113 protein-coding genes, 3 tRNA genes and 1 other RNA gene (1 of these 117 running past the window's edge) are annotated in these 108,944 nt (G+C 67.7%); 52 read left to right on the top strand and 65 right to left on the bottom strand.

All coding sequences use genetic code 11. The features are described from left to right. Positions 1-2,455 carry the 3' portion of a helicase-related protein gene (locus ACP7CK_RS14655; protein ID WP_426026495.1) on the top strand. It extends 50 nt beyond the left edge of the window, so the window shows 2,455 of its 2,505 coding nt (coding positions 51-2,505); its start codon lies beyond the left edge, outside the window; the stop codon is at positions 2,453-2,455. Further along, positions 2,452-2,733 (top strand): RNA-binding S4 domain-containing protein, encoded by a 282-nt coding sequence (locus tag ACP7CK_RS14650; RefSeq protein WP_426026494.1) that lies wholly within the window; start codon positions 2,452-2,454, stop codon positions 2,731-2,733. Before ACP7CK_RS14655 ends, ACP7CK_RS14650 begins: the two co-directional genes overlap by 4 nt. Positions 2,734-2,760: 27 nt before the next feature. Here the strand turns inward: ACP7CK_RS14650 and ACP7CK_RS14645 are convergent, their stop codons facing one another. Continuing rightward, positions 2,761-3,387: a YceI family protein gene (locus ACP7CK_RS14645; protein WP_155988087.1), complete on the bottom strand. Its 627-nt coding sequence runs from the start codon at positions 3,385-3,387 to the stop codon at positions 2,761-2,763. Between the two features lie 188 nt (positions 3,388-3,575). Here ACP7CK_RS14645 and fdxA point away from each other — a divergent pair, with 188 nt between their 5' ends. The 3 genes from fdxA (at position 3,576) to ACP7CK_RS14630 (ending at position 5,293) form a co-directional block, all read left to right on the top strand. Next, complete coding sequence (gene fdxA / locus ACP7CK_RS14640; protein WP_017505910.1) at positions 3,576-3,917, top strand: ferredoxin FdxA; 342 nt, start codon at positions 3,576-3,578, stop codon at positions 3,915-3,917. A 325-nt stretch (positions 3,918-4,242) separates the two neighbouring features. Then, positions 4,243-4,773 (top strand): CarD family transcriptional regulator, encoded by a 531-nt coding sequence (locus ACP7CK_RS14635; protein ID WP_008260268.1) that lies wholly within the window; start codon positions 4,243-4,245, stop codon positions 4,771-4,773. A gap of 130 nt (positions 4,774-4,903) precedes the next feature. Beyond that, the gene (locus ACP7CK_RS14630; RefSeq protein ID WP_040350188.1) at positions 4,904-5,293 is read left to right on the top strand and encodes a hypothetical protein; all 390 of its coding nucleotides are present in this window, start codon (positions 4,904-4,906) and stop codon (positions 5,291-5,293) included. Between the two features lie 3 nt (positions 5,294-5,296). Here the strand turns inward: ACP7CK_RS14630 and ACP7CK_RS14625 are convergent, their stop codons facing one another. After that, on the bottom strand, positions 5,297-5,821 hold the full coding sequence (locus ACP7CK_RS14625) for a DUF3617 domain-containing protein (protein ID WP_230307586.1): 525 nt from the start codon (positions 5,819-5,821) through the stop codon (positions 5,297-5,299). A 216-nt stretch (positions 5,822-6,037) separates the two neighbouring features. On the opposite strand from ACP7CK_RS14625, the gene rpmB reads away from it, so the two are divergent. Together rpmB and ACP7CK_RS14615 are read left to right on the top strand one after the other, a co-directional pair. Further along, a complete protein-coding gene (gene rpmB / locus ACP7CK_RS14620; protein WP_035306987.1) occupies positions 6,038-6,337 on the top strand; it encodes a 50S ribosomal protein L28 in 300 nt (99 codons plus the stop codon). A 110-nt stretch (positions 6,338-6,447) separates the two neighbouring features. Further along, the gene (locus ACP7CK_RS14615; protein WP_426026493.1) at positions 6,448-8,169 is read left to right on the top strand and encodes a M1 family metallopeptidase; all 1,722 of its coding nucleotides are present in this window, start codon (positions 6,448-6,450) and stop codon (positions 8,167-8,169) included. A 30-nt stretch (positions 8,170-8,199) separates the two neighbouring features. Here ACP7CK_RS14615 and ACP7CK_RS14610 read toward each other — a convergent pair whose 3' ends face one another. Then, positions 8,200-8,976 carry a transglutaminase-like domain-containing protein gene (locus ACP7CK_RS14610; RefSeq protein ID WP_154725809.1) on the bottom strand — a complete coding sequence of 259 codons (777 nt, stop codon included), beginning with the start codon at positions 8,974-8,976 and terminating at the stop codon, positions 8,200-8,202. A gap of 147 nt (positions 8,977-9,123) precedes the next feature. Here ACP7CK_RS14610 and ACP7CK_RS14605 point away from each other — a divergent pair, with 147 nt between their 5' ends. Continuing rightward, on the top strand, positions 9,124-10,035 hold the full coding sequence (locus tag ACP7CK_RS14605; protein ID WP_372705190.1) for a DMT family transporter: 912 nt from the start codon (positions 9,124-9,126) through the stop codon (positions 10,033-10,035). A 144-nt stretch (positions 10,036-10,179) separates the two neighbouring features. Here the strand turns inward: ACP7CK_RS14605 and ACP7CK_RS14600 are convergent, their stop codons facing one another. The 4 genes from ACP7CK_RS14600 to ACP7CK_RS14585 form a co-directional block, all read right to left on the bottom strand. Then, the gene (locus ACP7CK_RS14600; RefSeq protein WP_008264090.1) at positions 10,180-10,383 is read right to left on the bottom strand and encodes a cold-shock protein; all 204 of its coding nucleotides are present in this window, start codon (positions 10,381-10,383) and stop codon (positions 10,180-10,182) included. Between the two features lie 197 nt (positions 10,384-10,580). Continuing rightward, complete coding sequence (locus ACP7CK_RS14595; protein WP_008264227.1) at positions 10,581-11,342, bottom strand: extensin family protein; 762 nt, start codon at positions 11,340-11,342, stop codon at positions 10,581-10,583. 82 nt (positions 11,343-11,424) lie between these two features. After that, positions 11,425-11,994 (bottom strand): chemotaxis protein CheD, encoded by a 570-nt coding sequence (locus ACP7CK_RS14590; protein ID WP_008258746.1) that lies wholly within the window; start codon positions 11,992-11,994, stop codon positions 11,425-11,427. An 80-nt stretch (positions 11,995-12,074) separates the two neighbouring features. After that, entirely contained in the window at positions 12,075-13,205 is a 1,131-nt protein-coding gene (locus tag ACP7CK_RS14585; protein WP_426026492.1) for a serine hydrolase domain-containing protein, read from the bottom strand. 125 nt (positions 13,206-13,330) lie between these two features. Between ACP7CK_RS14585 and ppk2 the strand changes: the two genes are divergently transcribed. The 4 genes from ppk2 (at position 13,331) to ACP7CK_RS14565 (ending at position 18,491) form a co-directional block, all read left to right on the top strand. Then, a complete protein-coding gene (ppk2, locus tag ACP7CK_RS14580) occupies positions 13,331-14,080 on the top strand; it encodes a polyphosphate kinase 2 (RefSeq protein WP_426026491.1) in 750 nt (249 codons plus the stop codon). 349 nt (positions 14,081-14,429) lie between these two features. After that, on the top strand, positions 14,430-15,860 hold the full coding sequence (tldD, locus tag ACP7CK_RS14575; protein WP_426026490.1) for a metalloprotease TldD: 1,431 nt from the start codon (positions 14,430-14,432) through the stop codon (positions 15,858-15,860). A 60-nt stretch (positions 15,861-15,920) separates the two neighbouring features. Next, complete coding sequence (locus ACP7CK_RS14570) at positions 15,921-16,226, top strand: hypothetical protein (protein WP_426026489.1); 306 nt, start codon at positions 15,921-15,923, stop codon at positions 16,224-16,226. A gap of 192 nt (positions 16,227-16,418) precedes the next feature. Beyond that, positions 16,419-18,491, top strand: coding sequence for a TonB-dependent receptor plug domain-containing protein (locus ACP7CK_RS14565; protein ID WP_426026488.1), 2,073 nt, complete (start codon positions 16,419-16,421; stop codon positions 18,489-18,491). A gap of 73 nt (positions 18,492-18,564) precedes the next feature. Here the strand turns inward: ACP7CK_RS14565 and ACP7CK_RS14560 are convergent, their stop codons facing one another. Beyond that, positions 18,565-20,496 (bottom strand): peptide MFS transporter, encoded by a 1,932-nt coding sequence (locus ACP7CK_RS14560; protein ID WP_008263862.1) that lies wholly within the window; start codon positions 20,494-20,496, stop codon positions 18,565-18,567. A 261-nt stretch (positions 20,497-20,757) separates the two neighbouring features. Here ACP7CK_RS14560 and ACP7CK_RS14555 point away from each other — a divergent pair, with 261 nt between their 5' ends. Then, complete coding sequence (locus ACP7CK_RS14555) at positions 20,758-21,906, top strand: N-acetyltransferase (RefSeq protein ID WP_426026487.1); 1,149 nt, start codon at positions 20,758-20,760, stop codon at positions 21,904-21,906. 31 nt (positions 21,907-21,937) lie between these two features. Here the strand turns inward: ACP7CK_RS14555 and mscL are convergent, their stop codons facing one another. From mscL to aroA, 7 genes are all read right to left on the bottom strand, one after another. Then, positions 21,938-22,354, bottom strand: a complete 417-nt coding sequence (gene mscL / locus ACP7CK_RS14550) for a large-conductance mechanosensitive channel protein MscL (protein WP_008263083.1) — start codon at positions 22,352-22,354, stop codon at positions 21,938-21,940. Positions 22,355-22,388: 34 nt separating this feature from the next. Beyond that, positions 22,389-22,679, bottom strand: coding sequence for an integration host factor subunit beta (locus ACP7CK_RS14545; protein WP_035307045.1), 291 nt, complete (start codon positions 22,677-22,679; stop codon positions 22,389-22,391). 244 nt (positions 22,680-22,923) lie between these two features. Further along, the gene (rpsA, locus tag ACP7CK_RS14540; protein ID WP_426026486.1) at positions 22,924-24,627 is read right to left on the bottom strand and encodes a 30S ribosomal protein S1; all 1,704 of its coding nucleotides are present in this window, start codon (positions 24,625-24,627) and stop codon (positions 22,924-22,926) included. Positions 24,628-24,821: 194 nt separating this feature from the next. Then, entirely contained in the window at positions 24,822-25,466 is a 645-nt protein-coding gene (gene cmk, locus ACP7CK_RS14535) for a (d)CMP kinase (RefSeq protein WP_008262509.1), read from the bottom strand. Further along, on the bottom strand, positions 25,466-25,774 hold the full coding sequence (locus tag ACP7CK_RS14530; RefSeq protein WP_008262856.1) for an addiction module antidote protein: 309 nt from the start codon (positions 25,772-25,774) through the stop codon (positions 25,466-25,468). The genes cmk and ACP7CK_RS14530 overlap by 1 nt, the downstream gene beginning before the upstream one ends. Further along, on the bottom strand, positions 25,767-26,090 hold the full coding sequence (locus ACP7CK_RS14525) for a type II toxin-antitoxin system RelE/ParE family toxin (protein ID WP_426026485.1): 324 nt from the start codon (positions 26,088-26,090) through the stop codon (positions 25,767-25,769). The genes ACP7CK_RS14530 and ACP7CK_RS14525 overlap by 8 nt, the downstream gene beginning before the upstream one ends. Before the next feature lie 4 nt (positions 26,091-26,094). Then, positions 26,095-27,402, bottom strand: a complete 1,308-nt coding sequence (aroA, locus tag ACP7CK_RS14520; RefSeq protein WP_426026484.1) for a 3-phosphoshikimate 1-carboxyvinyltransferase — start codon at positions 27,400-27,402, stop codon at positions 26,095-26,097. A gap of 124 nt (positions 27,403-27,526) precedes the next feature. Between aroA and ACP7CK_RS14515 the strand changes: the two genes are divergently transcribed. The 3 genes from ACP7CK_RS14515 to ACP7CK_RS14505 all read left to right on the top strand — a co-directional run bounded on the left by ACP7CK_RS14515 (position 27,527) and on the right by ACP7CK_RS14505 (position 29,439). Continuing rightward, positions 27,527-27,985: a TIGR02300 family protein gene (locus ACP7CK_RS14515; RefSeq protein ID WP_008261678.1), complete on the top strand. Its 459-nt coding sequence runs from the start codon at positions 27,527-27,529 to the stop codon at positions 27,983-27,985. A gap of 219 nt (positions 27,986-28,204) precedes the next feature. Further along, positions 28,205-28,280: transfer RNA gene (locus ACP7CK_RS14510), tRNA-Ala, on the top strand. Between the two features lie 82 nt (positions 28,281-28,362). Beyond that, positions 28,363-29,439 (top strand): mechanosensitive ion channel family protein, encoded by a 1,077-nt coding sequence (locus ACP7CK_RS14505; RefSeq protein ID WP_426026483.1) that lies wholly within the window; start codon positions 28,363-28,365, stop codon positions 29,437-29,439. A gap of 41 nt (positions 29,440-29,480) precedes the next feature. On the opposite strand, the gene ACP7CK_RS14500 is transcribed toward ACP7CK_RS14505, so the two are convergent. Next, positions 29,481-31,619, bottom strand: a complete 2,139-nt coding sequence (locus ACP7CK_RS14500) for a malate synthase G (protein WP_426026482.1) — start codon at positions 31,617-31,619, stop codon at positions 29,481-29,483. A 151-nt stretch (positions 31,620-31,770) separates the two neighbouring features. Between ACP7CK_RS14500 and ACP7CK_RS14495 the strand changes: the two genes are divergently transcribed. Both ACP7CK_RS14495 and ACP7CK_RS14490 read left to right on the top strand, forming a co-directional pair. Next, positions 31,771-32,421 (top strand): DUF1345 domain-containing protein, encoded by a 651-nt coding sequence (locus tag ACP7CK_RS14495; RefSeq protein ID WP_426026481.1) that lies wholly within the window; start codon positions 31,771-31,773, stop codon positions 32,419-32,421. A 122-nt stretch (positions 32,422-32,543) separates the two neighbouring features. Then, entirely contained in the window at positions 32,544-32,918 is a 375-nt protein-coding gene (locus ACP7CK_RS14490; protein ID WP_008262635.1) for a hypothetical protein, read from the top strand. 93 nt (positions 32,919-33,011) lie between these two features. Here ACP7CK_RS14490 and ACP7CK_RS14485 read toward each other — a convergent pair whose 3' ends face one another. Next, the gene (locus ACP7CK_RS14485) at positions 33,012-33,167 is read right to left on the bottom strand and encodes a hypothetical protein (protein ID WP_426026480.1); all 156 of its coding nucleotides are present in this window, start codon (positions 33,165-33,167) and stop codon (positions 33,012-33,014) included. A 269-nt stretch (positions 33,168-33,436) separates the two neighbouring features. Between ACP7CK_RS14485 and ACP7CK_RS14480 the strand changes: the two genes are divergently transcribed. Further along, a complete protein-coding gene (locus ACP7CK_RS14480) occupies positions 33,437-35,011 on the top strand; it encodes a tetratricopeptide repeat protein (RefSeq protein WP_426026479.1) in 1,575 nt (524 codons plus the stop codon). Between the two features lie 31 nt (positions 35,012-35,042). After that, positions 35,043-36,716 (top strand): peptide chain release factor 3, encoded by a 1,674-nt coding sequence (locus ACP7CK_RS14475; protein ID WP_008263012.1) that lies wholly within the window; start codon positions 35,043-35,045, stop codon positions 36,714-36,716. Here ACP7CK_RS14475 and ACP7CK_RS14470 read toward each other — a convergent pair. Then, on the bottom strand, positions 36,713-37,330 hold the full coding sequence (locus ACP7CK_RS14470) for an SCO family protein (protein ID WP_292149723.1): 618 nt from the start codon (positions 37,328-37,330) through the stop codon (positions 36,713-36,715). The genes ACP7CK_RS14475 and ACP7CK_RS14470 overlap by 4 nt on opposite strands. Before the next feature lie 119 nt (positions 37,331-37,449). Between ACP7CK_RS14470 and ACP7CK_RS14465 the strand changes: the two genes are divergently transcribed. From ACP7CK_RS14465 to ACP7CK_RS14455, 3 genes are all read left to right on the top strand, one after another. After that, a complete protein-coding gene (locus ACP7CK_RS14465) occupies positions 37,450-38,880 on the top strand; it encodes an ActS/PrrB/RegB family redox-sensitive histidine kinase (protein WP_426026478.1) in 1,431 nt (476 codons plus the stop codon). Between the two features lie 109 nt (positions 38,881-38,989). Beyond that, complete coding sequence (locus ACP7CK_RS14460) at positions 38,990-39,547, top strand: ActR/PrrA/RegA family redox response regulator transcription factor (protein ID WP_035307519.1); 558 nt, start codon at positions 38,990-38,992, stop codon at positions 39,545-39,547. A gap of 97 nt (positions 39,548-39,644) precedes the next feature. After that, positions 39,645-39,875 carry a hypothetical protein gene (locus ACP7CK_RS14455; protein WP_008259985.1) on the top strand — a complete coding sequence of 77 codons (231 nt, stop codon included), beginning with the start codon at positions 39,645-39,647 and terminating at the stop codon, positions 39,873-39,875. 88 nt (positions 39,876-39,963) lie between these two features. On the opposite strand, the gene ACP7CK_RS14450 is transcribed toward ACP7CK_RS14455, so the two are convergent. The 7 genes from ACP7CK_RS14450 to ACP7CK_RS14420 form a co-directional block, all read right to left on the bottom strand. After that, positions 39,964-42,087: a TonB-dependent receptor gene (locus tag ACP7CK_RS14450; protein WP_426026477.1), complete on the bottom strand. Its 2,124-nt coding sequence runs from the start codon at positions 42,085-42,087 to the stop codon at positions 39,964-39,966. Between the two features lie 142 nt (positions 42,088-42,229). Beyond that, positions 42,230-42,751, bottom strand: a complete 522-nt coding sequence (locus tag ACP7CK_RS14445) for a hypothetical protein (RefSeq protein ID WP_426026476.1) — start codon at positions 42,749-42,751, stop codon at positions 42,230-42,232. Between the two features lie 149 nt (positions 42,752-42,900). Then, the gene (locus tag ACP7CK_RS14440; protein WP_426026475.1) at positions 42,901-43,425 is read right to left on the bottom strand and encodes a hypothetical protein; all 525 of its coding nucleotides are present in this window, start codon (positions 43,423-43,425) and stop codon (positions 42,901-42,903) included. Between the two features lie 218 nt (positions 43,426-43,643). Beyond that, entirely contained in the window at positions 43,644-47,285 is a 3,642-nt protein-coding gene (locus tag ACP7CK_RS14435; protein ID WP_426026474.1) for a TonB-dependent receptor domain-containing protein, read from the bottom strand. Positions 47,286-47,416: 131 nt separating this feature from the next. Next, on the bottom strand, positions 47,417-48,445 hold the full coding sequence (locus tag ACP7CK_RS14430) for a FecR family protein (RefSeq protein WP_426026473.1): 1,029 nt from the start codon (positions 48,443-48,445) through the stop codon (positions 47,417-47,419). Next, entirely contained in the window at positions 48,442-48,954 is a 513-nt protein-coding gene (locus ACP7CK_RS14425; RefSeq protein WP_052004898.1) for an RNA polymerase sigma factor, read from the bottom strand. The genes ACP7CK_RS14430 and ACP7CK_RS14425 overlap by 4 nt, the downstream gene beginning before the upstream one ends. A gap of 280 nt (positions 48,955-49,234) precedes the next feature. Then, positions 49,235-49,309 (bottom strand) — tRNA-Gly (locus ACP7CK_RS14420). Between the two features lie 74 nt (positions 49,310-49,383). Between ACP7CK_RS14420 and ACP7CK_RS14415 the strand changes: the two genes are divergently transcribed. Further along, positions 49,384-49,512, top strand: coding sequence for a hypothetical protein (locus tag ACP7CK_RS14415; protein ID WP_008259175.1), 129 nt, complete (start codon positions 49,384-49,386; stop codon positions 49,510-49,512). A gap of 19 nt (positions 49,513-49,531) precedes the next feature. Here the strand turns inward: ACP7CK_RS14415 and ACP7CK_RS14410 are convergent, their stop codons facing one another. The 7 genes from ACP7CK_RS14410 to ACP7CK_RS14380 all read right to left on the bottom strand — a co-directional run bounded on the left by ACP7CK_RS14410 (position 49,532) and on the right by ACP7CK_RS14380 (position 54,083). Then, a complete protein-coding gene (locus ACP7CK_RS14410; protein WP_426026472.1) occupies positions 49,532-50,509 on the bottom strand; it encodes a TraB/GumN family protein in 978 nt (325 codons plus the stop codon). A gap of 26 nt (positions 50,510-50,535) precedes the next feature. After that, the gene (locus ACP7CK_RS14405; RefSeq protein ID WP_426026471.1) at positions 50,536-51,120 is read right to left on the bottom strand and encodes a hypothetical protein; all 585 of its coding nucleotides are present in this window, start codon (positions 51,118-51,120) and stop codon (positions 50,536-50,538) included. 2 nt (positions 51,121-51,122) lie between these two features. Beyond that, a complete protein-coding gene (locus tag ACP7CK_RS14400) occupies positions 51,123-51,314 on the bottom strand; it encodes a helix-turn-helix transcriptional regulator (protein ID WP_292149687.1) in 192 nt (63 codons plus the stop codon). A gap of 10 nt (positions 51,315-51,324) precedes the next feature. Next, the gene (locus tag ACP7CK_RS14395) at positions 51,325-51,789 is read right to left on the bottom strand and encodes a hypothetical protein (protein WP_426026470.1); all 465 of its coding nucleotides are present in this window, start codon (positions 51,787-51,789) and stop codon (positions 51,325-51,327) included. Positions 51,790-51,870: 81 nt separating this feature from the next. Beyond that, complete coding sequence (locus tag ACP7CK_RS14390; RefSeq protein WP_426026469.1) at positions 51,871-53,085, bottom strand: DNA recombination protein RmuC; 1,215 nt, start codon at positions 53,083-53,085, stop codon at positions 51,871-51,873. A 51-nt stretch (positions 53,086-53,136) separates the two neighbouring features. Next, positions 53,137-53,754, bottom strand: a complete 618-nt coding sequence (gene recR, locus ACP7CK_RS14385) for a recombination mediator RecR (RefSeq protein WP_008259401.1) — start codon at positions 53,752-53,754, stop codon at positions 53,137-53,139. Further along, positions 53,754-54,083 (bottom strand): YbaB/EbfC family nucleoid-associated protein, encoded by a 330-nt coding sequence (locus tag ACP7CK_RS14380; protein ID WP_372706053.1) that lies wholly within the window; start codon positions 54,081-54,083, stop codon positions 53,754-53,756. Before ACP7CK_RS14380 ends, recR begins: the two co-directional genes overlap by 1 nt. 165 nt (positions 54,084-54,248) lie before the next feature. Between ACP7CK_RS14380 and ACP7CK_RS14375 the strand changes: the two genes are divergently transcribed. Beyond that, the gene (locus ACP7CK_RS14375) at positions 54,249-54,863 is read left to right on the top strand and encodes a malonic semialdehyde reductase (RefSeq protein ID WP_426026468.1); all 615 of its coding nucleotides are present in this window, start codon (positions 54,249-54,251) and stop codon (positions 54,861-54,863) included. An 83-nt stretch (positions 54,864-54,946) separates the two neighbouring features. Here ACP7CK_RS14375 and ACP7CK_RS14370 read toward each other — a convergent pair whose 3' ends face one another. Beyond that, complete coding sequence (locus tag ACP7CK_RS14370) at positions 54,947-55,666, bottom strand: c-type cytochrome (RefSeq protein ID WP_008260941.1); 720 nt, start codon at positions 55,664-55,666, stop codon at positions 54,947-54,949. Positions 55,667-55,825: 159 nt separating this feature from the next. On the opposite strand from ACP7CK_RS14370, the gene ACP7CK_RS14365 reads away from it, so the two are divergent. Next, positions 55,826-56,548 (top strand): 3-deoxy-manno-octulosonate cytidylyltransferase, encoded by a 723-nt coding sequence (locus ACP7CK_RS14365; RefSeq protein ID WP_426026467.1) that lies wholly within the window; start codon positions 55,826-55,828, stop codon positions 56,546-56,548. 183 nt (positions 56,549-56,731) lie between these two features. On the opposite strand, the gene nudC is transcribed toward ACP7CK_RS14365, so the two are convergent. Next, positions 56,732-57,652, bottom strand: coding sequence for an NAD(+) diphosphatase (gene nudC / locus ACP7CK_RS14360; protein WP_426026466.1), 921 nt, complete (start codon positions 57,650-57,652; stop codon positions 56,732-56,734). A gap of 49 nt (positions 57,653-57,701) precedes the next feature. Between nudC and ffs the strand changes: the two genes are divergently transcribed. Next, positions 57,702-57,797, top strand: an RNA gene (ffs, locus tag ACP7CK_RS14355) — signal recognition particle sRNA small type. A gap of 246 nt (positions 57,798-58,043) precedes the next feature. Next, positions 58,044-59,903, top strand: a complete 1,860-nt coding sequence (locus ACP7CK_RS14350) for a DNA polymerase III subunit gamma/tau (RefSeq protein WP_426026465.1) — start codon at positions 58,044-58,046, stop codon at positions 59,901-59,903. A 4-nt stretch (positions 59,904-59,907) separates the two neighbouring features. On the opposite strand, the gene ACP7CK_RS14345 is transcribed toward ACP7CK_RS14350, so the two are convergent. From ACP7CK_RS14345 to ACP7CK_RS14325, 5 genes are all read right to left on the bottom strand, one after another. Then, on the bottom strand, positions 59,908-61,065 hold the full coding sequence (locus ACP7CK_RS14345; RefSeq protein WP_426026464.1) for an acyltransferase family protein: 1,158 nt from the start codon (positions 61,063-61,065) through the stop codon (positions 59,908-59,910). 54 nt (positions 61,066-61,119) lie between these two features. Next, entirely contained in the window at positions 61,120-61,710 is a 591-nt protein-coding gene (gene folE, locus ACP7CK_RS14340; protein WP_008264053.1) for a GTP cyclohydrolase I FolE, read from the bottom strand. Positions 61,711-61,847: 137 nt separating this feature from the next. Then, the gene (locus ACP7CK_RS14335; RefSeq protein ID WP_426026463.1) at positions 61,848-62,357 is read right to left on the bottom strand and encodes a chemotaxis protein CheW; all 510 of its coding nucleotides are present in this window, start codon (positions 62,355-62,357) and stop codon (positions 61,848-61,850) included. Next, complete coding sequence (locus tag ACP7CK_RS14330) at positions 62,357-64,063, bottom strand: methyl-accepting chemotaxis protein (RefSeq protein WP_426026462.1); 1,707 nt, start codon at positions 64,061-64,063, stop codon at positions 62,357-62,359. The genes ACP7CK_RS14335 and ACP7CK_RS14330 overlap by 1 nt, the downstream gene beginning before the upstream one ends. A 23-nt stretch (positions 64,064-64,086) precedes the next feature. After that, on the bottom strand, positions 64,087-64,329 hold the full coding sequence (locus ACP7CK_RS14325; protein WP_426026461.1) for a hypothetical protein: 243 nt from the start codon (positions 64,327-64,329) through the stop codon (positions 64,087-64,089). Positions 64,330-64,747: 418 nt separating this feature from the next. Between ACP7CK_RS14325 and fliQ the strand changes: the two genes are divergently transcribed. The 4 genes from fliQ (at position 64,748) to cckA (ending at position 68,977) form a co-directional block, all read left to right on the top strand. Then, on the top strand, positions 64,748-65,011 hold the full coding sequence (fliQ, locus tag ACP7CK_RS14320) for a flagellar biosynthesis protein FliQ (RefSeq protein ID WP_008258892.1): 264 nt from the start codon (positions 64,748-64,750) through the stop codon (positions 65,009-65,011). Beyond that, the gene (fliR, locus tag ACP7CK_RS14315) at positions 65,011-65,796 is read left to right on the top strand and encodes a flagellar biosynthetic protein FliR (RefSeq protein ID WP_035308077.1); all 786 of its coding nucleotides are present in this window, start codon (positions 65,011-65,013) and stop codon (positions 65,794-65,796) included. The genes fliQ and fliR overlap by 1 nt, the downstream gene beginning before the upstream one ends. Next, positions 65,789-66,865 carry a flagellar biosynthesis protein FlhB gene (flhB, locus tag ACP7CK_RS14310; protein WP_426026460.1) on the top strand — a complete coding sequence of 359 codons (1,077 nt, stop codon included), beginning with the start codon at positions 65,789-65,791 and terminating at the stop codon, positions 66,863-66,865. Before fliR ends, flhB begins: the two co-directional genes overlap by 8 nt. Positions 66,866-66,928: 63 nt before the next feature. Then, positions 66,929-68,977: a cell cycle histidine kinase CckA gene (cckA, locus tag ACP7CK_RS14305; RefSeq protein ID WP_008264323.1), complete on the top strand. Its 2,049-nt coding sequence runs from the start codon at positions 66,929-66,931 to the stop codon at positions 68,975-68,977. 27 nt (positions 68,978-69,004) lie between these two features. Here cckA and ACP7CK_RS14300 read toward each other — a convergent pair whose 3' ends face one another. The 3 genes from ACP7CK_RS14300 to chpT form a co-directional block, all read right to left on the bottom strand. Then, positions 69,005-69,820, bottom strand: a complete 816-nt coding sequence (locus ACP7CK_RS14300; protein ID WP_008259147.1) for a CheR family methyltransferase — start codon at positions 69,818-69,820, stop codon at positions 69,005-69,007. Then, on the bottom strand, positions 69,817-70,194 hold the full coding sequence (locus ACP7CK_RS14295; RefSeq protein ID WP_183198778.1) for a response regulator: 378 nt from the start codon (positions 70,192-70,194) through the stop codon (positions 69,817-69,819). The genes ACP7CK_RS14300 and ACP7CK_RS14295 overlap by 4 nt, the downstream gene beginning before the upstream one ends. An 88-nt stretch (positions 70,195-70,282) precedes the next feature. After that, positions 70,283-70,993: a histidine phosphotransferase ChpT gene (gene chpT / locus ACP7CK_RS14290; protein ID WP_426026459.1), complete on the bottom strand. Its 711-nt coding sequence runs from the start codon at positions 70,991-70,993 to the stop codon at positions 70,283-70,285. A 66-nt stretch (positions 70,994-71,059) separates the two neighbouring features. Here chpT and cysQ point away from each other — a divergent pair, with 66 nt between their 5' ends. Continuing rightward, on the top strand, positions 71,060-71,887 hold the full coding sequence (gene cysQ, locus ACP7CK_RS14285) for a 3'(2'),5'-bisphosphate nucleotidase CysQ (RefSeq protein ID WP_154726677.1): 828 nt from the start codon (positions 71,060-71,062) through the stop codon (positions 71,885-71,887). Positions 71,888-71,896: 9 nt separating this feature from the next. Here the strand turns inward: cysQ and ACP7CK_RS14280 are convergent, their stop codons facing one another. Then, the gene (locus ACP7CK_RS14280; RefSeq protein ID WP_426026458.1) at positions 71,897-73,120 is read right to left on the bottom strand and encodes a hypothetical protein; all 1,224 of its coding nucleotides are present in this window, start codon (positions 73,118-73,120) and stop codon (positions 71,897-71,899) included. Between the two features lie 111 nt (positions 73,121-73,231). Next, positions 73,232-73,570: a hypothetical protein gene (locus tag ACP7CK_RS14275; RefSeq protein ID WP_154726679.1), complete on the bottom strand. Its 339-nt coding sequence runs from the start codon at positions 73,568-73,570 to the stop codon at positions 73,232-73,234. 197 nt (positions 73,571-73,767) lie between these two features. Here ACP7CK_RS14275 and ACP7CK_RS14270 point away from each other — a divergent pair, with 197 nt between their 5' ends. After that, positions 73,768-75,048, top strand: coding sequence for a polyhydroxyalkanoate depolymerase (locus ACP7CK_RS14270; protein WP_426026457.1), 1,281 nt, complete (start codon positions 73,768-73,770; stop codon positions 75,046-75,048). Beyond that, positions 75,014-75,742 (top strand): M48 family metallopeptidase, encoded by a 729-nt coding sequence (locus tag ACP7CK_RS14265; protein WP_426026456.1) that lies wholly within the window; start codon positions 75,014-75,016, stop codon positions 75,740-75,742. Before ACP7CK_RS14270 ends, ACP7CK_RS14265 begins: the two co-directional genes overlap by 35 nt. A 166-nt stretch (positions 75,743-75,908) precedes the next feature. Here the strand turns inward: ACP7CK_RS14265 and ACP7CK_RS14260 are convergent, their stop codons facing one another. After that, positions 75,909-78,020: a PBP1A family penicillin-binding protein gene (locus tag ACP7CK_RS14260; RefSeq protein WP_426026455.1), complete on the bottom strand. Its 2,112-nt coding sequence runs from the start codon at positions 78,018-78,020 to the stop codon at positions 75,909-75,911. Between the two features lie 106 nt (positions 78,021-78,126). Further along, positions 78,127-79,077: an alpha/beta fold hydrolase gene (locus ACP7CK_RS14255; RefSeq protein WP_426026454.1), complete on the bottom strand. Its 951-nt coding sequence runs from the start codon at positions 79,075-79,077 to the stop codon at positions 78,127-78,129. 109 nt (positions 79,078-79,186) lie between these two features. On the opposite strand from ACP7CK_RS14255, the gene ACP7CK_RS14250 reads away from it, so the two are divergent. Further along, the gene (locus tag ACP7CK_RS14250) at positions 79,187-80,317 is read left to right on the top strand and encodes an aromatic ring-hydroxylating oxygenase subunit alpha (RefSeq protein ID WP_372705887.1); all 1,131 of its coding nucleotides are present in this window, start codon (positions 79,187-79,189) and stop codon (positions 80,315-80,317) included. A gap of 160 nt (positions 80,318-80,477) precedes the next feature. Here the strand turns inward: ACP7CK_RS14250 and ACP7CK_RS14245 are convergent, their stop codons facing one another. Then, positions 80,478-81,494, bottom strand: a complete 1,017-nt coding sequence (locus ACP7CK_RS14245) for an adenosine kinase (protein ID WP_426026453.1) — start codon at positions 81,492-81,494, stop codon at positions 80,478-80,480. A 92-nt stretch (positions 81,495-81,586) separates the two neighbouring features. Here ACP7CK_RS14245 and ACP7CK_RS14240 point away from each other — a divergent pair, with 92 nt between their 5' ends. Beyond that, on the top strand, positions 81,587-82,459 hold the full coding sequence (locus ACP7CK_RS14240) for an ATP-grasp domain-containing protein (protein ID WP_426026452.1): 873 nt from the start codon (positions 81,587-81,589) through the stop codon (positions 82,457-82,459). Here ACP7CK_RS14240 and ACP7CK_RS14235 read toward each other — a convergent pair. Then, a complete protein-coding gene (locus ACP7CK_RS14235) occupies positions 82,456-83,919 on the bottom strand; it encodes a methyl-accepting chemotaxis protein (RefSeq protein ID WP_426026451.1) in 1,464 nt (487 codons plus the stop codon). The two genes, ACP7CK_RS14240 and ACP7CK_RS14235, sit on opposite strands and share 4 nt — an antisense overlap. A 225-nt stretch (positions 83,920-84,144) precedes the next feature. Here ACP7CK_RS14235 and ACP7CK_RS14230 point away from each other — a divergent pair, with 225 nt between their 5' ends. Next, complete coding sequence (locus ACP7CK_RS14230) at positions 84,145-84,591, top strand: MarR family winged helix-turn-helix transcriptional regulator (RefSeq protein WP_426026450.1); 447 nt, start codon at positions 84,145-84,147, stop codon at positions 84,589-84,591. Here the strand turns inward: ACP7CK_RS14230 and nth are convergent. Together nth and ACP7CK_RS14220 are read right to left on the bottom strand one after the other, a co-directional pair. Beyond that, complete coding sequence (nth, locus tag ACP7CK_RS14225) at positions 84,588-85,343, bottom strand: endonuclease III (RefSeq protein WP_035307271.1); 756 nt, start codon at positions 85,341-85,343, stop codon at positions 84,588-84,590. The two genes, ACP7CK_RS14230 and nth, sit on opposite strands and share 4 nt — an antisense overlap. Further along, entirely contained in the window at positions 85,340-86,641 is a 1,302-nt protein-coding gene (locus tag ACP7CK_RS14220) for a flavin monoamine oxidase family protein (protein WP_426026449.1), read from the bottom strand. The genes nth and ACP7CK_RS14220 overlap by 4 nt, the downstream gene beginning before the upstream one ends. A 123-nt stretch (positions 86,642-86,764) precedes the next feature. Here ACP7CK_RS14220 and ACP7CK_RS14215 point away from each other — a divergent pair, with 123 nt between their 5' ends. Genes ACP7CK_RS14215 through ACP7CK_RS14195 form a run of 5 tightly spaced genes read left to right on the top strand, consistent with a single transcriptional unit; the run spans position 86,765 to position 91,347 of the window. Next, entirely contained in the window at positions 86,765-87,844 is a 1,080-nt protein-coding gene (locus ACP7CK_RS14215; protein ID WP_154726137.1) for an HlyD family secretion protein, read from the top strand. Then, positions 87,841-89,448 carry a DHA2 family efflux MFS transporter permease subunit gene (locus ACP7CK_RS14210; protein WP_426026448.1) on the top strand — a complete coding sequence of 536 codons (1,608 nt, stop codon included), beginning with the start codon at positions 87,841-87,843 and terminating at the stop codon, positions 89,446-89,448. The genes ACP7CK_RS14215 and ACP7CK_RS14210 overlap by 4 nt, the downstream gene beginning before the upstream one ends. Continuing rightward, positions 89,448-90,077 (top strand): TetR/AcrR family transcriptional regulator, encoded by a 630-nt coding sequence (locus ACP7CK_RS14205; RefSeq protein WP_426026447.1) that lies wholly within the window; start codon positions 89,448-89,450, stop codon positions 90,075-90,077. Before ACP7CK_RS14210 ends, ACP7CK_RS14205 begins: the two co-directional genes overlap by 1 nt. 26 nt (positions 90,078-90,103) lie before the next feature. After that, entirely contained in the window at positions 90,104-90,877 is a 774-nt protein-coding gene (locus ACP7CK_RS14200; protein WP_292148889.1) for a creatininase family protein, read from the top strand. 53 nt (positions 90,878-90,930) lie between these two features. Next, positions 90,931-91,347: a hypothetical protein gene (locus ACP7CK_RS14195; RefSeq protein WP_008261317.1), complete on the top strand. Its 417-nt coding sequence runs from the start codon at positions 90,931-90,933 to the stop codon at positions 91,345-91,347. 126 nt (positions 91,348-91,473) lie between these two features. Here ACP7CK_RS14195 and ACP7CK_RS14190 read toward each other — a convergent pair whose 3' ends face one another. Both ACP7CK_RS14190 and ACP7CK_RS14185 read right to left on the bottom strand, forming a co-directional pair. After that, entirely contained in the window at positions 91,474-92,112 is a 639-nt protein-coding gene (locus ACP7CK_RS14190) for a ChrR family anti-sigma-E factor (protein ID WP_008262026.1), read from the bottom strand. Then, on the bottom strand, positions 92,109-92,660 hold the full coding sequence (locus ACP7CK_RS14185) for a sigma-70 family RNA polymerase sigma factor (protein ID WP_008261895.1): 552 nt from the start codon (positions 92,658-92,660) through the stop codon (positions 92,109-92,111). The genes ACP7CK_RS14190 and ACP7CK_RS14185 overlap by 4 nt, the downstream gene beginning before the upstream one ends. Before the next feature lie 151 nt (positions 92,661-92,811). Here ACP7CK_RS14185 and ACP7CK_RS14180 point away from each other — a divergent pair, with 151 nt between their 5' ends. Then, entirely contained in the window at positions 92,812-94,167 is a 1,356-nt protein-coding gene (locus ACP7CK_RS14180; RefSeq protein WP_426026446.1) for an NAD(P)/FAD-dependent oxidoreductase, read from the top strand. Then, positions 94,164-94,943 (top strand): DUF1365 domain-containing protein, encoded by a 780-nt coding sequence (locus ACP7CK_RS14175; RefSeq protein WP_426026445.1) that lies wholly within the window; start codon positions 94,164-94,166, stop codon positions 94,941-94,943. The genes ACP7CK_RS14180 and ACP7CK_RS14175 overlap by 4 nt, the downstream gene beginning before the upstream one ends. Positions 94,944-94,948: 5 nt before the next feature. Here ACP7CK_RS14175 and ACP7CK_RS14170 read toward each other — a convergent pair whose 3' ends face one another. Both ACP7CK_RS14170 and ACP7CK_RS14165 read right to left on the bottom strand, forming a co-directional pair. Then, positions 94,949-95,395 carry an EF-hand domain-containing protein gene (locus ACP7CK_RS14170; RefSeq protein WP_008260600.1) on the bottom strand — a complete coding sequence of 149 codons (447 nt, stop codon included), beginning with the start codon at positions 95,393-95,395 and terminating at the stop codon, positions 94,949-94,951. A 107-nt stretch (positions 95,396-95,502) separates the two neighbouring features. Further along, positions 95,503-96,000 (bottom strand): hypothetical protein, encoded by a 498-nt coding sequence (locus ACP7CK_RS14165; protein WP_426026444.1) that lies wholly within the window; start codon positions 95,998-96,000, stop codon positions 95,503-95,505. A gap of 149 nt (positions 96,001-96,149) precedes the next feature. On the opposite strand from ACP7CK_RS14165, the gene ACP7CK_RS14160 reads away from it, so the two are divergent. Both ACP7CK_RS14160 and ACP7CK_RS14155 read left to right on the top strand, forming a co-directional pair. Further along, the gene (locus ACP7CK_RS14160; RefSeq protein WP_426026443.1) at positions 96,150-96,854 is read left to right on the top strand and encodes a response regulator; all 705 of its coding nucleotides are present in this window, start codon (positions 96,150-96,152) and stop codon (positions 96,852-96,854) included. Then, positions 96,851-98,173: a sensor histidine kinase gene (locus ACP7CK_RS14155; RefSeq protein WP_426026442.1), complete on the top strand. Its 1,323-nt coding sequence runs from the start codon at positions 96,851-96,853 to the stop codon at positions 98,171-98,173. Before ACP7CK_RS14160 ends, ACP7CK_RS14155 begins: the two co-directional genes overlap by 4 nt. 10 nt (positions 98,174-98,183) lie before the next feature. Here the strand turns inward: ACP7CK_RS14155 and ACP7CK_RS14150 are convergent, their stop codons facing one another. Then, positions 98,184-99,089 carry a LysR family transcriptional regulator gene (locus tag ACP7CK_RS14150; RefSeq protein WP_426026441.1) on the bottom strand — a complete coding sequence of 302 codons (906 nt, stop codon included), beginning with the start codon at positions 99,087-99,089 and terminating at the stop codon, positions 98,184-98,186. A 91-nt stretch (positions 99,090-99,180) separates the two neighbouring features. Here ACP7CK_RS14150 and ACP7CK_RS14145 point away from each other — a divergent pair, with 91 nt between their 5' ends. Beyond that, entirely contained in the window at positions 99,181-100,158 is a 978-nt protein-coding gene (locus ACP7CK_RS14145; protein WP_426026440.1) for an NAD-dependent epimerase/dehydratase family protein, read from the top strand. A 184-nt stretch (positions 100,159-100,342) separates the two neighbouring features. Here the strand turns inward: ACP7CK_RS14145 and ACP7CK_RS14140 are convergent, their stop codons facing one another. From ACP7CK_RS14140 to cpdR, 7 genes are all read right to left on the bottom strand, one after another. Beyond that, the gene (locus tag ACP7CK_RS14140) at positions 100,343-100,699 is read right to left on the bottom strand and encodes a hypothetical protein (RefSeq protein WP_426026439.1); all 357 of its coding nucleotides are present in this window, start codon (positions 100,697-100,699) and stop codon (positions 100,343-100,345) included. Further along, entirely contained in the window at positions 100,692-100,946 is a 255-nt protein-coding gene (locus tag ACP7CK_RS14135) for a hypothetical protein (protein ID WP_426026438.1), read from the bottom strand. Before ACP7CK_RS14135 ends, ACP7CK_RS14140 begins: the two co-directional genes overlap by 8 nt. Next, a complete protein-coding gene (locus ACP7CK_RS14130; protein WP_426026437.1) occupies positions 100,946-101,260 on the bottom strand; it encodes a hypothetical protein in 315 nt (104 codons plus the stop codon). The genes ACP7CK_RS14135 and ACP7CK_RS14130 overlap by 1 nt, the downstream gene beginning before the upstream one ends. Further along, positions 101,260-101,592, bottom strand: a complete 333-nt coding sequence (locus ACP7CK_RS14125) for a hypothetical protein (protein WP_426026436.1) — start codon at positions 101,590-101,592, stop codon at positions 101,260-101,262. Before ACP7CK_RS14125 ends, ACP7CK_RS14130 begins: the two co-directional genes overlap by 1 nt. Before the next feature lie 222 nt (positions 101,593-101,814). After that, on the bottom strand, positions 101,815-102,012 hold the full coding sequence (locus ACP7CK_RS14120) for a hypothetical protein (protein ID WP_426026435.1): 198 nt from the start codon (positions 102,010-102,012) through the stop codon (positions 101,815-101,817). Positions 102,013-102,237: 225 nt separating this feature from the next. After that, positions 102,238-102,312, bottom strand: a tRNA-Val gene (locus ACP7CK_RS14115). A 138-nt stretch (positions 102,313-102,450) separates the two neighbouring features. Beyond that, the gene (gene cpdR / locus ACP7CK_RS14110) at positions 102,451-102,807 is read right to left on the bottom strand and encodes a cell cycle two-component system response regulator CpdR (protein ID WP_035310150.1); all 357 of its coding nucleotides are present in this window, start codon (positions 102,805-102,807) and stop codon (positions 102,451-102,453) included. 114 nt (positions 102,808-102,921) lie between these two features. Here cpdR and ACP7CK_RS14105 point away from each other — a divergent pair, with 114 nt between their 5' ends. Beyond that, positions 102,922-103,746: an N-formylglutamate amidohydrolase gene (locus ACP7CK_RS14105; protein WP_426026434.1), complete on the top strand. Its 825-nt coding sequence runs from the start codon at positions 102,922-102,924 to the stop codon at positions 103,744-103,746. A 271-nt stretch (positions 103,747-104,017) separates the two neighbouring features. Here ACP7CK_RS14105 and ACP7CK_RS14100 read toward each other — a convergent pair whose 3' ends face one another. Next, the gene (locus tag ACP7CK_RS14100; RefSeq protein WP_008259721.1) at positions 104,018-104,701 is read right to left on the bottom strand and encodes a DUF599 domain-containing protein; all 684 of its coding nucleotides are present in this window, start codon (positions 104,699-104,701) and stop codon (positions 104,018-104,020) included. A gap of 127 nt (positions 104,702-104,828) precedes the next feature. Here ACP7CK_RS14100 and ppa point away from each other — a divergent pair, with 127 nt between their 5' ends. Further along, positions 104,829-105,389, top strand: coding sequence for an inorganic diphosphatase (gene ppa / locus ACP7CK_RS14095; protein WP_154726613.1), 561 nt, complete (start codon positions 104,829-104,831; stop codon positions 105,387-105,389). Positions 105,390-105,624: 235 nt separating this feature from the next. Here the strand turns inward: ppa and ACP7CK_RS14090 are convergent, their stop codons facing one another. Further along, on the bottom strand, positions 105,625-106,044 hold the full coding sequence (locus ACP7CK_RS14090; RefSeq protein ID WP_426026433.1) for a hypothetical protein: 420 nt from the start codon (positions 106,042-106,044) through the stop codon (positions 105,625-105,627). Positions 106,045-106,269: 225 nt separating this feature from the next. Here ACP7CK_RS14090 and ACP7CK_RS14085 point away from each other — a divergent pair, with 225 nt between their 5' ends. Both ACP7CK_RS14085 and ACP7CK_RS14080 read left to right on the top strand, forming a co-directional pair. Continuing rightward, positions 106,270-106,800: a hypothetical protein gene (locus ACP7CK_RS14085; protein WP_426026432.1), complete on the top strand. Its 531-nt coding sequence runs from the start codon at positions 106,270-106,272 to the stop codon at positions 106,798-106,800. 245 nt (positions 106,801-107,045) lie between these two features. Then, positions 107,046-107,594 (top strand): hypothetical protein, encoded by a 549-nt coding sequence (locus tag ACP7CK_RS14080; RefSeq protein WP_426026431.1) that lies wholly within the window; start codon positions 107,046-107,048, stop codon positions 107,592-107,594. Between the two features lie 195 nt (positions 107,595-107,789). On the opposite strand, the gene ACP7CK_RS14075 is transcribed toward ACP7CK_RS14080, so the two are convergent. Continuing rightward, the gene (locus ACP7CK_RS14075) at positions 107,790-108,914 is read right to left on the bottom strand and encodes an FAD-dependent oxidoreductase (RefSeq protein WP_426026430.1); all 1,125 of its coding nucleotides are present in this window, start codon (positions 108,912-108,914) and stop codon (positions 107,790-107,792) included. Positions 108,915-108,944 lie beyond the last annotated feature (30 nt).

Raw genomic sequence — 108,944 nt, 5'->3', positions numbered from 1 at the left:
GGGGCCCACCAACACCGGCAAGACCCATCTGGCGGTCGAGCGGATGCTGGGTCACGCCTCGGGCATGATCGGCCTGCCGCTGCGGCTGCTGGCGCGCGAAATCTATGAGCGTATCGTCAGGCAGCGCGGCGCCGCCGCCGTCGCCCTGATCACGGGCGAGGAAAAGATCGTCCCGCCGCGCCCGCACTATTTCGTCTGCACCGTCGAGGCCATGCCGCTGGAGCGGTCGGTGGAATTCCTGGCCATCGACGAGATCCAGCTGGTCGCCGACCCCGAGCGCGGCCACGTCTTCACCCAGCGGCTACTGCACGCGCGCGGCCGGTTCGAGACCATGTTCCTGGGCGCCGGGACCATGGAGCCCCTGATCCGCCGTCTGGTCCCGGACGTCGAGATCGTGACCCGCGACCGGCTGTCCACCCTGTCCTACGCCGGGTCCAAGAAGCTGACCCGCCTGCCCCGCCGCAGCGCCATCGTCGCCTTCTCGACCGAGCGGGTCTACGCCATCGCCGAACTGATCCGCCGCCAGCGTGGCGGCGCCGCCGTGGTCATGGGCAGCCTCTCGCCCCGCACCCGCAACGCCCAGGTCGCCCTTTACCAGTCGGGCGAGGTGGACTTCCTGGTCGCCACCGACGCCATCGGCATGGGGCTGAACATGGACGTGGACCATGTCGCCTTCGCTGGCTTGCGCAAGTTCGACGGACGGCGGACCCGCTGGCTGCACGCCCACGAGATCGGCCAGATCGCCGGCCGCGCCGGCCGCCATCTGCGCGACGGGACGTTCGGCGTCACGGCCGAGGCCGAGGATCTGGACGCCGATCTGGTGGAACAGGTGGTCGAGCACCGGTTCGATCCGGTCGAGGCGGCGGAATGGCGTAACGCCAGACTGGACTTCGACACCCTGCCCGACCTGTTGCGCTCCCTGACGGTCACGCCCCAGCGCAGCGGCCTCAGCCTGACCGCCGAAGCCCTGGACGAGACCCTGCTGCGCCGCCTGATCAAGGACGAGGAAGTGGCCCGCATCGGCCGTTCGCGCGGCGCCGTCATGCGGCTGTGGGAAGCCTGCCAGCTGCCCGACTTCCAGAAGACGACGCTGGACGAGCACGCCCGCCTGGCCAGGGACGTCTTCCACGCCCTGACCGGCAAGCGGGGCCGGCTGACCGACGACTGGATGGCGCCGCGCTTCGCCTTCGTGGATCGCGACGACGGCCAGATCGACCAGCTGTCGGCCCGGCTTTCGGCCGTCCGCACCCTGTCCTACATCGCCAACCGCCCCGACTGGGTTCACGACGCGCAAGGCTGGCGCGACAAGACGCGGGCGCTGGAGGACCGGCTGTCCGACGTCCTGCACGAGCGGCTAACCGCCCGGTTCGTCGATCGCCGCACAACCGCCCTGATGCGGGCCCTGAACGTCCGCGAGGATACGTTCGCGGGCGTCGCCGACGACGGCGAGGTGACGGTCGAGGGCCAGGTGGTGGGCCAGTTGGACGGCGTCCGTTTTCAGATGGAGAAGGGCGCCTCCGCCCTGGAGGACCGCACCCTGCGCCAGGCCGCGGTCCGCGCCGTCACGCCCGAGATCAACCGCCGCCTGGGCCGTCTGGCCGCCGAGACCGACGAGGCCTTCGCCGTCACGCCGGACGGGGCCGTCCTGTGGCGCGGCGTCCTGACCGCCCAGATCCAGTCCACGCCGACCGGCGCCGATCCCTTCTCGCCCTCCGTCCGGCTGCTGGGCGAACTGGGTCCGACGCCCGCCCGCGAGCGCGCCAAGCGTCGGATCGAGGCCTGGCTGGCGTTCGAGGCCGGCCGCGCCCTGCGCGACCTGCGCCGCCTGCGTCAGGCGGTCGAGTCCGGCGCGCTCAAGGGTCTGCCCCGCGGCATCGCCTTCCGCCTGATCGAGGCCGGGGGCCTGATCGACCGCCGCGACGTCGAACGCGACCTGGCCGCCCTCAGCCAGGTCGAGCGCCGCACGCTGAAAAGCTTCGCCATCCGCGTCGGGGTTCATTCCGTCTGGCTGCCCGGCCTGCAGAAGCCCCGCGCCCGCCATTTCGCCCAGGCCTTCCTGGACGCCCCCCTGATTCCCGCGACGCCCGATCTGATTCCCGCGCCGCCCGAACCACCCTCGCCCCGCCTGCTCTCGGCCCACGGCCTGCGCGCGGCCGGCCGCTGGCTGGCGCCCGTCGAGACCCTGGAGAAGATGGCCGATCTGCGCGCCGCCAATACCGCGGACCGCGGCCGCCTGTCCGACGCCGCCCTGATCGACCTGGGCTGGACCGCCGATCAGGCCAAACAGGTCATCGCCGCCCTGAAGACCGAACGCGCCCGACAGCCCGACAAGCCCGGCGTCGCGCCGAAGCCGCCCAAGGATTCGCCCTTCGCCGCCCTGGCCGTCCTGACAGCGCCCCCGACGCCGCCGGCGCGCGCCAAACGCCGTCGCCCTCGCCGAAAGGCCCAGGCTTGAGCGACGACGCCTGCCGCATCGACATCTGGCTGTGGCGGGCGCGTTTCTTGAAGACGCGAAGCCTGGCCGCCGCCCTCGTCGAACGCGGCGCGGTGCGTTTGACGCATCAGGGGCGGGAGATCCGGCTGGACAAGCCCAGTCGCTGCGTCCGCCCCGGCGATCTGCTGACCTTCGCCAAGAACGGCCGGGTCACGACCCTGCGCGTGGAGGCGATGGGCGAAAGGCGCGGGCCGCCTGAAGAAGCCCGCGCCCTCTATTCCCTGATTATCGCGCCCTGAGGGCCAGGGGCCCGGCGCGAAAATCGCTTACTGCTTCAGGACGAACTCGCCCTCGATGTGCAGCTTCACCTCGTCGGACACGGCCGGCAGGGCGTAGTTGATGCCGAAGTCCGAGCGCTTGATGACAGCTTCCCCGTCGAAGCCGGCCTTGTAGGCGCCCATGGCGGTTCCGGCCTGGTTGAACTCGACCTCGATGGTCACAGGCTTGGTCACGCCGCGCAGGGTCAGGTCGCCGACCACGGTCGCCTCGTTGGCGTCATCGGCGTCGACCGTCACGGAACGCGAGACGAAGGTCGCGGTCGGATGATTGGCGGTGTCGAAGAAGTCGGCGGTCTGCAGGTGGGCCTTCAGCTTGTCGTCGTTCGGGGCGACGTCGGTCAGCGGGATGGTGGCGGTCAGGGTGGAGGCCGAGGGATTGGCGACGTCCAGCTTCAGCTCGGCCTTCACGTTCACGAACTGGCCCGTGTAGGTCGAGAAGCCGAGGTGGTTCACCGACCAGGTGATCTTGCCGTGGCCGGAGTCGAGATCATAGGCGCCGGCGGTCACTTCCGACGGGGTCTTGGTCAGGGCGGCCTGGGCCACCACCGCGCCGCCGGCGGCGAGGCTGACGGCCAGGGCGCCGGCGAGGGCGTATTTCATGAAGGGGGTGCGCATGGGGAATGTTCCGGTTGAAGAGGATCGTTATATGCAATCAACACAGTTGCGATTAAGCCTGACTGTTGTCAAGTCGTGTCAGACCGCCTGCGAACGTCTCCCACCTTAAGCCGCGCTGTTGACAGTTGGTTGCGTGGCCGCCATGTCGCAGGCCTCCCACCCACAGTTTCGCCCCCGTTCGCCGCCCCATGACCTACATCGTCACCGACGCCTGCGTGAAATGTAAGTTCATGGACTGCGTCGAGGTCTGTCCGGTGGACTGCTTCTACGAGGGCGAAAACTTCCTGGTCATCGCCCCGGACGAGTGCATCGACTGCGGCGTGTGCGAGCCCGAATGCCCCGTCGACGCCATCGTGCCCGACACCGAGGACGAGCCGGACGGCAAGTGGCTGCAGGTCAACGCCGAATACGCCAAGGTCTGGCCCAATATCACCGTCAAGGGGACGCCCCCCGCCGACCGCGAACAATATGAGCGCGAGACGGGCAAGTACGAGAAATACTTCAGCCCCAAGCCCGGCAAGGGCTCCTGATTTCTCGACGACTTTCGGCGCCTCGCCCCGCCGAACGGCCAAGGTTGAACTGTCGCAAATCCACGTCCGCCCTGTGGACGTTTTGAAATTCCGCAAATTTGTGATAGGTTCTGTTTCATTGGATCGGGCGGTCCGCGAAATCTTCGCGCCGCCCGTGTTTGCGACAGAATCCCGCCCACAGACGGGATCGGCCAGAGGTTTGGTGATCCGTTTCCGCATTTGACGCCCAGCATCATCCCGACCGACGGAGAGATCCGGCGGCCGAGATCCTGTTTGCGTTTCCTGCGCCTTCGCGTCGCCCGGCCCTGACCGGGAAAGGACGAATATGACGAGCAAGACTGGTCTGGAGTTCAAGGTTGGCGACGCGGTCGTCTATCCGGCGCACGGCGTCGGCAAAGTCGCGGCGGTCGAGACTCAGGAAGTCGCGGGCATGTCGCTGGAAGTCTATGTCGTGACCTTCGACCACGAGAAGATGACCCTGCGCGTCCCGACCAAGAAGGCTGCGACGGCAGGCCTGCGTTCGCTGGCCGCCGACGACGTCGTGACCAAGGCCCTGACCACCCTGAAGGGGCGCGCCCGCATCAAGCGCACCATGTGGTCGCGTCGCGCCCAGGAATACGAGGCCAAGATCAACTCGGGCGACCTGATCTCCATCGCCGAAGTGGTCCGCGACCTGCACCGCGCCGACACCCAGCCGGAACAGTCCTATTCGGAGCGCCAGCTCTATGAATCGGCCCTGGACCGGATGGCGCGCGAAGTCGCCGCCGCCAACAAGATCGACAAGGACGCCGCCGTCGAACTGCTGGCCAAGTCGCTCAGCGCCAAGAAGCCGATCCCGACCGCCGAAGCCGCCTGAATACAGGTTGGGGCTTCCGCCTCGAACCAACGGAAAGGCCCCGGAACGATCCGGGGCCTTTTTGGTTTGACCGACATCAAGGCGCGCCTGCGGCTTCGACGTCCACATGGCCCTTGATCAGGAGCCGACCATGACCGACGCCGACCCCGCCGCCCCGCTGGGCTTTCATCACATCCGTCTGGAACTGGCGCGCGAGCCGCAGGCCCCGGCGGGCGATCCCGAGGCGGGCTATGATATTCTCGCGCCGCTGACGGCCGAGCGCCGCCTGGACGCCGCCGTCTGGCGAGAAGCGCCGGAAAAATGCCGGGTCCGCCGCTTTTCGCACGGCGCCACCCTGGCCTTCGGTCGGCTGCGTCACGCCGCCCCCGACCGCTGGTTCCTGGATTTCGAACCCGGCGACGCGGACGACGTCCACGGTTTCCGTCTGGCCGACGAACGCCTGGAGACCGGCGAATACGTCAGTCTCTCGACGGACGACCAGATGCACACCTATGTGGTCGCCCGCTCCGAACCCGTCTGAGGCTCAGAAATACTCCGCATCGGCCGGGCACTGGGCGCTGATGCGGCGCGCCGTGATGGTGGCGGGAATATAGGGGGTGCCGCGCAGCAGCTGGGCCCCGCCGCGGAAGCTGAAGCTGGTGTCCTCATAGGCGCCGGTCAGCCGCACATTGACCCGGCGGCCCTTCTTGTCCTGACACGTCCCCTCGAACCGCGCCCGGCCGTCCCCGACCACGCGGGTCGGATAGGTGCAGCGCCAGCGGTTGGTCGACAGACCGCCGAAGAAGCGGTTGATCTCGCTGGGCCGCACGCATTTCTGTTCGGTGTCGCGTTGGCCGAGCGCGCTAGTCGTATATTCCCAGTAGCCGGGCAGGACTTCGCTCTGGGCGGCCGTCTGGGCCGGGGCCAGGGCGGGGGCGGCCAGCAGGACGCCGCCGGCCATGACCGGAGCCAGCACGGCCCAGACCTTCAGGGACAGGGCGCGTTTGGACAGGCGATCAATCAGGGACGGGCGAGACATGGCGGCCTTCTGTTCAGCGTGGATCTTCATGATATGACCCATAGCGCGCGTCATTTGAATGACGCCTGAACGAAGTCGAGTCCCGGCCAACGCGCGACGGGCCTCGAAAGCCCAAGACTCGGCTTGACGCCGAACCTCCTCTTCCCTTATACGGCCCCCTCTCGCGCGGGCTGCTTCCCGCGCGTACTTGTTTCATGCGTCTTCTCCCTTGTTTCGGGCTGGACGCCGCACCTTAAGGATCTGACGATGTCGCGTCGTTGCGAACTCACCGGTATCGGCCCGATGGTCGGCCATAGCGTGAGCCACTCGAACATCAAGACCAAGCGCCGCTTCCTGCCGTCGCTGAAGACGGTCAAGGTCACCTCGGATTCCCTGGGTCAGACCTTCTCGCTGCGCATCTCGAACGCCGCGCTGCGCACCCTCGACTACAAGGGCGGCCTGGACGCCTTCATCGTCAAGGCCCGCGACGAGCAGCTGTCGATCGCCGCCCAGCGCATCAAGCGTCAGGTCCGCGCCAAGCTGGCCGAGCAAGCCGCCGCCGCCTGATCGGCGACCGCTGCATCTGTTTCTGGAAAAGGCCGGCGGCGACGCCGGCCTTTTTCTTTGCCCCCACCCCGACCTAAGGCTAGGCTTCGGCCGTACTCGGAGGGGATTCCATGACAATTGCGCGCACCCTGGCCTTCACGGCGGCCGCCCTGACTTTGGCCGCCTGCGCCACGACCTCCCCGCCGCCCGCGACGCCGCGCGAGTCGACCGCCTTCACCCTCGCCACCGACCAGCCCCTGACGCCTGAACAGCAGGCGATGCGGTTCGACAAGGCCGACCTGTCGATCCGGGTCCTGCCCGAGGACCGGGCCATCGACGCCGTCGCGGTTCTGGACTTCACCGCCACGGCCCCGCTGCACCGGCTGGAGGTCGAACTGGACACCCTGCTGGCCATCTCCTCCGTCCAGATCAACGGGGTCGAGGTCGCCGCCGACCGCTGGTCCAATCCCGAAGGCCGTCTGACGGTCCTACTGCCCCGCCCCCTGGCCTCCGGCGAGCGCGTCGCCCTGCGCGTCGCCTACGCCGGCCGGCCCCGCGTCGCGCCTCGCGCCCCCTGGGACGGCGGCTTCGTCTGGTCCACGGCCCCGTCGGGCGAGCCCTGGATCGCCACCGCCGTCCAGGGCGAGGGCTGCGACATCTTCTGGCCCTGTATCGACAGCCCGCACGGCGAACCCGCCCGGGTCGACCTGCACATCACCATCCCCTCGACCCTGTCGGCGCCGTCCAACGGCCGGTTCCTGGGCACGGTCGACCACGGCGACGGCTGGACCACCTGGAACTGGTCGGCGAAGAGCCCCAACACCTACGCCATCGCCCTGAATGTCGGCCCCTACGAGGAGGTCAGCGGCCAGTACGAAAGCCGGTTCGGCAATACGATCCCGATGAACTACTGGCATCTGAAGTCGGACGCGCCCGACAAGGTCCAGGCCCTGTTCGCCCAGTTTCCAAAGATGCTGGACTTCTTCGAGGCCAATGTCGGCCCCTTCCCCTTCGGCGACGAGAAGATGGGCGTGGTCGAGACCCCGCACCTGGGCATGGAGCACCAGACCATCAACGCCTATGGCAACGGCTACAAGATCGACGGGCGCGGCTATGACTGGCTGCTTCAGCACGAGTTCGCCCATGAATGGTTCGGCAACCAACTGACCAATCAGAACGCCGACGACATGTGGCTGCACGAAGGTCTGGGCAGCTATATGCAGCCCCTCTACGCCCGCTGGCTGCTGGGCGACCGCTATATGCAGCGCGAACTGGCGAACCAGCGCGAGGGATTGATCAACAAGTTCCCCGTCGTCTCGGGCACGCCCAAGACCGAGGACGAGGTCTACAAGGGCGACGTCGGCCCGGGGAACGACATCTATTCCAAGGGCTCGCTGATCAGCCATTCGCTGCGGATGCTGATCGGGGACGCCGCCTTCCACCAGGCCCTGACCCGTCTGGTCTATGGAACCGATGATCCCCAGCCCGGCGCCTTCAGGCCCCTGTACCGCTCGACGCTGGATTTCCTCCAGATCGTCAACCAGGTGACGGGCCAGGATTACGGCTGGTTCTTCCGCGGCTATCTCTACAACGCCGCCCTGCCGGTGTTGACCCAGACACGAGAGGGCGGCGTGCTGCGGCTGGAATGGGCGACGGGCAACGGCGAGACCTTCCCCATGCCGCTGGACGTCGAGATCGACGGTCGCGTCCAGACCGTCGCCATGACCGGCGGCCGGGGTGAGATCGCCGTTCCCGCCGGGGCGCACGTCCTGATCGATCCTCAGAACAAGGTGCTACGCCAGATGGACGTGATCGACGCGCTGCAGGCCTATAAGGCGGAGCAAAAACGCTGATCCTTCTCCCAATGGGAGAGGGTGAAACACTCAGGCCGGCGCCACCGTCACCGACTGCCGCACCATCTGGCACCGCTCCTGGGTCGTCAGGAAGGCGATGTCCGCCGCGTCGCGTCCGCAGGCGATCCGCACCAGACCCTCGACCGGCGCCAGCCGCGTCGCATCGACCAGCCACCAGCCGTTATCCAGCCAGACCTCGAAGATGGCGTGGAAGTCGGGCGGATTCAGCTGGTGTGCAAAGGCGCTGACCGCCCGCGCCGGAATGCCCGACGCCCGGCACAGGGTCATGCCCAGGTGGGTGAAGTCGCGGCACACCCCGGCCCGGTCGATAAAGGTGCGCGCCGCCGTGGTCTCGGTGTCCGAAACGCCGTGCTCATAGTCCAGGTTCTCGGTGATCCAGTTCAGGATCGCCAGCACCCGCGCCCCGCCCGAGGTGTCGCCGAACTCCCGCGTGACGAACCGGCCGAACTGGTCCGACGGGCAGTACCGGCTGGGCTGCAGATAGGGCAGGACCTCGGCCGGCAGTTCGCCCCAGTCATGCTGGGACACGCTGGGCGGCAGGCCCTTCAGCACCCCGTTCTCGACCACCGCCTCATAGGTCAGGGTCACTTCGCCCTCGACGTGGCAGCGCAGGGTCCGGGCCCCGAAATCGACGTCCTCGTCCTCGTGGAACTCCACCGGCGGATCGAAGGTCAGGGTTTCCTGCAGGATGTCCTGGCCGGGCCAGTGGGCGACCTGGATCTTGTAGATGGCGTCCGTCGGCGGATCGAAACGATAGACGAGCTCGGCGCGGACGCGCAGTTTCATGAAGGGCTGCCAACTGGAAAGGGGAACCGTATCCCAACGCCATGGGACTGCGGCCGTTCCGTGTCCTGACCGTCCAGCGCGCGCATCGGCCTGCTCCTCCTACGGGACCTGTGGCGGAAGGTCGCGGGGCGGCGTAAGAGGCCCGCCATGTCCGCTCTCGCCGCCCGCGTCTCCCCCCGCGCCTTCGCCCTGATCGTCCTGCTGATCGCCGCCTGCGTCCTGGGCCTGGCGCCGATCCTGGTGCGGCTGACCGAGACCGGTCCGGCGGCGGCGGGCTTCTGGCGGTTCGTCTTCGCCCTGCCCCTGCTGACCCTGCTGGCGTCGCGCGAGCCGGGCGGGATCGCGGCCCCGTCGAAATGGGCGCTGCTGGCCGGCCTGTTCTTCGCCCTGGACCTCAGCTTCTGGCACTACGGCATCGTCATGACCTCGGTCGCCAACGCCACGGTCCTGTGCAACCTGACGCCGGTCGTCGTCACCCTGTTCGGCTGGATCGTGCTGAAGGAGACGCCGCACCGGCTGTTCCTGCTGGCCCTGGCCCTGGCCATGGGCGGGGCCTTCGCCATGGCGGCGGGCGCCGACGGCGGACAGGGGACCAACCCGCCGCTGGGCGACATCTTCTCGCTGTCGGTGGCGGTCTGGTACTCGGGCTATTTCCTGGCGGTGAAGGCGGCCCGCGCCACGGCTGGCGCCATGCGCGTCACCTTCTGGGCCACCCTGCTGGGCGCGCCCCTGCTGCTGATCGTGGCCCTGGTCCTGGGCGAGGACATCATCCCCGCCAGCCTGTCCGGCTGGGCCGCCTGTCTGACCATGGGCGTCATGCACGTCTTCGGCCAGGGCGGCGTCGCCTGGGCCCTGGGCAAGCTGCCGGCCTCAATCACCGCCGTCACCATACTGATCCAGCCGGTCGTCGCCGGCCTGCTGGGTTGGTGGATCTTCGGCGAGACCCTGACCCCGATCCAGGCCCTGGGCGGCGCCCTGGTCCTGGGCGCCATCGTGATGGCGCAGAGATCCCAGCGAACGAAACCGACCGAAGGGCTCAAGCCGCGCGAAGCCGCGTAGGCCAACCTTGGGCTCAAGTAGCGCGAAGCGCGGTAGCCCCACATCATGCGGCTCAAGCCGCGCGAAGCGCGGTAGCCCAAACAAAAACAGGCGCGGAAGCCTTGGCCCCCGCGCCTGTTCTCATGCCTTAATCGGCCGCTCGACTCAGAGGAGCTTGAGGTCGATCGCCGAAGTCTTGCCGCGCTGGTTTTCCAGCTCGTATTCGACCTTGGCGTTCTCATCGAGGCCCTGAAGGCCGGCCTTCTGAACGGCGGTGACGTGAACGAACACGTCAGAGCCGCCGCTGTCGGGCTGGATGAATCCATAGCCCTTGGTGGGGTTGAACCACTTGACCGTACCGGTCGCCATGTCTGCGTCTCCGTAAACGCGCTTTTCCAGGCGGATCCCCCTCAGGGTGACCCGACAGTCCATCTGGACAGCTCGTTCAGGCGAAGGAGCGAGACGCGGGTGTGGACCCCACGCAAAATCCGGACTGTGCTGTTGTTGTCACCCGGCTTTTCCGGTCGGTCAACAGCAAAGCGATTCGCGTCAGGGGCGATTCAACCTTAACGGCACAGGCCCCGCTCAGCCCCGTCGACATGCAGATGGTTCTCGTGGGCGGCGTTGTAGTCGGGCGTCAGCACGGTCGAGAACAGTCGGCACGCCCCGTCGCGCACCGCGTGCAGGAACCGCCCGCCCGGCTCGCCCGCCGGACCCTGGCCGCGCCAGTCGTTCAGCACGCTGACGGTCCGCCCGTCCTCCAGCCGCACCGCCGCCACGTCCAGGGCGTTGGCCCGCGCATGTTCGCTGGGCCGCTCCTGTTCGTCCTGCGAGCCATAGATGCGCCGGCACGAATAGGTCCCGTAGTTCTCGACCCGCGCCGGGGCCGAGCCCAGGATGCTGCGCGCCGCCGGCTGCAACACCTGGCGATCCCAGATGACATAGCGGACGGCCAGCGGGCACTGCATCACCACATCGGCCGGGGCCAGGGGCGTCACCGCCCCGCCGGTGATCCGCACCGCCCCGCGCACGACGCAGAAGCCGCCGTCGTCGCGATCCGCCGCCCGCTCGACCTCGATCCCCGCCTCGCGCAGCACCTGCATACAGGCCTCGGTCGCCCCCTGGACCTCTTCCGGGGCCGCCGTCGGGGCGATGTCGAAGTCGGCCACCTTGGCCGCCGTCGCCCGGCCCAGCGGCTGGCTCAGATCCAGCGGCTTCCACGGCAGGTCCTGCGGCGGCGCATAGGCGTTCAGCAGCGCGAAAGCCGCGCAGGCCAGCAGCCCGACCTCCCACAGCAGATTCCAGAAATCGGCGAAGTCGCGCTTCATGCAGCCCCAGCATGGACCGCCCACGGCCCCGCTGGCAAACGCCGCGAGGGGGCGAAGCGTTCAAATACAGCCGCCCGCGCCCCTAGGCGGCGGACGACAGCACCAGAGGTTTGACCGGGCGCAGCATGATCCTGGCGCCGGCGACCTTCTTCACCCCGGTCAGCGGCGTGTGGATCAGCCGGCCTGATTCCGGCCAGAACTCGAGCCTGCAGCCCGCCGCCCCGCTGCGAACGGGAGCGGCGGTCGCTATGCCGCGCTCGGCCAGATAGGCCATGGCGAAATCGACGTTGTTCTGGCCGATGGGATTCTGGAACGGGCCGGGACTTGCGCCGCCGAACACCTGGGCCTCCAGGCGCTTCAGGCTGGCGCCCCGTTCAAGCAGGCGGTCGATCAGCAGCGGCATCAGCCGGGAGCCGTAGCGGGAGGGGTCGCTCCGCGAGCCGGAGGGAAGCCGAGGCAGGACGAAGTGATTCATCCCGCCGATTCCGGCCTTGGGATCGCGCACACAGGCCGCAACGCAGGATCCCAGGACCGTGGTGATCACGGTGTCGGGATCGTCGCTGACGCAGAATTCGCCCTGGCCGAGCGAGACGTGGTCGACCTGACGCCCGTCGCGCTCCCAGCCGCCTCGTAAGACATTGTAACTCAGCACTGTGTACGCCTTCACTCACTCACCGCTCTGGAATAACCGCAAGTGGTGTACAGAGCATTTAGAACGGGTCTGGCATCTGCTCAGGCGTTCAGCCGTCCAACCAGTTTTCGCATCAGGGCGGTCGTCGCCGCCTGACCCGCGCCCTGATTGCTCAGGGCGATGAAGGCCACGCCCCGCGCCGGGGCGACCACGGCCGTCGCGTACCACAGGGTGTTCGACCCGTCGTGCGTCAGCACCGGCCCGCCCGCCCAGGGAACCTGCGGCGGCGCGATCCACCCCAGGGCGTAGGGCATGCCCTCGCCCGCGCCCGGCGTGGCCAGTTGCGCAGCCGTCTCCGGCTTCAGCCAGCCGCCGCCGTCCGTCAGGAACAGCCTCAGCCATTTCGCATAGTCGTCCAGGCTCATGTGCGCCGTCCCCGCCGGCCCCAGGGCCGGGGGATTGTCCGCGCCCGGATCGGCGGGATCCACGGCGACCCGCGCCGCCCCTTCGCCGCGATGCCCCCAGACGTTGGAGCCGCCCGCCGTATCGGTCTTCGGCGCGCCAAAACCGCCCGACGTCAGGCCCAGGGGCGCAAACAATTCGGCCTGAACGACCTGTTCCCACGACTGGCCCGTGATCCGTTCGATGGCCGCCCCGACCAGCATATAGTTGGCGTTGGCGTATTCGAACGCCCCCTTCGTCCCGGTCGGCGCGGCGCCCAACATCCGTTCGACCACGGCCAGCCGCTGTTGCGGCAAGGACCGCGGGTCGCCCCTCGCGGTCAGGAAGAAGACCATGCCCAGGGCGTCGGCGTCCTTCACCCCCGCCCGGTGATGCATGAAGTCGCGGATCGTCGTCCCGTCCCAGGCCGGGTCGATCCGGACGCCGGGGAACAGATTCCCCAGCGGCGCGTCCCAGTCCGCCCGTCCCTGGTCGACCAGCCGCCCGTAAAGGGCCGCCGTCATCGCCTTGGTGTTCGACCCCAGGTGCCAGCGGTCGTCCAGGGTCGCGGGATCGGTCCCGCCGATCCTTCGCACGCCCCGCACCCCGGACCAGACCAGGCCTTCGCGCGTGACCACGCCCCCGGCCAGGGCGACCGGCCCGGTCTCCGCAAAGGCGGCGTCCAGCCCCGCCTCATAGTCTGCGGCGTCGCCCGCCGAAGCGGACGACACGCCTCCGGTCGCCGCAGCGACCAGTCCGGCGGCCAAAAGCCCGCGGCGATTCAGCGTCATCGAAGCCTCCACTTTGGAATATCCTAGCCCCGGTCGTCGCTGGCGGCACGTGAGAAGCGCGTCATCTTGCATCGCCCGTCAACACCCCGCTTGCCCTCGCCCCCGTCCCGTCCCACTCTGATCGAATGGGAAAGAAAACAGACGCCTACGACGCCGAACTCGAACAGTTGCAGCTCGCTGTCGTGAAGACCCAGGCCTGGACCATTGAGCATGGGCTGCGGGTGGTCGTCGTGCTGGAGGGACGCGACACCGCCGGCAAGGACGGGGCCATCAAGCGGCTGACGGAATACATGTCCCCGCGCCAGACCCGCGTCGTCGCCCTGCCCAAGCCCAGCGACCGGGAAACCAGCCAGTGGTATTTCCAGCGTTACGTCCCCCACCTGCCCGCAGCGGGCGAGACGGTCATCTTCAACCGCTCCTGGTACAACCGCGCCGGGGTCGAGCCGGTGATGGGCTATTGCACGCCCGAGCAGTACGCCCAGTTCCTGACCGATGCGCCGCGCTTCGAGCGGATGCTGACCGACGACGGAATTATCCTGATCAAGCTCTGGCTGGACATCTCGCGCAAGGAACAGGCGAAACGGCTGAAGGAACGCCGCGTCGATCCGCTGAAACGGTTCAAGCTGTCGTCGCTGGACGCCGAGGCCGAGGCGCGGTTCGACGCCTATTCCGACGCCCGCGACCGGATGCTGGACGAGACCGACCGCGCCTTCGCCCCCTGGACCATCATCGCCACCGACGACAAGAAGACCGCCCGGCTGAACCTGATCCGTCACATCCTGAAGGTGCTCGACCACTGCGGCGAGGAGATCGCGGCCCCGGACCCCGACATCGTCCTCGACGCCGACAAGGCCAAGGGCAGGCTGGCGCGCTGAGCCGCTCCCCCTTCTCTTTCGTCATTCCGGGCGCAGCGCAGCGGAGACCCGGAATGACGAAAGGGTCTTTGCCCTCATAATGACGCTGGTCCCTCCGTATGGATTTCAACGCCCTGCTGCACGGCTGGGCCTTTCGACCGGGCGCCCCTCCCGCGCGTGCTAGTCTGTCGCCCTTGCCGCCGTCGCCGGAGATTTCAGACGATTCAGACAAATTAGACTGTGTTTTTTCCCGAACGCCGCCGTCGCCGATTTCAGACGACTCAGACGATTCAGACTCTGTTTTTTCGTCCCGGCGTCTGAATCCGCCCCGGCAGGTGACGAACCGCCCTCCAGCCCCTACCTACAGCCCATGACCGTTCACGCCGCCCCGCCCCCCATCCTCGACGCCGCCGGCGTCGAGACCGACGAAGCCCTGTCGATCCTGAAGACGGCCCTGGCCGGCGCCGACGACGGCGAGCTGTTCCTGGAACGGTCCGAGAGCGAGAGCCTGGTGTTCGACGACGGCCGGCTGAAGTCCGCCGCCTATGACGCCACCGAGGGCTTCGGCCTGCGGGTCGTGGCGGGCGAGACCGCCGGCTACGCCCACGCCAACGAGATTTCGGCCGCCGCCCTGCGCCGCGCCGCCGACAGCGCCGCCCTGGCCAAGCAAGGCCACGCCGCCCGGGTCGCCGAAGGGCCGCGCGCCACCAATCAGCAGCTCTATGACGCGGTCGATCCACTGGCCTCGCCGGCCTTCTCGGACAAGATCGCCCTGCTGGCCGAGATCGACGCCTGGGCCCGCGCCCGCGATCCCCGCGTGGTCCAGGTCTCGGCCTCCCTGGTCGGCGAGCGCCGCGCCATCGAGATCCTGCGCGCCGACGAACGGGTGGTGCGCGACGTCCGTCCCCTGGTCCGGCTGAACGTCTCCGTCACCGTCGAACAGAACGGCAAGCGCGAGAGCGCCTCATCCGGCGCCGGCGGCCGTGCGGGCTTCGAGGCCTGGGTCGCGCCCGAACGCTGGCAGGCCCAGGTGGACGAGGCCCTGCGCCAGGCCCTGGTCAACCTCGACGCCATCGACTGCCCGGCGGGCGAGATGGACGTGGTCCTGGGGGCCGGCTGGCCCGGCGTCCTGCTGCACGAGGCCATCGGCCACGGCTTCGAGGGCGACTTCCACAGGAAGGGCTCGTCGGTCTTCAACGGCATGATGGGCCAACGCGTGGCCGCCCCCGGCGTCACCGTGGTGGACGACGGCTCCATCGCCGGCCGCCGCGGCTCCCTGTCGGTCGATGACGAGGGCACCCCGACCTCGCGCACCGTCCTGATCGAGGACGGGATCATGGTCGGCCTGATGCACGACCGGCTGTCGGCGCGTCAGCTGGGCGTCGCCGCCACCGGCAACGGCCGGCGCCAGTCCTTCGCCCACATGCCCATGCCGCGCATGACCAACACCTTCATGGAGGGCGGCAAGGACTCCAAGGCCGACATGATCGCCAATACCAGGCGCGGCCTCTACGCCGCCAACTTCTCGGGCGGCCAGGTGGACATCACCAACGGCAAGTTCGTCTTCCAGTGCAACGAGGCCTATCTGATCGAGGACGGGGTCATCACCGCACCCGTCCGCGGCGCCACCCTGATCGGCGACGGCGCCACGGCCCTGACCAGGATCCAGATGATCGGCGACGATTTCGCCTTCGACCCCGGCGTCGGCGTCTGCGGCAAGGCCGGCCAGGGCGTGCCCGTCGGCATCGGCCAGCCTTCGCTGAAGATGGGCGGCCTGACCGTCGGCGGCACGGCGGTCTGAGGAGGGCGGAACCCTAATCGCCGAGCGCGTGTTTCCTCGCCACACTGGAGAGGACACACCATGCCCACCGAACGCACTGTCGAACACCCTGACGGCCGGGTCGAACGGATCACCGAGAACGATCCCGCCGCAGCCCCCGTCGTCGTCGAGAGCCGTCGCGGCGGCGGCCTGGGCGGCGTCGTCGCCCTGATCATCGGCCTGGCCCTGGTCGGGCTGATCGGCTGGTTCCTGATCAACATGAACCGCAACGACGCCGTCGAGTCGAACGCCATCGCCGGCGCCGCAGACAGCGTCGGCGGCGCGGCCGAGAACATCGGCGACGCGGCCCGCGACGCCGTCCCGGACCGCCAGGCCCCGGCCAGCTGAAGACCACAGGCTCTCCGCCCCGTATGGTGGAGAGCCTGTAACTATTACAGGCCTGTATACTTTCTAAGCCAAGTACAGTTTAATGAACGCTCTGTAATGATGTCGCCGATTTAATCCACCTTTCCGCCTTGTAACTGGAGAATAATGCGGCGGATCGGCACACCTCTCGCCAACAAACCGAGGGGAAGATCGATGACGAAGGCCTTACTTCTGGGCGGTACAGCCCTGCTCTTTACGGCGGGCGCCGCCTTCGCCGGCGACGAACCGCAGGTGGCCCAGGCGCCCGTGCCGACCGGACCGGTCAGCCAGGCGCCCTTGGCCGACGCCGCCCAGCGCGGGGTGCTGGTCTTCACCCCCGCCTTCTTTCTCGCTCAACAGCCCAACACCGCGCTCGACATGGTCAACCGGCTGCCCGGCTTCGACCTGGACGACGGCACCGGCGCGCGCGGCTTTGAAGGGGCGGTGGGCAATGTCCTGATCGGCAACGCCCGGCCGGCCTCCAAGAACGACACCGGCTCCAACGTGCTCAGCCGCACCCCGGCCCGTCAGGTCGAGCGGATCGAGCTGATCCGGGGCGGCGCGCCCGGCATCGACATGCAGGGGTTCTCGGTGGTGGTGAACGTCATCCTGAAGAAGGAGACCAGCCGCCAGTCGATCCTGACCTGGAACACCACCCAGTTCGAAGGATCGGGCCAGGACCTGTACGGCGGCAGCTACCAGTTCACGGCCCGCAGCGGCGACCGCAGCTGGGGCGTCACCCTGTCTGACGGCGTCAGCATGAGCGATTCCAACGGCCCCGGCCGCCTGATCCGCCGCGACGCCTCGGGCAATATGCTGCGCGACGAGCTCACCGACACCGACGGCTATGGCGGCGGGAACTCGATCCGCGGGACCTACGCCGGCCCGCTCGCGGGCGGCAAGGTCGATCTGACCGCCCGCTACGGGATCAACGACTGGCAGGGCTACAACACCAGCCGATCCGCCACCGCCTTCCGCGAAAGCCTGGACAGCGAGGACAGCGACAGCGGCGAGTTCGGCGTGACCTGGGAGCGTCCCCTGAACGACCGTTTCAAGCTGGAAACCCGGCTGATGCACGAGTTCGGCAGCTGGGACGGGGTCTCGACCTACAACGTGCTGAACAACGGCGTGGACGCCCCCGAACAGGTCTTCGCCTATTCCGGCGAAAGGTCAGAGACCATCCTGCGCGCCCTGGTCCGCCACGAGCGCTCGCCGAAGCTGACGATCGAGACCGGCGGCGAGATCGCCTACAACATGCGCCAGGCCGACCAGGCCTATACCGAGGGCGGCGCGCCCATTCCCCTGCCCAGCGCTTCGGTCAAGGTCGAGGAGACGCGCGGCGAGGCCTTCTCCAAGGGCACATGGCGGCTGCACCCCGACCTGACGCTGGAGGCCGGCCTGCGCCTGGAAGCCTCGACCATCAGCCAGTCCGGCGACGCCGACCAGGAGAAGAGCTTCTTCTTCGCCAAGCCCCGCTTCATGGCCACCTGGACGCCGATGCCGAACAACCAGCTGCGCCTCCGCTTCGAACGCGAGCTGGGCCAGCTGGACTTCTCCGACTTCGCGGCCTCGGCCGACCTGGAAGAGGAGAACGTCTATGGCGGCAACGTCGATCTGGAGCCGGAGCAGCGCTGGATCTCGGAACTGACCTACGAACGCCGCTTCTGGGGCGAGGGCGTCGTCTCCATCGGCTATCGCCACGACGAGATCATCGACGCCATCGACCGGATCCCCCTGGCCGGCGGTCTGTCGGCGGTGGGCAATATCGGCGAAGGCACGCTGGACCGGCTGTCGCTGAATGTGACCCTGCCGCTGGACAAGCTGGGCGCGCCGGGCGCCCGCTTCACCTTCAAGAACGACTGGAACAAGACCGCCGTCACCGACCCGACGACGGGCGAAGAACGGCCCATCTCGGGTGTTCGAGCCACCCAGGCCAATATCGGCATCGAGCAGGACATCACGCGCTGGAAGCTGCAGTGGGGCGTGAACTGGCTGCCCTATCTGGGCCAGCCCAACTATTCGCCCGACCAGGTCTCCAAATGGCGCGGCACGGACTATTTCGAGATGTTCGCCGAGTACAAGCCGAGCCCGACCCTGGCGATCCGCGCCCAGCTGAACCTGTGGGACGACTTCACGAACAGCCGGACGGTTTTCGCCGACCGCGAGACCCGCGCCGTGGCCTTCATCGAGGACAGCACGGTCGATCCCCGCACCTTCGTCTCGATCCGGGTCCGCAAGACCTTCTGAGGCGAAGGCCATTTCCAAACAAAAAAGGCGGCGTCCGTGAGGACGCCGCCTTTCTCATGTCGGGCCTTGAGGATCAGCCGGTGGTGGAGGTTCGCGGCGCAGCGATATTGCCGTCTTCCTGGCCTCTATCGCTCAACGTGGGGCCGGGATGACCGTCGCCGTCGTTAGCTCCATGCGACCAGCCCTTGATGAAGAAGCTGACAACGATGAAGGCGACGCCGATGCCCATGCCCCACAGCCCCAGCATGCTGAACACCTCCAGCGAGGTGCGCAGGGCCAGACCGGGGTCCAGCACCTGTCCGCCGACGGTCTCCGTACCCGCCAGGCCAGCGATCCAACCGCCGACATACTGAGCGATTGAACTGGCCAGGAACCAGACCGCCATCATGAAGCTGACCACCTTGGCCATCGACAGTTTGGTGATCTCCGACAGGCCGACCGGCGACAGGAAAAGTTCGCCCGTCGTGTGGAACAGATAGAGCAGGCCCAGCAGCAGCAGAGGCATCTGGAAGGCCGAGTCGGCCATGCCAGCGCCCCACACCACGATCATGAAGCCCAGACCGACCTGAAGCAGGCCCAGGCCGAACTTCATCGTCGGATTGGGGTCCAGCTTGCGCTTGGCCAGGAAGGCCCACAGCGCGGCCATGATGGGGGCGAAGATCAGGATGAAGCCCGCATTGAAAGACTGAGTCTGGGCGGCGGTGATCGTCGCGTCGATCCAGAAACCGCTCGGCGTGATGCCGGCGGCGGCCAATTGGGCTGGCGTTCCGACTGTGACCCCGAGGAACTGGAAGGCCTGCGGCGTGATGCTCAGGTCCACGTTACGATCAGCGAACAGATTCAGCGACGTGCCGGCCTGTTCGAACAGGGTGAAGAACACCACCGATCCGAAGATCAGCACCATCGCCAGCATCATCCGCTCGCGCTGAGCCTTGCTTTCGCAGACCTTGACGATGACGTAGAGGATGAACAGCAGCGAGGCGACCGTCGCAGCGCCCAGGACCCAGCCGACCAGAGCGTTTCGCTGGACCATGAACCAGACGACGCCGACACTCAGGGTGCTGAGCAGATAGATCGACCATTCGCGGTTGATCGGTCCCAGCAACGGCTTTTTCAGATCAGCGTCGGCCGGCGGCTCGCCCTTGCCTTGCAGCAGCGGCTTGCCGAGCATGAAGACGACCCAACCCAGCGCCATGCCGATGCCGGCCAAGCCGAAGCCCGCCCACCAGCCGACAGTCTGCCCGAGAAGCCCGCAGAGCACGGCGGCCCAGAAGGCCCCCAGGTTGATGCCGTAATAGTAGAGGGTAAAGCCGGAATCCCGGCGTGGGTCGCCCTGCGGATAAAGCTGTCCCACGATCGTCGAAATGTTCGGCTTCAGGAAACCGACGCCCATGATGATCAGGGAAATCGCCAGGTAGAAGACGTTTACGCCCGCCATGTCGCGGGTAGCCTCGATCTTGTACTCGGCGGTCGGAATGACGGCCGGCAGAGTCGAGGTCGCGGGCAGGTTCTGAATGGCGATGCCGTTTTCGGCAGGTTCGAACTTGTACTTCTGGCCGTCGATGACGATCGCGACGTCACGGGCCGCACCACGGCCTTCGGCGTCGATCTGGTAGGTCTGACCGGCGTAGGTCAGGGTTTCTGTCGCCGGGCGTCCCTCGAAGGCCATCATGCCGTGACCAGCGACAAGCAGCAGAGCGCCGAAGGCGACAGCCTTGCGCGTGCCAATGAAGCGGTCGGCCATGATGCCGCCCAGCAGGGGCAGCAGATACACCAGAGACGTGTAGGAGCCGTAGGTCGAGCCCGCCATCGAGTCGTCGAACAGGAAGTGCTGCGTCAGGAAGAAGATCAGGATGCCGCGCATGCCGTAGTAGGAGAACCGCTCCCACATCTCGGCGAAGAAGAGGATGATCAGGCCCCGCGGATGGTGTTTGAGGATCTGCATCAGCACCGGCACGCCGGTGGCGAAGGTGATGATCAGTCCAAGGGCGACGACGATGTTCATACCGACCTCCCCCAATGTGCATGCAGGCGTCGCGTAAGTCGCGCTGTCCCCAAGTCCGTCGCTGTCAACGGCTCACTCCCAACTGCCGCGCCGCAACTGGGCGCGCGAAAGGCGCATACCCAGCACAGCAGGCAAATGCGAACAAGTGTTAAGGCTGTCGCGCCCCCTCCCTTCACTGTCGGAAAAAGGCCACTTTGGCCCGGCCTCTGCACTGTGCGCCCTCGAGCAGCAGTCCCGGTTTCATTATGGGAAGGAGCGCCAATGTCCGTGCGACCCATCCGCAGATCCGACTACGAGGCCCTGAACAGGCTGCATCGTCAGGTCGGGTGGCCGGAGCGATCGCAGGCGGGGTGGCGCTGGCTGGAGGACAATCCGGCGCGCCGCGACATCGACGCGCCCTTCGGCTGGGTCGTCGCCGATCGGCAGGACGAACCGGTCGCCATGCTGGGCAATCTGATCCAGAGATTCTGCAAGGACGATGAAAGCCTGTACGCGGCGACGGGTTTTTCCATCATCGTGCCGCCGGAACGCACCGGCGCCAGCCGCTGTCTGATCAAGGCGATCCTGGCTCAGCCCGACCTGTTCGCCTGCTATACGCTGAACGCCAATCCCCGCGCGGCGCCGCTTTATCGGCTGTTCGGCCTCAAGCCAGGGCCGACGGAGACCCACGCCCTGAAACTGTCCTGGATGGTGGATCCGCTGACCTGTCTGAAGGGTCGACTGCTGCGGCGTCTGCTGGGCGGGATTTCGGCGGAGCAGGCCCGACGTCTGGGCGAGCCCCTGATGAACGCACGTCTGTTCCAGCGTCCACGCCTGCGATTGCCGGACGACGTCGTCGTGCTGCGCGATGTCAGGGAAAACTCGCCCTATGCCGACTTCTGGCGTGCGCTGACGGCCGAGGGGCGGCTGCTGGCGGACCGGGGGCCCGAGATCATGGCGTGGCGCCTGGCCGACCCGGACCAGACCTTGCCCCCCATCCTGCTGGGGCGGATGCGCGACGGACGACTGGTGGGGACGGCGACGGCGATGATGACCAAGACCAGCCCGATCGAACCGCCGTGCCTCGACATCATCGACCTGACGGCGCTGCAGACGGACCCGGAAGCGATCGAAGTCCTGGCGGGCGTCCTGATCGACAATGGGCGGGCGCTGGGCGCGGCCAAGGTGCGGTTGCCGGTGACCAATCCGGACATCCTGGACCATCTGGGCGCCCTGACGCCCAAGGCGCGGCGCGAAGGCGGCTGGGGGCATTGTCACGCGCGCGTCGATGACCCGGTCCTGGCTGAAACCTGGGCGCCGACGCCGTTCGACGGCGACTACGCCGTCTGCGCCCGCCCCGTGCCTCAACCCCGCGCCCGGCGCGCGCCGGTCCGCGCCTCAGCGGTCCAGGGTCGGTTCTGGAAGGCCTGACCCCGACCGGCCGGCGGGAAAAATTCCGGCTTCAGGGACGCGCCTTCAGCGCGTCGCGAATCTCGACCAGCAGGGATTCGATCGGCGTGGGGGCCGAGGGCGCCGGATCGGGCTTGGCCGCCTCCTGGCGCCGCATGCTGTTGACGCCCTTGACCACCAGGAAGACCACGAAGGCGACAATCAGGAATTGGATCACGGTGTTGGCGAAGGCGCCGTACTGAATCGCCACCTTCTCGACCGCCTCGGTCGCCGGGTTCTCGCGCCGCAGCACCCATTCCAGTTCGGAAAAGTCGATGCCGCCGGTCAACAGGCCGATGGGGGGCATGACGACCTGATCGACCAGGCTCTTGACGATGCCGTTGAAGGCCGCGCCGATGATCACCCCGACCGCCAGATCGACGACGTTCCCCTTGACCGCGAACTCGCGGAACTCGGACAGCAGGCTCATTCGAAAATTCTCTTGGCAGTCAGGACGTGGAGATTCAGGCGTCGCCGGACGCGTTCAGACGCTCGCGCAGTTCCTTGCCGCTCTTGAAGAAGGGCACGGCCTTGGCCGGCACCTCGACCGTCTCGCCGGTGCGCGGATTGCGACCCAGGCGCGCCGGACGGGACCGCACCGAAAAGGCGCCGAAGCCGCGCAACTCGACCCGGCCGCCCTCGGACAAGGCCCCGGTCATCTTGCCGAGGATGACATTCACCAGCCGCTCCACCTCCGCATGGGTCAGGTGGGTGTTCTCGGCCGCCAGCTTTTCGATCAGTTCAGACTTGATCATCAGGGCCCCTGCCAGCTCGCGATCGACAGGCCAGCGCTCGCCGACGATCCAGAAGCCGCACACTAACCCTCGCTCGCCGCGTGAAAAAGCCCTTATCCGCCAAGGAGGGGCGGCATTCGCATGATTTATGTCCGGTTCCGCTCATGCGGGTGCGCCAAAAAGAGAAAAGGGCGGCGGGATCGCTCCCGCCGCCCTCATCATTTTACGCTACCGCGGAGCGCGCGGCGCTCCGCGGCTTGAGCGCCTACTCCTTGGTGCCGGCGTTCTTCAGCGCGGCGCCCAGGATGTCGCCCAGAGAAGCGCCCGAGTCGGACGAGCCGAACTGTTCGATGGCTTCCTGTTCGTCCTTCATTTCCAGCGCCTTGATCGACACCGAGACGCGGCGCGAGGCCTTGTCCACGGCGGTGATCATGGCGTCGACGCGGTCGCCGACGGCGAAGCGTTCCGGACGTTGCTCGTTGCGGTCGCGCGACAGGTCCGACTTGCGCACGAAGGCCGTGACCGGCGCGTCGTCTTCACCGAACTTGACCTCGATGCCGCCGGTCTCGATCGACGAGACGGTGACGGTGATCTGCTGGCCGCGACGATAGGTGTCGCCCTCGCCGATCGGATCGCCGCCGAGCTGCTTGATGCCCAGCGAGACGCGTTCCTTCTCGACGTCGACGTCCAGAACCTTGGCCTTGACCATCTCGCCCTTGCGGTAGCGCTGGATGGCTTCTTCACCCGAGACCGACCAGTCGAGGTCGGACAGGTGCACCATGCCGTCGATGTCGTTGTCCAGGCCGATGAACAGGCCGAACTCGGTGGCGTTCTTGACTTCGCCCTCGACGGTCGAACCGATCGGGTTGTTGGCGACGAAGGCGTCCCACGGATTGTCCTGAGCCTGCTTCAGGCCCAGCGAGATGCGGCGCTTGGAAGCGTCGACGTCCAGGACGACCACGTCCACTTCCTGAGAGGTGGAGACGATCTTGCCCGGATGGACGTTCTTCTTGGTCCAGGACATTTCCGAGACGTGCACCAGACCCTCGACCCCGGCTTCCAGCTCCACGAAGGCGCCGTAGTCGGTGATGTTGGTGATGCGGCCCGTGTACTTGGCGCCGACCGGATACTTGGCTTCCACGCCGTCCCAGGGGTCCGACTGCAGTTGCTTCATGCCCAGCGAGATACGTTGGGTGTCCGGGTTGATCTTGACGATCTGGACCTTGACGGTGTCGCCGACGGCGAGAACCTGCGACGGGTGCGAGACGCGCTTCCACGACATGTCGGTGACGTGCAGCAGGCCGTCGATGCCGCCCAGGTCCACGAACGCGCCGTAGTCGGTGATGTTCTTGACCACGCCTTCGCGGACTTCGCCCTCTTGCAGCTGGCCGACCAGCTCGGTGCGCTGTTCGGCGCGGGCTTCTTCCAGGATGGCGCGACGCGAGACGACGATGTTGCCGCGCGGACGGTCCATCTTCAGGATCTGGAACGGTTGTTCCTTGCCCATCAGCGGGCCGACGTCGCGCACCGGACGGATGTCCACCTGCGAGCCGGGCAGGAAGGCCGAGGCGCCGCCCAGGTCGACGGTGAAGCCGCCCTTGACGCGACCGACGATGGCGCCGTTGACCGGCTGGCCTTCGGCGAACACGACTTCCAGACGGGTCCAGGCTTCCTCGCGGCGGGCCTTGTCACGGCTGATGACGGCTTCGCCCAGGGCGTTCTCGACGCGCTCCAGGTAAACCTCGACGTTGTCGCCGACCTTCGGCAGCTTGGCGTCTTCGCCCTGGCCGAATTCGCGCATCGAGATGCGGCCTTCGGTCTTCAGGCCGACGTCGATGATGACGATGTCTTTTTCGATGCCGACGACGCGGCCGTGAACGACCTGGCCTTCGCCGAAGTCGCGACCCTGAAGCTGTTCGTCGAGCAGCGCCGAGAAGTCGTCGCGCGTGGGATTGAGAGTATCAGACATGAAGCTCTGGTGTTTCCGGTAGGGCTGTGGCGCGCGACCGAACGGCCCCGCGCGAGGTGGACGCCCCTCACACAGCAAAGCGCTGCGCCGAGGCGAGAGGAAAAGATAGGCAGGTCGTCAGGATGCGAGGCCGTTCAGAACGATCAAAACGCCCGCGGAAGCCGAGGATGGACGCGTTGGATTTGTGAAACCGGTCAGAGACCGTGTTTCACGCGCGCCGCCTCGACGATACGGCGGGCCGCATCGAAGGCCGCCTCTATACCCATGTCGGTGGTATCCAGCAAGACCGCGTCTTCGGCCTGGACCATCGGCGCCGCGCCGCGACCGGCGTCGCGCTCGTCCCGGCGCTGAATGTCGGCCAGCATGTCGTCGAAGCCGATGTCGAAGCCGCGCGCCGTCAACTGTTTCCAGCGGCGGTCGGCCCGGGTCTCAGGCGCGGCGGTGACGAACAGTTTGGCGGGTGCGTCAGGCGCGATCACCGTGCCGATGTCGCGGCCGTCCAGCACGGCGCCCCCCGCCTGGGCCGCAAAGGCCTGCTGCAGGTCCAGCAGGGCGGCGCGCACGCCGGGATGGCCGGCGACGCGGCTGGCCGCCTCGCCCGCCTCGCCGGTGGTCAGGCGGGGATCGTCGGACACCTGAGCCGCGTCCAGGCCACGCGCCGCCTCGGTCGCCGCCGCCTCGTCGTCCAGTGAACCGCCGGCCTCAAGCAGTTTGACGCCCACGGCGCGGTACAGCAGGCCGGTGTCCAGGTGCGGCAGGCCATAGGTCCGCGCCAGCCGCGCGGCGATGGTGCCCTTGCCCGATGCGGCGGGGCCGTCGACGGCGATGATCAGCGACATCAAGCGGCGGAGTCCACGCGAACGGGGGCGAGGCGAAGGCCCAGGGCCTGCATCACCTTGAAAATGGTCGAAAGCTCGGGCCGCCCCTCCTCGCTGAGCGCCCGATAGAGGGCCGTGCGCGACAGGTCCGCGTCACGCGCCATCTGGGTCATGCCCTTGGCCCGGGCGACGACGCCCAGGGCGTTGGTGATGATGCGCGGATCGCCGAGTTCGGCGGCGTCTTCGAACGAGGAGACCAGATACTCTTCCACCGCCTCGGGCGTGTTCAGGTAACGGGCGGGATCGAATTCGATCAGGGGCTCAGTCATTTCGATACTCCTCAGCCAGCCGTTTCGCCTCGACAATGTCGCGGTCCTGGCTCGACTTGTCGCCTCCAGCCAGCAGAATGACCCAGGCGTCGTTCTTCTTCGTCGCATACAGACGATAACCGGGTCCGTAGGCGATCCTCAGTTCGCTGACGCCCTCGCCCACCGGCTTCACATCGCCCCAGTGACCGCCGGACAGTCGTTCGAGCCGGGTCGTGATCCGAGCCACCGCCCTCTGGTCGCGAAGCCTGAGAAGCCAGCGATCAAAAACCGGCGTGAACGTCAGCCTGATAGCCGCATTGTCGTCTATGGGCGACATTTCGTCAAGCGATCCGCCCGCCCAGGCCGTTCATCATCTCGACGAAGCCAGGGAAGCTGGTGGCGATCATACCGGGCTCGTCGACCGAGACGGGTTGTTCGGCGGCCAGGCCCAGGACCAGATGGCTCATGGCGATGCGGTGATCGTGGGCGGTGTGGACAACAGCGCCGCCCGGGACGGGACCGCCAGTGACGATGAAACCTTCCGGCTCCTCCTCGACCTGGACGCCGCAGGCGCGCAGGCCCTCGACCATCAGCGATATCCGGTCGCTTTCCTTGACCCGCATTTCGCCCACGCCGCGCATGACGGTGACGCCGTCGGCGAAGGCCGCCGTCGCGGCCAAAATCGGATACTCGTCGATCATCGAGGCGGCGCGGGCTTCCGGCACGACCACGCCCTTCAGGGCCGAATGGCGGGCGGTGATGTCGCCGACGTCCTCGCCGCCGGCCTGACGCCGGTTCGATATGGTCAGATCCGCGCCCATTTCGAGCCAGGTGTCGAACAGGCCGGTGCGCAGGGGGTTCAGCATCACCCCCTCGACCGTCACCACCGAGCCCGGCACGATCAGACCCGCCGCCAGGGGGAAGGCGGCCGAGGACGGATCGCCCGGCACGGCGACGAAGGTTCCGGTCAGCGGCTGACCGCCCTTCAGCGTGACCGTCCAGCCCTCGCCCGTTTCTTCCACGCCGACTTCGGCGCCGAAGGCGCGCAGCATCCGTTCGGTGTGATCGCGACTCTTCTCCGGCTCCGTCACCGAGGTGACGCCCTGGGCGTTCAGGCCAGCCAGAAGTATGGCCGACTTCACCTGGGCCGAGGCCACCGTCTGCACATAGTCGATCGCCGTCAGCGTCCCGCCGGTCAGGGCGACCGGGAGCCGGTCCTCGGCCGCCTGCCAGTCGAACCGGGCGCCCATGTCGGCCAGCGGGCCGGTGACGCGCTTCATCGGCCGCTTCCGCAGCGAGGCGTCGCCGTCGAAGGTGGCCGTCAGCGGATAGCCGGCGGCCGCCCCCATCAGCAGCCGCACGCCGGTGCCGGCGTTGCCGCAATCGATCACCGTCAAAGGCGTTTTGAAGCCGCCCGCCCCCTCGATACGCCATTTGCCGTCACCGGTCCGCTGGACCTTGGCGCCGAAGGCTTCGACCGCGCGGGCGGTGGCCAGGACGTCGTCGCCCTCCAGCAGGCCCTCGACCTCGGTGACGCCGGCGGCCATGCCGCCCAGAATCATCGAGCGGTGTGACATCGACTTGTCGCCGGGCGCGCGAACCGTTCCGGCAAGGGCGTCAGAGCGTCTGGAAGTCAGTTGGGACGGCATAATCACCCGCTTCAGGCTGCGTTCGCGAAAGGGCCGCGCGGGCGGCGCGAAAGATGGCTTTTGACAGCGGCTCCTAGGGGTGGCAAGGGACCGCCCCGAATTCAACCCGTTGAAGGTTCCAAACGTGGCCAATCCCGAACTGGGCGCCAAACAGGTTTGCCCGAACTGCCAGGCTAAGTTCTACGACCTGAACCGCCGCCCCGCACACTGCCCCAAATGCGCGACCGACTTCGATCCCGAAGAGGCGCTGAAGCTGCGCAGCCGTCGCGTTCGTCCCGGCTATCCCGCCGACGACGAAGAGACCGAAGATCAGGTCAAGGACAAGAAGGCCGAGTCCGACGAGGACGAGGAAGAAGAGATCCGGGCTCCGGAGATCGACGAGGAAGGCCATGAGCCGATCCTGACGCCCGACGACGATGACGACGACGCCCCCGCTGACGCTTCCGAAGAAGCCGGCATGGGCGCCACCGACGGCGACGACGACCTGGCCGACGACGATGACGACTCCGTGCCGTTCATCGAAGACGACGACGATGACTCCATTGAGGACGAGATCGCCAAGCCGTCGCGCGACGACGACTGATCTTTCTTGTTGCGTCCGCCGCATTTCCCGCTAGGAACTGCGGCGGACGGTCGATTTCAGCCCTCTTTTGGTTTGAAATCGCTGTGTTTTTTCGCCTCCGGAACCGATGCGAAAATAAATGTCGAAACGGGCTTGATCGCAAAAAAGCTCTGACATAGGTTCCGCCGCCTCGCCGGGGGCCATCGCAAGATGAACCCGGCGGACCAGACCGCAAGGTCCGGGGCTTTAGCTCAGTTGGTAGAGCGCTTGCATGGCATGCAAGAGGTCAGCGGTTCGACTCCGCTAAGCTCCACCAGTTTCCAGAAGCCCGGCTGTGAAAACAGCCGGGCTTCGTTGCTTTCTGGAACCTGAGCCGTTGGCCGCGCGCTTGCGCCCTTATGACATCCCCTATCCAGACCGGCCTCGAAACCCTCGACGACACCCAGATCGTTCGGGTGGCGGGCGCCAGCATCACTGTCGGCGGCCTGGTCAGCGCCCTGGTCATCCTGCTGGTCGCCCTGATCGTCGCGCGGCTGGTGACGCGCGCCCTGCGGCGGGTGCGCGAGCGTTCGGAACGCAGCCGCCAGGCCCTGTACCTGCTGGAGCGGCTGTCGGGTTACGCCGTCATCATCGTCGGGGTCATGTCGGCCCTGTCGGCGGCGGGCCTGAACCTGTCGTCGCTGGCGGTCTTCGCCGGCGCGGTGGGCATCGGCGTCGGCCTGGGCCTGCAGGGGGTGGTCAAGGAGTTCGTGTCCGGCCTGTTCCTGATCTTCGACCGGATGGTGTCGGTCGGGGACTATATCGAGATCGAGGACATCGGCATACGCGGCGCCATCATGGAGATCGGGCCGCGCGCGACGCGGGTGCGGACCAATGACAACGTCAATGTCCTGGTGCCGAACTCGCGCTTCATCGAACAGCCGGTGACCAACTGGACGCTGAAGGGCGACACCCGGCGCATCCACATCCCCTTCGCCGTCGCCTATGGATCGGACCGGGGCAGGGTGCGCGAGGCGGTTCTGGCCTGCGCGCGCGCCAGCCCCTTCACCCTGCCCGAGACCGAGGCGCGCAAGAGCCAGGTCTGGCTGGTGGGGTTCGGCGACAAGGGGCTGGATTTCGAACTGCTGGTCTGGCCGACACGCGAGGCGGTGAAGCGGCCGGCGGCCATGCACGCCGCCTACACCTGGCTGATCGCCGACGCCCTGGACGGCGCCGGGATCGAGGTGCCCTTCCCCCAGACCGACCTTCGGATCCGCAGCGCCTTCGGCCTGGAGGGCGACGACGCCCTGGGCCGGCTCGGCTATGGCCGGGGCGCGCGCCCGGCCCCGGCGGCGACCGACACGCGTCCTGCCCAGCCCTCTGTCTCCGCTTCGGGCGCCAGCAACGACGCCGCCGAGGACCTGATGATGGCCGAAGACGAGGACGGTCCCCTGGAACCCGCACCCGGCCTGCCGCCGGGACGGACGGGGGGTTAACGCTCCACCGCCCTCCGCCCTCCGCCCTCCGCCCTCCGCCCTCAGTGTGCGGCCTTGGCCCTCAGCCGGTAGGCATGAAGCAACGGCTCGGTATAGCCGTTCGGCTGGGCCGCGCCCTCGAACACCAGGGCGCGGGCGGCCTGGTAGGCCAGGCTGGCGGCGGGATCGGGGGCCATGGGGCGATAGAGCGGGTCGCCGGCGTTCTGGGCGTCGACCTTGGCCGCCATGCGCAGGAAGGCCGCATCCACCTGATCGGGGGTGCAGACGCCGTGCAGCAGCCAGTTGGCGATATGCTGCGAACTGATCCGCAGGGTGGCGCGATCCTCCATCAGACCGATGTCGTGGATGTCGGGCACCTTGGAACAGCCGACGCCCTGATCGATCCAGCGGACGACATAGCCGAGAATGCCCTGGGCGTTGTTGTCCAGCTCGGCTGCCACCTCGTCCTCGGACCAGTTGATCCCGTTGGCCAGAGGCGGGGTCAGCAAGGCGTCCAGACCCGGCGTCGGTCGGCTCGCCACCTCGGCCTGGACGGCGAAGACATCCACCGCATGATAATGCAGGGCGTGCAGGGTGGCGGCAGTCGGCGACGGGGTCCAGGCGGTGTTGGCGCCGGTCCGGGGGTGGGCGATCTTCTGCTCCAGCATGTCGGCCATCCGGTCGGGCGCGGCCCACATGCCCTTGCCGATCTGGGCCTTGCCGGACAGGCCGCATTTCAGGCCGATGGCGACGTTGCGCGCCTCATAGGCCGTGATCCAGGCGCTGGACTTGATGTCGGCCTTTCGCACCACCGGCCCAGCCTGCATGGCGGTGTGGATCTCGTCGCCGGTGCGGTCCAGGAAGCCGGTGTTGATGAAGACGATCCGGTCCTTCACCGCATGAATACAGGCCGCCAGATTGGCCGAGGTGCGGCGCTCCTCGTCCATCACCCCGACCTTGATCGTGTGGCGCGGCAGGGCCAGCAGGTCCTCGACCGCGTCGAACAGACGGTCGGTGAAGGCGGCCTCGTCCGGCCCGTGCATCTTCGGCTTGACGATATAGACCGATCCTGTCGCGCTGTTGCCGAAGGCCCCGCGCCCCTTGATGTCATACAGCGCGATCAGGCTGGTGACGACGGCGTCCATGATGCCCTCGGGCGCGTCCGACCCGTCGGCTAAACGGACGGCGGGCGTGGTCATCAGGTGGCCGACATTGCGCACGAACAGCAGGCTGCGGCCCTTCAGGGTCACGTCGCCGCCGTGGGGCGCGGTCCAGCGCCGGTCGGGCTCCAGCGCGCGGGTCAGTGTCTCGCCGCCCTTCCTGAAGGTGGCGGCCAAGTCGCCGCGCATCAGGCCCAGCCAGTTGCGATAGGCCTCGGCCTTGTCGGCGGCGTCCACGGCGGCGACTGAATCCTCCAGATCGACGATGGTGGTCAGGGCCGATTCCAGCACGACATCGGCCAGCCCCGCCGGATCACCGCGGCCCACGGGATGGGACGGGTCGATCACCAGTTCGATATGCAGGCCGTTGTGCGCCAGCAGGATGGAGGCCGGCGAGGCCGGGTCTCCGGTGAAACCGACGAACTGGGCCGGATCCTGCAGGGCGGGAACCAGGGCGCCGTCGACCACCGACCAGCCGGCGACATCGGCGTGCGTCCCCTCGCCCAGGGGCGCCGCCTCATCCAGAAACGCCTTGGCGCGGGCCACGACCCGGGCGCCGCGCGCCGCGTCATAGCCGCCGCCGGTCGGCAGGTCGCCCAGAGCATCCGTGCCGTAGAGGGCGTCGTACAGGCTGCCCCACCGGGCATTGGCGGCGTTCAGCAGAAAGCGGGCGTTCAGCACCGGCACGACCAGCTGCGGCCCGGCCATGCGGGCGATCTCGGCGTCTACGCCGCTCGTGCCGATGGAAAAGGGCGCCGGCTCCTCGACCAGATAGCCGATCTCGCGCAGGAAGGTCTGGGACGCGGCCACGTCATAGGGCTGGCCCCTGCGGGCGGCGTGCCAGGCGTCGATCCGGGCCTGAAGATCGTCGCGCCGGGCCAGCAGGGCGCGGTTCTCCGGTGCGAACCGGGCGAAGACCTCCGCCGCGCCGGACCAGAAGTCCGCCGGGTCCAGTCCCAGACCCGGCAATACGTCCTGTTCGATCAGGGCCGCGAGCTCGGCCGCGACCTTCAATCCGGCGCGATCTTCATAGGACGTCATGGCGGCCTTTCTCCGGCGCGGCGCCGGACCTGTAACAATGCGTGATCACGCTAAGCCGAGCGTGCAGGGCTTCGCAAGGGTCACGTTGCGTCAGGCGCTTCGCTTTTCGTCTAGCGCTTGCGGCGCGCGCATGGGGCGTCATGATCCGACCATGAGTCTGTTTCGCACCCTGCGCCTGTACGGCGTCCTGTTTTCCAGCCTGGGTGTGGTGATCCTGGTCGCCCTGCTGATCCCGGCCGGCGAAAGCGCTTTGACCCGGATGGCCTATGGCTGGATCGCGGGGGTCGCGGTCTTTATCGCCGCCACCCTGACCCGCATGGCCCTGGTCCAGGACGCCAACGCCATTCGCAGGCGCGCGGCGGCCCTGGACCAGACCGGCGCCGCCGTGCTGCCTCTCAGCCTGCTGGCGGCGGTGGCCAGTATCGTGGTGGTCGTCGGCGAGGCGGTGCAGGCCGGCGGCTCGCCGATTCTTGGTCTGCTGGCCCTGGGGACCGTGACCCTGTCCTGGACCTTCATCCACCTGATCTTCACCCTGCACTACGCCCACGCCTTCTATCAGCACGGCGACCACGGCAAGGACCGGGGCGGCCTGATCTTCCCCGGCGAAACCGAGCCCGACTATTGGGACTTTCTGCATTTCGCCCTGATCATCGGGGTGGCGTCCCAGACGGCCGACGTCCAGATCGCCGATCGGGGCATCCGTCGGCTGTCGACCGTGCACAGCCTGACCGCCTTTGTTTTCAACACGGTGATCCTGGCCCTGGCGGTGAATCTGGCGGTCGGATTGGTGGGCGTTTCGTAGAATTCCCGGATCGCCCGGTCAGAAAGGCTTAACCGCGTCCGTGAACGGGACCGCAAGCGACTGGGGCGTAAGACTGTGTGTACGGACGACCTCCCGTCCGGATCGCAAGAAGCGTCTCGCCCATGCTGTTTCTTCTGAACGACGTCGTGTTCGACCTGGACGAGGCCTGTCCGGTCACGCCCGCCGACGCGCGCCGGTTCGAGAAGCTGGGCTTCGACTATGTGCTGGAACTGGGCTGCGAACTGTTCGCCGAGGATCCGCTGCTGCACCGCAACGATCCGGGCCGCGCGCGCCGTCTGGCCTGGCTGATCGCCGAGCGCAGCCCCGAGGTCAACGCCGCCCTGTTCGCCGCGCCGACAGCCGCCTGCAATCCCGACCTGGTCGAGCCGCGCTTCTGCACCCTGCCCGACGTGGTGATGAGGCAGTTGCAGGAGAAGGGCCGCCGACTGGACGCAATCGCGGCGGATCGCGCCGTGTGGAACCGTCTGGCCGCCTGACCGTCTCTACTCATCGTCTGAGGCGGATCCCCAGACGCCTGTTTATTCCGTTAAGCGACCGATCAAACGGCCGCGCCAAATGTCGTCGCGCCTTCAGAACGCCGTGAACAAGGCGTGGACGACGGCCGCCGCGGCGAAGATGAGGCCGAAGCCGATCACCAGTCCGAAAGCGGGGTGCAGCTTGTGCGGGCGCTCGAATTTCGAACGGTCGAGACCGACGGCGCGGTCCTCAGGATGGATAACAGCCATCGTCATTTCCTTTCCCTATGGTCCCGGATCGATCCGGGAGAGAAGCGCCGGGCTCTGACGGCCTGATCGTCTCCTCAGACCCGACAATGACTCCAATAGCCCCTTATGGCGAGGGGTTATTTGATGTGGCGCAAATCGCGCGCAGAGAGCAGGATTCTTCGCGCGACATGCACACGGCTCTTTACGATTCCGCACAACCTTTGCGACAAATCGAAGGTCGGGGGAGACGGGACTAATCAGTCCCGTTCGGCGGGGACGAGGAGCAGGCCATGAGGATATCCGGACTGGGCGCCGTACTGGCGGTCGCCTTAGCGGCGCTCACTCTGACGGCGACAACGGCGCGTGCGGATTGGCTGAAGGCGGAAAGCGAACGCTTCATCGTCTATAGCGAGGGCAGCGAGCGTTCGCTCAGGGAGTACGTCCAGAAGCTGGAAACCTTCGACCGGGTCATGCGCTATCGGTCAGGCTTTCCGATGAACGAGGCGCCGGCCCGCAAACTGCCCATCTATCTGGTGAACTCCAGGTCCGGTCTGCTGCGAGTGCACCCCTCCACCCCACAGAATGTGGTCGGCACCTATTTCCCGACATCCGAAGACATATTCGCGGTGGCCATCCGCGGCGAGAACGACGAAATCCTGCTCCATGAATACGTCCACCATTTCATGTTGGGCAGCATGCCGGCCGCCTATCCCGGCTGGTTCGTCGAAGGTTTCGCCGAATACTACATGACCGCCGACATCGACGGCGGCAAGATTCAGGTGGGCGGCTATAGCGAAAACCGGGCCTATTGGCTGTTCAACGGCAGTTGGATCCCACTGGAGATGCTGCTGCGGTCGCGGCCGGCGGAGATTACGCGCAGCAGCTATCGCGAAACCTATTATCCGGTCGCCTGGTTGCTGACCCATTGGTTCTTCAGCGATCCCGCGCGTCTTCAGCAGTTGAGCGCCTATCTGACCTCAGTCGGCAACGGCGGCGATCCTGTGGAGGCCATGGAGACCGCAACCGGCATGACCATGGGCGAGTTGCGCACCGCCCTGCGTCGATATCTGAACCAAAGATCGCTGGTCGTGCGGGTCATCACGGGCGACTTCCCGCCTGCGGACATAACCGTAACCCGCCTGCCCCGTTCGGCGAACGACCTGCTGCTGATCAACCAGAGACTGAAAATCGGCGTGGAGGACGAGGATCGGGCCGCCCTGGGGCAGGAGGTGGCGAGCATCGCCGCCCGCCACGGCGACGACCCGCTCGCCTTGCTGGCCGCCGGTCACGCCGGCATGCATTTCGGCGACCGCCCGGCTGGAGAACGCGCTCTGCAACGGCTGATCGAGCTAGAGCCCGACAACGTCGAGGCCTTGCAGTTCCTGGCCCAGGAACGCCTGCGTCGCGCGCGCGACGTCGAGGACGCCGCCGAGAGCATGGCGCTGAAGCGCGAGGCGAGAACCTATCTGGGCCGCGCCTATGCCGCCGCCAACAACGACTATCGGACGCTGATGCTGATCGGCGAGATGCGTAGTGGCGAGCCCGGCTATCCCAATGAGAACGACATGCTGACGCTGGGCCTCGCCTTTGACCGGGCGCCGCAACTGGCCGAGGTCCGCCTGAGCTACGCCGCCGCCTTGATCGAAACCGACGAAAAGGAAGACGCGGTCAGGCTGCTTAAACCCCTGGCGAATAATCCGCACGGCGGCGGTGCGTCGGACATGGCGGCGCGGATGATCGCCGCGCTCGAGGGCGGGGAGCCATCGCCCACTCTGGAGGAGCCGCTTGACGGCGCGACAGCCTCCCAGCCCGAGTCTCCATCGGAAGACAGCCCTGAATCGCCCCCGGCGCCCGCCAGCGAGTGACTTTCACGCCCGGGCGCGCTAGTCGCGCGCCATGACACTGACACTGCCCGAGGAAGCGGCCAAGTCTTCAAGGACTCTCGCCGCCGAAGCGGCGAGGCGCCGGACCTTCGCCATCATCGCCCACCCGGATGCGGGCAAGACGACCCTGACCGAGCACATCCTGCTGGCCGGCGGCGCCATTCGCGCGGCCGGGGCCGTGCGGGCGCGGGGCGAGAACCGGCGGACCCGGTCCGACTGGATGAAGATCGAGAAGGAGCGGGGCATCTCCGTCAGCGCCTCGGTCATGACGTTCGAGCACGACGGCAAGATGTTCAACCTGCTCGACACGCCGGGCCACGAGGACTTCTCCGAGGACACCTATCGCACCCTGACCGCCGCCGACTGCGCCATCATGGTGCTGGACGCCGCCAAGGGGATCGAGCCGCAGACGCTGAAACTGTTCGAGGTCTGCCGCCTGCGCGACATCCCGATCATCACCTTCATCAACAAGCTGGACCGCGAGGCCCAGGACCCGATGACGCTGCTGGACGACATCGCATCGCGGCTGCAACTCGACCCGGCCCCCATCTGGTGGCCGGCCGAGAGCGGCAATCGTCTGCGCGGCATGGTCGAGGTCGGCACCGGCCGGTTCCAGCCCTATACTCGCAAGATCGCCGGTTCAGCCGAGGATCCCGAACACCCCGCCGCCCTGCCGCTGGACCAGGCGGCCCAGTATTTCGAGGCGGGCGAGCAGGACGCCCTGGCCGAGGCCGTCGAACTGGTCGAGGGCGGCTATCCGGCCTTTGACCGTCAGGCCTTCCTGGAGGGCCATATGACGCCGGTGCTGTGGGGGTCGGCCCTGCGCCATTTCGGCATCGACGAACTGCTGAAGGCCATCGGCGACTGGGCCCCGGCGCCCAAGGTGATGAAGGCCAGGAAGGAATCTCCGCCCGAGACCCGCAACGCCCCCGCCCCCGTCGATACCGTCGTCGAGCCCGGCGCCGACGAGGTCACCGGCTTCGTCTTCAAGGTCCAGGCCAATATGGACCCCAACCACCGCGACCGGATCGCCATGTTCCGCATGGCCTCGGGCGCCTTCAAGCGCGGCATGAAGCTGAAGGTGCAGAACACCGGCAAGTCCCTGTCGGTCAATGCGCCGATCATGTTCTTCGCCAGCGACCGCGAACTGGCCGACGACGCCTTCGCCGGCGACGTGATCGGCATTCCGAACCATGGCGTGCTGCGCGTCGGCGACAGCCTGTCGGAAAGCGGGGTGGTGCGGTTCGCCGGCCTGCCGAACTTCGCCCCGGAAATCCTGCAACGGGTCCGGGTCAAGGATCCGCTGAAGGCCAAACACCTGAAGAAGGCGCTGGAAGGCCTGGCCGAGGAAGGCGTGACCCAGTTGTTCCGGCCCGAGATCGGGTCCGACTTCATCGTCGGCGCCGTGGGCCAGCTGCAGTTCGAGGTCATGGCCGACCGACTGGGCGAGGAATACGGCCTGGACGTCATCTTCGAGCCGTCCCCCTATGCCGAGGCGCGCTGGGTCACTCCAGCCTCGGGGGGAACCGACGCGGACATCGAGGACTTCAGCGGCAAATACCGCCCCCAGATGGCCCGCGACATCGACCAGGCCCCGGTCTTCCTGGCCAAGTCCAGCTGGGAGACCGGCTATGTCGGCGAACGCTTCCCCAAGGTGGCCTTCACCAAGACCAAGGAGCGGGGTTAGCCCCGCGCCATCGCGTCTTCGATGATCTTGGTCGCCTTGTCCGGACCCAGGCCATAGGCGACGGCGGTGCGGAACTTGCCGTCAGGGCCCATCAGATAGACGGTCAGCGAGTGGTTCATCGTGTAACCCTCGCCCTCGCCGACTTTTTCGTAGTAGGCGCGGTAGGCCTTGGCCGCCTGGGCGACCTGTTCCGGCGTGCCTGTCAGGCCGATGGTCCCCCTGGGGAAGCCGTCGGAGGACAGATAGTCCTTCAGCTGCCGGGGCGTGTCGCGTTCGGGGTCGATGCTGACGAAGACGATCTGGAGGTCGTCGGCCTTGTCGCCCAGCCGCTGCTGCACCGCGCCCAGCTCGGCCAGGGTGGTGGGGCAGAATTCGGGGCAGTAGGTGAAGCCGAAGAAGACCAGGCTCCATTTGCCGTTCAGCATCGTCTGATCGACGGGCGCCCCGTCCTGGTTCACCAGTTGGAAGTCGCCGCCGACCAGCGGCTGGCCGGTTGAGGAGACCTCGCCAGCCGCCGGGCCACGGCCTGACACCACCACCACGGTGACGATGGCCAGGGCGGCGGCGATGGCGATACAGGCGCCCGCGAACAGCAGGATGGAACGACGCGGCATGACGACCTCTGACGAAAACCTCAGACCCGGTCTATAGAAGGCCCGTGACCTCGACAGAAGACCGCATCGCGCCGCATGCGCCCCCGCCTCCATCGGAGGGGAGTCTGTCCGGCGCTTCCTTGGCCGACGCCGGCCTGTCCGAAGCGGGTTGGCGCGAGGCGCCGCGGCGGGGACGCGGCTTTTCGCTGCGGACCCTGATCGTCCTGCGCTGGCTGACGATCCTGGGCCAGAGCGTGGCCATATTGACGGCGTCGCAGGGCCTGCACTTCCCCCTGCCCTTGTGGCCCTGCCTGATCGTCATCGCCGTCAGCGCGGCGGTCAATGTCGGGGCCATGGCGCGGGTGAGACGGCTGGAGGCCAGCCTGCCGGACGGGCGAACCACGGCCGTCCATCTGGGGTTCGACATCTTCCAGCTGGGCCTGCTGCTGGGCCTGACCGGCGGGCTGGAGAACCCCTTCTGCCTGCTGCTGGTGGCGCCGGTGACGATCGCCGCGGCGGCCCTGCCCGCCCGCCAGGCCCTGTTGCTGGGCCTGCTGGCCCTGATCGCGGTGGGGGTGCTGTTCTTCTGGTCCGAGCCCCTGCCCTGGCGCGCCCACGAGAATTTCCACCTGCCCCTGCTCTATCGGCTCGGCATGGCCATGGCCCTGGTGACCGGGGTGGTGTTCACCGCCGGCTACGCCTGGCGGGTGGCGGCCGACGCCGAGAAGCTGGAACTGGCCCTGGCCACGACCCAGGACGTGCTGCAGCGTGAGCAGAGGCTGGCGGCCCTGGGCGGGCTGGCGGCGGCGGCGGCGCACGAGCTGGGCACGCCGCTGGCGACCATCCAGGTGGTGGCCAAGGAGCTTCAGCGAGCCTCGGCCCCTGACAGCGACGCGGCCGAGGACGCCGCCCTGATCCTGCAACAGGCCGAGCGGTGCCGGGGCATACTGACCCAACTCTCGCAACAGCCCGAGGGCGACGACGCCCTGTACGCCGATGTGGCGCTGAAGGCCCTGCTGGAAGAGGTGGTGGAGCCGCACCGGGGGTTCGATCTGAACTTCGAGGTTCTGGTCAAGACCCCGCCCGGCCAGCCCGCCCCGCGCGTGCGCCGGATGCCCGAGGTGGTCCACGGCCTGTCGACCCTGGTCGAGAACGCCGCCGATTTCGCCGCCTCCACCGTGCGGGTCCAGGCCCTGGTCGACGCCGGCTGGATCGAGATCGCCATCCTGGACGACGGCCCCGGCTTCGCCAGCGACATCCTGCCCCGGCTGGGCGAGCCCTATGTGACCAGCCGCCCCCAGGGCAAGGCGCGCCTGGCCCTGGCCGCCCAGATCGCCGCCGCCACGTCCCGGCGGCGCAACACCGGGGCCGAGACGCCCATCGCCCCCAGCCAGGGCGGCATGGGTCTGGGCTTCTTCATCGCCCGCACCCTGCTGGAGCGGACCGGGGGGGTGGTCAGCGTCGGCCAGGGTCTGCCGCGGCCCGAAGTCCCTTCCGACGCCCGCAGCCCTGCGCGCGGCGCCCGCGTGGCGGTGCGGTGGGCGCGCCCGGCCCTGGAGGTGGCGGCCTGAAAGGGTCCAGTCCCGCCCAACCTGCGTATTGGGTCGAAGAGTCGCAGGGTTGAACCTTGGCCTTGACCCCGACCCGCCCCGCCCCGACTTGAACCGGCAGGAGAGACCCATGCCCGAGATAGACGCCCGTATCGCCGCCCTGCCCGACAAGTCCCTGCTGCTGCTGGACGACGACCAGGCCCTGCGCACCCGAATGGGGCGGGCGCTGGAGGCGCGCGGCTTCGAGGTGACGACCGCCGAGTCCGTCGCCGAGGCCACCCGGTTGCTGCGCGACAAGGCCCCGGCCTTCGCCGTGCTGGACATGCGGCTGGAGGACGGCAACGGCCTGAAGGTCGTCGAGGCGGTGCGCGACCGGCGCGCGGACGCCCGCATCGTCATGCTGACCGGATACGGCGCCATCGCCACGGCCGTGGCCGCAGTCAAGGCCGGGGCCGTCGACTATCTGTCCAAGCCCGCCGACGCCGACGACGTGGTCAAGGCCCTGCTGGCCACGGCCGACGAGGCGCCCGAGCCGCCGGACAATCCGATGAGCGCCGACCGGGTGCGCTGGGAACATATCCAGCGCGTCTATGAACTGTGTGACCACAATGTCTCGGAGACCGCGCGTCGCCTGGGCATGCACCGCCGCACCCTGCAACGCATCCTGGCCAAGCGCGCCCCGCGCTGAACCGGGCGGCCGCCCCGCCCCCGACCTGAGCTGATCCACGGGTGGCCGCAAAATTGCGTCACGCCGGACCAGCTTCTCGCTTTGGGACGGATCAGGCATGGCCGCGCAACACACCGATTTCGCCCTGCATCTGGCCGAGGTCCGCCCCGGCCTGTGGAACTGGCGCGTGCTGGGCGATGACGGCGAAGCGGCCGTGACCGGCGACACGACCACGAAAGAGACCGCCTACCAACAGGGCGAACTGTTCCGCCGCTACCTGTGCCGTTTCAGTGCGGAACGCGGCGGCGCTGGCCGTTCGGCCAGGCTGCGTTCGGCCCCTCGGCGCTGATCCTCAAGACGCGGGCGGGCGCCTGAAGCGGGTTGGGGTGATCGAACCCCGACATTCAGCCTGATATCGGGCGACATCGACCACCGCCTCAAAATCGGCGCTTCAGGCTCAGTTGAACCGTGCGTCCCAGCGGATCCTGATCATCCCGTCCATAGCCGGGCGCAGGGCGTCCGTCGCCCAGGCGCGCCTTGGGGCGGGCGTCGAACAGGTTGGCGATTTCCAGCTCCACTTGAAGACCGACGCCGCGCCGCATCCCCTCATCCCGACCGGCGATGGCGCGCTCGAACTTGCGTGTCAGCTTGAGATTGACGGCGCTGAACGGCGCAATGCGCAGATCGTCCGGGCCGTCGCGTCCGAAATCCCGCCTGAAGCGATATCCGTCCCGCCAGCGGGCGCCGATATTGACGCCCCATCGCCCTCGCCGCGCATCGATCGACAAGCCCAGAGACTGACGCGACACGCCCCCCCCGTCGCCGGCCAGCCGGTCCAGCTCCGGCAAGGCCTCATGGATCGTCGTCCGGTTCGTCAATCGCCAGCTGTGGTTCAGCGTCACGCGCAGCACGCCCCGCCTTGCGCCCTCGCCCCCCAGCGGCACGTTGGCCGTCAGACTGCTGCTCAGGCTTTCGCTCAGCGCCGAGCGGATGTTGAGGGGCCGCTGGTCGATGCTGACCAGCTGGCCGGAGGCGTCCCGCTGGAACCGCTCCGGAAAGGCCGCCTCCAGCTGGGGCGTCGGCGCCGGCAGGGCGCCGATGTCGTCCACCGCCTCCGCCCGTTCGAAATTCACGCCGCCCTGCAGCGCCAGGGCGGTGAAGGGACCCGCCGCCGCCGACAGCATCAGGTGGTCGGAGCGGGGCGGACGAAGGCCGGGATCGCCGCCCAGGATCGGCAGCACCTCGACCGACTCCCCTCTGACGAAATCGAACACCACGACGGGTTCGCCATAATACTCGGGCTCGAAGCGCTGGAGGTCGGGGACGGTGCGCCGGGCGCTGGAAAGGCTGGCGTTGAACCTCAAGGCAGACATCGGCGTCCACGACAGGGCGGCGTTCAGCCCCTCGCCCCGGCCGGAATCGCTCTCGCTCAGGTCGGCGCCCAGGGTCATCAGCAGATCGCCCCACAGGCCGTCGTCCCCGTCGCCCGATCGCCGCGCCAGGGGCATCGACACCCCGCCGTTCAGGCCGAGCGTTCGCCCGGTCGAGGTTTGCTCCCCCTGCGGGCGTTCGACGACCGAACGGGCGCGCGACGCCTGCCCCGACAGGTTGACGCTCACCGGGCCGGCGGGCAGGTCGAGCAGGGGACGGCCCAGCGCCAGGTTGGCCGAGATCGACTGCTGTTCGGACTGGGACGGCGAAAGGCCCGACTGCTCGCCCCGCGACCACAGGCTGCTCAGCATGACCTGGGTCGACCAGCCCGCCAGTGCGCCGTTCAGCCCGCCCGTCAGGCTGAGGCCCTGCTGGCTTCGCCGGCTCTCGGCCGGCTCCCCGTCGCGCACCGAGACGGTCCGGCTCTCCTGAGCCCGCGCGTTGGCTCTCAGACTGGCGGACCAGTCGCCGAACGCCCCGGTCTGGACCAGGTCGGCGGCGTAGTTTTCGGAGGCCGGCCGCAGGGTGGCCGCATCGCCCCCCGGCGCCGAATCCCGCGTCAGGTCGCGCTCGCCCGCGCGCAGGGCCGTCGTCCGGTCCGCCTTCAGGCCCAACTGGCTCGTGCGGGTCTCGATGATGGAGGACCGCCGCAGGTCCAGCGCGGCGCGCGATGTCCCGCCGGCGGTGGGGCGGTTCAGTTCGGCCCGGCCGTCGCGGCTGGCGAAACGGCGCTGCAGCACGATGTTGACCACCCGACGCGCGGGATCGCCCGCGCCGTACAGGCCCGCCGCCTCGGGCGGCAGCACCTCGATCCGCACCAGGGCGTCGGGCGGAAAGCCGGAGAAGACGCCGGGGTCGGCCATGCGCCGGCCGTTGACGACGATCATCGGCGCCTCGCCCAGAGCGTAGTCTTCGCTGAGGCGCCGGATCGCCTCGCCGATGTCATAGGCGCCCAGGGCGTCGATCTGGGCCCCGTCCAGCTCCCGCTCGGGGGCGACCAGGGCGCGTCCTCGCTGGGCCAGAACCTCGACATCGTCCAGCACGACGGGCGGGATCGCGTCCGGGGCCGCCGACTGCGGCGCAAGCCCGGCGGCCGAAAAGGTCAGGAGAACGAACGCCAGACCAGCCACGTCGAGATCCTCTTCTGCGCCGCCCGGGTTTCCCGTGCGTTGTCCGAATCGGACGCCGTCAGGGCCAAGCCTCATCAGTTGGAGAGGGAGAAGCAAGGCGCGACGAGGGACGCGCGCCTTGCTTCAAGTCGGACGTCAGCCCTTAGGGCAGGGTGACGATGTTGACCGCGGCGCCGTTGGAGTCGGCGGTCAAGGTCAGGCTGCCGGCGGCGCGGCAGATCGCCGGGATGCCGAAGTAGGCGCCTGAGAAGGTGGCCGTATTGCCCGAATAGGCCAGCTTGTAATTGACTTCCTGGCATGGACCACCACGCGTGCCGACAAAGAGTTGGTCCAGATTAACCTGGTTCGCGGATGACGCCGTGACGACGATGGGGAAGTCCACGGCGCCGTAGCAAGCCAGGTTGCCGCTGTCGCCGGGGGCCTGAACGCCGTCATAAGCGTCGAAAATCATGCTCTTCCCGTCCGGTGCTACGGCGCCATACACTTCGATGTTGCAGATTGTTTCTACGGTTCCCGGCATATACAGATTTTCGACAATCTGGCCGCGCGCGGTGACAAGTTCGCCTGGATGGGTGAAACCATAGCTCTGGGCGGAGACGGCGGAGGCGCCGACGGTCAGGGCCAGCGCGGCGAAGGCGGCGACCGCCTTGGTGAAACGCATCATGAGGAAATCTCCTGGATTTTCGGGTGGTCTCGGCGCCGCAGGCGCCTGCGTCGTCACAGGCGGATACGCTGCGGCCAGATCGCCGGACAAGGGAGAAGCAAGGCGCGACGGGGGAGCGCGCGCCTTGCTTCAGGTCGGACGTCAGCCTCTTAGGGCAGGGTGACGATGTTGACCGCAGCGCCGTTGGAGTCGGCGGTCAGGGTCAGGCCGCCGGAGGCGTTGCAGAGACCTTGGTAGCCGAAGGGCTGGCCGCTGAAGGTGGCCGTATTGCCCGAATAGGCCAGCTTATAGTTCAGCTCACGGCACGGACCGCCGCGAGTGCCGACGTCAAAATCATCCATGTTGATCTGGTTGGCGGCGGAGGCCGTCACCGTGATCGGGAATTTCAGCGACTCGCTGCAGGCGAGATTGCCGCCGTCGCCGGGGGCCTTGGCGCCGTCATAGCTGGAGAAGACGATCTTGGAGCCGTCTGCGGCCACGGTGCCGTAGATGCTGACGTCGCAGGTCGTCTGGATGACGCCCGGATAGTCGACGTTCTGAATCAACTGGCCGGTGGCGGTGACGTCTTGGCCGGCCAGGTTGAAGCCGAGGCTCTGGGCCGAAGCGGCCGAGGCGCCGGCGATCAGGGCGATGGAGGCGACGGCGGCCGCAGCCGCCTTGTACAGATGAGTCATGGTCGAAGTCCTTTTCTAGGGTTGATAGAAAACGCACTTTCCATTTGGAGCTCCGTCGCCGTTTGGCGACAAATCAACCTTAGATTTAGATTGCGACAATCGCGATTCATCTTCATGAAATCGAATAAGCTATATTGAATATAGAAAATTTAGACATGCTGAAGAGCCGGACTGCTGAGCAGTCCGGCGCCAGTATCAGCTCACAGTAAAATTTTTACTCAGAATGATTTCCTGACCGATACTCCGATGATGCGCGGGTCCAGGGTGAAGACATTGGTCGAATTGCCCAGGTCGTCCGGTCCGGTGAAGCCGTCGACGATCGGGGTGTCGTCGAAGACGTTCTTCACATAGGCCTGTACGGTGAAGTCGGAACTACGGTTGCTGAGGGTCAGGGACAGGTTGGCGTTGGCCCACCCCTTCAGCCGGTCATAGGGACGGCTGTTGTAGACCCGCATCCAGCTGTCCGACTGGCGATAATAGTCGCCGCGCACCGTGACGTCCCAGCCCTGGGGCAGTTCGAACCGGTACTGGGCCCCGAGATTGAAGGTCAGGTGCGGGGCGTTGGGCAGTTCATTGCCGGACAGGTCGGCGGCGAAGCCGCGCCCGCCGTTAGGGGCGTCGGTCAGGGGGTTCCAGCTGATCGGATACTGGGCCTGCCACTGGTCTCTATGACCATTGGCGTAGTTGTATCGCGATCCGCTACCCGGCACCCAGGTGCCGCCGAAATACATGGACGGGCAGAGGGACCGCATGGCAGCAATACTTCCCAAGACGTTTGGCTGAGCGTTCGGCGCAAGTCCGTCGTTGGTGTAAGAAATCCTGCCCAAGATAGCCTTGGGCACGACGCAGGTGGAGGGACTGCCCGGGTAGGGACGGGCCACGACCCAGTCGTCATGACCCTGCAGCCGGTCCATCACATCGATGGATTCCTCCCCGTCGGCGATCCGCGTCCGCAACAGACCCAGGGTCGCATCCAGGCGGAAATGACGGGTCGGGGCCCAGGCCGTTTCGAACTCGGCGCCCCAGATCTTGGCGTCGAAATTCTCGTTGTGCACCGCCCGTTCGATGATCTGGGCGACCTGATAATCCTTATAGTCGTAATAGAAGGCGGTGGCGTTCAGCATCAACCGCCCGCCCGCGACCATATTCTTCACCCCCGCCTCATAGGCGTTGACGAACTCGGCATCATAGCGCGACGGCAGGACCGAGGAATTGACCAAGGCGGGGTTGTAGTCGCGGTCGCGCGGATTGCCGCCCCCCCCCTTATAGCCCCGCGAATAGGAGGCGTAGACCAGGGTGTCGTCGGTGAAGGCCAGGTCCGGCTTCCAGTCCACCGCCGCCCGGCCGGTCCATTCGCCCCAGTTCATCCTCTCGTCGGGATAGCGGGGATAGCCGCGCCCGACCAGGCCGGTGGAGGTGTCGCCGACGGCGTCAGGCGTGGCCGCCAGCAACTGGCCCGGCACCGGGGTGATGGTCTTGGTGTCGTCCGTATAGCGCAGACCCAGGGTCAGCCGCAGATCCTCGCGGACCTTCCAATAGCCTTCACCGAACACGGCCCACGATTCAGTCCGGCTGATGCTGGTGCTGCGGATATAGTTGTGGCCGTCGCCCCCCTCGCCGTTCAGGAGGCCCGCCAGCGGCGTCGGATCGATATAGACTGCAGCATTCGGATCGGTCAGCTTGCCGGCCGCCACCTTGGCCAAGCCCTGGGCGGTCAGCCGGCCGCTGGCGTCGAAATCGCCGGCCGCCGCCGTCGCCGCCTTGGCCTGGCCCTGTTCCGTCAGCCGACCGTACTGATCGAAGTCTCCAAGTTTGCCGGCGCCTTCATTGGCGTAAATCGCCATCAGGGTGAAGACGTTGGAGAAGATCCAATAGTTCTCCTCGGTCTTGTATTTCAGCCAATTGGCCCCGAGGTTGAAGTTGAACGGACCGTCCCCGTGGGATTGCAGCCGGAACTCTTGCGACCACTGGGTGCTGTCCGCCTGACTGAGGTCCAGGGCCATCAGCCGGTCGGTGGCGCCCAGCTGCGGGTCCAGGAAGGTGCCCCCGGTCGGGAAGCCGCAGTCCGGCAGGGGACCGCATTGAAGAGCACCGCTGGAGTCCTTATAGACGACATAGACGGGTTTGCCGTTCGCCACCGAATTCCCGATCCAGGGCGCCCACTGAGGCTTCAGCACCCGCGCCTGACCATTGTATCGGCCGACCTGGTCTTTCGAATACATCTGTCCGGTCGCATAGGAACGGAAGAAGTCCTGGAAGCCCGAATAGCCGTCTTCCATATAGAGGGTCTGGGACGACAGGGTCAGGCCCGGCGTCAGCTTCCATTCCAGGTTCAGTTGGAACAGATCATTGTCCGCCTGGTATTTGGGATCATAGGCGGTCGAGACGGTGCGCAGATCCGCCACCTGTCGATCGCCCTCTGTAGCGAAGGGATCGATATACAGGGGAAACAGATAGGAGCCGTCGTAACCGTTCGCCTGATTGGTGTTGTTTTGGGAGTTCTGCCTGGCGGTGTCGCCGGGTCTCCGGGGAGAGGTTTCGAAGGGGAAAATACTGACCAGGCCCGCCGTCATCGCAAAGCCCCGCCCGTCCGGCACCCCATAGGCCGCATCATCATAAAGCGAGGACGAGGTGCAGCTGGGGGTGATGGTGGTCGAGGTCCAGTAGGATTTGGCCGAGGTCGACATGGCGGTGCCGTCCGGCGCCGTCCAGTCGATCTTGTCCGGCGCCGTGCCCCGCGTGCACAGCATCTTGCCGGTGCGTGAGCGGTCGTCGTCCTCGCGGAACCGTTCCCACAGGAAGTTGGCGCTGAAGTTCTGGGTCGGCTGCCACAGCACGCCCAGGCGCGCGCCCCACAGGTCGCGGCCGTTGACGTTCTTCTGCGTCACCGTGTTGTAGTCGAAACCGTCGCGCTGGGTCACCGCAAAGGCCCCGCGCACCGCCAGGGTGTCGCCCACCGGAATATTGATCATGCCCTTGGCGCGGCGGCTGTCGTGATTGCCGACCTCCCACTGGGCGTCCATCGAGAACTGCTCCAGCTCGGGCAGGTTCGGCAGCATGTTGATGACGCCCGCCGTGGCGTTACGACCATACAGGGTGCCCTGCGGGCCGCGCAGCACCTCGACCCGATCGACGTCGAAATACTCCTGCTCGAACAGGCGGTTTCTGAGCAGGGCGGTGTTGTTGAACGACACGGCCACGCCCGGGTCGGCCGTGGTGGCCAGCACTTTTGAGCCGATGCCGCGGATCGAGAAATTGTAGCTGGTGAAATTGTCCTTGGAGAAGCTGACGTTCGGCACGATCCGCAGCAGTTCCGCGCCCCCCTCGACCTTGCGGTCGTCCAGCTGCTGGGCCGAGAAGGCCGAGACGGCCACCGGCACGTCGATGATCCGCTCTTCCATCCGCCGCGCCGTGACGACGATGTCCTCCAGCGCCGCGACGTCGGGGCGCGCCTGTTGCGGCGCCGACAGGGCGGCGGGCGCGGTCGTCTGACGGCGCCGCACCGGCTCGTCGGCGGCCGGCGCGATCACATAGGCCCCGTTCACATCGCGCCGCCAGCCCAGTCCGGTGCCGCGCAGCAAGGTGGTCAAGGCCTGTTCGACGGTGCCGGCGCCGGAGACGGCGGCGCTACGGCGGCCGTTCAGCCGCACGCCGGCGGCGATGACCACGGCGTCGGTCTGTTCCGACAGCGCCTGGACGGCCGCGCCGAGCGGCTGGGCCGGAATGGTGATGGCGCGACCCTGTGCGGACGCGCCCGACGCCGCCTGCGCCGCAGCGGGCGTCGTCGCCAGACCCGCCGCAAGCACGGCGGCGGTCGAAGCCAGGAACAAGCCCTTCAGGCTCGAACAATGAGATTTCATGAAGTCCCCCGTGTGAAATCCCGCGTTGGAACGCGGGGCGGGCGCTTCCCTTTGGGCGCGCCTCACCTACACAGGACAGCGGACGAAGACCGGCGTTTCAGGCCGGCGCAAGATTTCACAAAAACTTCGCCTTACGCCCCCCGCTTGCGGCCGATGACCATGCGTCCGGCGGCGTCTCGTCTCACGCTCAGACCCTTGCCTTGCGCCAGGGCGGTCAGGGCGATCTCCATCTGATCGAAGCGGAAGGCCACTGTGACCGGCAGGTCGGCCAGACTGGGATCCTCCAGGACCACGCCAGCCGGATGATAGCGGTTCAGGCTTTCCACCACCTGCCCCAGGGGCGCGTCGCGGAAGGCCGCGCGCTGGTCGCGCCAGCGCCCCGCGCTCGCCGGGTCGAAGGTCTGGACGGCGAGCGATCCGTCGGGGCGCACGGTGGCGGCCTCTCCCGGCGTCAGGATGGCGACGCTTTCGGCCGACGCGGCCCTGACCCGTCCTCGGGACACCGCGACATGGGCGCCCCGGCTGCCGCGATTCACCTCAAAGGCCGTGCCGATGACGGTGACGGTCAGATCACCGGCCGCGACCGTGAACGGACGCTGGGGCGCCGCCGCGACGTCGAAGAAGGCGTCGCCTTCCAGAAGTTCGACCTTGCGCCTGTTGTCTTCCATTCGGACGCGCAGGGTCGATCGACCACCCAGGGTCACGCGGCTGCCGTCGGAGAGGACGATGCGGCGGATTTCCGCCGGGCCTGTCGCGGTTTCCACGGTTCTGACCCAAAGCGCCGCCATGACCTGGCGATGCAGATCAGGTCCGATCATGACGGCGCCGAGCATGGCCGCGGCGACGGCCGCCGGCGCGCCCCAGCGTTTCCAGCGCCCTGAACGGGTCTCGCGACGGGGCAGCCGCCGTCGATCCGGCGTCGCCACGGGTTCCGCCGGCAAGACGGCCGCGTTCAGGGCCTCGGACCAGTCCAGATCCGCCCAAAGCCCGCGGGCTTCAGCGAAGGCGTCGGCATGCGCCGGCTGAGCCTCCAGCCACGTCGTCAGCGCCCGCCGCCGTTCGGCCGGCAGAGGCGCGCCGCTGTTCAACTCCGACAGCCAGTCGAAGGCGGCGTCCATCACCTCATCGGGCGCCTCATCGGGGAAGACGGGCGCGGTCAACGCACGCTCCTGTCCAGTTCGGCGGTCATGCGCGCCTTGAGTGTGGAGAGGGCGCGCGAAATCCGGCGGCTGATGTCCGCCTGAGACCGACCGGTCCGCTTCGAAATCTCATCGTAGGTCATGCCTTCAATCCGGCTCATAACAAGCAGGCTGCGCTCCTCTTCGGGCAGGTCAAGGATCGCCTGATTCAATCGCCTGTGCCTTTCCCTCTCCAGAAGGACACTTTCGGGGGTTCGTTCTTCCAGGATCGGAAGCAGGGGCGCCTGCGCCTCCTGATCAAGCGTGCGTTGCGCCACGGCCGCGTGGCGCATCTGGTTCAGGACCAGGTTTCGCGCCATGACCAAAAGGAAGGCGCGAGGATTGCCGACCGAGCGGCGGTCCGGCAAGCCGCCGAAGCGCAGGAAGGCGGTCTGGATCGCGTCCTCCAGCCCGTCGTGATCGACGCCGAAACGCCGGCGCAAGGCCTTCAGCAGATCGGCATGATATCTGCGGTGCAGGCTGTCCATCATGCTACGCCACTCGGTGTGATCCGATCTGAAGGCTAGTCCTCGTCGAGCCGAACCCGAGCGCCGCCTTCGATAGGGACGAAGCATGAAGGTTGGATGACGCCTGCTTCAGCGACCGCCCGGGCCCCCTCGAGAGGCGATTCCTCAGAAGCGCGTCCATCTCCGCCGAACAGAATCGGAACGCGTTGCGTCCGCACAGCGGACGAAGCGGGGAATTCTTCGCAAAACCACTGGCGCGCTCGCGGATGAGCCGATCGGCGAGCGCTGCCAAGGTATTGATAACTGGAGCGGGCGATGGGAATCGAACCCACGACATTCAGCTTGGGAAGCTGACGTTCTACCTCTGAACTACGCCCGCGCAACGTCTTCCTTAGACGGAGGTCTGGCGCGGCTCAAGGCGGCGGGGCAAGGTCTTGTCGGGGAGGATGCGAAATGCGGCGAGGAAACGACGGCGGCGGCCTGGGCGGCCTCGGCTTCGGCTGTCTTGCAGCCACGATATTGGCGGGCGTGGCGGCGGCGGCGCTGTGGGTGATCTTCGCCTGGGGCGTCAATCAGGCCTGAGCGCCGCCGCCCTTGACAACTATTCGACGCTTTCGACGGCGACGCCGCGCGATTTCAGGATCGACTGGACGCTGTCGTCGCCGGTCAGGTGGGCGGCGCCCACGGCGATGAAGGCGGTGCCGGAGCCCTGGAGCTGGGTCTGGATCTGGTCGGCCCAGTCGGTGTTCCGGTCGACGATCAGGCGGCCGTAAAGAGCAGGAAAATCGGCCTTCATTTCAGCGACCGTAATGGCCTCCAGCGCCTTCACGTCGCCCTTAGCCCATGCGTCCACCAAGCCATCCAGCATTTCAGCGCCTCGCTGATAGTCCGTGATCCCTTCTCGAACCAGATCGACCTGCACCGCCTCGGGCAGGTCCGCCAGGACCCGAACCTGCTGCTCAATCGTCTCGAAACCATGCGACGGCTTGCCTGCTGCGTCGGCGCGGGCCTTGAGAATCCGTTCGGAGCCCGACATCGGATCGTAGCCGGCCTTAGCCAGAGGCGCCAAGGCCAAGGTCATCCCCGCCCACCACGGACGCATCGGCTCCATCGCTTCAGCCGCCACGCCGATGCTGGCCGCAGCGGCTTCGAGCCCGATGCGTTCATCCGCCGTGAGATAGCTGGAGAGGGGTCTATCCGAAGAATAGCCATGCTGCTGGATAACCGCCATGACGGCGGCTTGGTCGTCGGGATTGCTGAATTCGAACCATATCTGGTCCGAGCTATCGAAAGCGGCCTCGACCTTGGGGCTGAGCCAGCCGACGGTCGGTCGCAGCACATGGACCGTGCCGAACAGATAGAGGGTCGAATCCGCGTCCTTGATCACCCACAGGGCCGGTCCCTGGCCCTGGATGGCGGGTGTCGCGGCCGGAGCGGCAGCAGGCGCCGGGGCGACCTGCGCCCAGGCTTGAGCCGGCGCCCCGGCGATGGCGAAGACCAGGGCCAGGCCGGCGGCGACGCCGACGACGCCTTGAGCGAGGTTCGAGACGGAGGATTTCAGGCGTTTGGCGAGAGTCATGGGCGTTTCCTTCAGTTTGAACGATTTCAGTGGAGGCCGCGCCGCATCGAGGCGACGGTGGAGGCCAGGAGGTAGATCGTCATCAGCACGGCCATCATGCCCCAGGCTGAAACCCCGCCGGTCAGGCCCAGGCGCTCGGCCGCCGCATAGAGGAACAGGGCCATCTGCGAGGCCCAGAAGGCCAGGGCGCTGGTCTCGACCATCACCCGTCGCAGCATTTCGTCGGCGCGGCGCCACAGCATCAGATTGGCGACCGACTGGACGAGGCTGAGCAGGACCAGGCCGATGAAGACGACGTCGGGCGAGGCCAGGTTCGGCCCCCAGATCGGGGCGACCATCAGACCGCCCGCGATCAGCATGACCAGAGCCTGGAGCGGCCCACAGGCCGGCGGCAGCTTGCTGGATCGCATGGCCGCCATCGCCGCCATGATCACCCCCGTCATCAGCAGCAGGGCGGCGATGACCAGGGCCAGGGCGTCGTCCCAACGCAGGTCTTCGACATCCATTCGACCGCCGACCAGATAGCCGACCCCGGCCCCGGCCAGGCCGAGGAAAAACAGGCCGCCGATACGCACCGGCCAGGACATTTTCGGATCTTCGACGCTCGACATGGTCAGTCCTCCGAGAAGATGGATTCAATGGGTTGATCGAAGATGCGGGCGATCTTGAAGGCCAGCGGCAGGGACGGGTCGTAGCGGCCGGTCTCCAGCGCATTGACGGTCTGTCGCGAGACGCCCAGCAGTTCGGCGAGATGGGCCTGGGACCAGTCGCGCTCGGCCCGCAGCACCTTGAGACGGTTGTTCATGGTTCAGCCCTCAACGGCGTTTCCACCACCACCAGGCCCAGGCGACGCCGTAGCCGAGCAGCATGAGACTGACCAGCGCCCAGGCCCCCATGGCCGCATAGGCCATCGGATCTGTACGACCGAAGAACCAATCGGGCAGACGCCAGTCGGCGGTTTGTGGCAACACCGCCATCATCAGAATGGGCATGGCGGCGAGCAGGCCTACGGATCCGCCCCAGAACCATGCGGACTTGTGCGCTTCGCGTGCCGCTTCGTCGATCACGCGCATCCAGCGCACGCTGGCCACGAGAGCGACGACCATGCCCGCCACGCCCAGCACGGCAATACTGACCAGTTCGAAGGGCGCGATTCGCGCAGCGAGCGCCGGATCGGAGGCTTCAAGATAGGCCACCCATCCGCCGGCGAGGCCGGAAACGAAGCCGAGCAACAGCATGCCCCCGATATAGAACAGTACGGACTTCAGACGCGGGCCCATGTCGTCCCTCCTTGTCTTTATGACAAGGTCACTTTACCTCCGCCGCCGCGCCCGTCAAGCAACCTTGTCAAAACGACAAGCCTAGTTGTCTGAGGGGCCCGTCAGCTCAGGCCGGTTGATGGTGCGCGGCTGGGTTTCGACCTGAGCAAGCGCAGGAATTTCCTTGCCCTCGTGATCCACCTGCAGATCCTCGAAACGGCGGGCGGAGACCATGACCTGGCTCTCCAGCGAGCCGACGAACTGGTTGTACTTGCCGACCGCCTGATCCAGCGCCCGACCCACCGCCGAGGCGTGGCCGCCCATGACCGACAGCCGCTTGTAGAGTTCGCGCCCCAGGGCCGCGACCTTGTCGGCGTTGGCCGCCTGTTCCTCGGCCCGCCAGCCATAGGCCACGGCCTTGCACAGGGCGAACAGGGTGGAGGGGGTGGCGATGACGACCCGCGATTCCATCGCGTCCGACAGCAGGTCCGGCGCATGGTCCAGGGCGGTGGACAGGAAGCTGTCGCCCGGCACGAACAGGACGACGAAATCGGGGCTGGGCTTGAACTGGTCCTGATAGGCCTTGGACGACAGCTGGCGCACATGGGTTTTCAGGCTGGCGGCGATGCGCAGGCCGACCGAGCGGGCGCGCGCCTCCTCGTCGCCCTCCTCGTCATCGAAGGCCAGGGACACCTTGGCGTCGATGACGAACAGGCCGCCGCCCGGCAGACGCACCAGGAAGTCGGGCCGGTTCTGACGCCCGTCGTCGTCGGCGCTGGAGGTCTGTTCGGTGAAATCGAACCGGCCCGCCATGCCCGCGGCCTCCAGCACATTGCGGCAGGTCTGTTCGCCCCAGCGGCCGCGTCGGCCGGTGTTGCCGCGCAGGGCCTCGGTCAGTTTGCGGGCCTCGTCCCGCGTCGCCGACGAGGCGGCCATCAGCTGGGTCAGCTGTTCCTTGAGACCGCCAGTCTCCTCGGCCCGGGTCTTCTCCAGCGCCGCCACATGTTCCTGAAACTTCGTCAGGGTGTCGGCCACCGGCTTCAGCTGGGCCGCCATCCGCTCGCGCGCCAGTTGGTCCTGGGCGCGGAAGGTCTCGGTCGCGCGGCTGACCATCTGGTCGGCGACCACCTGGGCCGACTGGGCCGCCTGGGCCTTCAGCAGTTCGCCCATGGTGACCCGGCTCTCCTCGACCAGATCAATGCGCGCCAGGGCCGCCGACAGCGCCCCCTGTGCTCTTTGCCACCCCATGAAGGCCCACAGGAATCCGCCCCCCAGGGCGGCGGCGAGAACGGCGAGGATCAGCGCGAGCATGTTCATGCTCCGTTCCTAGCGGGAGTCGCCTTCCCGGAAAAGCCGCCAGCGGCGTCTTTACGCCGGCCGGCGCGCCCGCATGGCCTGGACGATGGTGCCGTCATCCAGCCAGTCCAGCTCGCCGCCCACCGGCACGCCGCGCGCCAGGGAGGTGACCTGGACGTCGGGGCCCGAGATGCGTTCGGCGACATAATGGGCGGTGGTCTGGCCGTCGACGGTGGCGGGCAGGGCCAGGACGACCTCGCGCACGGCGCCGCCCCCCTCGTTCTGGTGTCGGACCCGGCCGACCAGTTCGGCGATGCGCAGATGTTCGGGGCCGACCCCGTCCAGGGCCGACAGCAGGCCGCCCAGCACATGGTATTTGCCGCGGAAGGCGCCGGACCGCTCCATGGCCCACAGGGCGCCGGCCTCCTCGACCACGCAGATCAGGCCGTTGTCGCGCGATCCGTCCGAACAGATGGCGCAGGGGTCGCGGGTGTCGGGCGCGCCGCAGACCGAACAGGACACCACCTTCTCGGCCGTCTCGGCCAGGGACGCCGCCAGCGGCACAAGCAATTGCTCGCGCCGCTTCAGCAGGGCCAGGGCCGCGCGCCGGGCCGAGCGCGGGCCGAGCCCTGGCAGTTTGGCGAGAAGGGAGATCAGCCGCTCGATCTCCGGCCCGGCGGAAGCGGCCATCAGAACAGTTTCGGCATTCCGGGAATATTCATCCCGGCCATCGGGCCTGCGGCTTCCCGCATCAGGGCGTTGTTGACCTCGTCCAGCTTGCGCTTGGCGTCGGCGTGGGCGGCCACGATCAGATCGGCCAGGATCTCGCCCTCGCCGGGCGTCAGCAGGCTGTCGTCGATCTTGATCGCGGTGATCTCGCCGGCGCCCTTCAGGGCCACGGTCACAAGGCCGCCGCCCGAGGAGCCCTCGGCGGAGGTTTCGGCCATCTTCGCCTGGGCGTCCTGCAGCTTTTGCTGCATCGCCTGGGCCTGCTGCATCAGTTGGGTAAGGTCTTTCATGCCCCCTAGATAAGACGAAGCCGGCCGGTGCGACAGGGGTGTTTCGCCCGGATGACGTGCGTCCCCTTGGAAACGATGGATTGCCTAATTTGCACTTGAAACAGTTGCTGAAGCGACTAAATCAGCACCTGCACTTGTTGCTTTTCATGATCAGGACGCCTTCCCATGGCCTATGATGCCGCCACCCAACGCGACGCCCCGCTGTCGGACGCCGCCCTGTCGCAACTCTTCACCGAGGCGCGCACCCGCAACGCCTGGAGCGACCGCCCGGTCGCGCCGGAACTGCTGCACAAACTGTACGACCTGACCAAGTTCGGCCCCACGGCCGTCAACGCCAGCCCCGCCCGGTTCGTCTTCGTCACCTCGCCCGAGGCCAAGGCGCGGCTGATCCCGCTGATGAGCGAGGGCAATCGCGCCAAGACCCAGCAGGCGCCGGTGAACCTGATCATCGCCCAGGACATCGACTTCCACGAGCATCTGGACGCCCTGTTCCCGCACGCGCCGGGAGCCAAGGCCTGGTTCGCCGATGAGGCCGGACGTCGCGAGAGCGCCTTCCGCAACGCCTCGCTTCAGGGCGGATATCTGACCATCGCCGCCCGGGCCCTGGGCCTGGACGTCGGCCCCATGTCCGGCTTCGACGCCGCCGCCGTGAAGGCGGAATTCTTCCCCGACAGCAATGTCGAGCCGAACTACATCCTCAACCTCGGCTACGGCACGGAAGAGAACCTTTTCCCGCGCTCGCCGCGCCTGTCGTTCGAGCAGGCGGCGAAGGTTCTCTGACCACCCGCGATCAGGGCCCCAAAAGACGACGGGGCGGCCTGCAAAGGCCGCCCCGCTTCAATTCCGACCATGCGAAGTCGATCTCAGGTGTTCGGCGGCGCTGCGCTGGTCGCAGCGGGCGGAGCCGCCGGGGTCTGCTGGGTCGTGGGCGCAGCGCCGACAGCCGGGGTTTCGCCGGTCGCCTCGGTCGCAGGCGCGCCCTCGGCAGGCGCCGCTTCTCCTTCGGCCGGGGCCGTCGCGCCGGGCTGACGGGCCGGATCGGGCGCCGGAATGGCGAAGCCGCCCGAGCCCTGGTTCCGCAGCCAGGCGATCAGATTGATCCGCGTCTGCGTATCGCGAATGCCGGCGAAGGACATCTTGGTGCCCGGCACATAGCGAGCCGGAGCGGTGATGAAGCTGTTCAGTTCGTCATAGCCCCAGGTCGGCGCCTCGGCCTTGTGCTTGGCCATGGCGTCCGAATAGGCGAAGCCCGCCCGGTGCATGACCGGGCCGCCGACCACGCCGAACAGGTTCGGGCCGATGCCGTCGGCACCACCCTGCGCCGCATTGTGGCAGGCCTGGCAGCGCGCGAACGCGGCCTCGCCGGCGGCCAGATCGGCGGCCGGCAGGACCGTGCCCCAATCCGGCGGCAGCTCGGCCTGTTCAGCGCCGGCGGCCTCATCAGGCGCATCGACGAAATACCCCATCTTTTCCGGCGGCGCGGAATGATAGATCAGGCCCGACGCCTGTTGCACGACCAGGATGACGAACGCCGTCCCCAGGGCCGCACCGAATATCTTGTTCCATTTCAGATCGCCGCTCATGCGCGTCGTCTCATCCCGTCCCTAAGGTTTCCCACCTCCGCCGTCTTACGCAGCGAAGCCTTCCTTGCCTGATCAGGTCTTACACGGTAGCGCGGGGTTCGCAACCGGCGCGAACGCTCCAACAGCGGCGGCTGATCCAGGCAGGCTCCGAGTAGACTCATGAATCCGTTGATATTGATACCCGCTCGCATGGCGGCGACCCGTCTGCCGAACAAGCCCCTGGCCGATATCGGCGGCAAACCCATGATCCTGCGGGCCTATCAGCAGGCCGAGGCCTCGGGCCTGCCGGTCGCGGTCGCCGCGGGCGATCCCGAGATCGTCGCCATCATCGAGGCCATCGGCGGCCGGGCCATTCTGACGGATCCCGACCTGCCCTCGGGCTCGGACCGCATCCGCGCCGCCGTCGACGCCATCGACCCGGAAGGCGATTTCGACGCCGTGATCAATGTCCAGGGCGACATGCCCTTCGCCGATCCCGGTTTGGCGACCGCCTGCGCCGCCATTCTGCACGGCGAGCCGAACTGCGACATCGCCACCCTGGTCGCCGCCGAGGCCGATGTGTCCGACAGGACCAATCCCGACGTGGTCAAGGCGATCCTGGCCCTGGGCGAGAACGAACGCCAGGGCCGCGCCCTCTATTTCACCCGCTCGACCCTGTACGGCGACGCACCGATCTGGCGTCACATCGGCGTCTACGGCTATCGCCGCGTAGCCCTGAACCGCTTCTGCGCCGCGCCCCCGTCCCCGTTGGAGAGGCGCGAGAAGCTGGAACAGCTGCGGGCGCTGGAGATGGGCATGCAGATCTGGGCCGCCGTCATCGACGAAGCCCCCCTGTCCGTCGACAATCCGGCGGACCTGGAGGCGGCGCGAGCGCTGGCTTGAACGCGAATCCGTCTCCCTCCCCCTGCGGGGGAGGGCGGCTGAGCCGTAGGCGAGGCCGGGTGGGGAGGGCCGGGCGACGTCTCGCGGACTTAAGTTGAAATCAGATAGGTGCGGCCTTGCCTTGCCGCCCCCACCCGGTCGCTTCGCGCCCCCCCTCCCCCGCAGGGGGAGGGAAAAGTCTCCCTACCCCTCCTCCGCCCAGGCCTTGATCAGGCTGTGGGCGATGGCGAAGGGCGGCGGGGCCTGGATGGTCGGATGTTCGCCGGCGATCACGGCCTTGGCCTCGGCCCGCGTCAGCCAGGCCACCGATTCCAGCTCGGTCTGATCCGGCCGGGCCTGGTCGTCCGACACCTCGGCGATCAGGCCGATCATCAGTTGCGACGGGAAGGGCCAGGGCTGGCTGGAGTGGTAGGCTGTGTCGATCACGGTCAGGCCGGCCTCTTCCTTCACCTCGCGGGCGCAGGCCTCTTCGATGGATTCGCCGGGCTCCAGGAAGCCGGCCAGGGCTGACATCCGCCCGACAGGCCAGGCCGCCTGGCGGCCCAGCAGACAGATCGGCTCAGGCCCGCCCTTGTAGACCGGCAGCATGATGGTGACCGGATCGACGCGCGGAAAATGTTCGGTCCCGCAGGCCGGGCAACGCCGCTTCCATCCGCCGGAGGTCGTCTCGCTCAGCGTGCCGCAGTTGGCGCAGAAGCCATGTTTGCGCCGCCAGTCGAACAGGCTCTTGGCCCCGCCCGCCATGGCCGCGTCCTGGGCCGGCAGCATGGCCGCCGCGCTGCGCATCTCGTGGAAGGCGCCCAATCCCCTCACCGGCCCTTCGGCCGGATCGATCGAGCCTTCGAACTCGATGGCGAAGACCGGCGCCCCGGCCCACAGACCCAGGAAGACATCGCGGTCCGGAACCATGTCGCGCGCGTGTTTCAGCGACAGCCAGGCCAGGCGCGGCCCCTCGGCCGTCTCCTCGACCAGCGGCCGCCCCTCCCACAGCACCATCGACTGGGCTTCGGGATTGGCCTCCTGCTCGGCCAGCCATTCGGAATCGTTGCGCAGGTCGCCGGCCCGATCCAGGGGATTGCCAGCGAAGATGTTCTGATGAGCCATGCGGCCTTGTAACCCTTGATTCCGTTCGCCGCACCCGTCATATCCCCTCTCGGAGATCGCGCGGGCGAAGGCTTCGCCAACCTGGTCAGGGCCGGAAGGCAGCAGCCACAACGAATTCCCCTTCGGGTCGCGCGGTCTCTACTTCATTCTTTTTTGCGCTATCGCTCACGACGCGGTCGCTCGCTGCTTGAGCGCGCACCGTCTCCTCCCCACGCAGTGGGGAGGGGGACCGCGAAGCGGTGGAGGGGCTCTCGACGCCCCACTGACTTTCGTGATGCGGTGAAGACCCCTCCGTCACGGCGCGAAGACGCGCCGCGCCACCTCCCCGCAAAGCGGGGAGGAGACCGAGAATCGCTTCGCTGCAGACCTGACCCGCTGTAAGACTTCGCCCATGACGGACAGCGACACGAATCTCGACGGCCCGCCCTGGGAAGAGGACGAGGTCCTCGCGCGCGACGAAAACACCGACGACATGTTCGGTGCGCCCGCCTCCACGCCCGAGCCCGTCGCACCGCCCCCAGCCGTGACCGCCCCCGCGCCCCCCTCCGACCAGGCCCACGCCGGCGTCGAGGCCCATGCCGACGACGGGTCCGCCTATCAGGTGCTGGCGCGCAAATACCGGCCGCGCACCTTCGAGGACCTGATCGGACAGGAGGCGATGGTCCGCACCCTGACCAACGCCTTCTCGACCGGCCGCATCGCCCACGCCTTCATGCTGACCGGGGTTCGCGGCGTCGGCAAGACGACGACCGCCCGCCTGCTGGCCCGCGCCCTGAACAACGAGACGGAGACCATCGACCGGCCGTCCCTGACCCTGACCGCCCACGGCCGGCACGACGCCGCCATCATGGCGGGCCAGCATATGGACGTGATGGAGATGGACGCCGCGTCGCACACCGGCGTCAACGACATCCGCGACATCCTGGAGAGCGTCCGCTACGCCCCGGTCGAGGCGCGCTACAAGGTCTACGTGCTGGACGAGGTCCACATGCTGTCGACGCAGGCATTCAACGCCCTGCTGAAGACGCTGGAGGAGCCGCCGCCCCACGCCAAATTCATCTTCGCCACCACCGAGATCCGCAAGGTGCCGGTGACGATCCTCAGCCGCTGCCAGAGATTCGACCTGCGTCGGGTCGAGCCCGAGATCCTGATCGGCCACCTGGGCCGGATCGCCGAGCGCGAAGGCATGAAGATCGAACAGGACGCCCTGGCCCTGATCTCGCGCGCGGCCGAGGGTTCGGTGCGCGACGGCCTGTCCCTGCTGGACCAGGCCCTGGTCCAGGCCGAGCGCGGCGAAATGGTCAAGACCGAGACGGTCCGCGACATGCTGGGCCTGGCCGACCGCAGCCAGACCATCGCCCTGTTCGAATCCGTCATGGCCGGCCGCACGCCCGAGGCGCTGGAGAATTTCCGCACCCTGTACGGCTTCGGCGCCGATCCGGTGCAGGTGACCAACGACCTCCTGGAACACTGCCACGCCGCCTCGGTGGCCAAGATGCTGGGTCCGAACGCGACCCGACTGCCCAATGACCAGGCGCAGAAGCTGGCGGCCCTGGGCGCCGCCATTCCGGCCGCAACCCTGTCGCGCACCTGGCAGATGCTGCTGAAGGCGCTGGACGAGGTGCGCCGCGCGCCCAATCCGGCCGATGCGGTCGAGATGGCCATTGTCCGCCTGGCCTACGCCGCCGACCTGCCGGGACCGGAGGAGGCGTTGAAGCGACTTCAGTCGGGCGAACCGTTCGGCGGCGGTTCTGCGCCACGTGGGGGCGGCGGGGGCGGCGGAGGCGGGACATCGGCCCAGCTGGCCGCGCGTCCAGTCATGGCCCCGGCCCTGCCCGACCCGCAGACCTTCGAGCAGGTGGTCGCCCTGATCGGCGAGAAACGGGAAGTCGGGCTTCAGATGGACGTCGAACGGTTCGTCAAACCCGTCTCGTTCAAGCCCGGCGCCATCGTCTATGAAAGCGTCGAGGGCGCGCCGGTCGAACTGGCGCGGCGCCTGGCCGGGCGGCTGCGGGAATGGACCGGCCGCACCTGGCTGATCGCCGCCAACGGCCAGGGCGGCGGCGAGACCCTGATCGAGCGTCAGAAGAAGGAACGCGCCGCCGAGCGCGAGAAGGTCGAGGCCGACCCCTTCATCAAGGCGGTGCTTCTGGCCTTCCCCGGCGCCAAGCTGGGCGAGATCAAGACCATCGCCCCCGCCATCGTCACGCCGGAAATCCCCGACGCGCCCGAGGACGATGACGAGGACTGACGGCCTATCCCTCGAGCGAGACCACAGGCCCTGCTTCCACCGGGGTCGTTCGACGTCCGCCACGGCGGCGCTTCAGCCAGGACCGGATCCGCGACTGGATCCGGTCGTCGATCGCGAAATGGAAGGCGAAGGCGAAGGCGACCGCCGCCAGCACCCCGCCGCCCCAGAGCGCCCACTGCACGGGCGCCGACAGGGCGAAGCGGGCCGCAGCCGCATTGACCAACCCGAACCAGGCGATGCGGACGATCTCATTTGAGATGAACATCGAGAAGGAGACCATGGCGGCGGTCTCCACCCATTTCGACGGGCGACGCACCGGCACGGCGCCGGCGGCCAGAATGATCAGGGAGATCATCGCCAGGGAGATCAGGGCGTTCTTGCCGAGGGCCTGAGCGAGCGCCAGGCCGAGGAAGGCGGCGACGCCGACCCAGCCGGCCAGGCGGGGGTCGATCCAGATCTTCTGGGCGAACCAGGCCAGGCTCATGCCCAGGAAGAACAGCGGCAGGGCGCGCACGAAGCCGTAGCCCATCGGCATCTGGTAGACGGGATGGCCCAGCAGGCTCCAGCACAGCTGGTTGGCGGTCAGATAGGCGGCGACGCCCAGGGCCAGGGCGCCCCAGGGCCCCAGTCGCGTCAGACCGCGCAGGATCCAAGGGAAACACAGATAGCAGCCGATCAGGGCCGAGATCGACCAGGTCGGGGCGTTCCAGCCCAGGCCGCCGGGCACGCCATAGGACTGCAACAGCAGCAACTGGGCCGGCAGCTGGTCCCAGCGGAACCATTCCGGATTGCGCGGCGCGGCGCCCGCCGCCGCACCGAGCAACACCAGGGCGACCAGCGACAGCCCCATGATCAGATGAGCGGGGACCACGCGAAGGACCCGCTTCAGCACGAAGTCGCCCGCCGACATCCGGCCCTGGCCCACGGCGGCCCCATAGACCCGCATCAGCACATAGCCGGAATCGATCAGAAAGAAGTTGGTCAGCAGGAAGCCGCCACGCGAGAACACCGGATGCACGGCCTCGGCCAGAGGAACCGGCCCGGCTCCCTGGAAGTGATGCAGGATGATCAGGAAGGCCACAATGAAACGCAGCGCGTCCAGCCAGCCGCCACGGGCGATCGGGGTTGTCTCGTTTCGGGTCGAAATCAGGCTCCAGGGCACGGCGAACGCCTCCTATGACCCCGATCTCGCAAGAGCCGGGCCGTAGTGGGCCCCCTAGCCGCGCACGAGGCGCAGGAACTCCTCGCGGGTGCGGGGATCGTCGCGGACCACGCCGATCAGGTGGCTGGTCGACAGACTGGCGCCGGGGGCGTTGACGCCGCGCAAGGTCATGCAGCTGTGTTCGGCCTCGATGACCACGCCCACGCCCTGGGGCTTCAGGACGGTCTGGATGGCCTCGGCGATCTCGGCCGTCATCTTCTCCTGGATCTGCAGGCGTCGGGCGAAGCCGCGCACCACGCGCGCCAGTTTGGAAATGCCGACCACGCGGTCGGTCGGCAGATAGGCGACATGGGCCTTGCCCACGACCGGCAGCATATGGTGCTCGCAGAAGCTGACGAACCGTATGTCCTTCAGCACGACCAGCTGGTCGTAACCGCCCGTCTCCTCGAAGGTCTTCTCCAGATAGGACAGGGGATCGACCTCGTAGCCCGAAAACAGCTCGCGATAGCTGCGCGCCACCCGCGCCGGGGTTTCCAGCAAACCCTCGCGGTCGGGATCGTCGCCCGCCCATTCGATCAGGGTGCGGACGGCGGCCTCGGCGTCGGCCTGGGTCAGTCGGGAGGCGGTCGGGGGCGCATCAGTCATTGCGGGCCTATTAGCGAAGCGGAGCCGAGAAAGAAAATCCTTCTTCCCGTCCATTACGCTGCGGCGACCGATTTGGCCCCCCCGGGGACCTGGAAACGTGGTCCGAGTATCCGAGCCGCCTGACCGGCCGGCGACCGTCAGGCCGCTCGATCGACGTCGGGGAAGGACGCCAGAGAGACGGTGTCGGTGCTGGACAGCAGTCGGGGCAGGTCGATCAGGACGACGAAGCCGTCCTCGCGCCGCACCACGCCCGAGATATAGTCCGAGCGCCACTTGATCCCGATGTCGGGCGACGGCTCGATCTGGTCGGCGCTGAAGACCGCCACCTCGAACACCCGGTCCGCCACCAGGCCCAGGCTGAACACCCGGTCCTCCAGCGGAATGTCCAGCACCAGGATGCGGGTGTTCAGCGTCGGCTCGGTCGGCGCCATGCCCAGGCGGATCCGAAGATCCGCCGTGGGAACCCCCTGCCCCCGCACGTCCGTCAGGCCCAGAAGATAGTCCGGACTGTTGGGAATGCGCGAGGGCGCCTGATAGGTCAGGATCTCCCGCACCAGGCCGACCGGGGCGGCGAAGAGTTCGTCGCCCAGGCCGAAGGTGACGTACTGCCCCTCAGAGGCGCCTTGCCCCTTGGCGGTTTCGGACATCAGGCGCTCTCCCGGAAGTCCATGTCCTCGTCGTCCGCGCCGCCGACCGCCATGTCCAGGGCGAAGCCCTTGGCGCGGGCCTGCTGGGCGTGGACGGCGGGCTTGGCCGGCGCAGCCTTGGGCGTCGGGCGGGCCGCCGGCTTGGCGGGGGCCTTAAAGCTCGAGACGCGGGCCGGAGCCCGGGCCGGAGCGCGGGCGCCGCTGCGGCCGCCGGTCGTGTCGGTGCGGAAGAAGGCGATCGAGGTCTGCAGTTCCTCGGCCTGGGCCGCCAGCTCCTCGGAGGTGGCCGACATCTGCTCGGACGCGCCGGCGTTCTGCTGGGTCACCTTGTCCAGCTGCTGGATGGCCTCGTTGATCTGGCTGGCGCCGACGTCCTGCTCGCGGCAGGCGGCGCTGATCTCCGACACCAGTTCGGCGGTCTTGCGGATGTCCGGCACCAGGCGTTGCAGCATCTCGCCGGCTTCCTGGGCCGCCTTGACCGTATCGCCCGACACCGCGCCGATTTCGGCGGCGGCCGTCTGGCTGCGTTCGGCCAGTTTGCGCACTTCCGAGGCGACGACGGCGAAGCCCTTGCCGTGCTCCCCGGCGCGAGCGGCCTCGACCGCCGCGTTCAGGGCCAGCAGATCGGTCTGACGGGCGATCTCCTGCACGATGCCGATCTTGTCGGCGATGGTGCGCATGGCCTCGACCGCCCGGTTGACCGCCTCGCCGCTGGCCTCGGCGTCCTTGGACGACTGACGCGAGATCTTCTCGGTCTGGGCCGCGTTGTCGGCGTTCTGCTTGATGTTGGCGGCCATCTCTTCCATCGAGGCCGAGGCCTGTTCGGCGGCGGCGGCCTGTTCGGTCGCCCCCTGGCTCATCTGTTCCGACGTCGCCGAAAGCTCCTGGCTGCCCCCGGAAACATTATCGGCAGCCGAAAGAGCGTCGCTGACGATGGCGCGCAGACGTTCGATCATCAGATTGACGTTGCCCAACATGTCGCCGATTTCGTCTTGAGTCGTGATGACGACGGTCTGGGTCAGATCCCCCTCGGCCACGGCGCCGACCGCCTGATTGGCGCGGTTCAGGCCCTGGCTGATGACCATGGAAATCCAGACGCCGCCGGCGATGGCCAGCAACAGGGCGACGACAGCGGCGATAATGAGAATGTTCCGGGCGGAAGCGTAGAGGGCATTGGTCTGCTCATCCGCCTCCTTCATGAGTTGATGGTTCAGATTCACGATGGCGTCCGAAGCCGTCTCGACCTCTTCACCGACGCGGCTCCCCTCGCCCAGGGTCAGGGCGGCGGCGGCGGCGTTCTCGTTCGCCAGGGCCAGGCGGCGGATTTCCTCGCTCAGGGGCTTGTACCGATTCCACGCTGATTGCAGTTTCAACCAGTCGGATTTGTGCTGTTCGGAAGAAGCGGCGATGGCCGCCTTCAGCGCTTCTTCGAGTTCATCGCTATTGTGTTGGACTTTTTCGTCATATTTCCGAGTTTGTTGCAAATCGTCTGTCAGCGCCATGGCGCGTTCGCGGCGGACAACGGCCCCGAAGGCGATGGCGATGGACTGCGAACGACTAAGCTGAGTGGCCGGGCCCGCAATCAACTCGGTGATGGCTGTATTCAAGCTGCCCAGCCGCGTCACCGCCACTCCGACCACACCGGCCAGGGTAAGGATCAAGACCGTAAATACTATGGTGAGTTTCGCCTTGATGGTCAGTCGCATTTCATGGTTTCCCGAAGAGCCGGTCAGCGGCGGGTTGCGGACGCGACCGGCTGGCAGGCGTCCCGTTGAGGATTGAAGAGGGAAGATAAGTCGGCGAGGGCGTTGGCCCGACGCGCCCCTTGGCCCGCTTCGGCGACCAGAAGGCCGGCGTCGGTTCGAGCGATGTTTGGAGCTATCCGGAGACTGACCAGATTATCGACCGTCGCGATCGACTGGCGAAGACGCCTGACATTCAAGGCCGCATCAAAAATCATGCGTTCGGTCATCTTCACCTCATTCGCACGGCGCACCGCCACACAACTTGTGATGATTAGTCTCAACGACAGTTAAACCGACCTCAAATACTATATAGGTAAATATACCTATTTTCTAAATCCCTATTTAGATTGATCTTTTAAAGTGAATTGCCTGAATTTTCGTCCCAAAACGACACACTTGTGGATTGTCTGCGCACGGAGATTTCTAAGCCTCGTCGCGTGCCCTTCCGCCGCGCAATCCTCATTCCGGAATAGCAAAGAGACGAGCATCCGCGCCTGAGACGCGGCGTCGCCTATGACGGCAAGCTCGCTGCCGACGGCTTCTCCGACGCCGACATGGTATTGCAGCGTCGAAGCCCCAAAATTATCTCCCCGTTAACCATCCTCCCGGCATTTTCTGCCCAGTGATTTGCGGGAGCGTGGGCCGATGAACGGCGCGGAAGTTCTGGATGTAGGGCGCGACGCCATCTGGCTGACGATCCAGCTGTGCCTGCCGGTCCTGCTGGTCGGCCTGGTCGTCGGCGTCGTGATCGGCCTGTTCCAGGCCCTGACGCAGATTCAGGAACAGACCCTGATCTATGCGCCCAAGATCATCGCCATCTTCGTGTCCCTGTTGCTGTTCCTGCCGCTGATGGGCGCCCTGCTCGGCGGGTTCATGCGCCAGATCGCGGCGCGCATCGCGGGCATGTAGTGGAGGCTTACGCCACCGCCGATCAGGTCTGGGCCGGGGGGCTGATCTTCGCCCGCATCGGCGCGATCCTGATGCTGATCCCCGGCTTCGGGGAAACCTATGTGCCGCCGCGCATCCGCCTGTCGCTGGCCCTGCTGATCAGCCTGGCGCTGTGGCCTGTGGTGCGTGACAGCCTGCCGGGCCTGCCCGAGACCCTGGGCGGCATGGCCGGGTGGGTGATCCGCGAGGTGGTGGTCGGCCTGATGATCGGCATGCTGCTGCGCATGTTCCTGACGTCGCTGATGACGGCGGGCGAGATCGTCTCGCTGCAGACCACCCTCAGCTTCGCCCAGACGGCCAATCCGCTACAGGCCCAGCCGGGGTCGACGGTCGGTTCGTTCCTGCTGCTGTTCGGGGTGACGCTGATCTTCGCCACCGACACCCACCACCTGTTCATCGCCGGCATGGTCGGTTCCTACAGTCTGATCGCCCCGGCCAAGCCCCTGATCATGGGGGATTTCACCGAGATGGCGGTGCGGACACTGGGGGACAGCTTCCTGCTGGGGGTGCAGTTGGCGGCGCCGGTTCTGGTGTTCGCCCTGATCTTCAACCTGGCCTCGGGCCTGATCGCGCGGGTCATGCCGTCGTTCCAGGTCTATTTCGCCGCCGCGCCTCTGAGCGTCATCCTGGGCCTGTCGATCTTCGCGCTCAGCCTGGGCGCCCTGGGCACCGTCTTCATCGACCGCTACCGCCGCCTCGCCGAGGTGTTCGCGGCCGGCGCCTTCGGGGGAGGGGCGGGTGGCTGACGACACCGATCCCGAGTCGAAAACAGAAGACGCCACCCCCCGAAAACTCGAGGACGCCCGCAAGAAGGGCGACGTCGCCAAGTCTCAGGACGTCGGCCAGGTGCTGTCCCTGGCCGGGGCGGCGGCGGTGATCCTGGGCGCCGGGGGCTGGTTCGCCGGGTCGATGACGCAACAGCTGCTGCCCTTTATCGCGGCCCCTCACCAGATGCTGGGGATGCTGGATTCGGGGGCGGGGGCTCAGATTCTGGCCCAGGCTCTTTGGGCCATGACCCCCTTCCTGGGAGCGGTCATGCTGGCGACCATCATCGGCGGGGCGGGCGGACACCTGGCCCAGTCCGGCCTGATCTTCACCGCCGAAAAGCTGAAGCCGAAATGGTCGTCGGTGAACCCGATGTCGGGGTTCAAGCGCATCTTCGGCCCCGACGGCCTGATGCAGTTCGTCAAGACCTTCCTGAAGCTGATCGCCGTCTGCGTCGTCTGCTGGATGGTGCTGAAGCCCCATGTCCGCGAGTTCGAGAACATGGTCACCCTGAGCCCGGCGGCCCTGCTGCCCCTGGCGCGGGACATGGCCCTGGCCCTGTTCGTGGCGGCCATCATCCTGTTGGGGGCGACGGCCGGCGCCGACTTCATCTGGCAGAAGATGCGCTTCGCCAAGCGGATGCGGATGACCAAGGAGGAACTGAAGGAAGACTACAAACAGTCCGAGGGCGACCCTCACATCAAGGCCAAGCTGAAGCAGATCCGCATGCAGCGCAGCCGCCAGCGGATGATGGCCAATGTGCCCAAGGCCACGGTCATCGTGACCAACCCGACCCACTATTCGGTGGCCCTGCGCTACGAACCCAGCGAGGGCGACGGGGCGCCGGTCTGTGTGGCCAAGGGGGTCGACGCCCTGGCCATGCGGATCCGTGAAGTCGCCAAGGAACATGGCGTGCCGATCGTCGAGAACGTCCCTCTGGCCCGCGCCCTTTACGCCTCGGTGGAGATCGACGCCGTCATTCCCAAGGAACATTTCGAGGCCGCCGCCAAGATCATCGGCTTCGTGTTCCAGTCCCGCAAACGTCGGTAAGACCCCCGTAAGGCTTGGCGCCGGATTTGGGAGTATGATCAGACCACTGATTCGCGAGGCCGCATGAAGCCCAACCGTCGCCTTCCGTTCGACCTGCTCTCCGTTGCGACGGCGTTCGGCGTGGTCGTGGCCGTCGCGGCCCTGGCCTATCCGGCCTTCAAGGCCAATCCGATGTCGGGGCCGGGCATGATCCTGATCGTCACGGCGGGTCTGATCGCCCTGATCGGCCTGTTCGGTTTCCGCCGCGCCGAGACGGTCAAGCCGTCCAGCGACGTGGCCGTGGACATGCTGGACGCCATGGCGGAGCCGGCGGCCCTGGTGTGGGAGACGGGCCAGGTCCTGGCCTTCAACGGCGCCTGGGCCCAGTCCAACGGCACGACCACCGCCCTGCCCCGCGGCAAGTCGGCCCAGGCCCTGTACATGGCCTTCGCCCAGGCGCGCCGGGGCGAGCCGGGCCACGCCATCGTCCAGATCGGCGACCGCGAGGTCGAGGTGGTGATCGGCAAGGCCGGCCCCGACCGGTATCTGATGCGGGTCGCGCCCGAAGCCGTCCTGCCCCTGCCCGTGGCGACGGCTCCGACGAACGGCGCGGCGACGGGCGAATCCCGCGCCATGGCCGCCGGCGCTCCCTTCGGCTCGGCCGTGATCGACGGCCCCGACCTGTTCGCCGGCCGGGCGCAGGAGGCCAACGCCGCCCTGGCCGTGCTGACCGGCCCCAACGCCGCGCGCGACGCCGCCTTCGGCCATCTGTTCGACCCGACGGGCGTGGCCGAGGCGCGGGTCAAGCTGGCGGCCGGGTCGTCCGGCCCCATCGAACTGGTCGCCCGCGCCTATCCCGACAAGATGCTGCACCTCTATGTGGCGCCAGAGGGCGAACAGAAGCGCATCTGGCTGTTCGACGTCTCGGCGCAGAAGTCGATGGAGCTGCAGCTGTCGCAGGCCCAGAAGATGCAGGCCGTGGGCCAGCTGGCCGGCGGCGTGGCCCACGACTTCAACAATCTGCTGACGGCCATCCAGTTGCAGCTGTCGGGCCTGCTGGAGCGGCATCCGGTCGGCGACCCCTCCTATGAGGGGCTGAACGAGATCCGCCAGACCGCCATTCGCGCCGCCGACCTAGTGCGCAAACTGCTGGCCTTCTCGCGCAAGTCCACGGTGCGGCGTGAGCGGCTGGATCTGGGCGAACTGGTCGGGGAGTTCGCCATCCTGCTGCGGCGCCTGCTGCGTGAGGACGTTCGGCTGGAGACCGACTACGGCCGCGACCTGCCGGTGGTCCTGGCCGACAAGAGCCAGCTCGAGACCGCCGTCATGAATCTGGCCGTCAACGCCCGCGACGCCATGCGCGGCGTGGTCGAGCCGGGCGACGCGGTCGTCACCATCACCACCCGCCGCCTGACCGCCCAGCAGGCGCGCGAGATGGGCTGGCCCGACGCTCCCACCGATGAGGTCGCCCTGATCGAGGTGTCGGACACCGGCCCCGGCGTGCCGCCTGAACTGGTGGACAAGATCTTCGAACCCTTCTTCACCACCAAGGCGGTGAACGAGGGCACCGGCATGGGCCTGGCCACCGTCTACGGCATCGCCCAGCAGGCCGGCGGCCATATCTCGGTCAGCAATATCGAGGGCCCGCACGGCATGAGCATGGGCGCGGCCTTCCGCATCTTCCTGCCGGCCGCTGGCGAGGCGGAACTGGCCGAGGTTCAGCCGGTCGAGGTCAAGGTCAAGGCGCCGCGCGACCTGTCGGGCGCCGGCCGCATCCTGTTCGTCGAGGACGAGGACGCCGTGCGCGGCATCGCCGCTCGCCTGCTGCGCCAGCGCGGCTACGAGGTGATCGAGGCCGCCGACGGCGAGGAGGCCCTGATCCTGGCCGAGGAATACGCGGGCCAGATCGACATGATGATCTCCGACGTCATCATGCCCGGCCTGGACGGCCCCTCCCTGCTGAAGAAGGCGCGCAAATACCTGGGCGACGCCCCGGTCATGTTCATCTCAGGCTATGCGGAAAGCGACTTCTCGGACCTGCTGCAGGACGAGGTCGGGGTCTCCTTCCTGCCCAAGCCTCTGGACATCAAGACCCTGGCGGAACGGGTGAAGCAGGAACTGCACGCGGGCTGAATCCACGTGGCGGTTCAAAGCGGCCGTTCAGGCGGCTCTGCGCGCGGCGGAGGGGGATTTCACATACAGGCCCTTGCGGCCGGTGACGGGGCGGAAGGCGACGGTCTCGCCTTCCAGCCGTTCATCCATGCCCAGGAACAGGCAGCCGTCGTCGACCAGGCGGCGTTCCAGCCCGTCCAGCACGCGGGCGCGGCGCGAGGGCTCCATGTCCCCGAGCACGTAGCGGCAGAAGATGACGTCGAAACGGGCCTCGTCGGTCGGCTCGTCCAGCAGGTTGGCGCGTCCGAAACGGACGGTGTCGGCCAGTTCGGCGCGGACGCGCCAGTTGTCCTCGGCCGGCTCGAACCAGCGCAGCATGGTCTTGGCGGTCAGACCGCGCTGGATCTCGAAGCCGGTATAGAGGCCTGAACGCGCCTTCTCGATCGCACGCTGCGACAGGTCGGTGGCCGTCAGATCCAGCGGAACGCCGATGTCCAGCCCCGCCATGGCGATCGACCAGGCCTCCTGGCCCGTCGAACACCCGGCGGACCAGACCTTGACCCGGCCGTTCGGCCGGGCGCGCGACAGGGCCGGCAGAAGCTCCTTCTCCAGCACGGTGAACGGGGTGCGATCGCGACGGAACCAGGTTTCGGCGTTCAGCAGGGCCTCGATCACAGCCCAGCCCAGGGAGGCGACCGGATTGGCCCAGAGATTCGTCAGCAGGGCCTCGACATTGGCGTAGCCTTCACGACGCGCGATCGGTCCCAGCCGGTGTTCGGCCAGGTGAATGCGATCCCGCGCCAGCCGATAGCCGGCGCGGGTGGCCAATAGTCCCTGAAGCTTGTCGAAGTCCTCGGGTGTCATGCCGCGATCGCGCCGACCTCCATCAGCTTGGACTGAAGAATTTCGCCGTCAAAAGGTTTCATGACATAGTCGTCGGCGCCGGCGGCCAGGGCCTCGGCGATCCGCTCAGGCCGGGTTTCGATGGTGCAGAACAACACCTTCGGAACATCTCCTCCGGGCGAGGCGCGCAGGCGGCGCAAAAAGGTCAGCCCGTCCATCACCGGCATGTTCCAGTCGATCAGCAGCACGTCGGGCATGACGCCTGAGCAATAGGCCAGGGCCTCGGCGCCGTCCGCCGCCTCGTCGACCTCGTAACCGAGGCCCTCTACGATCCGGCGGGCGACCTTGCGAATGATCCGGCTGTCATCGACGATGAGGCAGGTTTTGAAATCCAAGACGGGCTCCCCGGCGCCGGACCTTCAGCAGAAGTCACGCGTCGTAGCAGCATCGCCCGATTCCAGTTAACGAGTCGTTGGGAAAGCCTCACACGGGCATTCGCGCGACCAGGACGATGCGGCCGTCCTCGACCGTCACATGCAGCGAGCCGCCGGCCTCGACCACGGTCAGCCACAGCCAGTAGGGCTGGATCCATTGCCCCGCCAGCCCTTCGATCAGGCGCTCGCCGGCCAGGCCCGTGACCGCTTCCGGCTTCAGCCGGGCGCGGGCGCCCTCGGCGAATCCCTCGATGAACAGGAAGCCGTTCTCGACGCGCGACTGGATCACCGCATCGCCCCCCATCGGCAGGGCGCCGACGGTGAGATAGGCCAGATTGGTCAGGGCGCGCGCCTGGGGCTTGGAAAACTCGCCCTCGTGGATGCGCCAGTCCAGCGAGGCGCGCCCGCCCTCGGTCAGACCCGTGACCAGCGACTGGAGCTCGCGTGCGGTGAACCGTTCGCTGGTCGTCGCCGCGCCGAAGGCGACGCGGGCGAAATGGACCAGGGCGACCATCTTGCGGGCGCTCTGTTCGATCAGGGACAGGGCGTCCTCGCGCATGTCCTGGGCCGAAGGATCGCGCATCAGATCCAGGCCCGAGACGATCGCGCCCGACGGGCTGATGAAGTCGTGGCACAGTTTGGCGGCGACGTAGGTGGCCAGTTCGATTCCGTCGACAGGCAGGTCCAGCGGGGCTTTGGCGGCGTCGGTCGAATTCATGGAGGCCAGCATACTCTCGTCGGCGTTCAGGTCACAGTTCATGTCGTGCGCGAAGCTGACGTGATTTGCCGGTTCATGGAACCGCCGCAATGGTCTATCGAGCCCATAATGACGACCTCCCCCACGAACACCCTGGCCCTCGACCTGGAGTCCGGCGCCCTGGCCCTGGCCATCGCCGAGATCGCCGAAGACGCCGCGCGCCTGATCCTGCCCTACTGGCGCAGCAACACCGCCGTCGAGACCAAGTCGGACGACAGTCCCGTCACCCAGGCCGACCGCGCCGCCGAGGCCCTGATCCTCGAACGGCTGGCCGCCCTCTATCCCGGCGTCCAGACGGTGGCCGAAGAAGCGGTGGCCGCGAACGGCGCCCCGGCCTCGGCCGAGGACTGGTTCTGGCTGATCGACCCGCTGGACGGCACCAAGGGGTTCGTGCGCGGCGGCGAGGCCTTCACCGTCAACATCGCCCTGATGCATGCGGGCTATCCCGTCGCGGGCGTGGTCACGGCTCCGGCGACGGCCACGACCTGGCGCACGGACACGCCGGGCGGCGGCGCCTTCCGTCGCCAGTACGGCGAGCAGCAGGAGGGCGAGGCCCACGCCGGCGCCGAATGGCGGCCGATCAAGGTCCGCGACCGCCCGCAGGAGGGCATGGCCCTGCTGAGCCACAGCGTCACCGATGAAGAGGCCGCGCGTCTGGCCGCCCGCCACGGCTGCACCCGCTGGCAGGGCACGGATTCCTCGCTGAAATTCTGCCTGATCGCCGAGGGCCGCTTCGACGCCTATCCGCGCTCCGGCCCGACCTCGGAATGGGACACTGCGGCCGGTCAGGCCGTGCTGGAAGCCGCCGGCGGCCGCGTCCTGGCCGACGACGGCCAGCGCCTGGCCTACGGCAAGCCCAAATTCCTCAACGGCCCTTTCGTCGCCATGGGCGGCTGAGGCTTAAACCTACAGCCCCGCCTTCCACAGCAGCATCCCGGCCCGGTCGGCCAGGGCCGGGACGCCCAGTTCGCGCGCGGTCAGGACGGCTTCATTCAGGATCAGGTGCAGGTGGGCGGGCGCAGGGCCGCCCAGGCGATGACGGGCCAGGGCCAATTCGGCCAGACCGATCTGGTCGGCGGCCCAGTCCAGCGGCGCAGCGGCGGCGAGCCGGTCGTGCAGGCGGGCCTCCATCAGCTCCAGCCCCGCCAGGTCGCGCACAGCCTCGGCCAGGGCGATCTCGCGCGATACCCGGCGTTCGCGCACCAGGGCGCCGATGATCAGGCCGCGCCCCTGGGTCAGGGCCTCGGCCTGGTTCAACAGCATCAGGGGCGTGGCGTCGTCGCCGGCGCGCAGCACCTGAATGACGGCCCAGTCCAGCGGGCTGTGGTCGGGCGTGAACTGATCGGCGGCGGCGTCGAACATCATCCGTCCCTGGGCCAGGGCCTCGGCATGATCGGCGACGGAGGCCAGGGCCGAAAGACCCGCGCCGCACAGGGCCAGAGCGCGAGCGCGCGTCAGGGGGCGATAGTCGGGCGAGGCGTTCTCGACCAGGGCGCCGAGATCGCGTCCGGCCTGGTCCAGCAGGCGGGCGTCCCGCTTGATCACCCCGGTCTCCAGCGCCAGTCCCGCCCGATCCAGCCGCAGTTCGACGTCGTTCGCCCCCGCCTCGTGCAGGGCCAGGTCCATCAGGGCGGCGGCGTCCATCAGGGCGGCGGGATCGCCGGACAGACGGGCCTTGCGTGTCTTGAGCCGGGCATGGATCGAGGACAGCTCGCCTGCGGCATGGGACCGACGCGGCCGCCCGGCGGCGTCGAGCGCGGCCAAGGCGCGATCCAGGTGAATCGGATCGCCGCACAGATCGAAGCGCAGCATCAGGGCCTGGGCCTTGTCGATCGCGGCCCGCGCCGCCCGGTCCTCGCCCACGGCGGCGCGCACCAGGCTGTCGGCGCAACGGTCGGCGCGGTCCAGGCTGTCGACGGCGCCGCTGCGGCGGGCGTGTTCGCGCCACAGGGCGGCGGCGCGGCTCTCGGTCTCGAACGGGCGGGCGCAGGAGACGCGACCGGCGTCGGTGGTTTCGCGCCGCGCCTCAGCCGCCAGCAGATCGACGCCGATCAGCTCGACCCAGCCCAGATCCTCGCTCTCGCGGGCCTGGGCGAACAGCTTGCGAAGGTCTCGGCCGAACTCGAACATGCGATGGACGCCTCTAAATCCCGCTTCGGGACGACCAATGCGTCCCCCTGGGGTTCCAATGCAAACGCGACGCCGCCAAGGGGGTTCAGCCTGGCCTTAAGGATGATTTCGTCAATTCAGATCGGGGGTTTTCTGGCGACAGCGCTGCAGGGCGGCGCGGGCCTCGGAGGCGTCGGCGTTCAGCCGACGCACGGCCTCGATCCGGGCGCGGGTCTGGTCGGCCTCGGCCGCGCGCGAGGGCTTGCCGGCGGCGGTCGCGGCCTGCATGGCCGCCAGCGACCAGAACAGGGCGGCGTCGTACAGGCGTCTGCCCTCCGCGCTTTCGCCGCCTTCCAGTTCGGACGCGGCCTGGGTCAGGCCGGCGCAGCGCACCGCCTCCTCGTAGGAGACGAGGCCGACGTTCGGCGCGTGCTGAAGCAGCAGACTGGCGATGGTCAGCAGGACCAACATGGGAAGGCTCCATAGACATCCCCCCGGACATCGCCGACATCAGATCACGTTCCGACGACGGGGAGAAGATCGAACCCGGGCGGGAATTGGACAGGATTGCGAATAACTGCCGCGCTGAGCTCAAACCCTGTATGCTGCTATGCAGCAAACGGCCGGAACCTGGTTTTCGGCCCCGGCAAGACCCGCAATGGATCGTCATGCTCTACGCCTTTCATGAACTCGCCTATCAGTCGGCCCTGCCGTTTCGGGTCGGCGCCCAGATGGCCCGGCGCTTCTGGACCTCGCCGTTCAATCCGGCGGCGGACACGGCGGTCGGACGCACCGCCTACGCCTCGGCCGAACTGTTCGAGAGCGTCACGCGTCGCTACGGCAAACCGGACTGGAAGCTGGAAACCATCGAGATCGCCGGCAAGCCGGTGCGCACCGTCGAACAGGTGATCTGGCAGAGCCCCTGGTGCCGCCTGGTCCGGTTCGCCCGCAATATCGGCGACCTGAAACGGGCCGGAAAGCCGGCCTCCGGCCCCGCCGTCCTGGTCGTCGCCCCCCTGTCGGGCCACTACGCCACCCTGCTGCGCGGCACGGTCGAGGGCTTTCTTCAGGACCACGACGTCTATGTCACCGACTGGATCAACGCCCGCCAGGTGCCGGTGCTGGAAGGCCGGTTCGATTTCTTCGACTATATCGACCACGTCCGGCGGATGCTGGCCGAGATCGGCGGCCGGGCCCATGTGGTCGGGGTCTGCCAGCCCGGCCCGCCCGTTCTGGCGGCCTGCGCGATCATGGCCGAGGACGGCGACGAGAACCGCCCCCTCTCCATGACCTTCATGGGCTCGCCCATCGACGCCCGGCTGTCGCCGACCGTGACCAACCAGCTGGCGGAGGAAAAGCCCTTCACCTGGTTCCGGTCGAACATGATCCACACCGTGCCCCTGCCCTATGCGGGGTTCGGGCGGCGGGTCTATCCGGGCTTCGTCCAGCTCTACAGCTTCATGTCGATGAACGAAGAGCGCCATCGCGACGCCCACTGGGACTATTTCAACAGCCTGATCGACGGCGACGGCGACGGGGTCGAGAAGCACGAGGAATTCTACGACGAATATCTGTCGGTGCTGGACCTGACCGAGGAATTCTACCTCCAGACCATCGACATCGTCTTCCAGCAGCATCTGCTGGCGCGCGGCCTGCTGGAGCATCGCGGGCGCAAGGTCGATCTGACCAAGATCACCGACATCGGCCTGATGACGGTCGAGGGCGAGAAGGACGACATCTCCGGCGTCGGCCAGACCCAGGCGGCCCACGGCCTGTGCCCCAACATCCCCGAGGACCGACGGGTGCTGTACGTCCAGCCGAACGTGGGCCATTACGGCGTCTTCAACGGTCGTCGCTTCCGTGACGAGATCTATCCCCGCGTCCGCGATTTCATCGCCCAGAACGAGGCCCTCGGTGGCGTATCGCAACGGTCAGCGTCTGCCGCTTGACGACGGGGGCTTGGGCTCCGGTTCCGGCCCCACACTGAGACTGTCGGTCAATCCCCGCGCCCGGCGTCTGTCGGTGCGGATCGATGCGCGCGCGGGCGAGGCGGTGGTGATCGCCCCGACCGAGCGCGGCCTGGCCCAGGCCGTGGCCTTCGCCCGTTCGAAAAGCGTCTGGATCTCCGAACGCCTGGCGGTGCGGCCCAAGGGCCGACCGCTGGAGCCCGGCCAGGTCATCTCATTGCGCGGCCGCCCGGTCCGCCTGGAGGCGACGCCCGGCGCCGGCGCCGCCCGCCTGGTCGAAGACGGAACCGTCATCCGCTCGGGCGGCGAGGGCGAGGCCTACGCCCGCCGGGTCGAGAACCTGCTGAAGCGCGAGGCGCGCAGCACCCTGTTGGACCGCACCGACCACCATCTGCGCGCCCTGGGCCAGACGCCGGTCACGGTCTCCATCGCCGACACCCGATCCCGCTGGGGCTCGTGCAGCCCGCACAACCGCACCATCCGCTATTCCTGGCGCGTCATCATGGCCCCGCCGCCGGTCATCGACTATCTGGCCGCCCACGAGGTCGCCCACCTGGTCCACGCCGACCACAGCCCGGCCTACTGGTCGGTCGTCGAACGCCTGGTCGGCGACCACAAGCCCTGGCGCAAATGGCTGAAGGACTATGGCGCCGCGCTTCATGCGGTAGGGCGATAGAACCCACTCCTCCCCCTTTGGGGGAGGTGGATCGGCGCGTAGCGCCGAGACGGAGGGGGCAAGAGAGCGCCGCTAAGGCGGCGCCTCCACAAATGGCGGGCCTGTGTCGCCCCCCTCCACCCCCGCGCGAAGAGCGCGGCGGTCCCCCTCCCCCGACGGGGGAGGATCAGAAGAACAACGGGTCGCTTCGCTTCTCGGCCGGCAAACGGCCTTCGAGCTGTTGGTCCGGCGTGTCGCGCGGGGCGGGCTGGGGCGAGGTGGGGCGAACGACCGGCGGCCTCGACGCCGGTTGAGACGGCTGCTGGGCCGGCTCTTCCACATAGGGGTCGCCCAGGCTCGGATCGACCGGCTCGACCGGGGCTCCACCTTCGTCCAGACCGCCCTGGCCCAGACCCGACATCAGATCGCCGACAGGATCCGGCGCGGTCCAGCCCTCGGGCATGGGCGGGCCGTCCGGGATGCGCGGCGCGTTCAGGCGCGGCAGGGCCGCCTCCATGAAGCCCTTCCAGATGGCGGCGGGCGACGAGCCGCCGGTCACGCCGCGCATGGCGGTGTTGTCGTCCTTGCCCACCCAGACGGCGGTGACGAAGCCGCCGGTGTAGCCGACGAACCAGGCGTCCTTGTAGTCCGAGGTCGTGCCCGACTTGCCCGCCAGATCGCGCCCGGCGATGGCCGCGCTGCGCCCGGTGCCCGAGGTCATGACCCCGCGCAACATCTGGTTCATGTAGTACAGCGACGGATTGTTGATCGCCTGGCCGCTCTGGCCGCTGGCCCGCTGATAGATGACCCGGCCCTGGGGGGTGCGGATGCGGCTGATGCCATAGGCCTCGACCCGGCGACCGCCGTTGGCGAAGGCGTCATAGGCGGTGGCCATCTCCAGCGGCGAGACCTCGACGGCGCCGAGCGCCATGGCGGGCTCCAGACCGATGCGGCTCTCGATGCCCAGGCGCCGCGCGGCGCGGGCCACGCTGTCGCGTCCGATCTGGTCGGCGACATAGGCCGCCACCGTATTGGTCGACTGGGCCACGGCCTGGGCCAGGGTCATGTTTCCGCTGAAGGTGTTGGAATAGTTCTTGGGCGACCAGTTGCCGATGGTGATCGGCTGATCGACCACCGGGGTCTGGGGCGTATAGCCGGCCTCGACCGCCGCCAGATAGACGAAGGGCTTGAAGGCCGAGCCCGCCTGGCGACGCGCCTCGACGGCGCGGTTGAACTGGCTGTCGGCATAGGAGCCGCCGCCGATCATGGCCCGCACCCGGCCGTCGCCGTCCAGGGCGACCAGGGCCGCCTGTTCGACGCCCTTGCGCTCGTCACGGTCCAGAATGCGGCGCACCGACCGTTCGGCGGCCGTCTGCAGCGTCAGGTCCAGGGTGGTCTCGACCACCATGTCCTCGGTCGGTTCGCCGACCAGGCCGCGGATCGACTGGTCCAGCCAGTCGATGAAATACTGGGCGTGCTGGGTCGCCAGGGTGCGCGACACGATGATCGGCTGGGTCACGGCCTCCTCGCGCTGGGCGGCGGTGATGACCCCGGCCTCTTCCATCTCGTTCAGCACGACGGTGGCGCGGGTGGCGGCCCGCTCGCTCTCGGACACGGGCGAATAGCGCGAGGGCGCCTTCAGCAGCCCGGCCAGAAGCGCGGCCTCGCCGACCGTCAGATCCTTGGCCGACTTGTCGAAATAGCGTTGCGACGCCGCCTCGATCCCATAGGCGCCGGCGCCGAAATAGACCCGGTTCAGATACAGGGCCAGGATCTCCTTCTTGGAGAATTTCATCTCCAGCCACACCGCCAGCATCAGCTCCTGCACCTTGCGGCGCAGGTTCTGGTCGGGCGTCAGGAACAGGTTCTTGGCCAGTTGCTGGGTCAGGGTCGAACCGCCCTGCACCACCCGGCCGGCGCGCATATTGGTCGCCGCCGCCCGCATCATGCCGATGGGGTCGAAACCGGGGTGGTGATAGAAGCGCCGGTCCTCGATGGCGATAAAGGCCGCCGGCACATAGTCGGGCAGGGCGTCCAGATCGGCAGGCGGCGCCATCTGGGTGCCCCGGGTGGCGATCAGGGCGCCGTTGCGGTCCAGATAGGTGATCGAGGGCTGACGATCGACATTATACAGGCTGGACGTGTCGGGCAGGCCGCGCGCGAACACGGCGAAGAAGACCACCAGGAAGATCAGTCCCCAGACGGCCAGCACCGCGCCCCAGTAGAGCGCCTGTTGCAGCCGCGTGCGAGCCGGCTTTGCGCCGCCCTGCTGCCCGCCCCCGAACCCTGGACCCGCCATGACTTTCCTTCAGATGCCGCGCTCAGCGGGATTAAGCTCTACGGACATGTATCGCGTATGAACCGCCGCCGAAACGGCCCCGTCGATATCACGCGACCGTGAGCGGCTATTTCGCCGAAAGAAAGGCGTCCAGTTCGCCGTAGAAGGCCTGGGGCTGGTCCAGCATGATGAAATGGGCGCTGTCGTCGATCCGTTTCAGGGTCACGCCGGGCAGGTTGGCGAAGCTGCTGCGGAAAATCTGATCGGTAATCTCGGGCGTCATGCGCGGATCGTTGAACTTGACGTACATCACCTCGGTCGGGGCGACGATACGGGACAATTCAGGCCTCAGATCTGTCACGATCAGTTCGCGGAAGGCGGCGGCCGAGACCTTCTGATCGCTCGTGCGGCTGTCTTCCAGAGGGCCGGCCCGCAAACCTTCGGTCGCGATCATGCCCGTGAGCGACACTGTCGCGCGCTGGTCGTACTCTGCGCGGGAAACACTGGCCATGCCGGCGTAGACCTGATCGGCCATCGTCGTGATCGCCTCATTCGAAGCGCCAGGCGGCGCGAACATCGCGCCCATGAAGGGGATCATGTCCACCACCATCAGCTTGCCGACGCTGTCGGGATGACGCGCGGCCAGCATCAGGCCGATGGTCCCGCCCATCGAATGGCCGACCACGGCGGGCTTCTCCAGTCCCTGTTCGGCGATATAGCGGGCGATCTCCTCGGCGACCGGGGCCGCCACCGGGGTCGGCGTCGCGCCTGTCTGGGCGTTGCCCTCAACCGGGGCCCCCGCAAAGCCCTGGACATGGATCCGGTGCACTCTCCACCCCGCGCCGAGATGATCGACCGTGCCCTGCCAGACTTCGGGCGAGGAACTGAGGCCGGGGATCAGGATGATGTCGCGACCGCCCGCTTCGCCGTCCACCCGGACATGGATGCGGTCGGAGGTGAAATCCGCGTGATGATGGCCGTGCGCATGGCCCCTGTCGGGATGGGCCCCGTGCCCGTCCTGAGCCTGGACGGCGGTGGCGGCGAACAGCATGGCGGCGAAACCTAAGGCGCGAAACATGATGAAACTCCCCTGCAAGGCGACCCTTATGCCGCCTTCACTTTGTTATGTAAAGTTCTCTATAGGCTCCATAGGGACAGACCCCGCGTCCCTCTGTTAGAAGGCGCTCATGAAGCCTGTAGACGCTCCCCCCGTCCAGTCCCCTCAAGCTGAAGCCGCCCCCTCAAAGGCGGGCGCCCAGCCCTTCGGCAAGGGATTCGTCGCCGACGCCTGGTACTTCGTCGCCCTGTCCCGCGACGTCGCTCCGGCCGGCTTGAAACGCTACGAGATCATGGGCGAGCCCGTCCTGATCGGCCGCACACGCGCGGGCGCCGTCTATGCGATGCGCGACATCTGCCCCCACCGCGCCGCGCCCCTGTCAGCCGGGAAACTGGTCGAAAAGCCCGGCGAGGGCGAGACCATCGAATGCCCCTATCACGGCTGGCGCTTCCGCCCCGACGGGGTCTGCGCCGCCATTCCGTCCCTGGTCGAGGACCAGGCGTTCGAGGCGAACCGCATCAAGGTGCGCGCCTTTCCGGTGCGCGAGAGCCAGGGCATGGTCTTCGTCTGGATGGCGTCCGACGCCCGCAATCCCATGGAGCCGGACCACGAGCCCCCGGTCTTCCCGGGCGTGGTCGGCTCCGGCCCGAAACTGGTCGAGGCCATGGAGTTCGACAGCCATATCGACCACGCCGTCGTCGGCCTGATGGACCCGGCCCACGGCCCCTATGTCCACCAGCAATGGTGGTGGCGGTCCGAACATTCGATGCACGAAAAGGCCAAGGCCTTCGCCCCCGCCGACTTCGGCTGGGCCATGGTGCGCCACGCCCCCTCGTCCAACAGCCGGCTCTACAGGATCCTGGGCGGCGCCCCGGCGACGGAGATCACCTTCCGCCTGCCCGGCTATCGCTGGGAGCATATCCAGGTCGGGGAGAAACAGGTCCTGGCCCTGACCTGCCTGACCCCGATCAGCGAGACCAGGACCCGGATCACCCAGATCTTCTGGTCGGACCACTGGGTCTTCGACCTGGCCAAGCCCTTCCTGCGGATGGGGGTGGTCGCCTTCCTGAAACAGGACGGCGGCATGGTGAACCTGCAGAACGAAGGCCTGCGCTATGACCCCGCCCTGATCTGGATCGACGACGCCGACAAACAGGCCAAATGGTACCAGCAGCTGAAGCGCGAATGGGCGAAGAGCCGGGCTGAGGGGCGGCCGTTCGTCAACCCGATCCAGCCCACGACGCTGCGGTGGAAGAGCTGAATCCGCTTCCTTCTCCCCTTGCGGGAGAAGGTGGCCCGAAGGGCCGGATGAGGGGTTGTTAGATGTTGGGTCGGACAGGGTCGTCGTGCATCCGCCGACCCCTCATCCGACCTCGCTGCGCTCGGCCACCTTCTCCCGCAAGGGGAGAAGGAAGAATCGTTTACAGCCTCAACCCGGCTTCACCGGCCAGGTCGGCCAGTTTCACCATCGGCCGCGGACCCCAGTGGGCGATGACTTCGGACGCCGCCAGCGAGCCCAGCTTGCCGGCCTCTTCCAGCGTCAGGCCGCGCGCGACGCCCAGCAGGAAGCCGGCGGCGTACTGGTCGCCGGCGCCCGTGGTGTCGATCACCTTGGCGACCGGATAGGCGGCGACCGTCACCCGCTCGTCGCCGGCGATCACCACCGAGCCGTGCTCGCCGCGCGTCACGGCGGCGATCTCTACGATGGCGGCCAGTTTCGCGGCGGCGGCGTCAAAATCTTCGGTTTCGAACAGGGCGGCCAGTTCGGCTTCGTTGGCCAGGACGATGTCGGCCGACTGTTCGATGAAGCTCAGCAGTTCGGCGCGCCAGCGGGCGACGACGAAGGTGTCGGACAGGGTGATGGCGACCTTGCGACCGGCCTTGTGCGCGGCGGCGGCGGCGCGTTCGAAGGCCGCGCGGGCCGGGGCCGGGTCGAACAGATAGCCTTCCAGATAGACGATCTGGCTGGCGCCGATCAGGGCCTCGTCGATGTCGTCGGCGTACAGCTGGTTGGCGGCGCCCAGGAAGGTGGCCATGGTCCGCGCGCCGTCGGACAGGACGTTGATCAGGCAACGGCCGGTGCCGAAGCCGTTGTCCGCTCCGCCGCTCAGGACCGGGGTGTCGAAATGGACGCCGGCGGCGCGGATGTCGTGGCTGAACACCTCGCCCAGGACATCATCGGCCACCTTGCCGATATAGGCCGCCCGGCCGCCGAACGAGCCGACGCCCGCCACGGTGTTGCCGGCCGATCCGCCCGAGGCCTCGACCCCCGGCGCCATGGCGTCATACAGGGCGGCGCTGCGTTCGGCGTCGACCAGCTGCATCGAGTTGGGGGCCAGGTCCTGGGCCGTCAGGAAGGCGGCGTCACAGGGGCTGAGCACGTCGACGATGGCGTTGCCGACAGCGCAGACGTCATATTGGGCGGTGTTCTGGGTCATGGTCGCGCCTTAGCGGTTGAAGGCCCGCACGTCACCCGAAAACATATAAGGAAGCCCTTATATGCGTCGGCGGGTTGCGATACGGAGGCGTCATGATCCAGATCGCCGTCCTGACCCCCGATCCGACCGACACATCCTACATCGGCCGCTGGCCCGAGGTGCTGACACGGCTGACGGCGACGCTGGAAGGGACCGGCGCGACGGTTACGGCCACGCCCTGGACCGATCACATCGAGGAGGCCTCGGGTCTGGCCGCCTATGACCTGATCCTGCCGGTCATCGCCTGGGGGTATCACCGCGACCATGCCCGCTGGTTGAAGGCCTGCGCGACCTGGACCGAAGCGGGCCTGCCGGTCGCCAATCCGGCCTCGGTGCTGGGCTGGAACTCGGACAAGACCTATCTGGCGCGACTGGCCGACAAGGGCGTGCCCATTCCGCCGACGCGGTGGAGCGAGGCGATCACTCAGGACCAGGTGGATGCGGCCTTTGCGGAAACCGGAGCCCCGGTGCTGATCGTCAAGCCGACGGTTTCGGCCGGCGCCTTCCGCACCCTGCGTCTCACGCCCGGCCAGGCTTTGACCGATGCGCCGGAAGGCCCGGCGATGATCCAGCCCTATCTGAAATCCATCGAGACCGAGGGCGAGACCTCGCTGCTCTTCTTCGGCGGCCGGTTCAGTCATGCGGTCAACAAGCGGCCGGTTCCCGGCGACTTCCGCATCCAGATGCAGTTCGGCGGCCTTTACACGGCCGTGACGCCCGACGCGGCGGCCATGGCCCTGGCCGAACAGGTGCTGGCCGCCATCGACGAACCGCTGCTCTACGCCCGCATCGATCTGGCGCGCGACGACGCCGGGCGCTGGGTGCTGATGGAGGCGGAACTGATCGAGCCCGACTTCTATCTGGACCATGATCCGGCCGACGGCGCGGGGTTCGCCAGCGCCGTCGGCGAACGGCTGGGCGGCTAGAAGCCCGCCTGACGCGAGCGGGCCGGCGCCCGATCGGCCGCAAAGGCCGCGATCCGGGCGTGGGCGTCACGAATCGGGGCCGGGGCGCGGTCGGCGCCGCCTTCGCTGACCTGGAACCGTCCGACCAGTTGCGTCAAGTCCGACGCCTCGCGGCTCAGGCTCAGGCTGGCGGCGGTCGATTCCTCGACCATCGCGGCGTTTTGCTGGGTGACCTGGTCCATCTCGTTCACGGCCGTATTGACCTCGGCCAGGGCCAACGCCTGTTCCTGGGTCGAGGCGCGGATCTCGCCCATCAGATGGGTGATGTCGTTGATGCGCACGGCGATGGCCGACAGGGCCTCGCCGGATTCGCGGACCAGCACGACCCCGCTCTTGACCTGGGTGCTGCTGGTCGAGATCAGGGTCTTGATCTCCCGCGCCGAGTCCGCCGACCGCTGGGCCAGGGCCCGAACTTCGGACGCCACCACGGCAAAGCCGCGACCGGCTTCGCCCGCGCGCGCCGCCTCGACCCCGGCGTTCAGGGCCAGAAGGTTGGTCTGGAAGGCGATTTCATCGATGACGCCGATGATCTGGCCGATCTGATCGGAGGATTTCTCGATCTCGCCCATGGCGGTGATGGCGCGCTGGACGACGGCGCCGCCTGTCTCGGCCTGGGTGCGGGTCTGACCCACGACCACATCCGCAGCCTGAGCGTTCTCAGCCGCCTTGCGGACGGTGGCGGTGATCTCGTCCAGGGCGGCGGCGGTCTGCTCCAGACCGGCGGCCTGACGTTCGGTGCGACGCGACAGATCCTCGGCTGCGCTGCTGATTTCATTGGCGCCCGACTGCATGGACCCCGCGTTGCCGCGGATGACGGCGACCGCCTCATCCAGGGCCGCCATGGCGCGGTTGAAGTCCTCGCGCAGAATGGCGTAGTCGCCGGGGAAGGCCTCGCCGATCCGATACGACAGGTCGCCGGCCGCCATGGCCGACAGGCCGCGCCCCGTGGCCTGGACGACGGAAGCCTGAACTTCGGCCGCCACGCGATCAGCCTCGGCGCGGCGCTCGCGCTCGACCTCCGCAGCCGTGACGTCGGTCGCGAACTTGACGACCTTGTAGGGTTTTCCGTCGGCGCCGAAGATCGGGTTGTAACTGGCCTCGATCACTGCACGGGCGCCGCCCTTGCCGTAGCGGATGAACTTGTCTGCGATGAACTCGCCCGCGTTCAGCCGACGCCAGAAGTCCGTGTAGGCGGGCGAGGCGGCCTCGGCAGGGTCCATCAGCATGCGGTGATGGCGGCCCTTAACCTCGGCCAGCTCATAGCCGATCACCGCGAGGAAGTTCGGATTGGCCGTGATGATGGTGCCGTCCAGCTCGAACTCGATCACGGCCTGCGACCGCTGAACCGCCGCCATCATGCTGCGCAGCTCAGCGGTCTCCGCCGCATCGGGGGAGGGGCGGGGCTGGAAGAAGGATTTCATGACGGACGTTCTACGCGAGCAGTTGATGTCCTGAAGCGTGACATCAATTCGTTACGACGCGGCGCCCATGTATTTAGCCTAGACAAGCATCCAAATAGTGCATCCACTCGTATTTGGAATAAGCGCGGCAAATCACGATAGGCGATCATTCAACCCTGAATATCGCAATCCAAGGACCTGCCATTGTTACAGTTGCTTTCTACAGCACTATCGCCCCGCCAAGTTTTGCAACTGAAAATCGCTTTCTCCGTCGCCTTGGCGGCCCGGCGTTTCCAGACCGTAGCCGCCGAAGCCCGACAGGCCTGCGGCCAGGAGGCGGCGCGGACCAGTCTGCTCTACTTCCTGGAGGAATCTCCCAGAGGCCTGACCCAGACGGAGCTGGCGAGCCGTCTGGAGATCTCCGGCCCCAGCCTGACCCGGCAACTCGACAAGCTCGAGAGACTGGGCTTCGTCAGCCGGCGCCGCATGATCGGAGACGGCCGGGTGCGTCTGATCATGATCGAGCCGGCCGGACGCGAAGCCTTGCTGGAGTTGGACGTCCACGCCTCCGAAATGCGCGACCGCATATTCGGGGATATTCCACAGGCGGATCTGGAAACAGCCCAGCGCGTGCTGGACAAACTGGCGGCGCGTCTGGCCGTCCATCCAGGCCTGGCCGCGAAACCGTCCTAGCCCGCCTCGCCCAGCGCCATCAGCCCCGCCCGCGACGGGCACAGGTCGGCGATGACGCAAGACAGGCATTTCGGTTTCCGCGCCGTGCAGGTGTAGCGTCCGTGCAGGATCAGCCAGTGGTGCGCCTTGGGCAGCCACTGCTCCGGCACGACCTTGAACAGCTGGGCCTCCACCTTGTCCGGCGTGCCCGCATTGGCCAGGCCCAGCCGGTGCGAGACGCGGAAGACATGGGTGTCCACCGCGATGGCGGCCTCGATCCCCAGTTCGTTCAGCACCACCGACGCCGTCTTTCGCCCCACGCCCGGCAGGGCCTGGAGATCGGCCCGGTTCAGCGGAACCTCGCCGCCGTGTTGCTCCAGCACCAGGCGGGACAGGGCGATCACATTGCGGGCCTTGCCGCGATACAGGCCGATGGAGGCGATGTAGGGGATCAGCCCCTCCTCCCCCAGGGCCAGCATCTTCTGCGGCGTGTCCGCCACCCGGAACAGCCGCTCGGTCGCCTTGTTGACCGACACGTCCGTCGCCTGGGCCGACAGGGCCACGGCGACCACCAGGGTGAAGGGGTTGGAGAAGTTCAGCTCGGTCTTCGGCTCGGGCATGACGCCGGACAGACGCTCGAAAATGGCCTCGACCCGGTCCTCGTCCGGCGGCCAGCGCAGCACCGGAACGGACGCGCCGGTCATGACCGCCGGGCGTTTCGGACCGGGGATCTTGGACTTGGCGACAGGTTTTCGGGCCTTGGGCGGCGTCATGCCTCGCTGTCGCCGTCGTCGCGACGCGGGTCAAGACCCAGGCTGGTCAGGGCCGCATCCGCCGCCCGTTCGCCCTCCATCCAGGCGCCGTGGGCCGTGCCGTAATAGACCGGGGCCGTGGCTTCGCCCGCCAGGAAGATCCGATCCTCGACCGCCGTCCGCAACTTCGCCCGATCCCCCGCATGGCCCGGCAGGGCGTGGGAATAGGCGCCGCGCGACCAGGGATCGACGCCCCAGTTCGACACGGCCACGGCCTCCAACCGCCGCCGCAGGTTCGACCCCAGGGCCGCCACCAGTTCGGACACGGCGAAATCGACCAGGGCGGCGGGGCCTTGCGCCTCCAGCCCCCAGGCCAGGTCGGCGCCGAAATAGGCCTCGATCATGGGCCGCCCGAACGGCCGCAGGTGATAGCCGCAGGTCTCGGCCGTATCGATCCGGGTCCACAACTGGGTGTCAGGCTGGAAATCGCCCGCGCCCCGCACCGTCATATGCACCTTGGACGCCAGCCCCAGAGGCACGCCCGCCGTCGCCTCCAGCCAGGCCGGAACGGGCGGATCGATCCGCACCGCCTCGGTGGCGATCAGACTGTTGGGAACCGTCAGGATCACCACCCGCGCCGTCAGCTCGCCCCTGCTGGTCTCCAGCCGCAGCAGGGGGCCGGACCGGTCGATCCGGCGCACGGCGCAGTCGCGCACCACGACGTCGGACACCGCCTCGCCCAGACGGGCGATCAGCCGGCCATAACCTTCGCGCACCCGCCAGTTCACCCCGGTGTCGCCATAGGCGTCGTAATCCAGGCTGGACACCTCGGCGAACCGCGCCCCGTTCAGGGCGCCCGAAATGGCGTCCATCCGGGCGTTCCAGCGACAGTCCGGGTCGAAGAAGTCGGACGCGGGCCGGTCTTCGCCCCGCCCTGCCGCTTCCGTCACACGCTGGTCGAAGGCGGCGAAGGCCTCGCCGAACTCGGCCAGATCGGCCCGCGTGATCTCGTGGTCGAAGGCCTGGGTCCGCCACGGAGGCGGCGTCTGGTCCAGCGTCAGCCCCTCGGCCTCGACCCGCCCGGCCAGGACATTGTCGTCGGCCGAGTGCAGCCAGCCGCAGCCCATGTCCAGCCCCTCGCCCTCGACCCGCGCCGTCCAGGCGCGCCCGCCCATCCGGTCGCGGGCTTCCAGCACCAGAACCGACAGGCCGGGCCGCATCAGCCGGCGTGCGGCGGCGATCCCGGCCGCGCCCGCGCCGATCACGACGACATCGACCTGGGACGGCAGCGGATTGGAGGCTCGGGCGCGGTCGCTCATGGGCCGAGGACATACACGAAAAGAGGCTTTGATCGGCCTCTTCGCGATTGGACATTGATTTTTGGACGGCGACGTCCATTTTAGCCCCGCTTCAAAACGCCGCACCCTCCCCCCGGATGTCCCATGTCGCCTGAACTGAAGAAACGCCTGCCCCTGTTCGCCGCCATTCTCGTCGGCCTCGCCCTGGTCGCGGGCGGGATCGTCTGGTGGATCAACGGCCAGAGGTGGGAAAGCACCGACAACGCCTTCGTCCAGGCCGACACCACCCTGATCAGCCCCCAGCTGGCGAGCCGGGTGACCGAGGTCCTGGTCGGCGACAACCAGCGGGTCGAGGCCGGTCAGATCCTGGTCCGACTGGACGACGCCAATCAACGCGCCGAACTGGCCCGCGCCGAGGCCAATCTCCAGGCCGCCATCGCCGCCGTCGGCAATGTCGACGCACAGGCCGAGCAGGAGAAGGCCGCCATCGCCGCCCGCGCCGCCGCCGTGACCCAGGCCCGCGCCCAGGCGGGCCTCGCCCGCGCCGAGGTCGACCGCTACGGCAAGCTGGCCCAGCAGGGCTGGGTCTCGCAGCAACGGATCCAGACCGAACGCGCCGGCGCCGCCACCGCCGACGCCAGCGTGCAACAGGCCCAGGCCGCCCTGGTCGCCGAACAGCGCACCGCCGGGGTGCTGGGCTCAACGCGCGAACAGAGCGTCGCCGCCGTCGAACAGGCCCGCGCCGTGGTCGAAACCGCCCGCATCGCCCTGGAACGCACCGTCATCCGCGCCCCCATCGCCGGCGTCGTCGGCGCCCGCAGCGTCCGGCCCGGCCAATACGTCAACGCCGGGACCCAGCTGCTGTCCATCGTGCCCCTGACCCAGACCTATATCGTCGCCAACTTCAAGGAGACCCAGTTGGACCGGATGCGACTGGGCCAGACGGTCGAGATTTCCGCCGACGCCTTCCCCGGCCGCAAGATCGAGGGCCGGATCGACAGTTTCGCCCCCGCCACCGGCTCCGAATTCGCCCTGATCCCGGTCGAGAACGCCACCGGCAACTTCACCAAGATCACCCAGCGGGTCCCCGTGCGGATCGTCGTCAGCGGCGCCGACCGCAGCCTGGCCCTGCGTCCCGGCCTGTCGGTGGACGTCAAGGTCGATCTGAAAAGCCAGGGCGGCCAGAGCTTCGCCGAGGCCTCCATCGGGACGCCTCGCCCGTGACCACCGCCAACCCGGCTGCGGCTGGGGGCGGGGTCACGCCGCAGAGCCCCGTCGCCGGCCATCCCGAGATCAACTGGACCATGCTGCTGCTCGGCTTCGCCGGCATGGTGGTGGGCCAGTTCATGGCCATTCTGGACATCCAGATCGTCGCCGCCTCCCTGCCCCAGATCCAGGCCGGCGTCGGCGCCTCGGCGGACGAGATCAGCTGGATCCAGACCGCCTATCTGATCCCCGAGGTGGTGATGATCCCCCTGTCCGGCTTCCTGTCGCGGCTATGGGGCACCCAGCGGCTGTTCCTGGCCTCGTGCGCCGGCTTCGTCCTGATGAGCATCGCCACGGGCCTGTCGACCTCCATCGACATGATGATCCTGTTCCGGGCCATCCAGGGCTTCGTCGGCGGGGCCATGATCCCGACCGTCTTCGCCGTGGCCTTCACCGCCTTTCCGCCGGACAAGCGGGTCACGGCCAGCGTGGTCATGGGCCTGATCGTCACCCTGGCCCCGACCGTCGGCCCGACCCTGGGCGGACACCTGACCGAATGGCTCAGCTGGCGCTGGCTCTTCTTCATCAATGTGGCGCCGGGCCTGCTGGTCCTCTTCCTGGTCGGCCGCTACGGAAACTTCGACAAGGGCGACCCGTCCCTGGCCAACGGCTTCGACTGGTGGGGCCTGGGCTTCATGGCCGTCTTCCTGATGAGCATGCAGTATGTGCTGGAGGAGGGCGCCAGGAACGACTGGTTCGACGACACCTCCATCCTGCTGCTGGCGGTGGTCGCGGCCGTGGCGGGGCCGGTCTTCGTCTGGCGCTCTCTGACCTATCGCCAGCCGATCGTCGAGTTGCGCGCCTTCACCAACCGCAACTTCCTGGTCGGCTTCATCATGACCTTCACGGTGGGATTCGCCCTGTTCGGCGGCACCTTCCTGCTGCCGCTGTTCCTGGGCCGGGTGCGTGATTATTCGTCGGCCGAGGTGGGCACCACCATGGTGGTTTCCGGCCTGGCCATGTTCGCCACCGCCCCCTTCGCCGGGCGACTGGTGCGCAAGATGGACGCCCGCATCCTGATGTTCGGCGGCTTCATGATGTGCGCCTGGGGCATGTGGGAGGCGCGGCTGGTCACGGACGAATGGGGCTTCTGGCAGTTCGCCTCGGTCCAGGCCTTCCGGGGCGTCGGCGTCATGCTGGCGATGATCGCCTCGCAGCAGGTGACGATGGCCACCCTGCCGCCGCACATGGTCAAGAACGCCTCGGGTCTGGTGAACCTGTCGCGCAACGTCGGCGGGGCCTTCGGCCTGGCGATCCTGAACACCGGCCTGACCACCAACACCGCCGTCCATATCGGCGAACTGACCAGCGGCATCGCCCAGGGCGACCAGGCCATGCGTAATATGATGGCCGGCATGGCCCAGCGCTTCACCGGCACCATCGACCCCGCCGCCTCGGCGATGAAGGCCGTCTATGGGATTCTGCAGAAACAGGCCACGACCATGGCCTTCGGCGACGCCTTCGCCCTGCTGGGCATCATGTGCGCAGGCGCCGCCTTCGTCACCCTGCTGGCCCAGCCGGTCAAGGCCCAACCGGGCGCCCCGCCTTCGGACGCCCACTGATGGCCCGCCGCCGGGGCCAGGTCGACGAGAAGAAGAGCGAGGCCATCCTCGACGCCGCCGCGACCCTGTTCGCGGACAAGGGTCTGGCGGTGTCGATGGACGAAATCGCCCGCGTCGCCGGCGTTTCCAAACAGACGGTCTACAACCGCTTCGCCTCCAAGCTGGAGATCGCCCGGGCCATGGCCAGCCAGAGGTCCGACGCGGTGGCGGCGCCGCTGAAGGCGCCCGGCGACCCTGCCGCGGTGCTGGAGGCCTTGGCCCTGAGCCTGCTGGAGCGCATCTGCCACCCGGACAAGGTCGGCTCGATGCGGGGCGTGGTTCTGATGTCCGCCGACGCCCCCGAGATCGCCCAGGCCGTCTATGAGGCGGGCCCCCTGCGCAGCCTCAAGCTGCTGTCGGCCTGGCTGGCGGACCAGACCCGCGCGGGCCGGCTGGCCGTGCCCGACCCCGACGAGGCCGCCGAGATGTTCTCGGGCCTGGTCCTGGGCCACGGCCATCTGCGGGCCATGCTGAACGTGCCCCAGATCGACGCCGACCACCGCCTCCGCCGCGCCCGCGAGGCCGCACGGGTCTTCGTCGCGGCCTATGCGCCGACCTCCTATGCGCCTGGCCAGGATCGCGCTAGGTGAGACCCGCCGCGTAGAGGAGTTCGCCCATGCTGATCCACCTGTCGTCCTGGCCCGAGATCGACGCCCAGATCGCGTCGGGCCGGCCCCTGTCGAAGACGGTCGTCGTGCCGATCGGCTCCAACGAGCAGCACGGGCCGACGGGCCTGTTGGGCACCGACTGGCTGTGCCCCGAGATCATCGCCCACGAGGCCGAGCGTTCGGACGCCGCCCTGATGGTCGCCCCCACCTTCAACATCGGCATGGCCCAACATCACCTGGCCTTCGCCGGCACCATCTCCTTACGCCCCTCCACCTTCATGGCCGCCATCACCGACTGGGTCTCGTCGCTCAGCCGCCACGGGTTCGAGCGAATCTATTTCCTCAACGGCCACGGCGGAAACGTCGCCACCATCGAGGCGACCTTCTCGGAAATCTACGCCGAGTGGAGCTTCATGGAGGAGGCGCCGCCCTTCATCCTGAAGCTGAAGAACTGGTGGGACCTGCCGGGCGTCCAGGGCCTGTGCAACTCGATCTTCCCCACCGGCCACGGCATGCACGCCACCCCGTCCGAGATCGCCGTGACCCAGGCCGCCTATCCCGACCGGATCAAGACGGCGGAATACGCCCCCAAGATCGCGCCCAGCGGCCCGATCCGCGACGCCCTCGACTATCGCGCCCGCTTCCCCGACGGCCGCATCGGCTCCGACCCGGCCCAGGCCAGCCCCGAAAAGGGCCGCCGCATCATCGACCTGGCCGTGCCCGCTCTGCTGTCCGACGTCGCGGCCTTCGCCGCCGAGGCCCGGCCCGGAGACGCGTCCTGACCCGCAAGACCTGCGCCACCGGCGTTCCAACACCGGCTGTTCTGGGCGCCGAAATGCTGTCCGCCTCGGCCGAGGTCATCGCGGCGCGCACCACCCTGATGGTCCACGGCCTGACCGATCCGGCCGGCCAGGACAGGGTCGAACTGTCGCTGATGAGCTCGGAAAAGACCGAGGCCCTGTCCGCCTCCGCCGCCGCGCTCGCCGCCAGCGCCGGGACCGTCGGCAAACGCCTGGGCCAGGCCGCCCTGGACGAAGGCGCACGCGCCCTGCAGGCGGCGACTGAAATCGCCGGCGCCCGGACCCCGGCCGAAGCCGCCCAGGCCCAGTTCCGCTACGCCCTGGGCTGGTGGAGCCGCGCCGCCGGCCAGGCCCTGACCCTGAACGCCGAACTGACCCAAGCCCAGACCGACGCCCTCACGCCCATCCACAAGACCGCCGTCGCCAACGCCAAGCGGTTGAGGAAGTCCTAGGGGGAGCCGCCAGGAGGTGGGGCGCCCTCCCCCGTCCATGCGAAGGGCGTTTGGGGTGCGGCGTTCGCCGTGGCCTTCCGGGCCCCTATCCGGACCTTCACATGGTCGGTCTCGGTGCGGTCTCGCCTATAGCTTGATGAACGGCTGCATCAGCCGGCCCAGCCAGCCGTCCAGTTCGATCTGCCCGTCCAGCGCCACCACGCACAGGCAGGGATCGGGCGAGACCACGCGCGGCTGGTGCAGCACCTCGCCGTCCGCCTCCTCGAAGTCGCCGACGTCGAACCGGGCGGTTTCGGTGGCGTAGGCGCCGTGGATGACGCAGGTCAGTTCGATCCCGCCGTGGGTGTGGCGCGGCGTCTCGCGGCCCGGACCGATCTCCAGCAGGATGACGCGGCAATCGCCGTCGCGCGGCGCATGGACGTCGCGGGCGCGCATGCCTGGTCCCAGCCATCGCCACGGTCCCAGCGCGTACCGGCGCAGGGGCTCAGGCAGGCCGACCATGTCGTTCAACGGCGTGGAGGCCAGAACCTGTCCGGCGTCGGCCTCGGCCCGCGCCAGGACGCGCGCCAGGGCGTCGTCCGGCATCGGCTCGGGCTCCAGATCGTTCAGCAACTCGCCGCCCACCGACTGGAGCGTGCGGACCCAGGCGTCGTTCTGCGGCCGCATCGCCAGATGGGCGGCGACCACCACGGCCTCGGGCGGGCTGAGGGTGCCGGCCGCATAGGCCAGGAGCCGTTCTTCGGAGGGGTTGTGACCGCCGGTCATGCCTCGCCTCCGGCGTCGTCCAACAGGGTGCGCAGTTTGATCATGGCCTTGCGTATTCGGGATTTCACTGTGCCCAGCGGCAGGTCCAGCCGCCGGGCGATTTCGGAATGGGGATTGTCCTGGAAGAAGGCCAGGCGAAGGACCTCGATCTGATCCGCCGTCAGCCGCGCCATGGCCGTCTTCAGGCGTGCGGCATCCTCGGCCATCAGCACGAGCTGGTCCGGCCGTTCCGGCTCCTCCTGCAACAGTTCGATCTCGGGCATCGGGGTGCGCCGGGCGTCCTGGCGCAGCACGTCCAGGCGCCGGTTGCGGGCGATGGTGAAGATCCAGGTCGCGGCCCGCGCCTTGGAGCTGTCGAACAGCTCGGCCTTGCGCCAGACGGTCAGCATGGCGTCCTGGGCGAAGTCCTCGGCCGCGCCCGCAGGCGCGCCGGCCTTCATCAGATAGGCCTTCAGACGCGGCGCGAAATGTTCAAACAGGCGCGCGAAAGCCTCGCGGTCCCGCCGTAACGCCACCGCCTCGATCAGCCGGTCATGCTCGCCGCCCATAGCCGTCACGGGTGGCCGAATCCGCTGAAGCGTTGAAACCTGTCCATCCATGGAACCTAGTACGGTTCCGACGAAAGTCTGGATCATTTCGTGATCCGGCCGCGCGCTCGCCGCGTATCTTCGCCACCTGTAGCCCGCCTTCGGAGTCTCTATGTCCTTGTCGTCCCCTTCCAGCGAGACCGGTCCGCGCCTGCGGATCGCGGTGGTGGGCTCGGGGATCGCCGCCCTGTCCAGCGCCTGGCTGCTGTCGAAGCGCCACGACGTGACGATCTACGAGCGCGACGACCGCCTGGGGGGCCATTCCAACACCGTGGACGTCCGCGCCCCGACCGGAGAGACGGCGGTGGACACCGGCTTCATCGTCTTCAACGACGCCACCTATCCGAACCTGATCGCATTGTTCGCCCATCTGGGGCTTGAGACGCGGGCCACCGACATGTCCTTCGCCGTGTCCCTGGATCAGGGCCGGTTCGAATACGCCGCGCCCGCCCTGTTCGCCCAGCGCCGCAACCTGTTCCGCCCGCGCTTCTGGTCGATGCTGAAGGAGATCCTGCGCTTCTATCGCTCGGCCCCCGGCGGCATGGCCGCCCTGGGCGACAGCGACGTGACCCTGGGCCAGTATCTGAAGCGCGAGGGCTTCAGCGAGGCCTTCCGCGACGACCATCTGCTGCCGATGGCCGCCGCCATCTGGTCGTCGCCGGCCCATACGCTGATGGATTATCCGGCGGAATCCTTCCTGCGCTTCTGCGGCAACCACGGCCTGCTGAAACTGGTCGGCCGGCCCCTGTGGCGCACCGTCGTCGGCTGCAGCCGGGCCTATGTCGAGGAACTGGCCCGTCAGGTCGGGGCCGGGCGAAAGGGCGACGCAGTCCGGCTCCGGCGCGGCGTGGACCAGGTCCAGCGCGTCGACGGCGGCGTCGTGGTCCACGACACCACCGGCGCCCGGGAGCGGTTCGACCATGTCGTCATCGGCGCCCACGCCGACCAGGCCCTGGCCATGCTGGCAGACCCCACGGCGCGGGAACGTGAACTGCTGGGCGCCTTCCGCTACAGCCGCAACCTGACCATCCTGCACACCGACGCGGGCCTGATGCCCCGGCGCCGGCGGGCCTGGGCCTCGTGGAACTATATCGGCGCGGACGGCGGCCTGTGCGTCACCTACTGGATGAACAGGCTCCAGGGCCTGCCGGGCCAGGACCTGTTCGTCACCCTGAACCCGCCGCGCCCGCCGGCCGCCGGAACCCTGTTGCGCAGCGAAGTGTACGAGCACCCGATCTTCGACCCCGCCGCCATCAAGGCGCAGAAGTCGCTGTGGAGCCTGCAGGGCCAGGGCGGCGTCTGGTTCTGCGGCGCCCATTTCGGGGCCGGCTTCCATGAGGACGGGCTTCAGTCCGGTCTGGCGGTGGCCGAACAACTGGGCGGGGTGCGTCGTCCCTGGACCGTCGAGAACGAGAGCGGCCGCATCCATCTGTCCTCACCCTCGGTCCAGATGGAACCGGCGGCGTGACAGGCTCGGCCCTCTATGTCGGCAAGGTGTTTCACGCCCGTCTGCGGCCGACGCCGCACCGGCTGAACTACCGCGTCTTCTGGCTGATGCTGGACCTGGCCGAGATCGACGCCCTGCACGGCCGGCTGAAGACCTTTTCACGCAACCGGTTCAACCTGCTGTCCTTCCACGACCGGGACCACGGCGACGGCTCGGACCGTCCGCTGCGGGCCCAGATCGAGACGCGGCTGGCCGAGGTCGGGGTGGACGTCGGCCAGGGCGCGATCCGTCTTCTGACCATGCCGCGCGTCTTCGGCTTCGTCTTCAACCCGATCAGCCTCTATTACTGCCATCACGAAGACGGGCGGCTGGCCGCCATGGTCTATGAGGTCACCAGCACCTTCGGCGAGCGGCGGTCCTATGTCCTGCCCGTCCTGGCGGCCGACGCCCAGGCCGGCCGGTTCCGGCAACGGACCGACAAGCGCCTGTATGTCTCGCCCTTCATGGCCATGGACATGACCTATGACTTCCAGGGTCAGACGCCGGGCGACACCCTGGCCCTGGTCATCAACGGCTCGGACAGCGAGGGCCTGCTGATCGCCACCAGCATGAGCGGCGCGCGTCGGCCGATGTCCGACCGCGCCCTGATCGCCGCCGCCCTGTCCATGCCCCTGCTGACGCTGAAGGTCGTGGCCGCCATCCATTGGGAGGCGCTGAAACTCTGGCTGAAGCGCGTGCCCCTGACCCGCAAGCCCGCGCCGCCCCCCGACGTGCTGGACCTGCGGCACAGGGGTTAGGGGCCTCAGCCCCCCAGGGTCATGGCGCGCGCCAGATCGGCGATTTCGTCGCGCGTGATGAAACCGTCGCGGTTGCGGTCGGCGGCGGCGAAACGGTCGCCGTTCAGGGCGCGGAACTCGTTCAGATCGACGGCGCGGTCATTGTTGCGGTCAATGGCGCGCAGCTTCTGAATCTGCTCGCGGCTGGGTCGCCGCTGCGGAGCGGGCGCGCCGTCCGGGCGCAGGGCGCGCAGTTCGGACATCGTCAGACGGCCGTCGCGATCGGCGTCGGCCCGGGCGAACCGGCCCTCGCGCGCAGCGTCGAACTCGACCCGCGACAGGCGCCCGTCATTATTGACGTCCGCCTGCTGGAACAGGGCGCGACCGGCGCCGGTCGGGGTCTGGGCGGGCGCGGCCGTGGCGACGACGGCGATCGCCGCGGCGGACAGGACGGACAGAACAAGGCTTTTCATCGGGCTCTCGATCGGAAAAGGGGCCCCGGCCGCACGGTTGGGGGGACGCGGCCGGGGCGACGGGCGGAGCCGGGGGTGAGGCGCTCCGCCCGAACCTGGAAAGGGGGTCAGTAGGGGCGGGTGACTGTAGAACTGCGCGTGGCGCCATTGTTCGCGGCGGCGGTGCGGTTCACGGTGACGCCGTCGTCGTCGCGATAGGCGTCGATCTGGCGTTCATAGCCGTAGCCGTGCGAGGTCTGCACGGTGGACGACCGGCTGTAGTGGTCGTCGCCGTAGGCGGTCGAAGCCGCGCGGGTCTGGGTGTTCCCGGCCGGGCCGGTGCGGACGGCCGTCGTGGCGTAGCCGTTCCCGGTGTCCACCGTGGTCCTGGCGCGGGCGCTGGACCAGCCCTGGCCGTCCACTGATCCATAGCGGGAGACCGACGCCGAGCCGGGGCTGCGATAGATATCCGCGCCGCGCATGGCGCTGTGCTGGGCGCCGGTGACGCTGGCCGAGCGGTGGCGGGAAACCGACTGAGCCATGGCGCTGTCGGCCGCAGCGACGAGGCCGGCGACCACCAGCAGGCCCGTCAGGGCGGCGGCTGCGAAGGGACGACGGGAGGTCATGGGCAGGCTCCTTGTGCGAGGTCCGGCCTGTTCCGGACGACTGCAGACTGACAGATCGGCCCGTCCGGGGTGTGTCGCCCCGGCGCCCGTGCGTAACAGCGTGTATCCTCTACTGGCGGGGCGGAGGCGGTTGCGCCAAAGCTTGGCCCATGACGACGGCTTTGATCCATCTGGTCGAGGACGACCCCGAAATCCGCGACCTGGTCTGCGCCCTGCTGGCGCGCGAGGGTCTGGACTGCGCGGCCTTCCCCGACGCCGCAGCCTTTTGGCGAGCCTGGGCGGTCCAGCGACCGGACCTGGTGGTGCTGGACCTGATGATGCCGGGCGAGGACGGCCTGTCGGTCTGCCGCCGCATCCAGGGCGCCGTCCCCGTGCTGATCGCCTCGGCGCGAGGCGAGCCCATGGACCGGATCGTGGGGCTGGAGGTCGGGGCCGACGACTATGTCGCCAAGCCGTTCGTGCCGCGCGAGCTGGTCGCCCGCATCAAGGCCCTGCTGCGTCGCCGCGACCGGGCCGAACCCCGGCCGCCGGCCCGCCGTCTCGCCTTTGGCGGCTGGCGCCTGGACCTCGCCTCCCGCGCCCTGACCGATGCGGATGGCCAGGCGGTGGATCTGACCGGCGGGGAGTTCGACCTGCTGGCCGCCTTCGTCAGGCGTCCGCAGCAGGTCCTGTCTCGCGACGACATCATGGACGTGCTGAAGGGCCGCCAGGCCGACGTCTTCGACCGCTCCATCGACATCCAGGTCTCGCGCCTGCGCCGCAAGCTGGGCGACCATCCCCGCGAACCCCGGCTGATCCGCACGGTGCGCAACGCCGGCTATCTGTTCACCGCAGACGTCGAGGTCCAGTCATGAGACGGTTGGGCCTCGCCAACCGCCTGACCCTGACGCTGGTCCTGGTCGTGGTGGCGCTGCAGGCGGTCAGCGTCCTGGGCCTGATGAGGTTCCAGCGCGGCGATCAGGACGAATGGCGCCTGCCTGTGCCGGTGCGGATCGCCGCCGCCGCCGCCGCCCTGGACCGCACGCCGTCGCAAGAGCGGGACGACCTGCTGGTGGCCCTGAACGGCGACGCCACCCGCTTCTTCATCGCCGACGGGGTTCCGGCCGGCTATCGCGTGCACGGCGGCCCCCTGCCCGCGCTGTTGCGCAGCTATGGCGCGGCGCTGGGCGCGCGCGACGTCCGCCTGCTGGTTCCCGAGGAGCGCCGCCGCTTCCGCCCTCAAGTCCAGCGACGACAGACCGCCGTCTATGCGGTGTCGGTCGCGTTGGCGGACGGCCAGAGGCTGGTGGTCGCGCCGGGCCTGGGGCAACGTCGCCGCAGCATGGCCATGGCCGCCCTGGTGTTCAGCCTGCTGGTCGGGCTGACGGCCGCCTTCCTCGTGTGGCGGATGGTGCATCGGGCGACCCGCGACCTCCAGGCCATCGCCGACGCTTCCGACCGTTTCGCCCGCGATCTCGGCGCCCCGCCGATGGACGAGACCGGCCATGCCGAGGCGCGCCGCGTGGCCTCGGCCTTCAACCGCATGCGGGCGCGCATCAAGGCCCTGGTCAGCGAGCGCATGCGGATGCTGGCCGCCGCGGCGCACGACCTGAAGACCCTGATGACCCGGCTTCGGCTACGGGTCGCCCTGATCGAAGACCCGGACCAGCGGGCGCGGGCGGACCGGGACGTGGCCCTGATGGCCACCTTGATCGAGGATGTGCTGCTGGTCGCGCGCGGCGAGGAAAGACCCGCTGTCCTCGCCCCCGTCGATGTCGCCGAACTGGTGACGGAGCTGGTGCGGGAACGCGCCGCCCTGGGCCAGGCGGTGACCCTGGGACGGCTGGAGGCGGGACGGGTCCAGGCCGACACGGGCGGCCTGCGCCGGATTCTCGAGAACCTGATCGAGAACGCCGTGACCTACGCCGGTTCCGCCGAGGTCGGCTTCGAACGCGACGACGACCGCTGGCGGCTGACGGTCGTCGATCACGGTCCCGGCCTGTCGCCGGCGTTCGAGGCCCAGGCCTTCGAACCCTTTGCGCGGGGCGAGGCGTCGCGCAGCCGCGAGACCGGCGGTTCCGGTCTGGGCCTGGCGATCGCCCGTTCCCTGGCTCAGCAGATGGGCGCGAGCGTCCGCCTGGAGACCACGCCCGGCGGCGGCCTGACCGCCGTGATTCTGTTCAGGACCGACTGACTACCGCGCCCTACCGCGCCGAGGATCCGACGATCCTCGACAGGCCTTCGACCAGGGCGTCGAAGACGGTGCGGCAGCGGGCGTTTCCGCGCAGATCCTCGTGCATGACGATCCAGGTCTCCAGCGCCATATGAAAGGCGTCGGGCAGGACGCGGACCAGATCCGGCTGGCGCGCCGCGACGACGGCCTGGCAGATGCCGATCCCGAACCCGGCGCGGATGGCCGCCAGCTGGGCCACGTCGCTGTCCACTCTCAGGGCGAAGGCGTCGCGGCTCAGGGCCGGATACTGCTGGACAGCAGCCCGGATCGCAGGGGTTTCGACATCATAGCCGATCAGGTCGTGATCCTTCAGATCGGCCAGGGTCCGGGGCGTCCCGCGTCGCGCCAGATAGTCGCGATGGGCGTGCAGGCCGATGACCAGGGCGCCGACATGGCGCGAAACCAGGGCCTGCTGCTCGGGCCGGACCATGCGAACGGCCACATCGGCCTTGCGCTGCAACAGGTCGTCCAGGGCGTTGGACGGCGACAGCTCCAGCGCCAGCCCCGGATGGGCCTGACGCATCCGGGCCAGTATGGGCGGCAGATGTTCGACCGCCACCACCTCGCTGGCGCTGATCCGCACCGTGCCGGAGAGGGCGCCGCCCCCGCCCCCACCCTCGGCGGTGCGGCGCAGGGCGGCCGAGGTCGCGGCCAGCCGCTCGGCCAGGGGCTTCAGCTCCAGCGCCGCGTCCGTGGGTGACAGGCCCCGGGGCGTGCGCAGGAACAGCTTGGCGCCCAGGGCCGTCTCCAGGGCGTCGATATGGCGGGCGATGCTGGGCTGGCTCATGTCCAGACGCCGCGCCGCGCCGGACAGCGACCCCTCGCGCAGCACGGCGTGGAAGGTGCGATACAGATCCCAGCTCGGCTCACTGTTCATTGGTTTTCGTATAGCAGGTGCAGATATTTCGACAATTCCGTTGATCCGGCGTTCGGTCGATACAGGCTTCATCAAACGGATGGAGCGCGACATGACGACGAAATCAGCCCTGGTTCTGGGCGCCACGGGCGGCGCGGGCGGGGCGGTGGCCGAGCGGCTGCTGAAGGCGGGATGGTCGGTGCGCGCCCTGCATCGCCGACCCGAGGGCGTGCGCGGCGACGCGCGGATCGCCTGGATCAGGGGCGACGCCATGTCGGCGGCGGACGTCGCGGCGGCGGCCGAGGGCGTGTCCCTGATCGTCCATGCGGTCAATCCGCCCGGCTATCGCAACTGGAACACCCTGGTCCTGCCGATGCTGGACAACACCATCGCGGCGGCCGAACGGAACGGCGCGCGCATCCTGCTGCCCGGCACGGTCTATAACTACGGCCCTGACGCCTTCCCCGACATCGCCGAGGATGCGCCCCAGAACGCCAGGACCCGCAAGGGCCGCATCCGGTTCGAGATGGAACGTCGCCTGAAGGCGGCCGCCGATCGCGGCCGGGCCAAGGTGCTGATCGTCCGCGCCGGCGACTTCTTCGGGCCTGAAGCGGCCAACAACTGGTTCAGCCAGGGTCTGGTCAAGGCCGGCGAACGGCCGACCGCGATCACCTATCCGGGCCAGCCGGGCGTCGGGCACCAGTGGGCCTATCTGCCGGACGTGGCGGAGGTGATGGTCCGCCTGGTCGAACGCAACGACCTGGAGGCTTTCGCCCGCTTCCACATGGAGGGCCAGTGGGACGCCGACGGAACCCGGATGACCGGCGCCATCCGCCGCGTCCTGGGCGAGCCCAAACTGCCGATCAAGCCCATGCCCTGGCTGGTGATGCGTCTGGCCGCGCCCTTCGTGCCGCTGATGCGCGAACTGATGGAGATGGCCTATCTGTGGAAACGCCCGGTCCGCCTGACCAACGCCCGGCTGGAGGCCCTGATCGGCCCCGAACCGCGCACCCCGCTCGACGAGGCCGTGCGGGCCACCCTGGCGGGGATCGGCAGCCTGTATCCGGCCCATGCGGACAGGCGCCCGTAGAGGGTGAAGAAGACTGACTGTAGAAGGGAGAATGGTGGACGCGACAGGGATTGAACCTGTGACCCCCTCGATGTCAATAACGGGGCATCACGCCAAAGCCCAGCGTTTCCGGGCTTTGGACTTCAGTAGTTTCCGTTTTCGTTTGCGGTGAAAACGGACCATTCGGCAACAATCTTGAAACCAACTACTGATCTACTCCGGGCGGGCCGCCATGAATAACGCACTTGGCGTTGATACGTATTTCCCGTTCCCATTCCACAGGGTCGTAGATAGCGCCGCCCGAGATCGAATTGCGGCATCGCCGCCCCGACTTGGTCGTCCCAGCGCACTGGACATCCCCGCCAGCGGCAAGCCATTCGACGTAGACCTCTTTCGTTACGCCCATCATTCGAGCTGCAGCGGCGTCACGGTCGAGCGAGAACTCATAGGCCTCTTGGGGGCCCATGATCAGATCCTTGCCGCCGTAGACGGTGGGAACGTTCGCTATGAAGCTGACGCCTTTGGCATGGAGGCGCTTCAGTGCAGCCAGATCGTCAGCCATTGGAAGGCCCTTTCCTGCCGTCGTCCCGCACGACTGCTGCCAGAGATTCGAGGTCGTCAGCAATGATGTCGTGGAGCGGATCGCCGTCTGCCTTGAACGCATCGAGAAGGCCCCAGACGAGCTTCTGGACGGCTACCTTGGCGATGGCTTCGCGGAAGTAGCTGTCGGCGGAGTAGTCACTCAGCACCTTGATAGCCGAGTTCATCACGTCCTCAACAAACGCCTCGGGAGCAGTAGGATTTTTCATCAGACAACATTGCCTCCGGGATTTCCATCGGTGACGGAGAAGAACTCCGGGCTCGGAACCCAGCGTCCGTCGTCCAGGACAACGAAGTACCTCTGCGCTCCCGCCTTGTTCTGTTCCAACTCGTCACGTGTGATGCCCGTATGGCCGCCGGCCGATAGCCGTTCGAACAATTGGTCGGGGTCGTAGGCGAACGGCTGACGGCCCGGCTCCCACACACCAAAAACCAGGGTCATCGCAAGGCCCTTGGCTGCGAGGTCGCCGCCACCTGCCGAGCGCAGCATTGCTTCTACATCAATGTATAGCGGGGCATCCATCAGGCGGTCTCCGCGAGGTGATGCTCGACCATGTGCTCGCCATTATGCTCCCAGGCGCCAGCCATTACGCCGCCGAACATCACCCGCGATTCGTGATCTCGCCAGGTGATCTGAAGTGTGCCTTTGTAGTCATGTAGCTGAAGCACTGCAGTGTCGAAGGCGTTCTGATACTCGACCGACAGCCGCCGCACTGTTTCCCGCGCGTAGCCGTACGTCTCCCCCAGGCGAGGGACTCTGCTCTCGGGCGTTTCGTACGCGGAGAACGAGGGGCCCTCGTGCCGGCCGGGCGCTCTGTTCGCGCCCATCACCTCGGTTTCATATTCGAACTTCATCGCTTTCCTCCCAGCGCTTGACGCGCGCCGCTTTGGTGATTGGGCCGATGGTGACCGTAGCAGTTCTCAAGGGCCTTCATGGTCATGCCGGTGTAGGCTGCCGCGTCCCAGAGCGATGCGCCACCCTCCAGCAGCAAGGTCGCGCAGGTGTGACGGAGCCAGTGCGGGGTGATCTCGGCGTCGAGGCCGTCCCTTCGGCGGGGGGGGGGGCCTCGCGTGGTTTCAAGCTATCCCAGCGACCCGCCCGCATAGCGCCACGACAATCAATAGGCCGGTGAGGGCCCCGACGATTTTCAGTTTGGCGACGGCGCGTTGAAAGTGGGTGGGCGGAACATACTGCAGCTTGGTGAAGTCTTCCGGCCGATAGGGCTGGGCGTGAGCCTCGTCGTCGCCTCCATGCCGATCCTGGGGTTCAGTCATGGATGATCTCCAACGCCCCCCTTTTAGGCGCTTGGGCCGGGTGGAATGGGGGTGAATTCGAACACCATGCGCCGAACATATCCTGTCCTGCCCTCATTTGGGAGGGCAGGGATTTTCGCACTTCTGGAGACCAGAAACGCCAGCATTGTGGAAACCATTCTGGAAACCAACCCGTCTGCGCAAATTTGCGGCGAGGCTGAACGTCGTAATGGCAGGAAAAAAGAATGGTGGACGCGACAGGGATTGAACCTGTGACCCCCTCGATGTCAACGAGGTGCTCTCCCGCTGAGCTACGCATCCGCCGTAGGGCCCCGGGAAATCGCCCCGGGGCGGGAAGAGCGGTCGTATAGCGGCCCGGCCTGGCGGCATCAAGCCGATTTCACGGCCAGATTACGATTTTTGGGAGAACGACGTTAAACGCGTCGCTCAGGTTCAGCGTCAGGCCGCGACCATCCGTTCGACTTCGCTGACCAGATCGCGCAGATGGACCGGCTTGGACAGGACCTTGGCCTGGGGCGAGGCCTGGGCGGCGGTCAGGGCGACGGCGGCGAAGCCGGTGATGAACATGATGCGCAGGCCCGGCTGACGGGCGGCGGCGACGCGGGCCACCTCGATCCCGTCGGCGCCAGGCATGACGATGTCGGTCAGCAGCAGGTCGTAGGGGCCGTGTTCCAGGGCGTCGATGGCGTCGTCGCCGTTCTCGCAGTCGACGACATGATGTCCCGCCCGTTCGAGCGCCCGGGTGAGGAAACCGCGAAGCGAACTGTCGTCTTCGGCCAAAAGGATGCGCGCCATTCGAGAAGTGCCCGTTTAATCAGGCACGCAACCTAGGCCGACAAGCGTAAACCGGCGATGAAATTCACCGGTCGAACGTCTTCCTTCCACAGCGAAACCCGTTATGCGGGGATCATGACCACGGACGGGGCCAGTTTCGCGATCAGCCTGCCGCCCGCCGCGGCCCCGGAAACGGCCCTGGTCTTCGCCTCGCCCCACTCGGGCGAGACCTATCCCGACGACATGGGGGCCGTCGCCGGACTGGCCCGCGCCAGCCTGAAAAGCGCCGAGGACGCCCTGGTCGCCGCCCTGGTGCGCGAAGGGCCGGCCCATGGCGCGCCCCTGATCGAGGGGCGGATCGGCCGGGCCTATCTGGACCTGAACCGCGACCCCGGCGAACTGGATCCGGACCTGATCGTCGATGCGGAGGGCCCCGTCGGGGCCAAGACCCGCGCCGGATACGGCGTCATCCCCCGGCTGTCGGGCGACGGCCTGGCCCTGTATGATCGGCGGCTGTCCCTGGCGGAGGCCCAGGCGCGCATCCGGACCGCCCACGCCCCCTATCATGCGGCCCTGGCCGAACTGATGGAACGGACGCGGGCGCGACGGGGCCGGGCCGTGCTGATCGACTGGCATTCGATGCCGACGCGGGCGGTGGGGGCGGAGGTGGTGCTGGGGGACCGGCACGGGTCGTCGTGCCAGGCGCGGCTGACCCGGCGACTGCGCGACCTGTTCGAGGGACTGGGCTGGCGGGTGGCGCTGAACCATCCCTACGCCGGGGGCTGGTCCACCCAGGTCTGGGGCCGGCCGGCGGACGGCTATGAGGCGATCCAGATCGAACTGAGCCGCAAACTGTATCTGGACGAGGCGACCCAGACGCCCAACGCGGCCCATGCCGCGACCCGCAAGGCGCTGAATCGCGTCATCGCCGCCCTGTGCGCGGACGACGGGGCGGCCTGACCCCGGCCCCCTGCCCCCGGATCGCGGATCGGCGCGGGACGAAAAAAAGCCGCGCCCGGAGGCGCGGCATAAAAGTCTATAGGGAGGAAACGCCCAGGAAGGGCAAGACGCCCGGAGGCGTCGAAGGTCAATCTAGGTTGCGATGCACAATCGGTCAAGCGTTGCGCGCGGTTTTCGGGTCACGGCATGTTACGCAATTACGGCGCTTTCGCCCCAATTCGACGCACTGGGGCAGGAGAGGACGTCCCCTGTCGCACCTGCAAAATAACCGTCATTCACCCAGCAGGCGCCGCGCATTTCGGATGGCGCGGGCGGCGGGCGACGCCTCCTGGCGATAGATCAGCAGGCCGAAGGACGAGGCCACGCCCAGGGCCAGCCACAGCGGGCCGAACAGCCAGGCCGCCGCCGCCAGGGCGAAATAATAGCCCCGGACCCCCTGGCTGAACGAACTGAGCGCGGGATTCAGCAGTTCGGCCGCCGCCTCGCCGAACGCCTTGCGGTCGATCTCCTTGTTAATCTCGGGCGCCGAGCCGATCAGGGCCAGGGTGTAGTTCATCTGGCGCAGGGCCCAGATGAAATCCAGGAAGCCGCGCGCCAGGCAGATCAGCACCAGGGCCAGCTTGGCCTCCAGGATCCTGGTCGGCACATTGTCCGCTCCGACGGCGGCGAAGCCTTCCAGCTTGCTCTCGCCCCCGAACAGGATGCCGCCCACCGCCGCGATCAGCAGCAGATTGGTCGAGGCGAAGAAGGAGGCCGAGTTGATCGAATGGCCCATCAGCTGACTGTCGACCAGGCGGATCTCGCGGTGGGTCATCGACGCCATCCAGACCCGGCGGACATGGCTCATGTCGTCGTTCAGCGAACCGCCGTGGCGGCCGATGAACTTCAGGATCGGCGCATAGCCGAGCCAGCAGATGAAGAAGAGCGCCAGCGCGGCCCAATCAACCCAGGTCATCGCGCGAATTGAGCCCAGTCGCCGCTGTGGCGCAAGTCCGCCGACTCAAGTCGCGCTTGCCGAGGCCGCGCGCGCGTCCTATCACGCGCGCCTCACAGAATTTCGCAGACGCAGCAAAGACCCCGCCATGAACCTCGACGCTATTCCGGTCGGCCCGAACGCTCCCTGGGACGTCAATGTCGTCATCGAAATCCCGCAGGGCGGGCTGCCGGTGAAGTACGAGATGGACAAGGAATCCGGCGCCCTGTTCGTCGATCGCTTCCTGCACACCGCCATGTACTATCCCGGCAACTACGGCTTCATCCCGCACACCCTGTCGGACGACGGCGACCCCTGCGACGTGATCGTGCTGAACCCGACGCCGGTCGTGCCCGGCTGCGTCATCCGCTCGCGCCCCATCGGCGTGCTGATGATGGTGGACGAGGCCGGCGGCGACGAGAAGATCCTGGCCGTGCCGGTCGACAAGCTGAACCCCTATTACACCGACGTCGCCAGCTATCGTCAGCTGCCGGCCATCCTGATCGAGCAGATCGAACACTTCTTCACCCACTACAAGGATCTGGAGAAGGGCAAGTCGGTCACGGTCAAGGGCTGGGGCGACGCCGGCGAGGCCGCCGAAATGATCGCCAAGGGCATGCAGGCCCACCAGGACAAGCTGGCCGCCAAGAAGGCCGGCAAGGCCGCCTGATCCAGGCTCTCGTCTCCTCCCCCTCTGGGGAGGCGGCGCGGCGCTTCTCCAGCGCCGTGACGGAGGGGGCGCCCCCGCAAGACCGGCGCCTCTGCGACGCCCAGAACCCCTGCCCGCCACGCCTGCCCTCGCGCTCGCTTAGGCCAGGCCCATGGGCGATCTCCTCCCGCCCGAAGGAGACGGGCGCGCGCCAAAGTCTGCTTTCCGGCCTGCCGTCGATTTCGCAAACCGACCCTTAGCGGTCATTGAAACTCCCCAGAGACTCTAGCTTCGCATCCGGGCATCGCTCTAAGACCTCGGCTCGGCGTTCTGAAAATGTGGTCATGTTGTAGTCCGCCGCGAACTTTAAAGCAGAGTCCATCAGTTGAAGTTCAGCCTCCGACTTCATCGCCCCCTCGCGAATAAACAGATCGGGAAGGTAGTGCGTAGCCTCGCAGTTTGAAATCGCGACCGTGGACCGCATCCCCGCGACAATTCCGTCGGTCACATGGCCGTATAGTAAAATGGGCTTGCCCGCATGCTGGTCCGCCAAAGCTTCCGCTCTACCATCACGACTAGCGAAGTGCTGCGGGTTGCTCTCCGGGGCACGCTCAACTGCGCGGCACCCCGAACCGACAATCAAAGCAGCGAAAATCGAGACACCCAACCGTTTCATAGCGGCATTAAAGGCCGGCGCAGCAATAGCGTCCAGCGATGACCGAAAACCACCCCTAGCTGACGTCGACCGCGACCGCTTTCTGGCTTGGAGGCCAACGTCCGCTTTCGGCGTAGAAGACCATGACCGCAATCGACCCGTTGCAGTCCTTAACAATCGCTGCAATCTCGTGCCCGTGGTGCCGGTTCAAGGTGGCGGGACACCAACAAGGCAAGGAGCGGAGGCGTGCGCTACGGCACTTGGATCGCGATCAGCGCAGCGCTTGCGGCGGGATGTTCCAACAAACCGACCCCGGTGACCGAACCTTATCAGGTCGGTGAGCACCGCTTCCGTGTTCCTAGAAATGTCGTCGTCAATGCTACCGAAGACTCTCTGGCGATCTACATGCGCGTCTCAGATTCCGAGTTGCTTGATCGCGACGCGGACGATGAGCGCCTTTTCGTCCAGATCCAAGACGGTCGGCAGCCGGACATCACCGCCGCCATCGCTGCTCTGAAGCGATATGGCGGCGTTGTCGGCGATGAAGTGCATGGTGGGCTGACACCGATAATAGGTGGTGGCGGTGACGGAATGTATTTCATTCGGCATCGATACGGTGGCGCATCCATATTCTGCGCTCCTAATGGCTGGGAATGTCGAGCGCGCGTTCCATACCGTGACTTGTCGATTAGCATCCGGTTTGCTCAGCCATTGCTGCCCGGATGGACGCGGCTGCTCGACGGCGTTCTGCACAAAGTCGAGACGATGGAAGTCTAAAGCCGCAGCGTGACGAAGTCCGCTTCCCACCCCTAGCGGCAGTTCGGCACGTCCGCTTTTGGGCTGTGGGCCCGACGTCCGTTTTCCGGGCTGGTGTCGATGTCGTGGTCCGACCCGAGGCAGACATCGGGAACCGCCCCCCACGGCCATTCGACAGGTCTGGTTTGCGCCTGATCAAGGCGGCCGCCGGAACTGTCCTGCAATCAGAACGCTGTGTCTTCTATAGTCACGCTTGGAATGGTCCTTTGAAAATCGCCTGTCCCCTCGTCGTCGCGCCAATCCTGGCCTTGGGCCTGTCCGGCCTTGGGGCCTGCGCCTCCATGCCTGGCCTATCGGGCGTCGAGCTGAACCGGGATCAAGCGTCCCAGGGCGGAAAGACTTTTGGCGAGGGCGTGGGCCAGGCGGCGACGGCTCCACTGGACGATCTCAACCTGCGGCGACAGGAGGTGCCAGAGGTTCTGATCGCCGCGCGCCGCGCCCCCTATGCGACGGCGGGCCTTCAGCGTTGCTCGGCCGTCGTCGCCCAGATCGACGCCCTGGACGAGGCCCTCGGCCCGGATGTCGATCAGCCGACGCCGGCGACCGGCACGGGCGACCAGGCCGCCAATGCCGCGCTCGACATGGTTCGCGACACCGCCACGGATTTCATCCCGCTGAGGAGCTGGGTGCGTCGCCTGTCGGGCGCGGCGGCCCATGATCGGGAGGTTCAGGCGGCGATCCGTGCAGGCCTGGTCCGCCGCGGCTTTCTCAAGGGCATCGCTTATCAGCGCCGCTGCACGCGGACGGCGGGATAATCACCGTTCGGAGGGAAGCGGATCGGCATCCGGCGGAAAAGGTCCGGCAAGCGCCGGGACCGGTCACGCCCGACCTGTCTGAAAGACGATATTCCGCTTGGCGCCGATGTCGGCGTCCGGGCGTGACGCCTTTGGCCGACGTCGCCCCGTTGCGGACATTTGCACCCCCTGGCTGTCGCTCGGGGCCGCCGTTCGCTAGTGGCGTCTGTCAAACAATGCGACGATGCTAAGCGGCGCGCCAGGGCCGAAGAAACGCTCGTGGTGCAATGCGGTTTCCTCAGCGATTTTCGCGCTGCGGGGGAAGAGCCTGCGCTCGTAATTCGCCAGCGCTTCCTCGACATCCGGCGAGTCTGTGATCGCCAGCGCCAGCTCGGCGCCGTCCAGTAGGGCGAGATTGGCGCCTTCTCCGGCGAACGGGGACATCAGATGCGCGGCGTCGCCGACCAGGGTCAGCCCTGGCGTCCGAAGCCAGCTATGACCGACGGGAAGCGCATGGACCGGACGCAGAACCGGCGCTGTATCGCTCTCGGTGATCAGGGCGGTGAGCTCAGGCGCCCAACCCGCGAACTGGCCCGCGACCTTGTCGAGAACACCCTGGGGGTCCCCGGGATCAAGGTCGGAAAACCATGCCTCCGGCCTGTTCAGAGCGGTATAGGTGTGCAGCCGGCCATCCGAGTAACGGTGTGCGAGGATGCCCTTGCCGGGCATGACCGCCATCAAGGTGCCCTCGCCGATTGCATCCGCGCTCGCTTTCAGATGTTTGTCGCCGTCGAGGATGATCGTCTCGATGAAGGACGTCCCGGAATAGGCGGGAGTCGATCCGGACAAAAGTGGGCGAACCTTTGACCATGCGCCATCCGCCCCGACGACCAGGTCCGCCACAGTTCTGGAGCCATTGACGAATACGATCTCATGCCGGCCGTCTCCGCACGCCTCGACAGCAGTCACCTTTTGCCCCCAGCGGACCGCGTCCTCTGGAAGCGAGTCGATCAGCATGTTGCGGAGATCGCCCCGGTCGATCTCCGGTCGCTCGCCGCGACCGCTGCCCGGCCTGTCGAACAGTATGCGCCCCTGATTGTCCATGATCCGCTTGGCGTCCTCGCCGGGCCGAACGCGTTCTAGGAAAGCGTCAAAGAGGCCGGCTGCCTTCATGGCGGCCTGGCCAGTGTCCTCGTGAAGATCCAGAAGGCCGCCCTGGCCCCTGGCGGTGGCGGATGCTTCCGCCTCGAAAAGAGTGGCGGGGACGCCGTGCAGGTTCAGCACGCGGGCAAGCACCAGTCCGCCAAGGCCTGCGCCGACGATTGAGATAGTTTTAGCCATGGTCGCGCTCCTTCTGCCGCCCGGAGGTCA

It is taken from the genome of Brevundimonas sp. TSRC1-1 (assembly GCF_049898245.1).
In the GTDB taxonomy this organism is placed as follows: domain Bacteria; phylum Pseudomonadota; class Alphaproteobacteria; order Caulobacterales; family Caulobacteraceae; genus Brevundimonas; species Brevundimonas mediterranea_A.
This window is presented reverse-complemented; position numbering and strand designations above follow the sequence as displayed.

Excerpts from the sequence above, each read along its gene's own strand:
- ACP7CK_RS14645 (WP_155988087.1), bottom strand. The coding sequence starts at position 3,387 with ATGCGCACCCCCTTCATGAAATACGCCCTCGCCGGCGCCCTGGCCGTC.
- fdxA (WP_017505910.1), top strand. The coding sequence starts at position 3,576 with ATGACCTACATCGTCACCGACGCCTGCGTGAAATGTAAGTTCATGGAC.
- ACP7CK_RS14635 (WP_008260268.1), top strand. The coding sequence starts at position 4,243 with ATGACGAGCAAGACTGGTCTGGAGTTCAAGGTTGGCGACGCGGTCGTC.
- ACP7CK_RS14630 (WP_040350188.1), top strand. The coding sequence starts at position 4,904 with ATGACCGACGCCGACCCCGCCGCCCCGCTGGGCTTTCATCACATCCGT.
- ACP7CK_RS14625 (WP_230307586.1), bottom strand. The coding sequence starts at position 5,821 with ATGAAGATCCACGCTGAACAGAAGGCCGCCATGTCTCGCCCGTCCCTG.
- rpmB (WP_035306987.1), top strand. The coding sequence starts at position 6,038 with ATGTCGCGTCGTTGCGAACTCACCGGTATCGGCCCGATGGTCGGCCAT.
- ACP7CK_RS14615 (WP_426026493.1), top strand. The coding sequence starts at position 6,448 with ATGACAATTGCGCGCACCCTGGCCTTCACGGCGGCCGCCCTGACTTTG.
- ACP7CK_RS14610 (WP_154725809.1), bottom strand. The coding sequence starts at position 8,976 with ATGAAACTGCGCGTCCGCGCCGAGCTCGTCTATCGTTTCGATCCGCCG.
- ACP7CK_RS14605 (WP_372705190.1), top strand. The coding sequence starts at position 9,124 with ATGTCCGCTCTCGCCGCCCGCGTCTCCCCCCGCGCCTTCGCCCTGATC.
- ACP7CK_RS14600 (WP_008264090.1), bottom strand. The coding sequence starts at position 10,383 with ATGGCGACCGGTACGGTCAAGTGGTTCAACCCCACCAAGGGCTATGGA.
- ACP7CK_RS14595 (WP_008264227.1), bottom strand. The coding sequence starts at position 11,342 with ATGAAGCGCGACTTCGCCGATTTCTGGAATCTGCTGTGGGAGGTCGGG.
- ACP7CK_RS14585 (WP_426026492.1), bottom strand. The coding sequence starts at position 13,205 with ATGACGCTGAATCGCCGCGGGCTTTTGGCCGCCGGACTGGTCGCTGCG.
- ppk2 (WP_426026491.1), top strand. The coding sequence starts at position 13,331 with ATGGGAAAGAAAACAGACGCCTACGACGCCGAACTCGAACAGTTGCAG.
- tldD (WP_426026490.1), top strand. The coding sequence starts at position 14,430 with ATGACCGTTCACGCCGCCCCGCCCCCCATCCTCGACGCCGCCGGCGTC.
- ACP7CK_RS14570 (WP_426026489.1), top strand. The coding sequence starts at position 15,921 with ATGCCCACCGAACGCACTGTCGAACACCCTGACGGCCGGGTCGAACGG.
- ACP7CK_RS14565 (WP_426026488.1), top strand. The coding sequence starts at position 16,419 with ATGACGAAGGCCTTACTTCTGGGCGGTACAGCCCTGCTCTTTACGGCG.
- ACP7CK_RS14560 (WP_008263862.1), bottom strand. The coding sequence starts at position 20,496 with ATGAACATCGTCGTCGCCCTTGGACTGATCATCACCTTCGCCACCGGC.
- ACP7CK_RS14555 (WP_426026487.1), top strand. The coding sequence starts at position 20,758 with ATGTCCGTGCGACCCATCCGCAGATCCGACTACGAGGCCCTGAACAGG.
- mscL (WP_008263083.1), bottom strand. The coding sequence starts at position 22,354 with ATGAGCCTGCTGTCCGAGTTCCGCGAGTTCGCGGTCAAGGGGAACGTC.
- ACP7CK_RS14545 (WP_035307045.1), bottom strand. The coding sequence starts at position 22,679 with ATGATCAAGTCTGAACTGATCGAAAAGCTGGCGGCCGAGAACACCCAC.
- rpsA (WP_426026486.1), bottom strand. The coding sequence starts at position 24,627 with ATGTCTGATACTCTCAATCCCACGCGCGACGACTTCTCGGCGCTGCTC.
- cmk (WP_008262509.1), bottom strand. The coding sequence starts at position 25,466 with ATGTCGCTGATCATCGCCGTCGACGGCCCCGCCGCATCGGGCAAGGGC.
- ACP7CK_RS14530 (WP_008262856.1), bottom strand. The coding sequence starts at position 25,774 with ATGACTGAGCCCCTGATCGAATTCGATCCCGCCCGTTACCTGAACACG.
- ACP7CK_RS14525 (WP_426026485.1), bottom strand. The coding sequence starts at position 26,090 with ATGTCGCCCATAGACGACAATGCGGCTATCAGGCTGACGTTCACGCCG.
- aroA (WP_426026484.1), bottom strand. The coding sequence starts at position 27,402 with ATGCCGTCCCAACTGACTTCCAGACGCTCTGACGCCCTTGCCGGAACG.
- ACP7CK_RS14505 (WP_426026483.1), top strand. The coding sequence starts at position 28,363 with ATGACATCCCCTATCCAGACCGGCCTCGAAACCCTCGACGACACCCAG.
- ACP7CK_RS14500 (WP_426026482.1), bottom strand. The coding sequence starts at position 31,619 with ATGACGTCCTATGAAGATCGCGCCGGATTGAAGGTCGCGGCCGAGCTC.
- ACP7CK_RS14495 (WP_426026481.1), top strand. The coding sequence starts at position 31,771 with ATGAGTCTGTTTCGCACCCTGCGCCTGTACGGCGTCCTGTTTTCCAGC.
- ACP7CK_RS14490 (WP_008262635.1), top strand. The coding sequence starts at position 32,544 with ATGCTGTTTCTTCTGAACGACGTCGTGTTCGACCTGGACGAGGCCTGT.
- ACP7CK_RS14485 (WP_426026480.1), bottom strand. The coding sequence starts at position 33,167 with ATGGCTGTTATCCATCCTGAGGACCGCGCCGTCGGTCTCGACCGTTCG.
- ACP7CK_RS14480 (WP_426026479.1), top strand. The coding sequence starts at position 33,437 with ATGAGGATATCCGGACTGGGCGCCGTACTGGCGGTCGCCTTAGCGGCG.
- ACP7CK_RS14475 (WP_008263012.1), top strand. The coding sequence starts at position 35,043 with ATGACACTGACACTGCCCGAGGAAGCGGCCAAGTCTTCAAGGACTCTC.
- ACP7CK_RS14470 (WP_292149723.1), bottom strand. The coding sequence starts at position 37,330 with ATGCCGCGTCGTTCCATCCTGCTGTTCGCGGGCGCCTGTATCGCCATC.
- ACP7CK_RS14460 (WP_035307519.1), top strand. The coding sequence starts at position 38,990 with ATGCCCGAGATAGACGCCCGTATCGCCGCCCTGCCCGACAAGTCCCTG.
- ACP7CK_RS14455 (WP_008259985.1), top strand. The coding sequence starts at position 39,645 with ATGGCCGCGCAACACACCGATTTCGCCCTGCATCTGGCCGAGGTCCGC.
- ACP7CK_RS14445 (WP_426026476.1), bottom strand. The coding sequence starts at position 42,751 with ATGATGCGTTTCACCAAGGCGGTCGCCGCCTTCGCCGCGCTGGCCCTG.
- ACP7CK_RS14440 (WP_426026475.1), bottom strand. The coding sequence starts at position 43,425 with ATGACTCATCTGTACAAGGCGGCTGCGGCCGCCGTCGCCTCCATCGCC.
- ACP7CK_RS14435 (WP_426026474.1), bottom strand. The coding sequence starts at position 47,285 with ATGAAATCTCATTGTTCGAGCCTGAAGGGCTTGTTCCTGGCTTCGACC.
- ACP7CK_RS14425 (WP_052004898.1), bottom strand. The coding sequence starts at position 48,954 with ATGATGGACAGCCTGCACCGCAGATATCATGCCGATCTGCTGAAGGCC.
- ACP7CK_RS14415 (WP_008259175.1), top strand. The coding sequence starts at position 49,384 with ATGCGGCGAGGAAACGACGGCGGCGGCCTGGGCGGCCTCGGCTTCGGC.
- ACP7CK_RS14410 (WP_426026472.1), bottom strand. The coding sequence starts at position 50,509 with ATGACTCTCGCCAAACGCCTGAAATCCTCCGTCTCGAACCTCGCTCAA.
- ACP7CK_RS14405 (WP_426026471.1), bottom strand. The coding sequence starts at position 51,120 with ATGTCGAGCGTCGAAGATCCGAAAATGTCCTGGCCGGTGCGTATCGGC.
- ACP7CK_RS14400 (WP_292149687.1), bottom strand. The coding sequence starts at position 51,314 with ATGAACAACCGTCTCAAGGTGCTGCGGGCCGAGCGCGACTGGTCCCAG.
- ACP7CK_RS14395 (WP_426026470.1), bottom strand. The coding sequence starts at position 51,789 with ATGGGCCCGCGTCTGAAGTCCGTACTGTTCTATATCGGGGGCATGCTG.
- ACP7CK_RS14390 (WP_426026469.1), bottom strand. The coding sequence starts at position 53,085 with ATGAACATGCTCGCGCTGATCCTCGCCGTTCTCGCCGCCGCCCTGGGG.
- recR (WP_008259401.1), bottom strand. The coding sequence starts at position 53,754 with ATGGCCGCTTCCGCCGGGCCGGAGATCGAGCGGCTGATCTCCCTTCTC.
- ACP7CK_RS14380 (WP_372706053.1), bottom strand. The coding sequence starts at position 54,083 with ATGAAAGACCTTACCCAACTGATGCAGCAGGCCCAGGCGATGCAGCAA.
- ACP7CK_RS14375 (WP_426026468.1), top strand. The coding sequence starts at position 54,249 with ATGGCCTATGATGCCGCCACCCAACGCGACGCCCCGCTGTCGGACGCC.
- ACP7CK_RS14370 (WP_008260941.1), bottom strand. The coding sequence starts at position 55,666 with ATGAGCGGCGATCTGAAATGGAACAAGATATTCGGTGCGGCCCTGGGG.
- ACP7CK_RS14365 (WP_426026467.1), top strand. The coding sequence starts at position 55,826 with ATGAATCCGTTGATATTGATACCCGCTCGCATGGCGGCGACCCGTCTG.
- nudC (WP_426026466.1), bottom strand. The coding sequence starts at position 57,652 with ATGGCTCATCAGAACATCTTCGCTGGCAATCCCCTGGATCGGGCCGGC.
- ACP7CK_RS14350 (WP_426026465.1), top strand. The coding sequence starts at position 58,044 with ATGACGGACAGCGACACGAATCTCGACGGCCCGCCCTGGGAAGAGGAC.
- folE (WP_008264053.1), bottom strand. The coding sequence starts at position 61,710 with ATGACTGATGCGCCCCCGACCGCCTCCCGACTGACCCAGGCCGACGCC.
- ACP7CK_RS14335 (WP_426026463.1), bottom strand. The coding sequence starts at position 62,357 with ATGTCCGAAACCGCCAAGGGGCAAGGCGCCTCTGAGGGGCAGTACGTC.
- ACP7CK_RS14330 (WP_426026462.1), bottom strand. The coding sequence starts at position 64,063 with ATGCGACTGACCATCAAGGCGAAACTCACCATAGTATTTACGGTCTTG.
- ACP7CK_RS14325 (WP_426026461.1), bottom strand. The coding sequence starts at position 64,329 with ATGACCGAACGCATGATTTTTGATGCGGCCTTGAATGTCAGGCGTCTT.
- fliQ (WP_008258892.1), top strand. The coding sequence starts at position 64,748 with ATGAACGGCGCGGAAGTTCTGGATGTAGGGCGCGACGCCATCTGGCTG.
- cckA (WP_008264323.1), top strand. The coding sequence starts at position 66,929 with ATGAAGCCCAACCGTCGCCTTCCGTTCGACCTGCTCTCCGTTGCGACG.
- ACP7CK_RS14300 (WP_008259147.1), bottom strand. The coding sequence starts at position 69,820 with ATGACACCCGAGGACTTCGACAAGCTTCAGGGACTATTGGCCACCCGC.
- chpT (WP_426026459.1), bottom strand. The coding sequence starts at position 70,993 with ATGAACTGTGACCTGAACGCCGACGAGAGTATGCTGGCCTCCATGAAT.
- cysQ (WP_154726677.1), top strand. The coding sequence starts at position 71,060 with ATGACGACCTCCCCCACGAACACCCTGGCCCTCGACCTGGAGTCCGGC.
- ACP7CK_RS14280 (WP_426026458.1), bottom strand. The coding sequence starts at position 73,120 with ATGTTCGAGTTCGGCCGAGACCTTCGCAAGCTGTTCGCCCAGGCCCGC.
- ACP7CK_RS14275 (WP_154726679.1), bottom strand. The coding sequence starts at position 73,570 with ATGTTGGTCCTGCTGACCATCGCCAGTCTGCTGCTTCAGCACGCGCCG.
- ACP7CK_RS14270 (WP_426026457.1), top strand. The coding sequence starts at position 73,768 with ATGCTCTACGCCTTTCATGAACTCGCCTATCAGTCGGCCCTGCCGTTT.
- ACP7CK_RS14260 (WP_426026455.1), bottom strand. The coding sequence starts at position 78,020 with ATGGCGGGTCCAGGGTTCGGGGGCGGGCAGCAGGGCGGCGCAAAGCCG.
- ACP7CK_RS14255 (WP_426026454.1), bottom strand. The coding sequence starts at position 79,077 with ATGTTTCGCGCCTTAGGTTTCGCCGCCATGCTGTTCGCCGCCACCGCC.
- ACP7CK_RS14250 (WP_372705887.1), top strand. The coding sequence starts at position 79,187 with ATGAAGCCTGTAGACGCTCCCCCCGTCCAGTCCCCTCAAGCTGAAGCC.
- ACP7CK_RS14245 (WP_426026453.1), bottom strand. The coding sequence starts at position 81,494 with ATGACCCAGAACACCGCCCAATATGACGTCTGCGCTGTCGGCAACGCC.
- ACP7CK_RS14240 (WP_426026452.1), top strand. The coding sequence starts at position 81,587 with ATGATCCAGATCGCCGTCCTGACCCCCGATCCGACCGACACATCCTAC.
- ACP7CK_RS14235 (WP_426026451.1), bottom strand. The coding sequence starts at position 83,919 with ATGAAATCCTTCTTCCAGCCCCGCCCCTCCCCCGATGCGGCGGAGACC.
- nth (WP_035307271.1), bottom strand. The coding sequence starts at position 85,343 with ATGACGCCGCCCAAGGCCCGAAAACCTGTCGCCAAGTCCAAGATCCCC.
- ACP7CK_RS14220 (WP_426026449.1), bottom strand. The coding sequence starts at position 86,641 with ATGAGCGACCGCGCCCGAGCCTCCAATCCGCTGCCGTCCCAGGTCGAT.
- ACP7CK_RS14215 (WP_154726137.1), top strand. The coding sequence starts at position 86,765 with ATGTCGCCTGAACTGAAGAAACGCCTGCCCCTGTTCGCCGCCATTCTC.
- ACP7CK_RS14205 (WP_426026447.1), top strand. The coding sequence starts at position 89,448 with ATGGCCCGCCGCCGGGGCCAGGTCGACGAGAAGAAGAGCGAGGCCATC.
- ACP7CK_RS14200 (WP_292148889.1), top strand. The coding sequence starts at position 90,104 with ATGCTGATCCACCTGTCGTCCTGGCCCGAGATCGACGCCCAGATCGCG.
- ACP7CK_RS14195 (WP_008261317.1), top strand. The coding sequence starts at position 90,931 with ATGCTGTCCGCCTCGGCCGAGGTCATCGCGGCGCGCACCACCCTGATG.
- ACP7CK_RS14190 (WP_008262026.1), bottom strand. The coding sequence starts at position 92,112 with ATGACCGGCGGTCACAACCCCTCCGAAGAACGGCTCCTGGCCTATGCG.
- ACP7CK_RS14185 (WP_008261895.1), bottom strand. The coding sequence starts at position 92,660 with ATGGGCGGCGAGCATGACCGGCTGATCGAGGCGGTGGCGTTACGGCGG.
- ACP7CK_RS14180 (WP_426026446.1), top strand. The coding sequence starts at position 92,812 with ATGTCCTTGTCGTCCCCTTCCAGCGAGACCGGTCCGCGCCTGCGGATC.
- ACP7CK_RS14170 (WP_008260600.1), bottom strand. The coding sequence starts at position 95,395 with ATGAAAAGCCTTGTTCTGTCCGTCCTGTCCGCCGCGGCGATCGCCGTC.
- ACP7CK_RS14165 (WP_426026444.1), bottom strand. The coding sequence starts at position 96,000 with ATGACCTCCCGTCGTCCCTTCGCAGCCGCCGCCCTGACGGGCCTGCTG.
- ACP7CK_RS14160 (WP_426026443.1), top strand. The coding sequence starts at position 96,150 with ATGACGACGGCTTTGATCCATCTGGTCGAGGACGACCCCGAAATCCGC.
- ACP7CK_RS14155 (WP_426026442.1), top strand. The coding sequence starts at position 96,851 with ATGAGACGGTTGGGCCTCGCCAACCGCCTGACCCTGACGCTGGTCCTG.
- ACP7CK_RS14150 (WP_426026441.1), bottom strand. The coding sequence starts at position 99,089 with ATGAACAGTGAGCCGAGCTGGGATCTGTATCGCACCTTCCACGCCGTG.
- ACP7CK_RS14145 (WP_426026440.1), top strand. The coding sequence starts at position 99,181 with ATGACGACGAAATCAGCCCTGGTTCTGGGCGCCACGGGCGGCGCGGGC.
- ACP7CK_RS14140 (WP_426026439.1), bottom strand. The coding sequence starts at position 100,699 with ATGGCTGACGATCTGGCTGCACTGAAGCGCCTCCATGCCAAAGGCGTC.
- ACP7CK_RS14135 (WP_426026438.1), bottom strand. The coding sequence starts at position 100,946 with ATGAAAAATCCTACTGCTCCCGAGGCGTTTGTTGAGGACGTGATGAAC.
- ACP7CK_RS14130 (WP_426026437.1), bottom strand. The coding sequence starts at position 101,260 with ATGGATGCCCCGCTATACATTGATGTAGAAGCAATGCTGCGCTCGGCA.
- ACP7CK_RS14125 (WP_426026436.1), bottom strand. The coding sequence starts at position 101,592 with ATGAAGTTCGAATATGAAACCGAGGTGATGGGCGCGAACAGAGCGCCC.
- ACP7CK_RS14120 (WP_426026435.1), bottom strand. The coding sequence starts at position 102,012 with ATGACTGAACCCCAGGATCGGCATGGAGGCGACGACGAGGCTCACGCC.
- cpdR (WP_035310150.1), bottom strand. The coding sequence starts at position 102,807 with ATGGCGCGCATCCTTTTGGCCGAAGACGACAGTTCGCTTCGCGGTTTC.
- ACP7CK_RS14105 (WP_426026434.1), top strand. The coding sequence starts at position 102,922 with ATGACCACGGACGGGGCCAGTTTCGCGATCAGCCTGCCGCCCGCCGCG.
- ACP7CK_RS14100 (WP_008259721.1), bottom strand. The coding sequence starts at position 104,701 with ATGACCTGGGTTGATTGGGCCGCGCTGGCGCTCTTCTTCATCTGCTGG.
- ppa (WP_154726613.1), top strand. The coding sequence starts at position 104,829 with ATGAACCTCGACGCTATTCCGGTCGGCCCGAACGCTCCCTGGGACGTC.
- ACP7CK_RS14090 (WP_426026433.1), bottom strand. The coding sequence starts at position 106,044 with ATGAAACGGTTGGGTGTCTCGATTTTCGCTGCTTTGATTGTCGGTTCG.
- ACP7CK_RS14075 (WP_426026430.1), bottom strand. The coding sequence starts at position 108,914 with ATGGCTAAAACTATCTCAATCGTCGGCGCAGGCCTTGGCGGACTGGTG.